Genomic DNA, 115,343 nt, shown 5'->3' with positions numbered 1-115,343 from the left:
TCGGGGGCAACAACGCCGTCCTGATCCTCGGTGCGTACCGGAGCGCGGCATGAGCTGGATCGTGACCGGGACGGGCGCCGTCGCGAGCATCGGCGGCAGCGTCCGGGAGATCTTCGACTCGCTGGTCGCCGGCCGCAGCGGTCTCGCACCGCTGCGCGGATACAACCACGACAGGTTCCGTGCCCGGATGGCGTACGAGATCGACGACCGTCCGGAGCCCGGCGTGGACGTGCCGTTGCGGGCGACGCGCTGGCTGGAACGAGCCGTCGCCGCAGCCGCGGCGGACGCGGGCCTCGGGGACGACCTGTCGCGCGTACCGGTGCTGGTGGGCACCACCCTGCGCGAGTTGCGCTCGGTGGAGCTGTCCTGGCGGGACGGGATCCCCTTCGACGCGTCCGACCTGCACTTCGGAACCATGCTGCGGCGCCGCTTCGGCGCCGCGGACACCCACACCGTGGCCAACGCCTGCTCGGCCTCGCTGTACGCCCTGGCGCTGGGCGCGGACCTGCTCGACCTGGGTGAGGCGGACACCGTCGTCGTCGCCGGCGTCGACACCATCACCGAGAGCACCTACGGGCTGCTGGACCGCTGCTACCCCGAAGCACCCGACCGGGTGCGGCCGTTCGACCGGGGCCGGCGCGGGATGCTGCAGGGCGAGGGTGCCGCGGCCGTGGTGCTGCGCAGGGAGGCCGACGGTCCCTGCCCCGCGCCCCGGGCGCACGCCAGGCTGCGCGGCGTCGCGGTCAACTGCGACGCGTACCACCCCTCGGCACCCGACGCCAAGAGCATCACCACCGTGATCCAGGAGGCGCACCGGCGCTCCGGCGTGCGACCCGCGGACATCGACCTCGTCATGCTGCACGGCACCGGCACGCCGCTGAACGACGAGGCCGAGTCCACCGCGCTGGGCTCGGTGTTCGCGGGGCTCGCCCCGTCGCCGTACATGACCGCCATCAAGTCGATGACCGGCCATACCGCGGGTGCCTCGGGGCTGCACAGCCTGGTCGCGGCCGTCGACGTCCTGCGCACGGGCATCGTCCCGCCGACCGTGTACCTCGACGACCCCGTGGCTGCCGTGGCTGGCTTCCGCCTGGTGCGTGGCACCGCCGAGCGGCCGCGGCAGCCGCTGCGGCTCGCACAGATCGATTCGTTCGGGTTCGGCGGGCTCAACGCCGTGGCGGTCGTGGAGCGGATCGAGGACCCCGGTGGCAGCGCGGGGCATCCGGAGGGAGCGGACCAGTGAGGCCAGTGAGGAGCGTACCCACGGCGCACGCCGTGATCACCGGACTGGGCACCGCCGTTCGCGGGCTTATGGGACCGGAGGGCCTGCTCGAGCCGCTGCCCCCGGATCACCGCCGGGCGGCGGACCCGGTCTCCCGGCTCAGCGGACGCGGCCTGCGCTACAAGGACCGGGCCACCAAGCTCGCCATGGTGGCGGCCCGGGACGCGCTGCGCGCGGCCGCACTCACCGACGACGCCGGCGGCCTGAGGGTCCCGGGCGAGAGCGTCGGCGTGAGCGCGAGCACCAACTACGGCAACGTCGACACGGTCTGCCAGACCGTGCGGACGATCGCTGACGACAGCTACCTGGCGACCAGCCCCATGATGCTGCCCGCCACCTCCAGCAACGTCGTCGCCTCCTGGGTCGCCATCACCCACGGGTTGCGCGGCGCCAACCTGACCCTGTGCAACGGGCCGACCTCCGGTCTCGACGCCGTCAACTGGGCCCGGCTGATGATCGCTTCGGGCCGGGTCGAGCGGATGCTCGTCGTCGGGGTCGAGCCCGACAACCCGGCCGTGCGCCATGTCGCGGACGCGCCCGGAGCGGACCCGGACGACATGAGCGGCGCCCCCGACCTCTTCGACGGTGCGGTGGCGCTCGTGGTCGAGTCACCCGCGTCTGCCGAGGCCCGGGGCGTGCGCCCGCTGGCCGCCGTCGGCCCGTACGCGCGCCGGGGCGGCCACGCCGACGCGGTCGCCGAGGTGCGGGGCCGGTGGCCGGGCACGGTCGGGCTGTGGTGTGTACCCGAGCACCCCGACGGAGTACCTGCCCCCGCGCCGGGTCTCGGCGCGGCGGTGGGAAGCGTCCCGGTCTGCGACCTGTCCGCGCTCCACGGTGCCTCGTCCGGCGCGCATGGCGTGCTGCAGTGCGCGGCGGCGGCCGTCTGGCTGGACGGCCGCGGCGGAGCGGACGACGTGGTGCTCGTCAGCGCGGGCACCGGTGACGCCGGCGGGCAGGACGCCGGCGCAGCTCTGATCCTGACCGTGCCGTACGCCGTCGCGCCCGGGCTCGCGGGCAGTGCGCGATGAGGGCGCAGGGCTCGCCGGACGGGGATACCAGAGTTGCTTCGGCCGGTTCCGCCGGTTCGGAGGGCGCGGCCGGACCCGGTGGACTCCTGGGGCCGGGTGGGCACCGTGTCGCCGTCGTCCGCCGACGACGCCCGGCCCGGGCCGCCGGGCCGCCGGTGCGGATGCTGCTCCTGCACGGTCTGGCGGGCAGTACGTCCGTGTGGCGCGCCTACGACCGGCTGGCGCCGGACGGCGTCGAGATCTGGGAGGCCGTGCTGCCCTGGGGGGCCGAGGGCGACCCCGGGTGGAGCCTGCGGGACGACCCGTCGGACCACGTGGAGCACGCCTTGAACGGGGTGCCCGGCGGGGTGGACGCGCTCGTCGTGCACTCCTTCACGGCGGGGCCCGCCCTGGACGTACTCGCCCGCCGGGCAGCCGGGCGCGGGCCGGGGGCCGTGGTGGTGGTCGCCCCGTTCCACCGGCGCAGTCCCGCGGACTTCGGCTGGGACGACGCCCAGTACTACCTCGGCGGCTTCCACCGCATCCTGGAGGAGGGGCTGCGGATCGGCGCGGGAGACCGCATCTCGCCCGAGCTGCGCAGCGCCATGGCGCTACGGGTGCGGGACCGGATCGGGCCGTACGGCTGGCAGCAGTTCTTCGGCGCGTACCTGCGCAGTCCCTGGCTCGACGTCGACGCGCTCCGCCTGCCGGTGCTCGTGCTGGCCGGCGCGGACGACTTCGCCGCCCCGCCGGACGACGCCCGGGCGCTGGCCGCGGCCCTGCCCGATGGCAGGTTCCAGCTCTTCGGGGACTGCGGCCACTTCGCGATGGCCGAACAGCCGCAGCGCTTCGCGGACGCGGTGCACGGCCTGCTGGGCGAGGTCTTTCCCGGCCTCGCCGGCGGTACGGCGCTCCCGGCCCGCGCCGCCTCCTGACCGATTCCCTCCCCGCTCCACCCCGCTTCCCCTCCCGCCTGCCAGTAACTCCACCTCTACGCACCGGAGTCGCCGTGACCACGCACCCCGCCGACCTCGCCGCCTCGGTCCTCGCCCTGAAGGAGCCCAGCCGACTGGAGATCCGCCCCCGCTACGAGGGCTCCAACATCTGCACCTGGATCGGGTTCAAGCACGTCAACTACCTCGTCGAGGAAGCCGTCCTGAACCACCTCAGGCAGGCCGGGATCGCTCCGGGCACCATCTACGAGGTGTACGGCCTGTGCACGGACATCGTCGACATCGACACCCGCATCCTGCACGCCTTCCACATCGACGACACGGCCGTCGCCGAGGTTCGGCCGCACCGCAGGGCGAAGGACGGCGAACTGCTCTTCGCCGTCACGCTGCACGTGCGGCGAGAGACCGAGCTCAAGGCCGTCACCTCGACCGTCCGGGTGCAGCTCCGCCTCGACCCGCGAGGCGGTGGCGCGGAGCCCGTCCCGGCCCCGCTCGCGCCTTTCGCTGTCGACCGGCTCGCCGCCGAACCCGGCTGGGAGTCGGAGCCGGTGGCGGCGGACCTCTCCGCCGACGACCTGGTCAAGGAGCTGACGGCGGGGCGCAACGCGTACGCCTGGAGGTTCCGGATCCCGTACTGGTACTGCCACTTCACCGAGCGCCAGCAGATGTCCGGCTACCTGCGCCTGATGGAGGAGGCCAAGGACCGCTTGGTCGCCGACCGCGGTGTGTCCATCAAGACGCTCCTGGACGAGCGGAACTGGATCCCGGTGGTGCCGCACTCGCGGATCACCGTCCTGGACGAGGCCCGTATGGAGGAGGACCTGTACGTGGTCCTCACCGTGGAGAGCGTCTTCAAGGGGTTCACGTACGACTCCCGCATGGACACCTACGTGGTGCGCGACGGCACGCTCGTGCAGACCGCGACCGGCCGGATCACCCACGGTTACGCGGTGATCGAGAACCGCCGCGACTGGTCCCTGGTGCCCTTCGACGACCGTATGAACGCGGCCCTGGAGGGCCGGACGGCATGAACCGCGAGGTCGAGGTCGTGGTCACCGGGGTCGGCGCCGTCACCTGCCACGGTGCCGGCGCGGACACGCTGTGGCAGGCCATGACGGCGGCCGGTACCCGCCTGCCCGACCGGCCGGCGGACCCGCTCGCCCGGATGGACCTGCCGCTGATCGGCCTGGTGCCCGATCCCGACCTGACGGCCGAGCGGGCGACGCGGTTCGCCTCGCTCGCCGCCGCCGAGGCGCTCGCGGACGCCGGGCTCGACGCCGCGTCCCTGGCCGCCGCCCGCACGGCCGTGGTCGTCGGCAGCTGCATGGGCGAGCCGGGGTCCAACGAGCGCGGCCGGGGCGGCGGGGGCTGGCTGCCGCCGTTCCGCCTCGCGGCGGCGCTCGCCGCCGAACTTGGGCTGTTCGCCACCGTCCACGACGTCGCCAACGCCTGCGCGGCAGGCGGGTACGCCCTGGGCATCGCGGCGGACCTGGTGCGCGCGGGCGAGGCGGAGGTCGTGATCGCCGGTGGCTCCGACCCCTACTCGCGCGTCGCGCTCGGCTGCTTCAACCGGCTCGGCGCCGTCGACCCGGAGCGCTGCCGCCCCTTCGAGAAGGACCGCGCCGGCACGGTCTTCGCCGAGGGCGCGGGCATGCTCGTCGTGGAGTCGGCCGACCACGCCCGGGCCCGGGATGTCCTGTCCCACGACGGCGGCACACCGCAGGGCCCCGGCCGCGTGCTGCGGCTGACCGGGGTCGCATGGAGCTGTGACGCCGACCATCCGACCGCTCCCCGGTCCGACGGCGAACAGATCGTCCGCGCCATGCGCGAGGCCCTGGGGAGCACGGCACCCGAAGTCGGCTGCGTGGTCCCGCACGGCACCGGCACCCGGCTCAACGACGTCCTGGAGAGCCGCGCCCTGCACCGGGTCCTCGGCCCGCGTGCCGCGCGCGTGCCCCTGTACAGCCTCAAGGCGCTGCTCGGTCACACCGGCGGCGCGTCCGCCGCGCTGGCGGCGGTCGCGGCGGCGCAGATTCTGCGGCACGGCGTGATTCCGCCGAACGTGCCGCTGAAGGAGCAGGACCCGGAGTGCGAGGTGCTGCTGCCGCAGTGCGAGGCGGTGCCGCTGCCCGCGACGGCCCGCCGGGTGCTGGTCAACGCGTACGGGTTCGGCGGGAACAACGCCTCCCTCGTGCTGGCCGGCGGACCCGGACCGGACGACGGGGGTGAGCCGTGGTGAGCACCGGGTATGCGGCTCCGGCCGAACTGGCCGTCACCGGTGTGGGGGTGGTCTCCCCGTGGGGCGACGCCCCGGAGACGGCCGTGGCGGGCGGGGCCGCGGCGTCCCCGGACGCCGAGTGGTTCGACCACCGGGCGCGGCTCGGTCCGCGCGGCTACAAGTACCTGCCCGCGGCCGCCCGGTACGTCCTCGCCGCAGCCCGTGCCGCGCTCGCGGACGGCGGGTGTCCCGAGGCGTATCCGGCGGACCGGCGTGGCCTCCTGCTCGCCACCAACGCCGGGCTCGCCGGTCTGTTCGACAGTATGGACGCGACCGTCGCCGCCGAGAGCGCGGCCGGTATCCCGCCCGCTTCGGCGCCGTACTTCGCGGTCAACGTCCTCGGCAACCGGCTGGCCGCCGAACTCTCGATGAACGGCTTCGCCCTGACCGTCGCCACCGCCCGTACGGCTGCCCTGGACGCCCTGTCCACCGGCGCGCTCGCCCTGGCCTCGGGCCGGTGCGACACGCTGGTGCTGGCCGCGGCCGAGGAGCCCGTTCCGGCCGCCCGCGGAGGCGGGGGCGAGACGGGCGCCGTGGCGCTCACGCTGGAGCCCGCCGCCGCGGCCCGGGCCCGGGGCACCGAGGTGCACGCCACCCTGTGGACCCGCTCGCTGTTCCTACCGCCCCCGGCGCTGGAGGCCACGCACGGGCGGGCCCGCGCCGACCGCGCCCTCACGGCGGCGCTCGCCCGGCTGCTCCCGGCGGCAGACCCGCCCCCGACCGTCCACCTGGACCTGGACTCCTCGGCGGTCTCCGAGGCGGTGGCCGCGGCGGTCACCGGCATCCCCGTCCAGCAGCCGCAGCCGCACGCCGCGGGCCCGCACCCGGACGGGCCGCCCGAGGCCCACGACCCAGCCGGGCCCGGACGGCCCCTGCCGCCGCGCCGGACCGGCTGCCTGGGCCCCGCCCTGGCCCTCGCCCGCGCCGTCACCGCGCGGGCGGGCGGCGACCGGCTCGTCGTCTGCGCGACCGGCGCCGGTCATGTCGCCCTGGTCCGCGTCAGCCCCGTATCGCCCCACCAGACACAGGAGTCACAGCATGCTGAAGCCGCTTGAAGGGAGCTGGTGCCTGGTCCTCGGGGCCTCCAGCGGTATCGGCCGGGCCATCGCCCTCGGGCTCGCCGCCGAGGGTGTCAACATCGCCGGGGTGCACTTCGACACGGCGGCGCGCGCCGAGGAGATCGAGGAGCTGGTCGCCGAACTACGCGCGCGGGGCGTCGAGACGCACTTCTTCAACGCCAACGCCGCCGCGCGCGCCACCCGCGAAGGGCTCGTCGCCGAGCTCGCCGAACTGACCGGCGCCTCGGGAGGCATCCGCATCCTCGTCCACTCGCTCGCCTTCGGCAGCCTGATGCCCTTCCTTCCGCGCGACGGCCGGCAGCAGCCGATCGCCGCACGGCAGCTGGAGATGACCCTCGACGTCATGGCCAACAGCCTCGTCTACTGGACGCAGGACCTGTACGCCGCCGGGCTGCTGCGCACCGGCTCCAAGGTTTACGCGATGACCAGCGCCGGCACCTCGCAGCACCTGCCCAGCTACGGTGCGGTCTCCGCGGCCAAGAGCGCCCTGGAGTCCCATGTCCGCCAGCTGGCCTGCGAGTTGGCGACCAGCGGTATCGCGGTGAACGCCCTGCGTGCGGGCACCACCGACACCCCCGCGCTGCGCCGCATCCCCGAACACGCCGGCTACCTGGAGCGCGCCGCCGAGAACAACCCGCACGGCCGTCTGACGCGCCCCGAGGACGTCGCGGACGCCGTCGCGCTGCTCTCCCGGAGCGAGTCCTCGTGGCTGACCGGCAACACCATCGGCGTGGACGGCGCGGAACTGCACGCCGCCGCCGGTGCGTGGGGCTGAGCCCCGCCGCCCGTTCCCCTACGACTTCCACCGACTTCCACCTTCTGGAGCAGACAGCGATGAGTCTCAGTCCTGCCACCGGGGCGGACCCGGACACCCTGGTCGTATCCGGCTGGTCCGCGGTGTCGCCGTACGGGCGCGGCGCCGAGCCCTTCACCGAAGGCGTACGGGACAACCGTCCGGCGGTGCGGGCCGCCGACGGCACGGCGGACCTCGGCCCGTACGAACGGGCCGGCCGCGTACCGGACTTCGACCCACGAGCCGTGCTGGGCCGCAAGGGGACCCGGGCGATGGACCGCGCCACCGCCCTCGCCGTCGCCACCGCCGGGCTGCTCCTGGAACAGGCCGGCCCGGGCCTCGCCCAGGACCACCCGGAAGCCGTGGGCATGGTGCTGGGCACCGGGCACGGCAGCGTGCAGAGCATCATGGACTTCACCCGGGACTCCCTGACCGGCGAGAGGCCCTTCCACGTCGACCCGGCGCTGTTCCCGAACACGGTGATGAACAGGGCCGCCGGCCAGAGCGCCATCTGGCACACGCTGCGCGGCCCCAACACCACCGTGGCGGGCGGTGCGGTGACCGGTCTGCTGGCGCTCAACTACGCGACGCGGCTGCTGCGGCAGCGGCACTGCGAGGCCGTGCTGTGCGGCGCCGTCGAGGAGTTCTCGACCGAGCGCGCCTGGCTGGAGTACCGGGCCCGTACCGGCGGGCCGCACCGGCAGCCCGCCGGGCCGCTCGGTGAGGGCTGCGCGCTCTTCCTGCTCGAACCGCTCGCCAGGGCCCGCGCCCACGGCCGCAGCGCTCTCGCCGTACTGGGCGGTGCCCGGTTCATCGCCTTCGCCGACCCCGAGCGGGCCGACGAGGCCCTGGGACGGGCCGTCACCGAGGCCCTCAAGGAGGCCGACGTGCGCCCTGAGGAGGTCGGCCTGCTGGTGCCCTCGGACAGCGGCGGACCGCTGGGCGCCCGCGAGGACGCGGCACTCGCGGGCATCTTCGGCGAGCACCGGCCGGACCGGCTGCGGCTGCGCAGACTCACCGGCGACTGCGGTGCGGCCTCCGCGTCGCTCCAGCTCGCCGCGGCCCTCACCGCGGAAGCGGACCGGCCGGTACTGGTCACCTCCCTCGACCCGGACGGCCAGACCGGCGCGGTCGTCCTGCGTACCGGCACCAGATGACGCCGACGTACCCCCGCGTCGCACCGCCCGTACATCCACCACCACCGAAAGGACGCGTGCACACCATGGCCGACATCACCACATCCGGGCTCGACAAGGAGCAGCTGCGTCATCTGGTGGCCGACGTCCTGGATCTGGACGTGGCCGAGGTCACCGACGACGCCCACTTCATGGACGACCTGGACGTCGACTCCCTGATGGCACTGGAGATCACCGTGCGCCTGGAGAAGGAGTACGGGGTGCGGCTCGCCGAGACCGAGCTGGCCTCGATCAGCTCCCTCCAGGCCACGTACGACCTGCTGGAGAGCAAGCTGCGGGAGACACGGTGAGCGCCGCTTCGCCGCTGGGCGATCTGGAGACGATCCGCACCGGCGCCGAGGGCTCGGCCACCGTCTTCGAAGCCCCGGTGGACGACGACCCCGTTCTCGCCGGTCACTACCCCGGCTTTCCGGTGCTGCCCGGCGTGTTCCTCATCGAGGCCGCGGACCGCACCGTGCGCCAGTGGGCCAGGACCAACGTGCCCGCGGCGGACGGCGCCGACGTCGAACTGGTCGCCATGGACCGCTGCCGTTTCCATCGGCCCGTCTTCCCGGGCGACCGGGTCCTGTCCGACGTGTCCGTCGTCGACAACGCGGCCGGGCTGCTCTTCAAGGCGGCCGTCGCCACCAACCGCGGCAAGGTCGCCGACATCCGCCTGCGCTACCGCGTGCGGCACCAGCACGACCAGGAAGAGGACACCCCGTGACCGGGTACGGCAGCGTCCGGATCAAGAACACCATCCCGCACCGGGGGGAGATCCTCCTGGTCGACCGTGTCACGCGGGTGGTGCCGGGCGAGACCCTGACCGCGCTCAAGGCCGTCTCCGGCAACGAACCCTGCTACGCCCGGCTCGGCCAGGAAGCCGCCCCGGCCGACTACGCCTACCCCACCTCCCTCGTCATCGAGTCGTGGGCGCAGTCCGCGGTGCTGCTGTCGGTGTGGGAGACGCCCAACCCGGACGTGCTGGCCGGGAAGCTCGAACTGGCGGGCTCCATCAACGAGGTGACCGTCGGCGTGCGGGCCTACCCGGGTGACGTCCTGGAGCACCGGGTGCGCCTGGTGAAGTCCGCCGGCGAGACGGCGGTCCTCGCGGGCGAGACGTACGCCGGCGGCCGCGAGGTGCTGCGGATCGGCTCGTTCGTGGTGGCGCTGCGCGACGTCGACGACCTGCGCCCGGCAGCCGACCGCACCGCGCTGAACGTCTGAGGAGGGGACGCAATGTCTGCACAGGACGCACAGGCCGCACAGGCCGCACAGAGCGACAAGGTCGCGCTGGTCACCGGGGGGTCGCGCGGCATCGGCCGGGCGGTCGTCGAACGCCTGGCCAGGGACGGCTACGACATCGGTTTCTGCTACCGCTCCGACGACCAGGCCGCGGCCCTGGTGGAGAAGCAGGTACGGGCGGCGGGACGCCGGGTGCTCTCCCGCCGCGTGGATGTGGCGGACCGGGCACAGGTGGGGGACTTCGTCGCCGCGGCCGAGGAGGAACTCGGCCCGCCGTCGGCCGCGGTCACCTCGGCCGGCATCACCCGGGACAGCCCGCTGGTCCTGATGCCGGACGAGGCCTGGGACGCGGTCGTGCGCACCAACCTCGACGGTACCTACAACCTGTGCCGCGCGGTCGCCTTCCCGATGGTCAGACGAGGCGGCGGCACCGTGGTCACCCTCTCCTCGGTGGCGGGCGTGGCCGGCAACGCGGGACAGACCAACTACTCGGCGTCGAAGGCCGGGATCATCGGTTTCACCCGTTCCTTCGCGAAGGAGGCCGGCCGGCACGGGATACGTGCCAACGCGGTGGCGCCCGGCTTCATCGACACCGACATGACGTCGGTGCTGCCGCCGAAGACGGCCAAGGAGATGCTGGGCCGCATCCCGCTCAAGCGTTTCGGCAGCGCCGACGATGTCGCCTCGCTCGTCTCCTTCCTGGTCTCGCCCGAGGCGTCGTACATCACGGGCCAGGTATTCCAGGTGGACGGCGGCATCGCCCTGTGAGCGCCACGGCCCGTGCGGGCCGCCGCACCAGACGGCCCCCGCGTTTCTACTTCTCGCTGCGCAGCCCGTACTCCTGGCTCGCCTACCGGGACCTGCTCCGGTCGTATCCGCGCACCGCCGCCGCCCTGGAGTGGGTGCCGTTCTTCGAGCCGGACGAGCTGAGCCGGAAGCTGCTGGCCGAGGCCGGCGGCAGCTTCCCCTACACGCCCATGTCCCCGGAGAAGCACCGCTACATCCTCCAGGACGTACGGCGGTTGGCCGCCGAGCGGGGGCTGGCGTTCAGCTGGCCGGTGGACCGGGACCCCGTGTGGGAGGTGCCGCACCTCGGGTACCTGGCGGCGGCCCGGCACGGCCGGGGACCCGAGTACATCGCACTCGCCGCCCGGGCCCGCTGGGAACAGGGGCAGGATGTCTGTGACCGGTCGGTGATCGCCGGGCTCGGCGCCGAACTCGGCTTGGACCCCGAGGAACTGGCCTCCGCCTCCGACGACCTGGAGCTGCGCGCCGAGGGGGTGCGGGTCCTGCTGGAGATACAACGCGACGGTGTCTTCGGCGTTCCCTTCTTCGTGGACCACTACGACAAGTACTGGGGCGTCGACCGGCTGCCCGCCTTCGTCGCGGCACTCGCCGCGACGAACCCGTCGCTCGCGGAACCCCCGGACGACGGCCCGGATGCCACGGGGGGCCCGCTCGCCGCGCCGGAACGGTCCGTCGACGACGGGCACGCCGGGGGATGCGGCTGAGCCGCCCCCCGGGGCCGCCCCTGGGCGCGGACCGCAGATCCGCCCCACCTGCCGTCAGGGCGCCACAAGACCGCGTATAGGAGCCGCATAGCGGACGCCGGTTGGCTGACGCCCGTACCGCTGCTGTGCGAACGCGGCCCGACAGGCCGCAGAGGGTGAGTAATTGGGGTGACCGACTTCGAGAGCTTCGTCAGCGCGCTGCGCCGCAGGGCCGCACAGGAGCCCGCGCACAGCGCCGTCCGCTTCGCCGGACGGACCGAGGAGGACCTGTCGTACGGCGAACTCGACCACCTGGCCAGGGCCTCGGCGCAGTGGCTCGGGCGGCGGACGGCGCCCGGTGAGCGGGTACTGGTCTGCTGCGGCCCGGGCACCGGGTTCGTCCGTGCCTTCCTCGCCTGCCTCTACGCGGGAGCGGTGCCGGTGCCGGTGCCCCTGCCCGGCGGGTTCGGGCGCCAGGAGTCGCGTACCTCGGCGATCGCCGCCGACACCGGGGCCCGGCTGCTGCTGACCGACGAGGCGGGGCTGCCTGCCGTGACCCGCTGGCTGGAGGCCGACCGGGCCGAGCCGCCGGCACTGGCCGTGGCCACGGTGGAGACGGCCGAGCGCGCGGGCGACGCCGGGGCCTGGGCCGAACACCCCGTGGAACCGGGGACGCTGTGCTTCCTGCAGTACACCTCCGGCTCCACCAGCGATCCGAAGGGCGTGATGGTCCAGCACGGCGCGCTCGTGCACAACCTGCGGCTGATGCGCGACAGCCACGGCTGGCACGGCGGCATGACCTGGTGCAGCTGGCTGCCCGCCCACCACGACATGGGACTCATCGCGATGATGCTCGCCCCGCTCCACCTGGGCGGCACCGCCGTGCTGATGCCACCCACCGACTTCCTCAAGCACCCGGTCTCCTGGCTGCGGCTGATCGACCGGCACGGTGCCCAGATCAGCTGCGCCCCGAACTTCGCCTACGACCTGTGCGCGCGGCACCTCACCGAGGAGCAGACCGCGGGGCTCGACCTGTCCCGCTGGACGTACGCGTGCAACGGGGCCGAGCCGGTCGACGCCGCGACCCTGACCCGCTTCGCGGAGCGCTTCGCGGACGCGGGCTTCTCGGCGCGGTCCCTGCTTCCCGGCTACGGACTCGCCGAGGCCACGCTCTACGTCTCGGGCACACCGGCCGACGAGCCGCCGACCGTCCTGCGCGCCGACTCCGCGGCCCTGGCCCGCGACGAGCTGGCCGAAGCCCGGCCGGGAGCGGCGGTGCGGCAGCTGGCCAGCAGCGGTGTGGTGCGCGACCTCGATGTGCGTGTCGTGGACGCCGCGACCGGGACCGAGCTGCCCGAGGGGAGGGTCGGTGAGATCTGGATCCGGGGCGGCAGCGTAGCCCTCGGGTACTGGAACCGGCCCGAAGAGACCGAGCGGGCCTTCCACGCGATGACCGCCGACGGTCACGGACCCTTCCTGCGCACCGGCGACCTGGGGGCGCTGCGCTCCGGGCAGCTGTACGTCACCGGCCGCATCAAGGAAATGATCATCGTGCGCGGGCGGAACCTGTATCCGCACGACATCGAGCGCGAACTGCGCGATGTCGACGAGGCCTTCGCCGAGCTGCCCGCCGCCGTCTTCGCGTGCCGGCCCGGCGACGGCGGTGCCGAGGAGATCGTGGCGGTGCAGGAGGTACGCGGCCGCGGCCGCTCCGCCGGCGAACTGACCGCTCTGGCCCGCACCGCGCGGGCCGGGCTCGCCCGGCGCCTCGGGGTCCGGATCGGCGGTGTCGTCCTGGTCAGGCCGGGACGGATCATCCGCACCACGAGCGGCAAGATCCGGCGCACACAGCTGCGGACGTTGTTCGAGAGCGGCGAACTGGCTTCGCTCCGCGAGGAGTTGTCCGCCGAGCTGCGTGCCGCCTTCCGTGCGACAGGCCCTGGCCCTGCCGGCCCCGGGTACGAGCTGACCGTGCCGCCCACGCCGGCCGGTGCGGACTGGGACCCGCTGGCCCTGGCCAGGGAGCTGGAGGCGCGTCTTGGCGACCCGCATGACGAACGCCGGGAGTTCTCCTACCGGCGGGTCGCGGAGCTCGACCGGACGGAGGCGTTCCCCGATGCCGTCTGCCGGGAGCTGGACGCGCTCGGGGTGCCGCGCTGGTTCGTGCCCGCCGAACACGGGGGCGAGCTGCGCGGCAGCGAGGAGTTGTCGCAGCTGATCAGGATCCTTTCCCGCCGCGACTTCACCTCCGCCCTCGCCCATGCCAAGACCTATCTGGGTGCCGTGTCCGTCTGGGTGGCGGGTCGCAAGGAGCAGGCCGAAGTGCTGGCCGAGCGGATCAACCAGGGTGCCGTGGTCTCCCTGGCGCTCACCGAACAGGCCCATGGCAGCGACCTGCTGGCCGGCGGGCTGCGGGCCGAACGCACCGAGCGCGGCTGGCGGCTCGACGGGGAGAAGTGGCTCATCAACAACGCGACACGGGCCGATCTCGTCTGCGTCCTGGCCCGCACGAGTCCGCAGGGAGGCAGCCGCGGCTTCAGCCTCTTCCTGGTCGACAAGGCCCGCTTGGCCCAGGGCAGTTGGGGCCCGATGCCGCACGTGCCGACGCACGGCGTGCGGGGCGCGGACATCAGCGGCATCGCCTTCGACGGCGCCGAGATACCCGCCGACGCCCTGGTGGGAAGGGAGGGCGAGGGCCTGGAGACGGTCCTCAAGGGCTTCCAGATCACCCGCACCCTGTGCTCCGCGATGTCGCTGGGCATGACGGACCACGCGCTGCGCATCGCGGTCGGCTTCGCCCGGACCCACCGTCTGTACCGGCGCCTACTCGCCGAACTCCCGCACGCCGCGCGCACTCTGGCCGAGTGCCACGCCGACCTGCTGGCCATGGAGGCGGTGAGCCTGGTCGCGACCCGTTCCGCGCACACCTTGACCGAGGAGCAGAGTGTGGTGTCGGCCGCGGTCAAATACCTGGTGCCGACCCTGGGCGACGAGGTGATCGGCGCACTGCGCGGACTGCTCGGCGCCCGGGCGATGCTGGTGGCGGACTTCGCCGACGGCGCCTTCCAGAAGCTGGAGCGGGATCACCGTATCGTCGGCATCTTCGACGGCAGTACGGCCGTCAACCTCAACTCCCTGATCAACCAGTTCCCCGTGCTCTGCCGCGGGTGGCGCAGACGGCTCGCCGACCTGGACGGGGTCGCCGCGGCCGCCCGGCTCGACGGACCGCCGCCCGCCCTCGACCACGGCCGGCTCACCCTGTACGCGCGCTCCGGTGCCGGCGTCGTGCAGTCCCTGCCCGAGGCCGTGCGCCGGGTTCAGGCGGCGGCGCCGCCCTCCGTGGGCGACCGCGCCCGGGCCCTGCTTGCCGTCGCGGACGAGGTGCACGAGGAGATGGCCGCCCATCGGCACAGTGCGCGTGCCGTGCCCGCGACCGCGTTCGCGTCGGCCCGCAGTTACGCCCTGGTGTACGCGGGTGCGGCGAGCCTGCACCTGTGGCTGGAGAACACCGGCACCGCCCGGGCCCGTGGCCTGCTGTGGGAGGACGCCGCCTGGCTGGACGCCGTGCTGGCGCGGCTGCTGCACCGCCTGACCCGGGTGCCCGACCTGGACGACGCCGACGGCCCGGCCCTGGACCGTCTGCTGCCCGCGCTGTCCGCCCAGGCCGAGCAGGGACTGCTGTTCTCGCTGCTGCACTGCCCGCTGGCCGAGAGCGCAACACCGGGCGGCACGGCGACCGACCCCTCCCGTTCGACGAAGGACGCGGCATGACGGACCTGCTGACCACCGGCGTGACCCAGGCACCGGTAGACGGTGACGCCACCCTGGAGCGCATCCGCCGTCTGGAGGCCCTGCTCGGCGACCCGGACGACCCGGACAACCCGCTCGGCCTGCGGGCCGTCCTCGATGCCGACGAGCGCGGGGAGCTGCTGTCCGAAGGGGAGCGGGTGCTGTCCGCGTTCGGGCTCGGGGCCGAGTTCGTCCCGGCCGCCCTCGGCGGACGCTTCGCGCGCGCCGACCGCTTCGCGCTGCTCATGCGGAGCCTGTTCCGGCGGGACTGCAGCCTCGGCATCGGCCACGGCGTCACCAGTTTCATCGCGGGCCTGCCGGTCTGGGCGGACGGCAACGCCGAGCAACAGCGCGAGGCGGCCGAGCTGTTGTGCGGCGGCGGCCGGATCGTCGCCGCCTACACCGAGCTCGACCACGGCAGCGACTTCGCCCGCGTGTCGCTTGCCGCCCGGCCCGCACCCGGCGGCGGTTACCTCCTCGACGGGGGAAAGCAGCTGGTCAACAACATCGGCCGGGCCGAGGCCGCCGTCCTGTTCGCCCGCACCGACGATCGGCCGGGCAGCCGCGGCCACTCGCATCTGCTGGTGGACCTCGACGCGCTGCCCGCCGAGGACGCGGACCGCTCCGCCCGGTACGTCACCTCGGGTGTGCGGGGCTGCCTGCTCGGCTCCGTTGCCTTCGACGACTGTGCCGTCCCCGCCGAGTCGCTGCTCGGCCAGGAGGGCGGCGCCATGGAGACCGTGCTGAAGGTCTTCCAGGTGACCCGGTGCGTGCTGCCGGCCATGGTCGTCGGCGTCGGGGACGCACAGCTGCGCGCGGTCCTCACCTTCGCGGGGGAGCGACGGCTGTACGGGCGGCCGGTGAGCGCACTGCCGCTGCCCCGCTCCGTGCTGGCCGACGCCTTCGTCGACCTGCTGATCTGCGATGCGCTGTCCATGGTCGCCGCCCGGTCGCTGCATCTGCTGCCCGAGGAAGCGAGCGTCCGGTCGGCGGCCGTGAAGTACCTCGTGCCGAAACTGCTGCAGGACAGCTCGTACCGGCTGGGTGTGCTGCTGGGTGCCCGCAGCTACCTGCGCGAAGGCCCGTACGCCGGCTTCCAGAAGGCCGCCCGGGACCTGCCCGTGGTCGCACTCGCCCATGCGAGCGGGGCCGTGTGCTTGTCGAACATCGTGCCGCAGCTGCCGCGGCTCGCCGAGCGGGCCTGGCGGCCGGCCCTGGACCGCCTGCCCTCCGCACCCGCGGCTCCCGAAACACTGTTCCGCCTCCATGACCCGCTGCCCGGACTTGACTTCGCCCGGCTGGAACTGACCGCCCGTGGCGCGGACAGCCTGGCCGGTGTGCTCCCGGAGCTCGCCGACGAGCTCGCCCGGGAGGCGGCCGACCGACCGGAGCTCGCCGAACTCGCCGAACTCGCCGAACTCGCCTCCATGTTCACGGACGGGCTGGCCGACCTGACGCGGCGGGCGGCCGCACTGCCACCCCGGGACCGCACACCAGTGGCAGGACGAGGCGCCTTCCTGCTGGCCGAGCGATACGTCTTCCTCCTCGCGGCCGCCGCCTGCCTCGGCGTGTGGCGGGCGGCCGGTTCCCACGATCCCTTCCTCGCCGATCCGCTGTGGGTCACCGCGGCGCTGCGGCGGCTCGCCGAACAACTCGGCCTGCGCCGCGATCCCCTGCCCGAACCCGCCGTCGAGGCCCTGTTCGAGGAACTCACCGAACGGCATCGAGGCGCCCGCACCTTCGACCTGTTCCGTACCGGGCTCGCCACACAGGCCGGACCCGACAAGGGAGTTGACCGATGACCGAAGCCACTGCCCCGTCCGCCACCGCCTCGCCCGAGGCGATCCGCACCTGGTTGCTCGACCGCGTCGCCTACTACCTTGAGTGCGCGCCGGCCGACATCGACGAGGGCGCGCAACTCACCGAAATGGGACTCGACTCCGTGTACGCGCTGAACCTCTGCGGCGACGTCGAGGACCACTACGGGCTCGTCGTGGAGCCCACCATGGCCTGGGACCACCCGACCGTCGAGGCGATCACCGCGTACCTCGCGGCCGAGCTGGCCCGGTAGACCCGTGCCCGAGAAGACGTTCCCAGGCATTCTGTCGACCGTGGGGAACACCCCACTGGTCCGACTCGAAAGAGTGATACCCCACTTCGGCTCGCGCGTCTTCGGGAAGATCGAGAGATTCAACCCGGGCGGCAGCATCAAGGACCGCTCGGCCCTGGGCATGCTGCTCGGCGCGATCCGCAGCGGCGCGGTGGAGCCCGGTCGCTCCGTGATCGTCGAGTCGAGTTCGGGCAATCTGGCCGTCGGACTCGCCCAGATCTGCCGCTACTTCGGTCTGCGCTTCATCTGCGTGGTGGACGGCAAGACCACCGAGCAGAACCTCGCCATCCTCAGGGCGTTCAGCGCCGAGGTCGAGGTCGTCACCGAACGCGACGACAAGACGAGTGAGTACCTGCCCGTCCGCCTGCGCCGCGTGCGGGAGCTCGTGGCCCAGATCCCGGACGCGTACTGGCCCAACCAGTACGAGAGTCTGCTCAACCCCAAGGCCCACGAGACCACCATGCGGGAGATCGAGGAGAGCCTGGACGGCCGGGTCGACTACCTCTTCTGCTCGGTCAGCACCTTCGGCACCCTGCGCGGCTGCCGCGACCACATCCGGGCGCGCGGGCTGAACACCACCGTCGTGGCCGTCGACGCGATGGGCAGCGCGATCTTCGGGCTGGAGTCCACCCAACGGCTCATCCCCGGACACGGTGCCTCGGTGGCGCCACCGCTGCTGGACTCCTCCGCGGCCGACGAGGTGGTGCACATATCCGACCTGGAATGCGTCGTCGCGTGCCGACGGCTCATCGCCCGGGAAGCGGTGCTCGCGGGCGGTTCGTCCGGGGCGACCGTGGCCGCGCTGTGGAAGATCAGGCACCGCATTCCGGAGGGCTCGAACTGCGTCCTCGTCTTTCCCGACGGCGGCGACCGCTATCTCGACACCATCTACTCGGACACCTGGGTGCGGGAGAACTTCGGTGACGTCTCGCACCTGTGGAAGGACTGACGCTCCATGCTCATCTCGGCGGGGCAGGAGGCGCTCTGGCTTGCCCACCAACTGGACCCGGACAGTTCCGCGTACAACGTCGTGCTCGCCGTACGGCTGCGCGACCGGGTCCGCACCGACGTCCTCCAGGACGCGCTGACCGCGCTCGCGGGCCGCCACGAACTGCTGCGCTCCCGCTTCCCCGGCACCGACGACGGCCCCGTGCGCCTGGTCGAACCGCCCATGACGGTACGCCTGGACGTGCGCGAGATCCCGGGGGCCGACGAGGCCGCGCTGTTCCGGCTCGCGGGGCAGGCCGGCCGGGAGCCCTTCCGGCTCGACCGGTCGGGAGCCTTCCGCGCGGTACTGCTGCGCCGGGCCGCCGACGACGCGGTCCTCGTCACGGTCACCCACCACATCGTCAGCGACGCCACCTCGCAGTGGCTGCTCGTCCGTGACCTCTTTGCCGAGTACGGGGCGCGTACGGGACAGTCCGCGGGGCCCGGACCCGCAGCGGTGACCGGCTGGGACGAACAGGTGCGGGCGGAAAGGGACTACGTGGCCTCACCGCGCGGAGGCCGGGCGGCCGCGTACTGGCGGGCCGTCCGCGAGGGACTCCACGCGGCGGCGCTGCCCACCGACCGGCCACGACCGGAACAGCGCACGCTGAACGGGGCCACACACGAGGTGGTGCTCGACCCGCGCACCACGCGGCGGCTCCGGGAGACCTCCGCACAGCACTCCCTGACCCCGTTCGCCTGGCTGCTCGGCACCTTCCAGGCCGCGCTGCACCGGTCCGGCTGCGGCGACGGCTTCCTCATCGGCTGCCCGGTCACCACCCGCTTCTCGCCCGGCACCCGGGAGGCCGTCGGCTACTACGTCAACGCCCTTCCGGTCGCCGGCCGCTTCACGCCCACGACGACGTTGCTGGAGACCGTCGAGTCCGCACAGGGGCAGCTGCGCACCGGCCTGGCCCACGCCCGCCACCCCGTCGAACTGCTGGCGGGCGGCCCGGCGGGCGGCCTTCTGTTCCGGATCTCCTGCACTCTGGTCGCCGCCGACAGGCTGCCGATCGCGGGCCTGTACGAGGGGCCGGTACGGCTCGGCGGTCTGCGGGCCGAGTTGTGTGACGTACCCCAGCAGGAGGGCCAGCTCGACCTGACCACCGAGATCCTTCAGGACTCCGGCGGCTTCAGGGCGATGCTGCGCTACAACACCGACCTGTTCGACGCCGCCACCGTCGAGCGGTTCGGGCGGACCTGGAGCCGCCTGCTCGACGTCTCCCTCGACGCCCCCGCCACCAGGGTGGCCGACGTCGTCCTCGTCGCCCGGGACGACTTGGAGTTCCTTCTCGCGCTGGGGTCGGACGCGCCCTGAGGCGCGTGGCCGTACGACGCCGAGGCGTACGGGCCGTATAGGGCGCATATAGCGCCGGAACCCACCATCTCCCTGTCATCAAGGCCGTCGTCAAGCCCGTCATAAAGGCTCCGTCCCGCCCGTCCCGCAGAGAGGTAACCCCATGCTGATTCTCCGACGCACCGACGTGACGGACGTCCTGTCCGGCCGGGAGACGGAGATCATCGACCTCGTCGCCGACACGTACCGGCTGCACGACGCAGGGCGGACGTCCCTGCCGCACTCGGTGTTCCTGCGCTTCCCCGAGGAACACCACAGCCGCGACCGCATCATCGGCCTGCCCGCCTACCGCGGCGGCGAGCGGCCGGCCGCGGGAATGAAGTGGATCTCCTCTTTCCCCGGCAACGTGGCCCGCGGGACCGAGCGGGCCAGCGCCGCCCTCCTGCTCAACTCCCTGGAGAGCGGGCATCCGGTCGCGCTCGTCGAGGGGGCGGTGATCTCCGCCAGGCGCACCGCGGCGAGCGCCGCGCTCGCCGCCGCGGAACTCACCGCGGCGCGACCGGTGCCCTCCGTGCTGCTCATCGGCTGCGGCGTGATCAACCTGGAGATCCTGCGCTTCCTCGCGGCGGCGCTGCCCGACCTGCGCGAGGCCGCCCTCTACGACACGGACCCCGCGCGCGCCGAGACGTTCGCGGCCCGCTGCGCCGAGGAGGTGCCCGGGGTCAAGGCCCGCCCGGTGAGCGACCTGGCCGCCGCGCTCGGCGCGCACCGGCTGGTCGCGCTCGCCACCACCGCGGCGACCCCGCACATGGACCTCGCCGCCTGCGGTCCCGACACCACCGTGCTGCACGTCTCGCTGCGGGATCTGACCGCCGAGGCGATCCTCGGCGCGGTCAACGTGGTCGACGACGCCGACCACGTCTGCCGCGAGCGCACCTCCCTCGACCTCGCCCAGCAGGCCGCCGGAAACCGGGACTTCATCGCCGCCCCGATCGGCGCCCTGCTGCGCGGCACTGCCACCCTGCGCCGGGAGCCGCAACGGCCGGTCGTCTACTCCCCGTTCGGCCTCGGCGTCCTGGACGTGGCGCTGGCCGAGTTCGTGCGCGAGGAGGCCGAACGGCGCGGTCTGGGCGTCCGCGTCGACGACTTCCTGCCCGCCTGAGCACCGCCCGGGCGCCGCGCCCGGCGCGGATCCGTCGCACCGCCACCCCGAGCGGCGGCCCGGCCACGGCCGCCGACCGTATCCATGAAGGAGTTCCCATGACCGCCGAGCAGACCGAAGGCCCCCGCCAGCGCGTGGTGTTCAACGACGAGGAGCAGTACTCGCTGTGGCCCGTCGGGCGGGAGCTGCCCGCCGGCTGGCACGCCGAGGGCACCGAAGGCACCCGTGAGGAGTGCCTGGCCCGGATCGCCGAGGTGTGGACCGACATGCGCCCGCTGAGTCTGCGCCGCCGCATGCACGAGTCCTCCGCGGTCTGAAGCCCGCGCTGCCCGCCCGACACCCAGGTCCCTGACAGGAGTTGCCGTGAACGCCGAACTGCTTCCGGAACGCTTCGCCGAGCAGGCGTTCCGCACGCCCCACGCCGTTGCCGTCGTGGACGGCGAACGGGCGGTGACGTACGAGGAACTGGGCCGCGCCTCAGTACGCCTGGCCCGCCGCCTGCGAGACCTGGGGGCGGGACCCGAGACGCTGGTCGGGGTGGGGCTGCCCCGCGGTGTCGATCTGGTGGTCGCACTGCTGGGCGTCTGGCGGGCCGGCGCGGCCTACGTCCCGCTCGACCCCGCGCAGCCGTCGGCGCGCCTGTCCGGTCTGATCCAGGACTCCGGGGCGGGCCTGGTGCTCGCGGGCCCGGACCTCGAGGCCGCGGTCGCCGAGGCCGGCGCCCGGCGCGTCGCCCCCGGGGAGCTGTCGGACGTCCCGGAGCCGGAGGCCTCCGCGCCGTTGCCCGCCGTCGACCCGGACCAGGTCGCGTACGCCATCTTCACCTCGGGCTCCACCGGAAGGCCCAAGGCCGTCGCCGTCACCCACGCGGGTATCGCCAACCGGATCGGCTGGACCGTGGAGCGCCATGCGCTCGGCACCGCGGACCGCGTGCTGCAGAAGACCACCATCGCCTTCGACGCCGCCGGGTGGGAGATCTTCGCCCCCCTGGTCAGCGGCGGCACCGTCGTGCTCGCCCCGGCGGGCGCCGAGCGCGACCCGGCCGCACTGCTGCGCGCGGTCGCCGACCACGGCGTCACCGTGCTGCAGGTCGTACCCTCCGTGCTGCGCCTGCTCGTCGAGGAGACCCCCCAGGACGCCGCGAACGGCGCGGGCGACTGGGGCCGATGCGGATCGCTGCGGCTGCTTTTCTCCGCGGGCGAGGCCCTGCACGCGGAGCTCGTCGCGCGGCTGCGGGAGCGGGCCGGCGCGGACCTGGAGGTCTGGAACACCTACGGCCCGACCGAGTGCTCCATCGACGTCACCGCACAGCTCGTCGACACCGCCCCGACGACCGGACCGGTGCCCATCGGCCGTCCCATCCCCGGCCTGCGGGTGCTCGTGCTCGACCAGAACGGCGCCCCCGTGCCGGTCGGTGTCCCCGGCGAGCTGTACGTCGGCGGCACCGGTGTCGCCCGCGGCTACGCCGGCCGCCCCGACCTGACCGCCGAACGGTTCGTCCCCGACCCCTACGCCACCGAGCCGGGCGCCCGCCTCTACCGCACCGGCGACCAGGTGCGCTGGCGCGCCGACCGCACCCTCGAGTACCTCGGGCGCCTCGACCACCAGGTGAAGGTGAACGGCGTCCGGATCGAACCCGGTGAGATCGAGGCCGTCCTCGTTGCCTACCCGTCCGTCACCGGCGCCGTGGTCACGGCACACCGGGCCGAGGACGGCGGCACGCGGCTGGCCGCACACCTGACCGCGAGTGCCGCCGTGGACAGCGCCGACCTGCGCGTCTTCCTGGCCGGGCGGCTGCCGGACAGCCATGTGCCCGCCTACTTCCACCTCCTCGACGCCTTCCCGCTGCTGCCCAGCGGCAAGGTCGATCGGGCCGCGCTGCCGAGCGCGGAGGAGATCGCCGCCGAGCACCGGCCCGCCTTCGCGGCCCCGCGCGACGCGGCGGAGGAACTCGTCGCGGGCGTCTGGGCGGACCTGCTCGGCCGGGAGCGGATCGGAGCCCACGACGACTTCTTCGCCCTGGGCGGCACCTCTCTGCAGCTGACCCGGCTGGCCGCGCGGCTGCGCGCCGCCTCGGGCGAGAAGATCTCGCTGCGCGGCCTGTTCGCCGCCACCACGGTCGAGGCGCAGGCGAAGCTGGTCGGGGCCGGCACGACGTCCGGTGCGGAAGCCGGCATCCGTCCGATGCCGCGCGACGGGCGGCTGCCGCTGTCCTCGGGCCAGCGCCGCCTGTGGTTCCTGGACCGGATGCACCCCGGCAGCCCCGAGTGGGTCGCCCCGCTCTTCCTGCGGCTGCCCGCCGAGCTGGAGCCCGCGGACGTGAGCGGCGCCCTGGACGCCCTGGCCGCCCGGCACGAGCCGCTGCGCACGCGCTACGTCGCCGAGGGCGGCGAGGTGCGCCAGGTCATCGACGCACCGGGCACCACCGGTGTCGAACTGCGGGTGGCGGAAGCCACCCGCGAGGAGGTGCCCGCGCTCTTCGGGGAGCAGTTCGGGCGTGGCTTCGACCTGGCCGAGGGGCCGCTGTGGCGGGCGCTGCTGGTGCGGCTGTCCGGCGAGGACCACCTGCTGCTGCTGACGCTGCACCACATCACCTGCGACGGGTGGTCGACGGTGCTGCTTGAGCGCGAGCTGCGTGAACTCTGCGCGGCCCACCTGGTCAGGCGGCAGCCCGAACTGCCCGCCCTGGCCGTGCAGTACGCGGACTACGGTGCCTGGCAGCACGCCCGGCTCACCGAGGAGACCGTCGAACGCGAGCTGGCCCACTGGCGGGCCGCCCTCGACGGCATCGCCCCCGTCGACCTGCCCGCCGACCGCCCCCGGCCCGCGATCCGCGACCCGCGCGGAGCGGTCGTGCCGTTCCGGGTCCCGGCAAGTACCGCCGCGGCCCTGACCGAGCTGGGCCGCGCGCACGGCGCGACGCCGTTCATGACGCTGCTGACGGGGTACGCCACGCTCGTGGCCCGCTACACCGGTCAGTGGGACGTGCCGGTCGGCACCCCGGTGGCCGGCCGCACCCGGCCCGAGACCGAGCACATGGTCGGCTTCTTCCTGAACTCCCTGGTGGTGCGCTGCGGTCTGACCGCCGAACTGAGCTTCGCCGAGGCCCTGGAACGGGTCAGGGACACAGCCCGTGCGGCCTTCGTCCACCAGGAGCTGCCCTTCGAGCGGCTCGTCGACGAACTGCAGCCCGAGCGCGACCTGTCCCGCACGCCGCTCTACCAGGTCGCCTTCGACCTGCACAGCGAGGGCGTGACCAGCATCGTCACGCACGACGCCGACCTGGCCGCGTTCACCGAGGCCTGGCAGGTGGCCAAGACCGATTTGTCGCTGTTCATGCGACAGACCCCCGAGGGCGCCCTGGACGGTGTTCTGGAGTACGCCGCCTCGCTGTTCGAACGCGCCACCGTGGAGCGCATGGCCGGCCACTTCCTCACCCTCCTCGACCAGGTCGCGCGCCACCCCGGCCGGGCGCTCGGCGCCGTCGACCTGCTCGGGGAGGAGGAGTCCCGCCGGCTGCTCGCCGACGGGAACGACGCCCCGCCGTTCCCCGGCGACCAGACCGTCCTGGACCTGTTCGAGGACTGTGCCCGCAGCGGTCCGGAGCGCGTCGCGCTGGCCTTCGGCGGGCGCACCGTCGGCTACGGCGAACTGGACACCGCCGCCAACCGGCTCGCACAGCACCTGCGCACCAGGTGCGTGGGCGCCGAGTCACGGGTCGCGGTGCTGCTGGACCGGGGGCCGGACCTGGTCACCGCGCTGCTCGCGGTGTGGAAGGCGAGCGGTGCCTATGTGCCGATCGACCCCTCGTACCCGGCGGAGCGCATCGCCGCGATCTGCGACGCGGCCAGGGTGCGCACGGTGGTGACGTCCGCCGCCTACGCGCAGCGGTTCTCCGCACCCGGGACGCGCGTGGTGTGCGTGGACACGGACGCCGACGAGATCGCCGCGCGCTCCGGCGCCGCGCCCGCCCGGGTCAGGGTCGTGGAGCGGCTCGCGTACGTCGTGTTCACCTCCGGCTCGACCGGCGTTCCCAAGGGCGTCGAGGTCGGCCACCGGAGTCTGGCCAACCACGTGACGTGGGCCGCGCGCGAACTGGCCGGCCAGGACTACGGCGGCGGCGCGCTGTTCTCCTCCGTCGCCTTCGACCTGGTCGTCCCCAACCTGTGGGCACCGCTGGTCACCGGACAGCGGCTGTTCCTGCTGCCGCAGGACACCGACATGTCCGAGCTCGGCAAGCGCTTGGCGGAGGCCGCCCCGTTCAGCTTCCTGAAGCTGACGCCGGGCCACCTGGACATCCTGGCGCACCAGCTCTCCCCGGCCCAGGCGAGCGCGCTGACCCCGCTCACGGTGGTGGCGGGCGAGCCGTTCACCCGAGCCGCGCTGGAGCGCTGGCGGGAGCTGGCCCCGGACATGCTGCTGATCAACGAGTACGGCCCGACCGAGGCCTCCGTCGGCACCAGCGTCTACCCGGTGCCGCAGGACGAGGAGGTGCCGGTCCCCGACGTGCTGCCGATCGGCCGGCCCCTGCCCGGCATGACCATGTACGTCCTGGACCCGGGCCTGCGGCCGGTCCCGGTCGGGGTCGCGGGCGAACTGTACGTCGGCGGCACCGGCGTGGCCCGCGGTTACACGGGCCGCCCCGACCTCACGGCCGAGCGGTTCGTCCCCGACCCCTACGGCGGCCGGCCCGGCGCCCGCCTCTATCGCACCGGGGACCTGGTCCGCCGGCTGCCGGACGGGAACGTCGCCTTCCTCGGGCGTCTCGACGACCAGGTCAAGATCCGCGGCTACCGCGTCGAACCCGGCGAGATCCGGGCCGTGGTGGAGCAGCACCCCGGCGTGCGCGAGGCCGTGGTCACCGTCCACCGGCCCGCCGCCGGCGAACCCGCGCTGGCCTGCTACGCCGTGCCGGCCGAGCCGGGCGCCCCGCTGCCCGACCTCGCCGCGCACTGCGCGGGACGGCTGCCCGAGTACATGATCCCGGCGACCTTCACCGCCCTGGCGGCCCTGCCCGTCAACGCCAACGGCAAGGTGGACCGCAGGGCCCTGCCGGAGCCCGCATCAGCCACCGACGGGGCGTACGTCCCGCCCAGCGGGCCCGTCGAGGAGCGCATCGCCCAGATCTGGCACGAACTGCTCGGCGTCCGGGCCTCGGCCCAGGACAACTTCTTCCACATCGGCGGCAACTCGATCCTCGCGATCCGCCTGATCTCGCACATCCAGCAGGAGTTCGGGATCGACTTCGCCGTCCGCACCGTCTTCGAGGGCCCGACGGTCGCCCAGCTGGCGGCCACGGTCGAGGAGCGCATCACGGCCGAGGTGGCCGCGCTCTCCGACGACGACCTGCTGAACGCCGTCGGCCCCCTTGCCACGGCCGACCTCACCCCGCCGACCAAGGAGCACCAGGCATGAGCACCGGGGACATGGAGAAGCACGTCGACTCGGGCACGGATGCCGACGCGCTCCGAGCCGAGCTGCTGCGCCGGCGACTCGCCGGCCACCGAAGCGCCGCCGGGCGCCGGACCGGGATTCCCCGCGCCGACCGGGACGTCCCGCTCCCGCTGTCGCACGGCCAGCAGCAGATGTGGTTCCTCAGCCGACTGGAGCCCGACAGCCCCGAGTACCTGGTGCCGCTGGTCCTCAGGCTGCGCGGCGCACTGGACCCCGAGGCGCTGGAACGGGCCTGGCAGGGGGTGCTGGAGCGGCACGAGATCCTGCGCACCCGCTACGTCCTCGACGGCGACGAGCCGGTCCAGGTCGTCGACGCCCCGGCGCCGCTGCCCCTGGAACACTCGGCGGCGGCCGGCGACGACGCCGTGCGCGCCCTGGTCGAGGCCGACCTGGCCCGGACGTTCGACCTCGGCCGCGACTGGCCGGTGCGCGGCCGGCTGATCCGGATCGCCCCCGGCGAGCACGTGCTCGCCGTGGTGTTCCACCACATCGCCTGCGACGCCTGGTCCGCCGAACTCTTCGGCCAGGAGCTGGGTGAACTGTACTCGGGCGCGACCCCGGCCCCCCTCGACCTGCAGTACGCCGACTTCGCGGCCTGGCAGCGCTCGACGATGACCAACGACGTGATCGCGCGTCACCTCGGGCACTGGACCGAGCGGCTGGCCGGACTCGCGCCGCTGGACCTGCCCGCCGACCGGTCACGTCCGGCGGTGCGCGACGGCGCCGGGGACGCCGTGCCGTTCGACGTGCCCGAGGCGCTCGCGAACCGGCTGCGCGACCTCGCCGCCGCCCACGACAGCACGCTGTTCATGCTGTTCCTGGCCGCGTTCCAGACCTTGCTCGCCCGCTACACGGGCCGCTCGGACATCGCGGTCGGCACGGTGGTCTCCGGCCGCGGCCGCCCCGAGCTCCAGCGAGTGATCGGCTACGGAATCAACAGCCTGGTCCTGCGCGGCGACCTCTCCGGCGACCCGGCGTTCACCGAGCTGCTGGCCCGCACTCGCACCACGGTGCTGGACGCGTACGACCACCAGGACGTGGCCTTCGCCCAGGTCGTGGAGGCGCTCGCCCCGGAACGCGACCTGTCGCGCACCCCGCTGTTCCAGGTCGCGTTCACCATGCACGGCGACCGGAGCGCGACGTTCGACCTACCCGGCATCGAGGTGTCGCCGTTCGAGGGCTCGGGCCGGTTCGCGAAGTTCGACCTGGACCTGCAGCTGCGAGAGGGCGCGGACGGCTCGCTCGGCGGTCACCTGGAATACGCGACGGCGCTGTTCGACCGCACGACGGTGGAGCGGCTCCGCGGTCATCTGCTGCGACTGCTCACGAGCATCGTCGCCGACCCCGGTACGCCGCTGTCCGCGCTGGAGATCATCGGCGAGACGGAGCGGGCCCTGCTGACCGGCCCACCCCGGCAGCCGCGTCCGGTGACCCACCGGGTGCACGAGCTGTTCGAGGCGCAGGTCGCGCGCACCCCGGACCGCGTCGCCGTCTCCTACGCCGGCACGGATCTGACGTACGCCGAACTCAACGCGCGCGCCAACCGCATAGCGCACGCCCTGATCGCCAGGGGAGCCGGCCCGGAGACCCTGGTCGGCCTGAGCCTGGAGCGCGGCACCGACCTGATCCCCGCACTGCTCGGCATCCTGAAGTCCGGGGCCGCTTATCTCCCCTTGGACCCGGCAAACCCCGCGGACCGGATCGCCTACATCGTGCGGGACGCCCAGGCACCGGTCGTCGTCACCACCCGCGCCCACGCCGAGCTGTTCGACTCGGACCTGCTGCTGCTCGACGCGGACGCAGAGCTGATCGCGGGGAAGCCCGACACCGACCCGGCGGTCGCGGGCAGCCCGGAGAACCTGATCTACACGATCTACACCTCGGGTTCGACCGGCCGGCCGAAGGGGGTCGCGCTCACCCACGGCAACGTGGTCCGTCTCATGGACCGCGGCCGCGAGCACTTCGCCTTCGACGCGGCCGACGTGTGGACGCTGTTCCACAGCTATGCCTTCGACTTCTCCGTCTGGGAGATGTGGGGAGCCCTGCTGTACGGCGGGCGTCTGATCGTCGTCCCGGACTCCGTCGCGCGTTCCCCCGAGGAGTTCCTCGGCCTGCTGGTGCGCGAACGGGTCACGTTCCTCAACCAGACGCCCACCGCTTTCCGCGCGCTGGTCGGCACCGACGCGGACCTGGCCCTGCGCGCGGTCGTCTTCGGCGGCGAGAAGCTGGAGGTCTCCGAACTGCGGCCGTGGGCTGACCGGTTCGGCCTCGACCGGACCGCCCTGGTCAACATGTACGGGATCACCGAGACCACCGTCCACACCACCTACCGCCGCCTCACGGAGCGGGATCTGGATCCGCAGGCGGGCAACCCGGTCGGGCACCCGCTGGACGACCTGCGGGTCGTCCTGCTGGACCAGGAGGGCCGTCTGGTGCCGCTGGGCGTGCCCGGCGAGATCTGCGTCGGCGGCGCCGGAGTGGCCCGCGGTTACCTCAACCAGCCGCGCCAGACCGCCGAGCGGTTCGTGCCCGACCCGTTCGGACCGCCCGGGTCCCGCCTGTACCGAAGCGGTGACCTGGCCCGCCGGCTGGCCGACGGCAGCCTGGAGTTCCTCGGCCGCATCGACGACCAGGTCAAGATCCGCGGCTTCCGCATCGAGCTCGGCGAGATCGAGGCCGCCCTGGCCGCCCACCCGCGCGTGCGGGACGCGGTCGTGCTGGTCCGCGAGGACACGCCCGGCGACAAGCGGCTCGTCGCGTACGTGACCCCGGCTGGCGAGGACATCCCGGATCCGGGGGAGCTCCGCTCCCGCCTGACGGGTCAGCTGCCCGAGTACATGGTTCCGGCGGCGTTCGTCGCGCTGGACGCACTGCCGTTGACCACCAACGGCAAGCTCGACAAGCGGGCCCTGCCCGCCCCCGGCCAGGACGCCCTGGGGGCGGCGGACTTCGTCGCCCCGCGCACGGTCGCCGAGGAGCGTATCGCCGCCGTGTGGGCGGACGTCCTGGGCCTGGAACGGGTCGGTGTCGAGGACGGCTTCTTCGACCTGGGCGGGCACTCCATCCGTGCCGTCACCCTGGTGGGGCGGCTGCGGGCCATCGGCTACGACCTCGCCGTACGGGATGTGTTCGAGTACCGCACGGTCGCCCGGATCGCCGAGCTGGTCACCGGGCGTCCGGCGCCGGCCGACGCGGACCGCACGGTCGCGCCGTTCGCGTCGATCACGGCCGAGGACATGGCCCGGGTGCCCGAGGGGGTCGTCGACGCGTACCCGCTGTCGCAGGTACAGCTCGGCATGGCCGTCGAGATGCTGACCGACGACGGCCGGCGCCCCTACCACAACGCCACGTCGTTCCGGATCCGTGACGACCGGCCTTTCTCCGCCGAGGCGCTGCGCGCGGCCGCCGCGGTGATCACGGCCCGCCACGACGTGCTGCGCACCTCGTTCGCCCTCACCGGGTACTCCGTGCCGATGCAGCTGGTGCACGCGACGGCCGAGCTGCCGGTGGCCGTCCATGACGTCTCACATCTGTCGAAGGACGAACTCCTCGCTGATCTGGGGGAGTTCGTCCGGCAGGAGCGCGCCGAGCCCTTCGACCTGGCCGTGCCGCCGGTGCTGCGCCTGAGCGCACACGTGGCGGGCGACGCCAGCTGGTGGCTCACCGTCACCGAGTTCCACGCGATCCTGGACGGCTGGAGCCACCACTCCCTCCTCATGGAGATTCTGGAGGAGTACGGCCGTATCCGCGACGGCCGGGAGGCCGCCGGGTCCCCGCGTCCCGCCGTCCGGTTCGCCGACTTCGTCGCCGCGGAGCTGGACGCCCTCGCCTCCGAGGAGTCGCGCGCCTACTGGCAGTCGGTCGTCGACGGCCACGCGCGGCTGACCGTGCCCGCCCCATGGCGCGGCGACCCGGACGACACCGGCGCCCCCCACCGTGCGCCCGTGCCCTTCCACGACCTGGAGGACCGGTTGCGCGCCCTGGCCTCCAAGGCGGGCGCGTCCTTCAAGAGCGTGCTGCACGCGGCACACCTCAAGACGCTCAGCATGCTCACGGAGGAGGAGCGCTTCTTCACCGGTCTGGTGTGCAACGCCCGGCCCGAGGTGCTCGGCGCCGACCGGGTCTACGGCATGCACCTGAACACGCTGCCCTTCGCGTACGACCGCTCGGCCGGCACCTGGCGCGAGCTGGTCGCCGGCGTGTTCGCCCGTGAAGTGGAACTGTGGCCGCACCGCGCCTACCCGATGCCGGTCATCCAGCGTGAACTCGCCGACGGCGAGCGGCTGGTCGACATCCGGTTCAGCTACCACGACTTCGACCAGGTCGACCACGATCAGGTCGACTACCTGGCCAGCATCGACGACAGCCCCACGGAGTTCTCGCTCGGCGTGTCGGCCCGCATCGGCCACCTCGTCCTCACCGCCGCCCCGCGGACCCTGAGCCGGTCCGGCACCGACCGCCTGGCGCACATGCTGCGCCGGGTCCTGGAGGCGATGGCCGCGGACCCGGAGGGCGACGCGCGGACCTCGTTCCTGCCGGAGGGCGAACGGCACCGGCAGTTGGTGGAGTGGAACGACACGGCGGACGAGCAAGGGTCCGCCTCCGTGCTCCAGCGCTTCGAGGAACAGGCTGCCCGTACCCCGGACGCCGTCGCCGTCGAGCACTCCGGTGCCACCGTCTCCTACGCCGAACTGGACGCCCGCGCCAACCGGCTGGCCCATCATCTGCGCGGCCTCGGCGTGACGGCGGAGTCCCGCGTCCTGGTCCGGCTCGACCGCGGGCCCGACCTGCTCATCGCACTGCTCGCGGTGTGGAAGGCGGGCGGAGCGTACGTGCCGATCGACCCGTCCTACCCGGTGGCGCGCGTCGCCGCCATGCGCGAGGCCGCCGCGGCCGTGCTGACCCTGACCGAGCTCCCGGACGCCGAGGCCCTGGCCGCCCTGCCGGCGACGGCGCCGGTGCGCCCGGATGACCCGGACGGGCTGGCGTACGTCGTCTTCACCTCCGGTTCGACGGGCGTCCCCAAGGGCGTGGAGGTTCCTCACCGGGGCCTGGCGAACCATGTGGCGTGGGCGGCGCGCGAGCTGGCCTCCCGGGGCACGGGCGGTGCTCCGCTGTTCTCCTCGGTCGCCTTTGACCTGGTCGTCCCGAACCTGTGGGCCCCGCTTGTCGTGGGCCAGACCGTGCACATGGTCGGACAGGACGTCGACCTGGCCGACCTGGGGCAGCACCTGGCCGCCGCCGGCCCCTACAGCTTCGTCAAGCTCACCCCCGGACACCTGGACGTGCTGGCCCGGCAGCTCACGGCCGAACAGGCGGCCGCGCTCGCCCCGGTCCTGGTCGTGGCCGGCGAGGCGTTCACCCGGGCCACGCTGGAGCGCTGGCGCGCGCTCGAGCCCGACGCGGTGCTGATCAACGAGTACGGTCCGACGGAGGCATCGGTGGGCTCCACCGTCTTCCCCGTCCCCACGGACACCGACGCCGAGGTCCTGCCGATCGGCCGGCCGTTGCCGAACATGCGGACGTATGTGCTGGATGCGGCGCTGGAGCCGGTGCCGGTCGGGGTCGCGGGCGAGTTGTACGTCGGCGGTACCGGTGTGGCGCGTGGTTATGCGGGGCGTCCGGATCTGACGGCGGAGCGGTTCCTGCCGGATCCGTACGGTGTCGATGCGGGTGCGCGGATGTACCGCACCGGTGACCTGGTGCGGCAGCTGCCGGACGGGAACATCGAGTTCCTGGGGCGGATCGACGACCAGGTCAAGATCCGCGGCTATCGGGTCGAACTCGGGGAGATCCAGACCGTGTTGGCCGAACACCCCGCCGTCCGCGAGGCGTTCGTGACGACCCACGAAGGCGAGCTGACCGGGTACTACGCGCCGGCCGAGGCGTCCGCGAACACGGTCCGTGCGCACCTGGCCGACCGCCTGCCCGACTACATGGTGCCCGCGGCCCTGGTCGCCCTGGAGGCGCTACCGCTCAACGCCAACGGAAAGGTCGACCGCCGCGCCCTGCCCGCCCCGGAGGCCGGCGAGGAGACGGCGGACGGATACATCGCCCCGCGCACGGTGACCGAGGAGCGGATCGCCGAGGTGTGGGCCCAGGTGCTGGGCCTGGAGCGAGTCGGCGTCGAGGACGGCTTCTTCGAGATCGGCGGACACTCGATCCGCGCCGTCGCCCTCGTCGGGGCGCTGCGTTCGGCCGGGTACGACGTCGGCGTGCGCGATGTCTTCGAGCACCGCACGGTCGCCGAGCTCAGCGAGTTCCTCACCGGGCGGCCCGCCCGCACGGAGGTCGACACGCCCGTCGAACGGTTCGCACTGATCGCGGCCGAGGACCGGGAACGGCTGCCGGAGGACGCGGTGGATGCCTATCCGCTGACCCAGGTGCAGCTCGGCATGGTCCTGGAGATGCTGGCCGACGACACCAAGCACGCGTACCACAACGTGTCGTCGTTCCGGATCACGGAGCCGGAGCCGTTCTCGGCCGAGGCGCTGCACGCCGCCGCCCGGGTGATCGCGGCCCGGCACGAGATGCTGCGGACCTCCCTCCACCTGGAGGGCTACAGCGGGCCGCTGCAGGTGGTGCACGCCGAAGCCGCGATCCCGGTGACCGTCCAGGACCTGCGGGGTCTGGACGAGGCCGGGCGGCGCGGCGCGGTCGAGGAGTTCCTCGTCCGGGAGCGCGCCGACCTGTTCGACCTGGAGCAGGCGCCGCTGCTGCGGATGACCGCGCACATCGAGGACGCCGGCTGGCGGCTCGGTGTGACCGTCTGCCATGCCGTCACCGAGGGCTGGAGCCACCGGGCCCTGCTCATGGAACTGCTCGACGCGTACCGAAGCCTGCGCGTGGGCGGAGAGCCCCCCTCGCCGCCCACATCCCCTGTGCGGTACGCGGACTTCGTCGCCGCCGAGCTGCGCTCCCTGGAGTCCGAGCGGGACCGGGCGTACTGGACGGGGATCACCGGCGGGTACGCGCGCTTCCGCCTGCCGGCCGCCTGGGCCGGCGACCGCACCGCCGGGCGCGAGCGGTACCGGTCCGCGGTGGAGCTGCGGGAGTTCGAGCCGGGGCTGCGCGCCCTGGCGGCACGGGCCCGGGTCTCGGTCAAGAGCGTGCTGCTCGCCGCGCACCTGAAGGTGCTGAGCCTGCTCACCGAGGAGAGACGCTTCCACTCGGGCCTTGTCTTCAGCGCCCGCCCCGAGGCACCGGGCGCCGACCGGGTCTACGGCATGTACCTCAACACCCTGCCGTTCGCCTTCGACGCGGACCGCGACCGCACCTGGGAGGACCTCGTCCGCGAGGTCTTCGCCCACGAGGCGGGCATGTGGGAACACCGCCGCTACCCGATGCCCGCGATCCAGCGCGACGCCGGGGCGGAGCGCCTGCTCGACGTCCGCTTCAGCTACCAGGACTTCGACCACGTCGACACCGAACGGGTCGACGTCGGCGGCAGCTCCGCCGAGGGCGCGACCGAGTTCGACCTCGCGGTGTCGGCGGTCTCCGGATACCTCCTGCTGACCACGCACACCCACGCCCTGTCCCGCGCGAACACGGACCGGCTGACCGCCCTGTACGCGGCGGTGCTGTCCGCGATGGCGCAGGACCCCGCGGGCGACGCCCGCATCGCGCCGCTGCCGGCCGAGGAGCGCGAGCGGCAGTTGGCGGAGTGGAACGACACGGCCTGCGAGCAAGGGTCCGCCTCCGTGCTCCAGCGGTTCGAGGAGCAGGCCGCCCGTGTCCCGGGCGCCCCGGCCGTGACCCTCGGCGCCGAGACCCTGACGTACGCGGAGCTGGACGCCCGGGCCAACCGGCTCGCCCACGCCCTGCGGGCCCGGGGTGTCGGCGCGGAGACCCGGGTCGCGGTCCAGCTGGACCGGGGTCCCGCCCTGATCGCGACCCTGCTCGCGGTGTGGAAGGCGGGCGGAGCGTACGTGCCGGTCGACCCGGCCTATCCCGCGGAGCGCGTCGCCTCACTCGTGGAGACCTCGGGCGCCCGGCTGGCGGTCACGGCCGAGGCGTACGCGGACCGGTTCCGTGGTGTCACGGTGCTGCTCGCCGACGAGGACGTCAGCGCCCTGCCGGCGACGGCGCCGGTGCGCCCGGATGACCCGGACGGGCTGGCGTACGTCGTCTTCACCTCCGGTTCGACGGGCGTCCCCAAGGGCGTGGAGGTTCCTCACCGGGGCCTGGCGAACCATGTGGCGTGGGCGGCGCGTGAGCTGGCCTCCCGGGGCACGGGCGGTGCTCCGCTGTTCTCCTCGGTCGCCTTCGACCTGGTCGTCCCGAACCTGTGGGGACCGCTTATCACCGGGCAGCGGGTGTTCACGGTGGCACAGGACACGGCGCCCGCGGAGCTGGGCCGTGCGCTGCTGGCCGGCGCGCCCTACAGCTTCGTGAAGCTGACGCCCGGACACCTGGAGCTGCTCGCCGCACAGCTCACCACCGAGCAGGCGGACGAACTCTCCGCGGTGACGGTGGTCGCCGGCGAGGCGCTGCCCGGCACCACCGCCGACCGGTCGCTGGGAATCCTCGGCCCCGGACGGCTGGTCAACGAGTACGGTCCGACGGAGGCGTCGGTGGGCTCCACTGTCTTTCCGGTGCGGGAACCGGTGGGGCGCGAGGTCGTCCCGATCGGCCGGCCGTTGCCGAACATGCGGACGTATGTGCTGGATGCGGCGCTGGAGCCGGTGCCGGTCGGGGTCGCGGGCGAGTTGTACGTCGGCGGTACCGGTGTGGCGCGTGGTTATGCGGGGCGTCCGGATCTGACGGCGGAGCGGTTCCTGCCGGATCCGTACGGTGTCGATGCGGGTGCGCGGATGTACCGCACCGGTGACCTGGTGCGGCAGCTGCCGGACGGGAACATCGAGTTCCTGGGGCGGATCGACGACCAGGTCAAGATCCGCGGCTATCGGGTCGAACTCGGGGAGATCCAGACCGTGTTGGCCGAACACCCCGCCGTCCGCGAGGCGTTCGTCTCCGTCCATGAACCGGTTCCCGGTGACCGCCGCCTGGTCGCGTACTGGACGGCGACGACGGGCTCCGCTGAGCCCGCCGCGGAGGAGCTGGCCGGGCACTGCGCGGTGCGCCTGCCGGACTACATGGTCCCTGCGGCCTTCGTGGCGCTGGAGGCGCTGCCGCTCAACCCCAACGGAAAGGTCGACCGCCGCGCCCTGCCCGTGCCCGACCGGGGAGCGCTGCGCACCGGCACGGACCATGTGCCGCCGCGTACGCCCACGGAGAAGGCTTTGGCCGCCATCTGGTCCGGTGTCCTCGGCGTCGACCAGATCGGCGTCCACGACCGCTTCTTCGACCTCGGCGGCCACTCGCTGCTGATGATCAAGGTCCTGGCGGCGGCCCGCGCGGCCGGACTGGCCGTATCGATCTACCGCATGTACCAGCACGACACCCTGATCGAACTGGCGGCAGCGGTCGACGCGGACGCGCGGGCGCAGGACGCGCCCGGGAGCAACCTCACCGCGGCCGGACAGGGCGTTCCGGGCGGCGGCCACGGCGGGTCGGCCGGGACGGGCGTCGGGTCGGCTGGGACGGGCATCGGGTCGGGCGGTGAGTTTCCTGGCGGGAGCGGAGCCGACGGTCGGTCCGCCACCGTCGAGGTCCCCGCCGAACTGCTGACCCGTTTGCTGCAGCAGGCCGCGGCGGGCGATCCGGCCGCGTTGGCGACCGGGGCGCAGGCGGAGGCCGCCGCGCTGATCGCGGCGGTGACGTCGGCGCAGGGCGGCACCACGGCCGGCCCGGACGGACCGAGCGCGCACGAGGCCGGGATCGACGCCGTCATGGCCGACCACCGGGTGCCCGGCGTCGCCCTGGCCGTTCTGCGGGACGGCGCGGTCGCGGCCGTGGAAGGCCACGGCGTGCTGGCCGCGGGCGGAAGCGAGCCGGTGACGGCGCGGACCCTCTTCCAGGTCGGCTCCGTCAGCAAGCACGTGACCGCGCTGGCCGTGCTGCGCCTGGTGGACCAGGGCCTGCTCGACCTCGACTCGGACATCGAGACGTATCTGACGTCCTGGCACCTGGCCGACGCCCCCGAGGCCCCCGGACCGGTGACCCCGCGCATGCTGCTCGGGCACCGCGCCGGCCTCGCCCGCCAGCGCAGTGTCGGGTTCCGTCCCGGCGAGCCCGTGCCGAGTCTCCTCGACCTGCTGACGGGCAGGCCGCCTGCGGTCACCTCGCCGGTGCGCCGCGAACTGCCGCCCGACGCCACGTTCCGCAAGAGCAGTACGCACTACTGGGTGCTCCAGCAGGTGCTGGAGGACGTCACGGGCGAGGAGTTCGAGTCGCTCATGCGGCGTCTGGTGCTGGACCCGCTCGGCCTCGCCGACACCAGCTTCGACCAGGACCATCCGCGCACCTCCGGGCTCCCCGTGGCCCTCGGCCACGACGCCCACGGCGCTCCCCTCAAGGGCGGCTGGCGCACCCGTGCCCACCTGGCGGCGGCCGGCCTGTGGACGACCGCGGCCGACACCGCCCGGTTCGTGGTCGCCGTGCGGGACGCGCTGCTCGGAGCGCCGGGCGCCCTGGTGCCGCAGGCCCTCGCCCGAGAGCTGCTGGCGGGCGAGACCGGCACGTTCTACGGGCTCGGCACGATCGTCGACGACAGTGGCGACGACCTGGAGTTCGGCCACGGGGGCGAGCCCTCGGGCTACTGGAACATGGCGATCAGCCGGCTCCACAGCGGTACCGGTTTCGTCGCGCTGACCAACGCCGACTCCGGCAAGGCGGTGGTCAAGCACCTCACCGCCGAACTGGGCCGCGACGACGCGGCCTTCGGCAGCGGGCGGCTGGCGTCCGAATGGCGCTCCGCCGGCTCGTCCGCCGAACTCCCCGTGGTCCTCGCCCCCGTCGTCACCGACGAGGAGCGGGCATGACCCGCACCCCGCACGTACCCTCCAGGAGGAACCCGTGGCTTCCGTACGGCATCTGATCTCCATCGACGACCTCGACGACGCCGACCTGTACGCGCTGGTCGACCGCGGTGCCGAGTTCTCGGCCGGCGCCGCCGGCCGGCCCGCCCCGCTCGCCGGTGACATCGTGGGTGTCTACTTCAGCAAGACCTCGACCCGGACGCGTACCGCTTTCTCCAGCGGCGCTCTGCGCCTGGGCGCGCGGGTCATCGCGTACGGACCCGGCGACCTCCAGCTCAACACCGGTGAAACCAGTGAGGACACCGGCCGTGTGATGTCCGGGATGCTCGACGTCCTGGTCGCCCGGACCGCGGACGACCCCGCCGAGATGCGCGCCTGGGCCGCTCAGGAGCGCATGGCCGTGATCAACGCGATGAGTGCCGACGAGCACCCCACCCAGGCGCTCACCGACCTGACCACCCTGCGGCGGCGGTTCGGCCAGGTCGAGGGACTGCGTGTGCTCTACGTCGGTGAGGGCAACAACACCGCCACCGCGCTGTCCCTCGCCCTGACCCGGTTCTCGGGCGTCGAGTTCGAACTGCGCACGCCGCCGGGGTACGGCCTGCCCACGTACTACCGCGAGCGTGCCACCGAACAGGCCGCCCGGTACGACGCGGTGTTCCGCGAGCGCCACGACATGACAGACCTGCCGGCCGGCCTGGACGTGGTGTACACCACGCGCTGGCAGACCACCGGCACCAGCAAGCCCGACCCCGGCTGGCGGGCGGTGTTCGCGCCGTTCCAGGTGACCGAGACGTTGTGGGAGAACAGCCCGAAGGCCGTCTTCCTGCACGACCTGCCTGCGCACCGCGGCGACGAGGTCACCGCCGAGGTGCTCGACGGCCCCGCCAGCGTCGCCTTCCAGCAGGCTGAGAACAAGATGCACAGCGCGATGGCGGTCCTCGAGTGGTGCAGGACATGACCCTTCTCGAAGGCGCCGGGAGCGGCCCGGCGGCCCGGACCCCCACCGCGCCGCTGCACCGCAACCGCGACTTCCTGCTCCTGTGGTCGGGGGCGAGCATGTCGTTCCTGGCGAACCGGGTCACAGCCGTCGCCTATCCGCTGATCGTGCTGTGGCACACCGGCTCCCCGCTGGCCATGTCCGTGGTGTCCACGGCGGCGCTGCTGCCGCTGCTGCTCGTGCAGTTGCCGGCCGGCGCCCTCGTGGACCGCTGGGACCGGCGCCGGCTGATGCTGGTGTGCGAGACCGGCCGGGTCGCCGCGGTGGGCAGCGTGGCGCTCGCCCTCGCCGCGGGCCGGATGACGGTCGCCCACCTGGCGGCCGTGGCGTTCGTGGAGGCGTCCCTCGCCGTGTTCTACCGGCTTGCCGAGCGGGGAGCCGTACGCAACATCGTGCACCCGGCGCACCTGCCCACGGCGTTCGCGCAGAACGAGGCACGAGGGCGGGCGGCGGGGCTGCTCGGCCAGCCCGGTGGCGTACTGCTGCAGTCGGCGGGCCGCTGGGTGCCGTTCGGCTTCGGCGCCCTGGGCTACCTCGTCTCCGCCGTCAGCCTGCTGCTCATCCGCAAGGACTTCCAGCAGGAACGCACCGACCCCGGCAGCCGGCGCCGCATGGCCGGCGAGGTCGCCGAGGGGATGCGCTGGCTGTGGCGACAGCGGTTCCTGCGCGCGGCGTTCGGCTATGTCGCCGGCACCAACATCCTGTTCCAGATGCTCGCCCTCGCCCTGATCCTGCGGATCAAGGAGGCGGGGATGCCCTCGGCGACCCTCGCGATCGTCCTGGGTATCGGAGGCGTCGGCGGTCTGTGCGGAGCGCTCGTGGGCGGCCGGATCCAGCGCCGGACGCGTCAGCGCACGCTGCTGATCGGCGGGGCCGTCGTATGGGCGGTGCTGATCGGAGCCATGGGATTCACCCGGGGACCCGTGCCGCTCGGCGCGCTGTACGCGGGCACCGGGTTCGTGGGCGCCGTGTTCAACGTGGCCGCCGCCGTCTACCAGGTGCGCACCACTCCGGACGAGCTCCAGGGTCGGGTCGCCGCCACCGCGGGGCTCATCGGCTCCGGGACCAACGCGCTCGGCTCGTTCGGGGGAGGGCTGCTCCTCGCCGCCTGGGGCGCCCTGCCCACGGTCCGCGTGATCGCCGCCGCCATGGCCGTACTGGCCGTGCTCGTCGCAGTGGCACCGGGCTTGAAAGGAGAGATCCCGGATGACGGGACCGACACCGACGCGGCCGGCTGACCGGCCCGTGCGCAGCGACCCGTGGCTGCGGACCTACCGCGCCGCGTCCGGCCGGGCGCCCCGGATCCGCCTCGTGTGCTTCCCGCACGCGGGCGGCAACGCCCAGCTCTTCCACAGCTGGCCGGCCCGTCTGCCGGACGACGTGGAACTGCTCGCGGTCTGCTGTCCGGGCCGTCAGGAGCGGCTGGCCGAGCCCTTCGTCGAGGACATGGCCACGCTCGCCGACGCCGTCACCGCCGCGCTGCTGCCCCACCTCGACCGGCCCATCGCCCTGTTCGGGCACAGCATGGGCGCGTCCGTCGCCTATGAGACCGCCCTCCGGCTGGAGAACCGGCACGAGGTCGTCCCGCGGCGCCTGGTGGTCTCGGCCCGCTCCGCGCCGCACCGCTCCCGGCGCACCGGGCTGCACCTGCGCCACGACGACGAACTGGTGGCCGGGGTGCGCCGGCTGGGCTCGCTGGGTTCGGAGGCCTACGACATCCCGGAGCTGCGCGAACTACTGCTGCCCGCGCTGCGTGCCGACTACCGGCTCATCGAGGGCTACCGCCCCTCGGCACCGCCTGTGCCGACCCGCGCTCCGATCACCGCATGCCTCGGGCTCGACGACCCGGGCTGCGACCGAGACGACGTACTGGCCTGGTCCGAGCTGACCCGCGCCCAGGACTTCGCCCTGCGCACCTACCCGGGCGACCACTTCTACCTCGCCGCACGGGAGGCCGAGCTGGTCGCCGACATCACCAAGGACCTGGAGGCATGAACCATGACGCAGACGAACATCTGGACGCCCCTTGAGATCGAGTCCGAAGGCGTCGGCGGCGTCGACGAACTGACCGACCGGCTCGACGACATGGGGCCGGGGGAGCTCACCCGGATGCTCACCGAGGAGAAGGGGCTGGTGTTCCGGGGATTCGAGGTCACGCACGAGTGCCTCGACAAGGTGCTCGACCGACTGCTGCCGAACCGCCTTGCCTATGTGCACGGCAACTCGCCCCGCACCAAGGTCGGCAGCAACGTCTACACCTCCACCGAGTACCCGCAGGAGTTCACCATCTCCATGCACAACGAGATGAGCTACGCCCACTCCTGGCCGGCCCGCCTCGCCTTCTACTGTCAGGTCCAGCCGGGCGGCGGCGGCGCCACCCCGGTCGTCGACGCCGCGCTGTGGCTCGAGTCCCTGGACTCCGAGGTGCGCGAGGCCTTCGCGGCCGGGGTGCGTTATGTGCAGAACCTGCACGACGGTTATGGCCTGGGCAAGAGCTGGCAGGACACTTTCGAGACGACCAGCCGCGAGGAGGTGGAGGCGTTCCTCGCCCCGACCGGCGCCGACTGGGAGTGGAAGGCCGACGGCGGCATCCGCGTCTCCTCGGTGCGTCCGGCCACCACCCGGCACCCGGTCACCGGCACCGAGGTGTGGTTCAACCAGGCCGACCAGTGGCACCCCGCCGGCCTCGGCGACGACACGGCGGCCGCCCTGGCGCAGATCATGCCCGAGGACGACCTGCCGCAGAACGTCACCTTCGCCGACGGCAGCCCCATTCCCGCCGAGTACGTCGTCCAGATCCGCGACCGCGGCCTGGACCACGCCGTCGACGTCGACTGGCACACCGGTGACCTCCTGCTCATCGACAACGTCTGGCTCGCCCACGGCCGCCGCCCGTTCACCGGCGACCGCCGGATCCTGGTCGCGATGTCGGACTGAGGCGATGAACGACGTCGCATACGCATCGCTCAGGGACGGTGGTGCGGTCCACGTCTGGCGTGGCCGGACCCCCGACGCGTTCGGGCCGGGCGACACCGCACTGGTGTCCGACGAGGAGTCGCGGAAAGTCCGGCGCCTGCCGGCCACGGCCGCGCTGCGGTACGCGGCCGCCCACACGGCCATGCGCCGGGTGCTCGCCGGATACCTCGGTGTGCCACCGCGCGACGTGGTCTTCGGCAGGCGTCCGTGTCCGCGCTGCGCCCACCCGGGGCACGGCCGGCCCCGGATCGACTGGCCGCCCACCGACCTGGACTTCAGCCTCTCGCGCTCCGGCCCGCACTGGCTGCTCGCCGTGGCCGCCGGGCAACGGGTCGGCGTGGACCTGGAGAGCGGCCGTCCGCTGGACGTGGACGGTGCCTCCCGGTTCGTGATGAGCGCCTCCGAACTCGCACACGTACGGGCCGCGCGGGACGACACGGCACGCAGGCATGCCTTCTTCCGGTGCTGGACGCGGAAGGAGGCCGTGGTCAAGGCGGTCGGCGTCGGCATCGCCACCGACCTCACCGGCGTCGACACACAGCCCGCCGAGGACGACCCGGTGCTGGTCACCTGCGCCGAAGGCACCGGCCCCGGCACCTGGCTGGTGCAGGACCTGCCGGTGACCGAGGGCGTCTTCGCGGCACTCGCCCGGGGGACGGGCCGGGCCGGGCCCGTCGTGGTCCGGCACTACTCCGGCACCACGGACGGCTGGGCAGACACCGCGCATACGAGAGAGGCAGGGGTCCGATGACCGCGATCGAGTACACCGGAGAGCCGGGCACTCCGGTCCACGATTTCATTCGCACCCGCCGCGAGAAGCTGCGGACGGTGCTCGGCGAGCGCGGGGCGATTCTGCTGCGCGGCTTCGAGGTCGGAGGCGTCGACGGGTTCGACGCGGTGGTGCACGCGTTCTCCGGCAGCGCTCCGCTGACCTACGCCGAGCGGTCCTCACCGCGCTCCACGATCAAGGGGCAGGTCTACACGTCCACGGACTATCCCGCCGACGAGGAGATCTTCCTGCACAACGAGAACTCGTACCAGGCGGTCTGGCCCAACACGCTGTACTTCTACTGCATCGAGCCCGCGCACACCCAGGGCGCGACGCCGCTCGCGGACATCCGCGAGGTGTACCGGGCCATCGATCCCGGGGTGCGCGAGGAGTTCGTCCGGCGCGGTGGCTGGCGCGTGGTGCGCAACTTCCACGGGGACTTCGGCGTGCCGTGGCAGGAGGCGTTCGGCACCGGCGACCGGGACGCGGTCGTGGCGTACTGCCGGGACAAGGGCATCACGGCCGAATGGCGCCCGGACGGCGGCCTGCGCACCACGGCCGTCCGGCCCGTGGTGCGTCGCCACCCGGTCTCCGGCGAGGAGGTGTGGTTCAACCACGCCACGTTCTGGCACGTCACCTCGCTGGCACCGGAGGTGCGGGAAGGGCTGCGGGAGATCTTCGCCGACGAGGACCTGCCCACGAACACGTACTTCGGTGACGGCGGGCCCGTCCCCGACGAGACAGTGGCGCACCTGCGGGACGCCTACCGCTCGGCGACGACGCGCTTCGACTGGCAGCGCGACGACGTCCTGATCGTGGACAACATGCTCGCCGCGCACGGCCGGGAGCCGTTCACCGGCCCCCGGAAGATCGCGGTGGCGATGGCCGAACTGTCCGACGTGGCGGCCGCTGCAACGAGCTGACACAAGGACCCCGCCGCACGGCGTGGGCCCGCTCGGCACGCGGGTCCTGTTCGCACGAGACGGCCGGGCGCTCCCGAGAGGGAGCGCCCGGCCGTCTCCGTCGTCCGCCCTCCGCACTCTCGCGGCCGGCTGCTCCCCGAAGGACCGGCCCCTGACACATCGGACGGCCGGGACGCTCTGCCAGAGGCGTCCCGGCCGTCGGTGCTCCGCGGCGCGGGCCACGGGGGATGGATGCCGCGCGGCGCGGAGGGCCGGCGCCGGCCGGGGCGGGGGAACGTACCGTCCGGCGCCGGGTCAGCGGGTCACTCCCGGACGCCCGCCAGCTCCACCGCCCGGCGGCGCAGGGCGACCGAGGCGGGGGCGACGGACGAGACCACGGCCAGCAGCGCGCAGGCGCCCACTGCCGTGCCGATGGCCGTCCAGGGGACCTGGATCGTGGTCCACACCGACAACAGGCCCAGGGCACTCCACATGCCCGCCAGGTTGAGCACGGCGACGAGCAGTCCGAGCACTCCGCCGACCGCCACGACCATCAGCGCCTCGGCGCCCACCAACCGCAGTACCTGCCACCGGGTGGCCCCGGCCAGCCGCAGCACCGCCAGGTCGCGCACCCGGTCCGACGTCGCCATGACCATGGTGTTGGCCAGCGAGATACCGGTGTAGAGCAGCGCGATGCCGAGGACCAGCAGGAAGCCCATCCGGGTCGTCCGGTTCGTCTCGGGGTAACTGGCCTGCACCCACTGGCCCTTGGTGAAGACCTGTCCGCCCGAGGCCCGCACCGCGGAACGCAGTCCGGCGGCCACGGCCCTCGCGTCGGCGCCGTGCCGAACGGCCACGTCGACCCGGTCGACGGCCGCGCCCGGGGCGTTGCGCGGCGTGACGTAGACGCCGTTGTCACCGGTCCCGGCGGTCATCACTGCGGCGATCCGCAGTGTCTTCTGCGTACCGTCACCGAGCCACACCCGCACCCGCTGTCCGACGGTGTGCTGCTGCCACTCCTCGTTGACGATGATCGAGCCGTCGTCGAGGTCGCTCGCCCTGCCGGACGCGATCGGCAGCCGGGTGGTGGCGGTGAGCGGACCGGGGTCCGCCGCGTGGGCCTCGTCCCTGCTGAGGGACACGCCGTCCTCCAGGACGTAGACGGCACTCGACGAGGTGGGGGACACCTCGGCGCCGGGCACGGCGCGCAGCTTCCGCAGGCTCGCCGCGTCGAATCCCGCGTCGCCCGCCGGGGCGACGACGAAGGCGGCGGCTGTCTGCTGACGCGTCTCGGTGGCCTTGGCCTCGTTCAGCGTAGCGGTGGCACCGAGCAGCGAGCCCGCGAGAGCGACCGTGACCAGGACCGGCGCCGCGATCGCGGCGGTGCGCCGCACACCGGCGGCGGCGTTCTCCCGCACCAGCATGCCGCCGGCACCGGGCAACTGGGCCGGAAGCCAGGCGAGCAGCCGGGTCAGCGGGCGCACCACCACCGGCGCGAGGAGTGCCACAGCGGTGATCAGCAGCATCGGCCGGCTCACATAGGTCTTGCGGTGCAACAGGTCACCCGGGCCGCTGAACAGCGCCAGGGCCAGGGTCACGACGGCGGTCAGCAGCAGCCCCGCGCCGAACAGCCAGCGGCCCCACGTCATCGTCCGGGTGTCCACGGACGCCTCGCGCAGCGCCTGGGTGGGCCCGGTGCGGCCCGCCCGCCAGGACGCGGCCACCACGCCGCACAGCGCGACGACCAGCCCCGTCCCGAAAGCCATGTAGTACGGCCAGGTGGCGGCGCCGATCCGGAACCAGCTCGGGGCGAGGCCGCCGTCGACCACCCACGTCGCCAGCCGGGGCGCGCCGTACGCGCCGAGCACGCACCCGGTGGCCGAGGCGAGCACACCGACCAAGAAGGCCTCGGCGAACACCATCCTGCGGATCTGCCCCGGAGTCGCCCCTGCCGTGCGCAGCAGCCCGAACTCGCGGCGCCGCTGCGCGACCGAGAACGCGAAGGTGGACGCCACCACGAAGACCGACACGAAGGTGGTGACGCCGCCCGCGGTGCCGAACATGGCGTTCATCGCGACGAGGGCCTCCTTGTCCCGGTCGGGATCCGCGTCGGCGTAGCGGCGTCCGGCACCGGTGAGAACCCGCACGCCGTCGCTGCCCTGCACCGCCGCGCGTACGGCGGCCGCGTCTGCATCCACGACCAACTGGGTACTCTTCGGCGACAGTTGGGCGGCGCGTGCGTCGGTGTAGAAGAGGGCGTGCTCGAAACCTCGCGGGGCGACGGCTCCGACCACCCGCACGGTGCCGTGATCGGTCCGCACCTGCTCGCCGGGTTTCGCCCAGCCGCCGCTGACGACGACCTCGTCGGCCGAGCGGGGGGCGCGACCCGCGTCGAGCTTGTAAGGGGCGAAGGCGGCGGTGGACCAGGGGTGACCGACCAGGTCGCCCGGCCCACCCCGGGCCCGTACGGCGAACGACCGGTCCTGGACGACAGTGCCGAGTTTCCTCAGCTTCGCGACGGTCTCGGGCGGCACGGAGCGCGGCTGGGCGAGCTTCTGCACCCGCTCGCCGATCGAGGTGGACACCCGCAGGCTGTCCGCTCCCTTGACCACGACCGGTGCGGCGGCGAACCGTTCCGGCGCGCGGTCGGGCGCCTTCAGCGACGAGGCGAGGGCCAGGCCCATCACGGCGATCAGCGCGACACCGAGCGACAGCGCGACGAAGCTGCCGACGAAGGTGATCCAGCGGGTGCGCAGGGTGCGCAGGGCGACACTCAGCACGGCGCGGCCTCCAGCTTGGTCATGCGCGTGGCGATGTCGTCGGCGCTCGCCCCGACCATCTCGCCGTTGACCCGTCCGTCGACGAAGAAGACGACACGGTCGGCGTACGACGCGGCCACCGGGTCGTGCGTGACCATGATGACCGTCTGGCCCTCGCCGTCGACCATGTCGCGCAGCAGCTCCAGCACCTCGCGGCTGGTCTGTGAGTCGAGGGCACCGGTCGGTTCGTCGGCGAAAAGCACCTCGGGGCGGGTGATCAGGGCGCGGGCGAGGGCGACCCGCTGCTGCTGGCCGCCGGACAGCTCGGTCGGCCGGTGGCCAGCCCTGTCGGCCAGGCCGACCTGGTCGAGCACCTCGCGCACCCGGGCCCTGGACGGGCGGCTGCCGGCGAGCCGCAGCGGCAGCGCCACGTTCTGCTCGGCGGTCAGGGACGGCAGCAGGTTGAACGACTGGAAGACGAACCCGATGCGGTCGCGCCGCAACAGGGTCAGCTTGGTCTCGTTCAGCTTCGTCAGCTCGGTGTCGCCCACGGTGACCGACCCCGACGTGGGGCGGTCAAGGCCTGCGGCGCACTGCAGCAGGGTCGACTTGCCCGAGCCGGAGGGGCCCATGACGGCGGTGAACGTTCCCGCCGGAAAGGCGAGCGAGACCTGGTCGAGCGCTGTCACCGCGCTGTCGCCCGACCCGTATCGCCTGCTGACGGAGCGCAACTGGATCGCGTCCTTGTTCATCTTTCCCTACTGTCCCTACTTGTTCGGTTCGGTCCTCCCGCGTGTCAGGCGGGACGGATGGGCGTTCGGTACGGCGTTGTCGGGGGTCGCCCAGGGGGTCGGCCCGGCGTGGCGTGTGGCAGCCGGCTGCACGGGCAGCACGTTGTGCGAAGGGAAAGCCCCGCGGGGACCTTGGGCACCGGGGACTCACCCGGGGCCGGCGCCCCCCAGCAGGTAACCGATCAGGACGAAGGCCGGTGCCCACACCGCGCTGCTGACCACCGACCAGAGGAGATAGCGCCGCACGGGCATGCGGGTCGCCCCGCACAGGGTGGGCACGAGCGTGCGCAGCACCGCCGTGAAGCGTGCCACGAACACCGCGCAGCCGCCGTGCCGTTCGATCAGACCGAGGGCCCGTTCGGTGTACCGGCGTCGGCGGTTGCGGTCCCGCAGGGGAGCCAGCGCCCGCGCCTGCCACCGGCGTCCGACCGCGTATCCCGCGACGTTGCCCAGGACCGCTCCGGCGACCGCGGTGAGCAGCGCCGCCTCGACGGTGACGTGGCCCCTGCAGGCGAGCGCGCCGCCCAGGACCACCGCCGTCTGCCCCGGCAGCAGCGCGCCCACCATCGGCAGCGCCGCTTCCAGCGCGGGCAGCAGCAGCACCGCGGCGAGGATGCCGAAGCTCCCGTGCGCCATCATGTGCTCCGCGAGCCATCCCGTCATCAGGGCGCCGCCTCTCTCGTCCGCTCGATGACTCCACGAAACCGCGCCGGGGCACCGCGGCGCACTGCGGCAGGAGCGACACTTGGGGTAGGGCCAGGCCTACCCGCGGCACTCGGTTCAGCTCACCCTGGTCAGCCTCACGTCCGCCCGGCACTCGCGCGGACCTGCCGCGACGAGCCGCATCAGCTCGTGGAAGCGGTACAGGGGCGCGCCGTCCCCGTCGATGCCCGCCAGCTCCAGCACCGATTTCTCGACCAGCCGCTCCAGGAGTTCCTCGGCCGGCTCCTCGGGCAGGCCGAACTCCTCGGCGGCGGCCGCGCCGAACGTCCCGTCGGCCCCCGGTGCCAGGGCGCAGGCCAACTCCTGTTCGACGACCGGCAGGTGCCGTAGGGCCGAGCCGAGACTCCGGGGTACGTCCAGGTCGCCGGTACGCAACTCCTCGACACGCACGGCCGGATCGGACAGGCGCCGGGCGAGCCGGGCCACGGGCCAGTGGGGACGCGCGGCCAGCCGGGTCGCGGCGGCCCGCAGGGCGAGCGGCAGTCCGCCGCACGCATGGGCGATGACACCGGCGGCGTCGGGTTCGACCAGGATGCGCGGCCTTCCGGCGACGGCCGCGAGCAGGTCGAGCGACTCCGAGGTCCCCAAGGGGTCGAGTGCGATGGTACGGAAGCCGGGCATCGTGAAGAGCCTGCTGCGGCTGGTGACGACGACGGCTGCGTCGTTCGTGGCCGGAAGCAGCGCGTCGAGACGGAACTCGTTCGTCGCGTCGTCCAGCAGGATCAGCAGTCGGCGCCCCACCGTACGGGTGCGGTAGCGGCGGATCAGGTCGTCCAGTTGCTCGGGACCTCCGCCGAGCGCCGACGTGTCGTCACAGGGTTCTCCGAGCGCTCGCAGCAACTGCCTGAGGGCGGCGGCGCAGTCCTTGACCGTGCCGTCCTCGCGACGCAGCCGGACGTGGAGCAGGCCGTCGGGAAACTCGTCGGCCACGGCGTGCGCGGCCTGTACGGCGAGCGCGGTCTTACCGACCCCCGCCATACCGGTGATCAATATGCGGCGCGCCCGGGCAGCGGCACGAGAACGCCCGGGGGCGGGCTCCAGCCGGGCGCACAGCTCGGCCAGTTGGCTCTGCCTGCCGGTGAAGTCGGCGAGCGCGGGCGGCACCATGACCGGCGGCGCGGCGTGTGGCGACCGCAGCGACACACCCGTCGACGCGGGCTCCAGCAGCAGGCTCAACTCCCCGCTGAGCAGCGCCTGATGGGTGGTCGTCAGGTCGTGGCCGGGGTCCACACCGAGTTCCTCGGCGAGCACCTGGCGGCCCTCCTGGAACACCTGAAGCGCATCGGCCTGACGCCCGCACCGGTAGAGGGCGGTCATCAGCTGGGCCCGCAGCCGCTCCCGTACCGGGAACTGGGCCACCAGGCCGGTGAGTTCGGGGACGAGCCCTTCGTGCCGGGCAAGTTCGAGATCGGCGTCGATGCGGTGCTCCAGGGCACCGGTCCGCGCCTCCTCCAGCCGCGGCAGTTCCGCCTCGGTGAGAAACGGCGTCACATTGGCCAGTGCCGGGCCGTGCCACAGATCGAGCGCGCGCCGCAGGGCACCGGCCGCCTCCTCGAACCGCCGGTCTTCCAGCGCTTTGCGGCCCAACCGCTCCAGGCGCTCGAACTCGACCACGTCGACCTGCGCGTCGGCGGCGACCAGCTGGTAACCGGGCTGCCTGCGGATCAGGTCGACGTGGGGGCCGAGGTGCTTCCTCAGCCGCGACACGTACGTGTAGATCTGGGCGTTCATCGTCGTGGGCGGACTCCATCCCCACAGCAGCCCGCTCAGTCGCTCGTCGCTGACGACCCGGCCGCGGGCGAGCAGCAGCACGGCCAGCACCGTGTGCACCTTGGAGCCCGAGAGCGGGATGCGCCGTGCTCCGTCTCTTGCCTCCACCGGTCCGAGAAGCCGGAATTCCATGAGTCATCCCCCACCTCGATGCGACCTGGGCCGCACAGGGCGACCCGGTCGGCTCGGAACGCCGAAGCGTCGTTCTCTGGCCAATGGTTGGCCCACGAACTGGCGGAATCCTGCCTTCGGGTTGGCAGCAGGTTGCGCTGGCAAGAGCCTGCGAAGAGTGCGCCGTGACCCGCGGCCCCACCCCCGAAGGTAGTGCTGGCCCTACCCTCCGGGCTCACGCTGAACCGATGGCACCGGCGGTCCGGGCCTTCTACGGTGGCGCTCATGCACCCTCGCAATGTGTGGCAGGCCATGTCCCGGCCGGGCTTCCTGCTGTCGTCGTGGCCGTGGCGTTCGGTCGGCTATCTGCTCACCGGGGTGTCGGCCGGCGTCGTCGCCCTCGTGGGGCTCCTGGGAGCTGTGGCGGTGAGCGGCGCACTGGCGATCGTGCTGGTGGGGCTTCCTCTGCTCGTCGTCGTGGCCCTCGCCGGAATCCCCGTCGCCTGGGCGGAGCGGCACAGGCTGGCCCTGATCGACCGGGACCCGGCTCAGGACTGGCACCGCACGCCTGCCGCGAGGGGGCTGTGGTCCTGGGTGGCCACACGCCTGAGGGAACAGACGACCTGGCGGGAGCTCGGCTACGCCTTTCTCTTCGCCGGGCTGCTGTGGCCGGTCGACGCCGTCGCGATCACGGTCGGCCTGCTCGTCCCGCTGGCCTTGGTGGCGACACCGCTGCTGATGGCCACGGTCGGTGACGGCCAGGAGACCAAGGTGCTCAAGGCATGGACGGTCACCACTTGGCCAACGGCCTTCGGTATCGCCGTACTCGGGCTGCTGGCCCTGGTCCTGGGCGGCTATCTGCTGGGAGTCGCGGCCGGCGCCCGGGCCGAACTGACGCGTCTGCTGATCGCGCCGCGCGAGGGTGATCTGGGGGCCAGAGTCGTCGAACTGACGCGCTCGCGCGTCCGCCTGGTGGACGCCTTCGAGGCCGAGCGGCGGCGCATCGAGCGCGACCTGCACGACGGGGCGCAGCAGCGGCTCGTGGCGCTGACGATGACGCTCGGCCTGGCCCGCCTGGACGTCCCGCCCGGACCACTCGCCGACCAGCTCGCCAGGGCCCACGAGGAGGCGGGCAAGGCCCTCGCGGAACTGCGCGAACTCATCCACGGCATCCACCCCAAGGTGCTCACGGACTACGGCCTCGAAGCAGCGGTCGCCGACGCCGCGGACCGCTCCACGGTGCCCGTGGACGTCGACCTGGAACTGCCCGGACGGCTGCCCCTGGCGGTGGAGTCGGCCGCGTACTTCGTGGTCTGCGAAGCCCTCGCCAACATTGCCAAGCACAGCGGGGCGAGCCGAGCGGAGGTGACAGGTGGCCACCGTGAAGGGCGACTGTTCCTGCTGGTGCGGGACGACGGCCGGGGCGGCGCGGAGGCCGGAACCGGCAGTGGGCTGACCGGTCTTGCGGACCGGGTGTCGGTGCTGGATGGCAGACTTTCCCTGTCCAGTCCGCCCGGCGGACCGACCCTGTTGCGTGTGGAGTTTCCTTGCGAACGGACCGATCGCTCCGTGTAGTACTGGCCGAGGACAGCGTACTGTTGCGGGAGGGACTCATCGGATTGCTCCGCCGCTGCGGCCACGAGGTGGTCGCGGCCGTAGGGGATGCCACGACGCTGATCGCCGCGGTCGAGGAGCACCCCCCCGACATCGTGGTGACGGACGTGCGTATGCCGCCGGGCTTCCAGGACGAGGGACTGCACGCGGCGATACGGCTGCGCGAGAAGCGGCCCACCCTGCCGGTCTTGGTCCTCAGCCAGTATGTGCAGCGGACGTACGCCTCCGAACTGCTGGACTCCGGCGACGGAACGGGCGTCGGCTATCTGCTCAAGGACCGGGTAGGACAGGTCGAGGAGTTCATCGACGCCCTGTGGGAGGTCGCGGGCGGCGGCACCGTCGTCGATCCCGAAGTCGTACGACAGCTGCTGCGCCGGCGCCGCGATCCGCTGGAGCAGCTCACCCCACGCGAGCGGGAGGTCCTGGCTCTGATCGCCGAAGGAAAGTCGAACGGGGCGATCGCCCGCGAACTGGTCGTGTCCGAGGCAGCCGTCGGCAAGCACATCAGCAGCATCCTCACCAAGCTGAACCTGCCTCCGGCGGAGGAGACCCACCGAAGGGTGCTGGCGGTCCTCGCTTACTTGAGGGCGTGACGCCGAGAGCTACCTCCGCCGCCCGACCGCTGGCCTCGGTGGTTCCCATACGATGGTCCACCCCCCCCGGGTTTCTGCCCGTCACATCGACACAGGCCGCGCTTGCCTACGAGGAGCCGGTACAGGCCCAGAGAAGAGGGCTCGGCCGTTGGCTGCAGGTTCGAGTCATGGGCAAGGGGCCCAGAACATGGGAACAGAGCAACGCACAAGTGAAACGAGCCGAGCTGGCAATTGAGTCGATCGTCCAGCTGAAGCCATAGGCCTTACGAGCCCCAGCTCCGGGGCGCAGTCCCCGGAGCTAGCGGATGGTTCGGTGCGAACGCGGATGAAGTGGACCTACCGTTGCGATATTTGGGTTGCTGTCTCGTCGAACAGGGCCAACTGCTCCTGCTCGTCGTGCGGTTCCGGCTCCCGCTCCAGCCCCGGGGCTGCCCCGGCATCCGGTGAGGCATCGGCCGTGGCATCCGACGAGGGGCGCTCGTCCTCTGCGGCTCGGGTGGGCAGGACATACTCCTGCGCAAGACCGGCGAGATGCAGGGGCAGAGGCAGACTCAGCGCGTCTGGCAGATCGGGCGCCTGACGGAGCTGGTGCGCTGCGAGTGCCAGGGCCTCGGGAGAGTCGTCGTCCTCGGGATGACAGCCGAGTACTGTCAGCTCCACGAGACCCGGATTCCACGCGGCCTTGTCGGTGTCAACGGTCAGCTTCCCTTTCGTGTTCACTCGGGGGGCAAGCTTGTCGGCGGCCACCGACAGTTTGAAGGTCCGGGCCTTCGGGGTTGTGGACCAGAAGACGCGGGCCGTTTCCGGGGCGGCCGTAGGGGCTGTCCACAGATGGGCCGCGAGGCCGTTCGCCCCGTCTGGGTTTACGCCCCACCACTGCGCCGTTTCCCGCCCGCGTGACGTCCGTACCCGAACCAGCCGCAGATCCGGATCGAGGCGACGGGCGGGCGCGTGACCGTCACGGAACTTGTCGGCCACCACCTTGCTGTCCTGCAGCCAGGTCCAGTGCGAGCGCATGTTCTGGCCGTGGGCCAGCAACATCGTCGGCGTACCGCGCAGAGAGCGGCGCACCCTCTGCATCCACTCCTCGGTGGCTCGGCGCTGCTCGGCCATGTCCGCCCACCACGAAGGGTGGCGAGTGGCCGGAGTGCTGCCGTCGCGCGGGGCGGGCACTGTGCCTGCGGTCGGTACCTCCGCGCGCCTGGTCAGCCGCAGCAGCATCACCGGATACGGCACCCAGGCCCGGCCCTCGTCGTCCCAGCCCTCCACCCGGGCCAGGCCCTGCCCGGACGCCTCGGGTGTGACGAGTACCGCGACCGGCACATGCCCGGCCCAGCGCGTACGGCTGCGGCGGTTCTTGCGGACCATCCACACGGCTGCGTACCGCATACCCGAAGGGAGCCGCTCACCGAGACTGTGCTCGGGGTGGACCCGTACGCCGAGCTGCCGCAGACCGTCGTCCCACGCCTTGGCCGCGCGGAAGTCCTTGTTCTTCTCGCTGTTGTAGCCCTTGGCCTTCTTCGGCACCGCCATGAACTGGGTGAGCACACCGGCGTCCGCGCAACCGAGCCGCACAGCGAACTTGGCGTCGTGGTCGGGGGAGGTGAAGTCCGCGGCCCGGTCGATCTCCACCAGGGCGAGGGACGGAACGGAAGAGGGGGGGTCTTCCGCCACGAAAGCCGCCATCTCCCGCCGCCGGGCGCCGAGCGCGGTGGTCACCGCTTCACGTGAGTGCCAGGACGCCTCGGGCAGCGCCAGGTCGTGGCCCAGCGAGCGGGCGAGCTTGCGACAGTGCAGCCGAACCATGAGCTCCGGGGTCTGCCACTCCAGCACGACGGTGCTCTCGTAGGCGTGTGTCTCCTCCGGCGCCCCTCCGTCTCCCTTGAGGCCGAGATGGGCGATCAGCGCGGCCACTGCGGTGTCGCGCATTGCGGGTGTCTGCCAGAACAACCTGGTCTCCAGCAAGGGCAGTGCGTCGGGATCCGCGTCCGGGCTCAGGCAGCGCAGGGCGAAGGCGGCGCCCTTCCTGCGGGCCTCCGTCCGCTGCCGCTCCTCCATGGCCTTCTTCGTCGCATCCGACGGTTCCTGGCGCGGATTCGCGGGAGTGCTCCCGGATAGGCGCGTGTGCACCAAGGCCGGCGCCGGGCGCAGCTGAGCCGGCAGTGCCACTTCGGCCCACTCGACGATCCGGGAGCGCTGGTCGGGCATCAGACCGGTGCCCACCTCGTGCGACCCCATCGCGGTGCTGTGGACGACGGCGGCCCGCATCCCGTCCTCCAGCCACTCGGCCGGGGCGGTGAGGATGGACGCGGCGTCGGGGAATGACTCGGTCAGGGACATGCTGCGCAGCATCCCGGCAGGCCCGCCGCCCACCCAGTCGTGGCCGCCCTTGTCCCACGCGAGCCGGGCCAGCGCGAAGCGTTCGCTCGCCGGGGCCCCGGGCAGCCACGGCACCCGGGGGCGCAGCAGGACCGTGGTCCTGCGGCCGTACGGCAGATAGAGCCGCCCGGACCTGGCGCCCACCCGGGTGGCGTAGCGCCGGATGTGGGTGTGCAGGTGGAAGCGGGGCAGCGGGTCGAACGGCACCGTCTGGAGCGTGATGTTTAGAACGACGGAGAACCACTCGGAGCCCCGGCTGCCCTCGTGCTTCAGCGCCTGTGACACCAACTCGGCACCTTGATCGCGGGGCCCGCGCGGCATGGCGCTGAAGCGCAGCCGGCCCGCCCCGTAGTCGTACGGTTCGAGCTGTTCGAGGAGCCGCCGGGCCAGCCAGTCCGTCGTCAGCTGGAACTGCCGGGGATCCGGGGCTGCCGTGCCACCGGCGGCGGGCGGGCAGCGTAGCAACTCCACCTCGACACCTTCCTGCCACTCGGGAGGGTCCTCGAAGAGCGCCTCGCGGGTCTCGCTCAGCAGAGAGCGGTACTCGCGCTCCGGACGCAGATCCTTCAACCAGGCTCCGACGAGAGCCCGGAAAGCCTCAGTCGGCAGCGGATCGGGGATGTCGTCCGGGGCGTACAGCCAGAAATCCGGGTTCTCGCCCCTGTACGCGGAGGGGCGAGGACGCACCAGTACGTCGGGTGCGAGCGTCTGGATCACCTGGTCCATACGGAAGGTGGGTACCGTCTCCAGCGGCTTGTCGCGGCCCGCGTTGCACAGCGCGAGCAGCGGACCGCGCCACTGCTCCGGAAAGGGCAGAGCGCGGTACCGCCCCGTCAGCGAGGCGTCATGTGAGGCGGGCAGCCAGGAGGCGGTGCGGATGGAGTCGTAGCGCTGAGCCATGAGGGTGTCTCGTTTCGTTCAGGAGGTGTGGTGGGTGATGTCCCGCAGCGCCGTGTAGAGCGGCGCGTACAGCAGGCGGGCAACCGCGGGATCACTCGGATCGGGGCAGTCGGGCGGGAGGGTGCCTTCGCCGAAGTACGGGGCGAGGACGTCCCGCAACCCGGTCAGGAGCCCGTCCTCCTGCGGCAGCGGGGAGGAAACGGCACCGGGCGAGAGCAGTTCGGCGGTGTGCGGGGCGAAGCGGGCGTCGACGAAGACCACACGGGCCGGCACACCACCGCGCACCAGTCGGCCGATGACCTGCCAGATCGTCACCAGCTGGTCCCAGGTGAACGACCGCTTCTCGTGGTCGGACAGCCGGGAGTAGATGTATCGGCGGGACAGCAGCCTGCGCCACTCGGCGCGTGCCACGTGCCGGAACGCGAGCCCCGCCTCGTCGAGGTGCGCGGCGGCGACCGCCAGCTTGCCGAACGTGCCCTGGGCCAGTCCGGGTTCGTCGCGGGCGAAGCGGGCGGCCCAGTCGTTGATCGCGAACACGGCTAGTGCCAGGTCGTCCGGGCGCGGATGCGGACGTGCCAGGAAGAGGGCCGTGCCGAAGGCGGCGTTGCGCTGGGCGTTGAGGATGTTGTGGCCGCGCTCGACCGCCATGAGCGGGGCCACGAGGAGTTCCGCGCCGCGGTCCTCGGCGAAGGCGGCCAGGTCGCCGCGACGCAGCGCGGTGGCGCGCTCGGTGCCCGCGGGCACCGGACCCGTCCCGCGTACCGCCTGATCCAGGTCGGCGTCGTCGGAGGCCAGGACGCGGACGCGGCCGTGCCACCGATCCATGTCGTGCAGGACGTCCGCGACGGTGTTGGCCTCCTTGTAGCTGCCGACCAGCAGGATCGCCCGCCTTCGTCGGTCGTCGGCGATCTTCGCCAGTTCCTGTTCCAGGGGGCTCGGGGCACCGCCGCGGCCCGGGGAGCCGAGCCTGCTCGCCATTGCCCGCGCTGCCGCGGGCCTGGCCTTGGGCTCGGTGCCCGACAGGCTCATCGGGCGGCCCTCGTCGTCGTACAGGAAGTGGGTGGTGAAGACCGACTGGCTCACGGCTTCCAGCGAGCGCGGCGACGGCTTGAGCACGGCGTCTACCGGCGCCGGCACATGGGCGCGGGTGGAGGTCCCGGCCCAGCTCGTGCCGGACATCAACACCACGTGCGGTCCCCGGCGCCCGATGCCCGGGTCGGCTCCTACCTCGTGCAGTGAGAGCAGCAGTTCGCGGCCGACGCCGGCACAGCGGAAGAAGCGCAGGGTGCCGCTGTGCCGTCCGTCTGTATCGCGTTCCCGGTCGTCGGGCAAGTACTGGAAGCCCAGGACGTTACCCATGGGCGCCTCCGGGACCAGCGGGGCGTAGTCGAGGGGAGGACGACGGGAGAGCTCGTTGCCCGTCGAATCCAGGTGCAGGGCGGCCTCCACCTGCGGCCACAGGAAGACCAATCGGTCAAGACGGTGGTTCAGGGCACTCAGCAGGAGCATGAACTCCAGACGCCGGGCAGTGAGATCGAGCCAGGATTCGTCCTCCGCCCTCGCGGCGGCGGGGCTGTCGGCGAGCAGGGGACGCAGTACGGTCAGGACACGGGCGCGGGTGTCCGACGAGGACAGCGTGGCCAGCAGATCCTGGGCCAGCCGCACCAGATCGTCCGTGGTGTTCCCGTAGGGCCCCAGGCCGCCCAGCGGGTCGTCACGGAACGCGTCGAAGTGGCCGGTCAGTTCCCGACGGCGGGCGTCGGAATCGGGCCCCGACGGATCGGGTTGCGGAACGTCGTCCTCGTACGCCTCGAACAACTCCGCCTCATCGGCCACACCGTCGGGGGCGCCCGGTGTGCGCTCCGGCCTGAACCAGTCGCCCAGCAGCTTCTCCTGGAGCGTCCAGGGGCTGAAGTACTCGATGTCGGCCCACTCGCGCAGTTCCCCGTCGGAGATCAGCAGCTTGTACAGCCGGTCCGTTGCGGCGTGCACCACGGTCAGAGAGGCGGACCAGCGCTCGATCTCCTGGTCGGTGAGCGGCAGCCGGCCCTGCCGGGACAACTCCTCGATACGGTGCGTCTGCACCTGGTCAAGCCAGGACTCGGGGCCGGGCGAGACCAGTGTCGCCGACGGGGCGAAGATCTCGTCGAGTTTCATCTGCACCGAGTCGGCCTCGTCGACGATGATGATGTCACTGCGCAGGCAGGCCAGTTCCAGGTGGCGCAGCCGTTCGTCGCCCAGATGCCGAGGCACGGCCGTCTGCACCAGGCTCGCCGGGTTGGCCACCCAGATCCTGGCGTCGACGAGTTCGCGGGCCGCGCGGTGGCGCGGGCAGGCGTACCAGAGGGGGCATCCGTGGGGGGTGCCCTTGACATCAGGTGTGCGCGGCTGCGCGGCCCGATCCCTCTGTCCGGGGCGGTAGGGGTCCGGGAGCGGGACGGAGCCCGCCGGCTCGTTGCCGGTCTTCTCCGCTGGGCGCTTCTCGGGGTACAGCGAGGTGCAGGGGGCGTCCGCGAACCGCAGCGGCTGGGCCGCCTCGGTGCCGCGCAGGGCGTCCACCACGCAGACCGTGCTTAGGTCGTCGAAGCCCGGCGCGTCGTGGTCCAGCAGGTTGGCCCGGCCACGGGAGGCCTGCCTGCGGTGCAGCCGCTGCACATGCGTCTCACGCGTGGTGAGCCCCAGGACCGGAGTCGCGGCGAGCCCGACGTCGCGCAGCAGCGCACTGAGCCGCAGCTGCTCCGCCACATCGCCGACGACGAGCGTCGTCCGCAGTGCGGGCTCGTGCCGCGCACCCCATACGGCGATCAGCGTCATCAGTGTCGACTTGCCCGCGCCGACCATGCCCGCGAGATGCAGTAGCCCGTCCAGCCGCAGGTCACCGTCCTCGGAGAAGCCGAGCCCGTCCGCGTCCCTCGGCGCTATGTGGAGCTCGGAGAGCCGACTCTCCCAGTGTCCCGGGTGGTCGACCTCCTCCTCCCGCTCCACCCGGTCCATCCAGCGCGCGGTCTCCAGGAGGTCCGCCCTGGTCAGGGTGATCGGGGCGCCGCCCCCCGGACGCCCGGCCCCGGGGTTGTGGCCCGGTACCGGTTCGGGCCGCAGCCGTTCGGGCAGGGTGACCGAGACGGGGCGCCGCCGGTCGATGAAGGTGGCCCGCCCGGCGGGCGCGATCGGCAACTCCTTGCGGGCGATCGGGGGGAGTGCGGAGAGCGCAGCGTCGTACACAGCGATTCGGTCGGAGGCGGCGGCCGGTTCGCAGCGTCGTGCCGGGGCGTCGTCCGCGGGGACGGTGTAGGCGCGCAGCCGCTCGGGCAGGGCCGCATACGTTTCCAGGGCCTGCCACCAGGTACGACGCCGCCGCAACGTCCACAGCAGATGGCGGCCGGCGGCAAGCATCCCCTCGTGCTCGGAGGTCACCGCGATACCGCGGGCCCGTGCGAAGGGATAGCCGCCGAAGAGCACATACGCCCCGCGGGCCGGTTCTTCCGGCGCGAGGCGCTCCAACAGCCGGAGCGCCAGTTCGACCTGGCAGAGCAGAGCGGGCTTCACCCCGGACAGTTCGGGGGGCACTTCGGCCCACAGTCGGGCGAGCTCCCTGCTGACCGGTTTGTGCCAGCTGTCGCGGTCACGCATCGTGGGCCTCCTGCCGTCCGCCAGACCGGCTTCCCCGCATGCGGGTCCGGGCGCGGGCGATCAGTTCGGTGTCGGTGAGCAGTGGCAGGTTCCGGGCCGCCGCGGGGCGGTTGCGCTCGTACGAGGTGACGTAGTTGGCCCGGTCGTCCACGCGGGCCTGGGGCACCACCCAGAACGCCTCGTCGTACGGGGGCTCGGGCGGAACGGGACGTGCGGCCCGGCCGAGGAAGGCGGGATGCGCCCAGTCCTTCACGTCGACCGCCCACACCCAGCCGTCGGGGAAGGTGACGTGCACGTCGTACGCGTCGTACGCGGGCCACATCCGCACCCGCAACCCGAGCGCCGACAGCCGCGCCTCCAGCTCCGCTTCGGCCCGTCCCGGACCGGTGACGAACTGGCGCAGCGGCCGTTCGAGCTGGAGCAGCCCGCCGGCCTCCTCCTTGAGGATGCGGCGCCCCACCGGCGGCGGGCCGAGGCGGCGGCAGCGGTCCCGCTCGCACCACCAGCCGCCGCCGTGCAGCGGGGTCAGCAGGGTGAGGCAGCGGCCGCAGACCGCGTAGCCGTCACCACGAAGGTAGCTCTCCGGGACGGGCTGGTAGATACGCCGCAGCAGTTCTTTGACCGGGTCGAGGACGTGATCCATCGAGACCGCGAACTCCTCGGCCGCGGTGAGTACGGGCCGGGTGACCAGCAGCCGCCGGAACTCGGTGTACGCGTCCTCCTCGCCGTGTTCGCGGCACAGCCGCAGTGCGGCCCGGATGATTTCCCGGTCGCGCAGGGCGAGGGCGCTGTCCTGCGTCTGCTCCGCCCATTCGTGGCACAGCTCGGTCGGCCGTGAGGAGTCCGGGTCCAGCAGCAGGTCCCCGGGGCCCACGGCGTCGGCGGGAAGGTCGACCGGCCAGTCGGCCACGGGACGTTGCCGACACCATGACAGCAGGTCGGGGAGGCTCGCCGGAGGCTCAGCGCCCCGCTCCAGACAGGCGAGCACGGTCCGGTCCAGGGCGCGCTGGACCTCGGGCGCATACGGCAGGGTGAAGGCTTCGAGTCCGGTCGCGGCGTCTAGCGCGGTCAGGGCCGAGGCCAATGTGCGCATCAGAGGGATGCCATGGTGGGCGGACCAGTCGACGGCGGGGTAGGGCAGGGCGTCGTCCAGGCTCTCGGGCACGGTGCTCACCCGGCCTTCAAGTGGGCGCGTCCGGCGGCGCAGTGCAGGAGCATCTCGCAGCCCGCGCAGTGGTCCCCCGTCGCCGGCGCGTACGTCTCGTCTACGGCCCAGGGACCCGCCAGCCCGGCGATGATCCGGCGTGCCTCGGCCTGGGTGTCGGGGTCGCCGGGGTCAATCTCCTCGCAGCCCGACCCGTCCCCGTACAGCAGTTCCAGTTCGATCAGTGACCGGCGTGGATCGCCACCGGGCACGTTCGCCGCCATCAGCAGAACCGCGAAGGGGAGTTGTGGATACGTCTCCATCAGCTCCCGCCCCTCCCAGGGACGCCGGGCGGCTGTCTTCGTCTCGTGCCAGATCCAGCCGCCGGAACGGGTGTAGAGCAGATCGGGGTCGGCGATGAGGACCACGTCCAGCTCGGGGTCGTACGCCGTCAGACGCGGTTGCACCCGCACGGTCTCGCCGGGTGCCAGGCCGTCCAGCGGACAATCGAGCAAGTGCTGGGCGAGCATGGCGAGAGCGGTGGGCTGTTCGGTCTCGGGCAGCCCCGGAAAAGCGTCCGGCAGGGTGGCTCCGCGGCAGCCGCCCTGCTTGTGCCGTTCGTTGAGCCAGTCGTCGACCGCCCGCCCCCTGCGGACGGGCTCGCTCTCCGGTTCGCCGGACCGCAGGTGCAGCACCCGGGTGAGGTGGAACAGTGCCGGGCAGCGGGCATGGACCCGAAGATCGGTGGCCGAGACCGACCGGCGCTTGCGGGGACGCCGCGGTCCCGCCACCCCCAGCAGCCCGGCCGCCCGGGGCGGCTGGGAGCAGCCCGACAGGGCCTCGCACCGCTCGCACCCTGAACCGGGGTTGAGCCGGTCGTCCGCGACCACGCGGGCCAGCACGGGTTTGGCATGCCGCGCGAACTCATGTGCCGTGCGGTCGGTGTCCCAGTCCGCGAGCACCCTGTGCTCACCGTTCCCGCAGCCGACGCCGATCACCCGGACCTGCCGTGGACGGGCTGTGATGCCCGCCGCGGGGCGGTGGACGTCACCGAAGGCGGCCCGTGAGGGAACGCCGTCGGCGGTGACGGCCGCCGCTTCGGCGATCTCGGCGGCGGGGCGGTCTTCCTTGACGGAGTTCACGGACAGCAGCCACAGTTCGCGCTCCGAAGCGTCGGCGGAAGCGTACCGCCGTCCCCAGGCGGTGCGTTCGTACCGCGTTGCTCCGCGGTCGTCCGGTGTGTCCCTCTGCGTGATGGCAGTCCACTGAGCGCGGACGGCGATCGTTGCGGGGCGCCCGAGCGCGCGGCGGCCGGTTTCGGACAGCTTACGTGCCTTCAGGTAGTTGCGCACGGCCATTTCGGCCCAACTGGCATGCGCGGTATGCCATTTCGTGCTGCCGTGGAGCCGTCGCAGTGCCGTCTCCGGATCCACCCCGTCGTACTCGATGAGGTCCAGGGTGCGCATGACGGGACCGAGTGCGAAGTCCTCGATGGGTTTGCGGCGCGGCCGTTCCGGCACCTGCCGGACGAACGGCCGTGCCCGCAGGGCGTTGCCCCGTGGGCAGTCCTGCGGATCCTCCCGCAGCAGCGGCAGCGAGGTGCGGATGAGTCCGGTGTTGCCATCGGTGCCGGGTGGGAGCGGATGGAGCGTCACGACGTTCCCTTCGCGACGGAGTTGGGAAAGGCGGTCACCCCAAGGAGAGCGTACGTCTGTGAACTAAGTCAAGGCACTTTTTTGTTCTGCTCTTGTGAACCGTTATCGTGGGTGCGGCACAGTGCCGTGGTGAACCGGGGGTACGGGTGGAATCCGGCGAAGTCCTCGACGGCCGCTTCCGTATAGAAGAAGCGCTCGATCAAGGGGGCATGGGAAGCATCTGGACGGCGACGGAGACCGCCACGGAGCGGCTCGTCGCGGTCAAGGTGCTGCGCCTCGACGCTTACACGCAGGGCCGGTTCACGCCGGCTGAGCGCACGCGGCGCCGCGTTGAACTGCTGAAGCGGTTCGAGCGCGAGGGAGCGGTCCTCGAAGAGCTGGACCACCCCGCCATCCCGCGTCTGCTGCATCGCGGCTACCGCCAGGAGGAGCCGTACCTCGTCATGGAGTACGTCGATGGGCCCAGCCTGCGCGAACTCCTCGACCTGCGCCGCCCGTTTCCCTTCGGTGCGGCCGTCGCGGTCGCCGCCCAGATCGCCGAGGCCCTCGGCCACGCCCACACCAATGGCGTGGTGCACCGGGACCTCAAGCCCGGCAACGTGGTGATCGCCGCCGAGGACGGAACGGCGAAGCTGCTCGACTTCGGCATCGCCCACCTGACCGACCCTGACGCCACGCGCTACACGGCGCTCGGTGCCACCCCCGGCAGCGCCGGTTACATGGCGCCGGAGCAGCTCCGCGGCCAGCAGGACGTCTCCGCCGCGGTGGACCTCTACGCGTTCGGCTGTGTGCTGTTCGAATTGCTCACAGGCGAGAAGCCATTCGAGGACAAGCCGGATCGGAACAAGGATGCACAGCACCTCGAAGACCTACCGCCCCGCGTCCGGGACATCAACCTCGGCATTCCCGAGGACCTCGACGATCTCGTGTGGGACCTGCTTGGCAAGACACCTGCCGACCGTCCGGCAAGTATCGGCGAAGCCCTTGCCGTACTGCGCGGATACCTGCCCGTACCCGGCGACCCCGGACCCGACCCGGAGTTGCACCCGGACCCCACGGCCCGGTACCGGCTGGGCGGAGCAGGCCTCGCCTTCGGGCATGCCGGGCCGATGGGGAAGGCGGACGCTGTCGGGCGTGCCGACCGCGTCCGCCGCGGGGGCTCCCGTCGTTCCGTGCGGCGACGCGGCCTCTGGCTGGGACGCAGGGAATTCGCGGACCTGATCGCCCTGGCCAGGGCGGAACTTGCGGCGACCGGACACGGTGCCGAATGCGAACGGCTTGCTTCGGTGCTCGCTCGCGCTGTGTCCGAGTGGGGGCTCCAGGAACCCGCTGTTACGGAAGCCCACCTGGTGTGCGGCGATGCCGCGCGCCTCGACGGCGGCACCGGCCGCGCCAAGGAGCTCTACGAGAAGGTGGTCGCGCTCGGCGACCGGCAGGAACCCCGCCACGGTGCACTGACGCTGGAGGCGCGGCTGGGCGTGGCGGAATGCCAGATCCCCGAGGGGGACCTGCGGACCGCGCTTGAGGAGTGGCGCCGGACCGCCTCGGAAACGCTGAATCTCACCTCGCCCCCGGCTCACTTGGTCGAACGGTGCCGTGAGGTCGCACTCGAACTGAGCGAGCGCGGCTTCGGAGCCGAGGTCTCTTCCCTGGTCCGCCGCCTGGCCGAGCTGTAGGGGCTTCCGGCAATTGCGGCTGGCCCGCTGACCAGTGGCGGCGGTGCCAGGTGCGGTGGCCCGGCTGGGGGACGGTGGCAGAACCGGGTACGGCGGTCAGGTCCGCGGCAACCGGCCGTGGGCCAACAGATCACCGAGCGAACGGACGAGTTCGCCTCCCACCTGGCGAATCCCCTGGAGTTCCCTCTCGAACGTCGTGATCCTCCGGTAGATCTCTCCGTACCGTCGTTGCTCCTCCAGGGAGAACCGGGGCACCCGCAGCCGCCGTACATCCACACGGGACGTGGTGGACGCGTGGGTGCCCGCCTGGCGGGCATTGTCGGGAGCCCGTAGGCAGCCCGCCAGGAACCAGGGATCGAGGACCGAAGGGTCCACGCGCAGAGCGCAGAGCTGCGGCCCGAGAACCGACGGAGCCTCAGTGTCCACATGGACGTCGAAGTCCCGCGCCAGCACCGACAGGACCACATCCTGCGAAGCGGTGACGGTCAGTGCACCGCTCTTCTCGCCGCGCGCCACCTCCGCCGCCGGGAGCCAGAGCTCAGGGCCCCCAGGTCGACGAAGACCGGTCAGCACCCGTGTCCCGTCCGCCGGAGGCACACCGCGCTCCACTTCCGCCTCGGGCAGCGTCTGCCCGCCACGGATCTCCAGGGCTCCGGCCCGTTCCAGCTCGGCGACGGTGATCAGCGGCGCGATGTCGCCGGCTTCGACCGGCTCCAGGGCCGACAGCGCGCCCGCGGCGTCATGGAGTTCACTCGCATGGGCGTCGAACAGGGTCCAGGACCGTCGCATGTCCACGAGGTCGGCGGTGTGGCTGCGTGGAATGTGCCGAGCCGGTGTGAGGTCCACCGCCTCGTCCAGCAGATCGATGACCGGAACCATCACGCTTCCCGGCCCGCCCGATCCCCGGAGGGCCTTCACCACCTGCTCCGTGATCCGCTTCCAGTCGACATTGCTGCCACCGGTTCCACCGCTCCCGCTCCCGGTGCCGCTCTGCCCGGCCACGGTGTCCACCAGGGTCACCTCGCCCGGGGAAGCCCCGGGTTCCCCGCCGGTACCCGCTGAGCGGAGCACCCACAGATGGAGGCCCACCCCGTACGGAGGTGCGGCGCCGGGTGGCAGGGCGATCACGGTCTGCAACACCCCGGCGCGCAGCAGGCCGGCCCGGATGCGCCGGCCGGCCCGCCGCGCCGCGACCGCGGGCGGCAGCACCACGACCCCGACCCCTTCCGGGGCCAGCGCGGCGGCGATGTGCTGGACCCACGCCAGTTCGGATTCTGTGCGCGACGGCTGGCCGTACACCCAGCGCGGGTCCGTCGCGAGTTCCGCGTGTCCCCAGTCCCGCTCGTTCGACGGCGGGTTGCAGAGGATCACGTCGGCCTGTACGTCCGCCTGAGCATCGGCGCGCAGGGTGTCGGCCGCTGTCACCGTGACCTCCGGCAGGGCCGACCCTGTGTATCCAGTGGCGGCCAGCCGTGCTCGCGTCAGGGAGGCGAGCACCGGGTCGCTGTCCTGTCCCCGTAGCTCGGCCAGTCCCGAGCCGTCCCATCGCCGTCCCGCCGCCAGCAGCAGGGACCCCGTGCCGCACGCAGGATCGAGAACGACCCGTACGTCTTCCTCATGGACCGCCGAAGCGATCTTCGCGATGAGGTCAGCGAGCGGTGGGGGAGTGACGGCGACCTGCCGTACGTGCGTACGCAGCCACCGCTCCAGAAGGAAACCGAAGGTCTCGGTAGCGCCTTTGGCCTCGGCCAGGTGCAGGGTGCGCTCCAAGAGAGCGGACTGCCGCCCGTCAAGACCGGACCGCCCCGCGCCGAGCGCCGACGTGGTGGCTTGACCACTGTCCTTCGGCACGGAGGGCTCCCCGTACAACCGCAGACCCACCTCCGCGACGAGGAGTCCCATCGCATCTCGGTCGCCCAGTGCCTCGTACTCCGGCCACAAACGTTCCAGCGGCCCCACGCTGGCCTTGAGCTTTCCTTCCCGGTGCAGCCAGGCCTCGACCTCCGCCAGCGAGAACAGCGGACTCGCATCCGTGCCTCCTACCGGTGCGGGGAAGGTCTCGTGGCGCCGCCGCCAGTTGCTGACCGCGGCACGCCCCACCCCCGCGATCCGCGCGACCTCGGCGAGGGGCACGGAGATGGTGGCGGACTCTGCGGACTCGGGCATCGGACTCTCTCCGGGAGGGGCACAGACCTGCTGTGTGGGGCCCGGCCTACGCTACCGACACGTAGCGCATAGGGCCATGTGTAGTTTGACTCAGTTTACGGACGCATCGATGACAGCCGAAGTCCTCGCGAAGCCCTGGACCAGCCCGATGAGACCAACACAATGGCTCCCACAAGGCCCCGCCGAAGTCTTACAGGCACCCGGAAGAGCAGACAGAGGCGGGCGGCAGTCGATCGTCGGTATGACTGATCGACCTGTGCCGCTACTGATCGAGTCAGGGCAGAGGACAGCCCCGCGCCCATAGTGGAATATGGGTCGTCCGGGACTCAGTTGGGGGAAAGACGCGCGTGCACGCTCAGGAAACCACGTTCAACGAGCTCGTCCAGGGCGAGAAGCAGTACCAGGTGCCGCTCTACCAGCGGACTTACAGCTGGCAACGGGAGGAGCTGCAGCAACTCTGGGACGACGTGCAGGAACTGGTCGACGAGCAGTTGGAAGGACGCGTTCCCGCAGCACATTTCCTCGGCTCCGTCGTACTGGCGCCGGGCCGGATCACCGCGGGCGGCATGCAGCGCTGGCTCGTCGTCGACGGGCAGCAGCGGCTAACCACCCTCATGCTCGCCTTCACCGCGCTGCGTGACCGCCACAGGGAACGCGGCGCGGAGCAGAAGGCCGAGCGCATCCACGACCTGGTGCTGGTCAACAAGTACCGAAGCGGCGATGACCACTACCGCCTCCTGCCGACGCAGGCGGACCGCGATGCCTTCACCGCCTGCGTCGAGAGCTCACCCAGGGCCGGTGGCCCCGGCAACGTGGGGGCCGCCTACCGGTTCTTCCTGGGCGCCCTCGCCGAGGGCGAGGAGAACGGAGGTGAGGCGTGGACGGACGCGGTGGAGACCGTGCTCAGCGGACTGCTGTCGATTGTGGAGATCACCGCGGCGGAGGGCGACAACGTCTACCGGATCTTCGAGTCGATCAACAACACCGGGGTCGGACTCAGCCAGAGCGACCTGCTGCGCAACTACCTCTTCATGTGCCTGCCGACCCGCGGTGAGTCGGTTTACCGCAGCCTCTGGTTGCCCATGCAGGAACGGCTGGGCCCCGCCAACCTCGAACTCCTCGTCTGGCTCGACCTGGTGGTGGCCGGCAACAGCCGGGCCAAGCAGAGCGAGATCTACCGCGACCAGAAGAAGCGCCTGGAACCCCTGAGTTCCGACGAGGCGGCCCTGGAGGCCGAGATCGCCTCCCTCGCACGGCGGGCGGAACGCCTGATGCGCATCCTGGAACCCGAGCGGGAGCCCGACCCGGACCTGCGCGAAGTGCTGGAGCGGCTGTCCCGGTGGGGCGGCCAGACCCACTACCCGCTTGCGCTCCACCTGCTCGATCGCGTGGACGACGGACAGGCCACACCCCACCAGGCCGCCCGGGCACTGGCGTACGCCGAGAGCTACATGGTGCGGCGCCTCTTCACCGGGTACTCCACTACGGGCAGCAACCGCGTGTTCATGGAGATGCCCAAGGAGATGGAGAAGGACGACGACCCGGCTGAGGCCGTACGAACCTTCCTGTCGAAGAACAAGACGGGCGCCCGTGTCTGGCCCGACGACGACGCCGTCCGCGAGGCCATCCGCACCCGGCCCTTCTACAAGGCGGGCCGCAGCAACCAGCGGTTCCAGGTGCTGCGCAGGCTGGAGGAGAGCTACGGAGCCAGCGAACCGGTCGACTACGCCAAGGCGCGTCTGACCGTCGAGCACGTGCTGCCGCAGAGCCCCGCCCACCAGTGGCTGGACCTGCTCGCTGAGGAGACCGAGGACGGACAGGGACCGGAGGAACTCCACGCCCTCCTGGTCCACACACTGGGCAACCTGACCCTCTCGGCGGACAACGCGAAGCTGTCAAACCACCCGTTCCGCCGCAAGCAGGAGATCCTGGACTTCAGCGCTCTGCGGATGAATCAGGAGATCGCCGGGCGGGAGCGGTGGGGGAAGGCGGAGATCCTCGACCGGGCCGCCGACCTGGCCGACCGGGCGGTGCGGCTGTGGCCCGGCCCCGTCGCGGGCACAGCCCCTGTGGACGACGAGTGGTCCGGCTGGAAGGAGCTGCGGGCCGCGCTCCTCGCCATGCCTGCCGGAACATGGACGACGTACGGCGATGTAGCGGCGCTCATCGGCACCCATGCCGTCCCGGTCGGCCAGCACCTGGCGTCCAAGGCGGGTCTGCACGGCGCCTACCGGGTGCTGACGGCGGACGGCCGCGTCTCGGCGGGCTTCAGGTGGCCGGACGGCCAGGAGTCGGGGGACGCGCGGACACGCCTGGAAGCCGAGGGCGTCCCCTTCGACGACTCGGGCCGGGCCCGTCGCTCCCACCGGCTGACCACCGCCGACCTGGCGGCGCTGCTCGGCAAGGACATCGCCGAGGAGGCCGAGCCGTCACCGCAGGCCGACGACGAGCAGCAGACGGCGGCCGGCCGCTTCGAGACGCAACTGCGCGAGAACCAGACCAAGGAGACCCTCGACGGCGTCCTGGGCGCCCTGCGCTTCTGGGAGCAGCAGGGTGGCCACCTTGCCTACGGCAGGGCGAGCGAGACCAGTTGCTTCCCCACGGTACGTTTCGGCAGCGAACCCGGTTCTCGCGCGCTATGGCCCCTGGCGATCTACCCGGTCTCCGGCACGGTTGAGGTCGTCTTCCAGTATCTGAAGCGGCGTCCCCCGTTCGACGACGAGCCGCTGCGGCGCGAGCTGATGACCCGGCTGAACGACATCGAGGGCATCGACCTGGCCGAGGCCAAACTCGACCTGCGCCCGTCCTTCGCGGTGGAGGTCTTCGCCGAGCACAGCGACGAGATCTGCGCGGTGCTGGAGTGGTTCGCGCACACGGTGGCCCTCGCCGAGGCCCGCCGTATGGCGGACGAGGATCCCGGCACCCTCTGATACTCGGCAGTGCCCAGGTGGCGGGTGGGGCGTTCGGAATCCGCGGCCCCACCCGCGTCGCGCCGCCCTTGCACGCAGCGCTTCCCGCGGGCGCCAGGGGGCGCTGCGGGCGTCAGGGGTGGGGGTTCGTTACCGGCGCCAGGAATGGGCTGGGAGCGCCGTGCCAGGATACGCGGAGCGCCTCGCGCGCCCGTGTGCAGGCCACGAACAGCAGGCTCAGCTCGCTGTTCATGTCCTCCTGGTGCTGCTGGGCGTCGACCTCGACGGCGGTGACGGCCGACTTCATCGGCACGGTTCCGTCGCTGACGCCTGCCACGGCGACGCAGCGGAACTCCAGCCCCTTCATCCGGTGCATGGTCCCGATCCGCACACCGGGGCCTCCGCGCCCGGAGCCGAGCACGCACGCCGCGATGCCGGCCCGCTCCAGAGCCTGTGCGATGTCCCGCCCCAGCTGGATGAAGCGCACCGCCACCCCGATGTCCTCAGCTTCCACTCCCGAGCCGGTCCAGTCCCGTACCCGGGCCACCAGCGCCTCGATCTCCTCGGGTTTGGTGGTGTAACCGGCCGTCGTGGGCCGCTCCCCGTGCATGGCGGAGCGGTACCCGGCCAGCGTCTCGTCCCCGCCGTCCATGTCGTCGGGCTCCTCGCCGGTCAACAGCGAGGAGGACCACGCCAGGATCTCCTGCGTCGTGCGGTAGTTGATCCGCAGCCGGTGCGACCGCCCGACGACCTGGATGCCGAGCGAGCGCAGCGACACCCGGTTCCCGTAGATCCGCTGGTAGGTGTCCCCGGCGAGGAACAGATCGTCTGGACCGGGGGGTACCAGGGCACGCAGGAACCGCCACTGCGCGGGGTGCAGATCCTGCGCCTCATCGACCACGACATGGCGGTACGGCCGCTCCTCCCGATCGTCCAGGATGCGTGCAGCCTCCGCGCACACCTGCAGGAACGTCCACTCGCCCGCCTCGCGCAACTGCTCCTCGAACGCGGAGACAGCCCGCCATACCTGAAGGCGCTTCAGGGGCGGGAGCGCGGTGCCGCGACCGGTGCGCGGCGCCTTCAGGTACTCCTCCGGGGCTGTCAGGGACTGCGCCAGGATGATCTGACGCCATTCCTGGTCGAGGAAGACGTCCGCGAAGTCGATCCCCAGCCGCCGCGCGATCCGCGCCCAGCGAGCGGTGATCTCCTTCTGGTCGAAGACCAGCTTCAGGGGTGTGCCGCCACGCTCCGCCCGGACGATCTCGTTGGCCAGTGCGTCGACATTGACCACCCGTATCCTCGCCCGGACGTCCTCCTCCTTGACCAGCAGCCCGAGACAGCGCTCCAACTCGGCGGCGAGATCCTTGGTGTACGTGGTGAGCAGGACGCACCCTTCGGGGGCGTCCGCGGGCAGTCGTCGCGCCAGGTGGTACGCCCGGTGCAGGGCGACCACGGTCTTCCCGGTGCCGGGCCCGCCAGTCACCCGCGCCGGGCCGGCGTAGCCCTCGTGGTACGCCACCCGATACTGGCTCGGGTGCAGGAAGACCCGCCACGCGTCGAACGGGCGCTCCAGGATTCCCTGCAGTTCGACGGGGCCCGACACGAGCGTGACCCGGCCGCGTGAACGGGCCATCGCGGTCCCCAGCTCATCACCGTCGTCGGCTGAAGGAGCCTGCGCGGCCGTCCGGGCGTACGCCTGAACCAGTTCCCGGTCGATGGCCTCGGGCTTCATACCGGTCGCGAGCCCAAGCAGCACGTCGTACTGCTGCTCCGGCAGCACCTTGTGCAGAGCCTCCAGGTGATCCTCGTCTGGAATCAGCCGGATGATCGGCAGGATCTCCTCGTCCACGCCGAGGCTGCGCAGCACCTTGTCCGGGTACTCGGAGGCGGGGAACAGACGGGACGGTTCCTCGGCGGCCAGCGCCCGCAGCCCGGCCGTGGCCCGTTCCAGTGCCACGTCGTTGCGTATCTCGATGCCCTGGGTCGCCTCGTTCACCGACGCGCGGTGCTTGGCGGCCCAGTCGTTGGCCTTGTCGTGGGGGAGCACCTTCAGCAGCAGATAACTGCTGCCCGACTCCGCCTTCAGAACCACGCCCCGCCAGAAGTCGGTGATGCGGATGGTCCGCAGCCGCGGATCCTTCTGGTGCGTGAGCTTCTCCAGATGCAGTCCCGCGTGTGTGGCTGATGCGAACTTCTCGAACACCTCGAAGACGCGTTTCTGGACGGGTTTCTCCAGCGCCGCGAACTCCAGAAGGAAGTCGCGGTGCATGCCCAGCGTCGCCATCCGTGCCCCTCCGCCTGCTCAGGCGTTCCCCTCCAGGAACTGCGAACACCTTACTGACCGGATCCGACCCAGGAGGCAGGTCCGTACGCGCTATGGGCAGAGGCAGGGTGATGCGCCGCCCAGCCGGCCCGGTGCGCGTCAGTTGACTCGACGGTTGCCGGGCGGAACCTCGCTCCGGTGCATCCCGACGACGACCGAGCCTGGCCCCCCGACGGACAGGCTCTCGCGTATCAGGTCGATGACGTAGTCCCAACTGGTTCCGCGCGTGCCGATCCACCCGTCCCTGAGCAATGTGGTGAAGGTGGTGTTGTTCAGATACCGGGGAACCGATTCCTCGACGATGCGTGTCCCGCTGGCCGGTCCAGCGGACTCGGGGCGCTGGAGCAGCTCCCGGAAATGCTCTCGCGTGAGGTACATGCCGGGTATGAGGGCTGCCGAATTCATCATGAAGGGAACGGTCCGGCACAGCTTGACCATGCTGGGCGTGTCAACCAGGCGTGGGTCTCCCGGAGTCCTCGAGTTCTGGCGGCCCGCCCGAGCCAGCTCGTCCCCGGCTCTACAGTCGTCGTCCACGGCTTCCATCCGCTTCAACTCCCGCTCACCGGTGCCGTCGTGCCAATAGACCCAGCTGCGTCCACTCTGGCGCATGCGCTTGTACTGGACCGTCGCCACGCTGCGAGCGTGTTCGTTCACGTAGATCATGTCGACGCCCATGACGGCCTCGGCGTTTGTCCGGTTGGCGTTGTACACGAACAACCGGTGGGGGGATTCGGAGTTGCGGCGGTAGATCCGCCAGCCGACGTGCACGGCGTCCTCTCCCTCCATGCCGGGGAAGCGCAGGTAGTCATGGACGATCTGCTGGTCCTCGATCTGCCGGAGAGCGGGCAGCCCTTCGAGGAAGGGGACGGAACGGGAACGGGGCTCGTTCTCACCGAGCGGCGGCTGCCATGCTTCCAGCGGGTCGCGATCCGCGCCGAACGCCTCAAGGAGGGTGCCCACGGCGTCCTTCTCGAGGCTCAGCCGTTCTCCCACCTCCCCGGTCGGAGGGTTGGCTCCCAGACTGTTCTCCAGGCCGTCCAGCGTCTCGTTGAGTTCTGGCCGCAGGCGCCGGACCGCGTTGAGCAAGTTGTCGCCCGCCGCAGGAGACATGCGGCCGTCGTCGCCGAGAAATCGGCGGCTGGCGCCCATGGCGCCCTCGAGATCAACGAGGGGCAGTGGCAAGTGGAGTGTCGTGAAGTCGCGCGTGAGCAGGGCTCGTTCGTATGTCCCCGACCGTCTGCCTGGGAAGACGCTGCCCACCCCGATGATCCTGCGCTGCTCATAGCGGGCGTGACGGTCCGTGAAGAAGGCGAGGCACCATACGCGCGGCTTTCTCCAGTCCTTGTGCGGGTACGCGAAGGTCCGCTCACCGCGGATCAGCCATGCTGGAGGTTTCTCGGGGAGCCGCTCCATCATCAGCGCAGTGCTGTGCACCAGAGCGACGGCGACCATCTGTGACCTCCTGGATCTTGTGGGACTGGAGGCCCATATTGTTGGACAGGTCCCCAGCCGCCACGACGAAGTAGCTGCCAATCGGTCATGTGAATGGCGATGATTCGACGGTGACGGCGCTGGCGGAGCCAGGTTCAGGAGGAAGATCGTGCACGCAATCGGCCAGGGCACCGTGCTCGGCGACCGCTATGCGTTGGATCGTCCCCTCGGACGCGGCAGCATGGGGCAGGTCTGGCAGGGACGCGACTTGCACCTGGAGCGCCCGATCGCCGTCAAGATCGTCGCCGCGGAACTTTTCGCCGAGGCGGAGGACCGCGACCGGGCGCGGCGCAGATTCGTACGGGAGGCGAAGGCCGCGGCGGCGCTCGACAGCGCCAACATCGCCACCGTCTACGACGCGGCCGTCGCCGGTGACACCCACTGGCTCGTGATGCAGCTCGTCGACGGGGCGACGCTCGGCACGCTCATTGACGAGGCCGAGGAAGAACGACTGGACGTGGCGTCCGCGGCGGCAGTCGCCGCCCAGATCTGCTCCGGCCTCGCCGCCGCGCACGCCGCCGGTCTCGTCCACCGCGACCTGAAGCCCGAGAACGTCATGATCCGTCGCGACGGCGTGGTGAAGATCCTGGACTTCGGGCTGGTGAAACTGATGGCGGACGACGGTCCGAAGCTGACCGCCACCGGTGAACAGCCCGGCAATCTCCGCTACGCGTCGCCCGAGCTGCTGTCGGGTGAAGCGGTGCTCGACGGGCGCAGTGACCTGTACAGCGTCGGCTGTCTGCTGCACCACATGCTCGCCGGAACGCCGCCGTTCCCCGGGGAACGGCCGATGGCCGTCCTGCGCGGGCATCTGCACGACGCGCCGCCCAGTCTCTCCGCGGTGGGCGTACCGGTACCGGAGGCGCTCCAGGAACTGCTCCTCGCCCTCCTGGCCAAGGATTGCGAGGACCGGCCTGCCTCGGCCGCCGAGGTGTACGGCGCGCTCGGACCGTGGCTGCCCACCGCCCGCCCGGGACCCGGCACCCTGCACGGCTTCGCCCCCGAGGACCCGCGCCGCCCGTTCGTGCTCCCGCATGGTCCGTACCCGGTGTGACCGACCGGTCACCGATCGCGTGAGAATATGCCGTACGGGCGACCGCGCGACTGGGTAGGGGGCCGAGTACGGCGTGACACGACGGATCAGAGGACACTACGAGCTGATCGACCGCCTGGGCCGCGGCGGTATGGGCGAGGTGTGGTCGGCCCGGGATCTACGGCTGGACCGGCCCGTCGCGGTCAAGTTCCTGGCGGCGGGCGGCCACGGCATCGACCTCGACCGCATGGAGCGGCGCTTCCAGCGCGAGGCCCGCCTCACCGCCCGGATCCGCCACGCAGGCGTGCCGGTCGTCCACGAGTCGGGTCGGCTCGACGGGGACGACGGCGACGGCCTGTACCTCGTCATGGAACTCGTGCGTGGCGACACACTCTCCCGGCTCCTCAAGCAGAACGGCCCCTTCCCGATCCACCTCGCCGCCGCGGTCGCCGCACAGACGGCCGACGCCCTGGCGCACGCCCACCGCATCGGCGTCGTCCACCGTGACCTGAAGCCGTCCAATCTGATGCTCACGCCGGACGGCACGGTGAAGGTGCTCGACTTCGGCATCGCGGCGGCCATGGAGCCCGACCCCGACGAACCCCGGCTCACCCGCACCCAGGAAGTGCTGGGCACGCCCGGGTTCATCTCACCGGAACAGGCGGACGGCGGGAAGGCGACGGAGCGCAGCGACCTGTACGCCCTGGGCTGCGTGCTGTACGAGATCCTGGCGGGCTGCCCGCCCTTCACCGCGGGTACGGCCGTCGCACTCCTCTACCGGCACGCGTACGAGGAACCGCCCCCACTCCGTGATCTGCGCGGTGCCATACCCGCGGACTTCACCTCTCTGGTCATGCGGCTGCTGGCCAAGTCCCCCGACGACCGCCCGTCGGCGGAAGAGGTCCACGGCGAGGCACGCGCCTGGCTTGCCCGACCGCCCGGCCGGGCCGTCCCCGGAGGCATGCCCGCTGTCCCCAGAGGCATGTCCGCCGGGCCGGACAGTGCGGCAGCCACCGGATCCGGCGCCCTGCGGCCCGCTTCCGTCTTCGCGTCGCCTCCCGCCGGCCGTGCCCCGTCCCGACCGCTCCCCGTCCCACGCCCCGCGCCCACCGGAGAAACGGCCCCGGCCGCCGCAGTGCCCCAGGAGATCCTCGACCAGGCCGCCCGGGGGGACTACGCGGGGGCCGCCGCCTCACTGGAGCGGCGACTGCGCGGGGCGGGCCGCCCGCTCGACGACGCCGAGTCCGTGGCGGCGCGGCTCACGCTGTGCGACCTGCTGATGAAGGCCGAGGAGTTCACCCGCGCCTACGACGGCTTCTCCGCCCTCGGCGGCGCGCTCCGCCGCAGCCGCCCCGCGACCGACCCCGACGTACTGGCCTGCCGGGCCGGCGCGGCCACGTGCCTGGCCGAGCTGGGGCGCACCACTGAAGCGCTGCACGAGTTCGAGGACCTCCTGCCTGCGCAGCGGAACGCCTTCGGCGCCGCCGACCCGGATGTGTGCGACACCAGGTTCCGGATCGGCTCGCTCGTCGCCCGGACGGGAAGGCTGCGCGAGGCGCGAGACCAGCTCACCGCCCTGCGGCAGGAGCAGCAGCGGATTCTCCCGGTCGACGACGAACGCCACGCGCGGACGGATAGCCTGATCGCCAGGCTGGATCGGATGCTCACCGACCCTGGAGGCCGTGCGTGAACTGAGTTCACGCGATCGCGGCTGGTGCTAGCTTACTGCCGGGGACGGGGCGGAGGCCCCGTATTGCGTAGGGTTCTGGCCGTATGGCAGGCCAAGGGGAGGCGGATCACCGATGACGCAGATGGCTCACCGGGAGCGGGGCACGGCGGCTCCCCAGGAGCGACTGCCCGGGGACGGTGAGCTCGTCGAAGTACGGGGCCAGAGCTGGGTCGTCGCCCGCGTGGAGCCCGCCCCGCCCGCTGACGGCGGTCGCACGGCCACCCTCGTCCACCTGCAGTCCGTCGCCGACGGCCGGTTCGGCGACACCCTGTCCGTCATCTGGGAGGTCGAGCCCGGCCGCCGCATCCTCGACCGAGGCTCGCTGCCCGACGCCTCGACCGGCCAGTACGACCCGCCGTCCCGCCTCGCCGCCTTCCTCGACGCCGTCCGCTGGTCGGCCGTCGCCTCCGCCGACGTCAAGACCCTCCAGGCGCCTTTCCGCTCCGGTGTCGCCGTCGAGCCCTACCAGCTCGAACCCGTCTCCCGTGCCGTCGGCGCCCCCCGCGTCAACCTCCTCCTCGCCGACGACGTCGGCCTCGGCAAGACCATCGAGGCCGGACTCGTCGTCCAGGAGCTGCTGCTGCGTGGCCGCGCCCACCGCGTCATGGTGATCTGCCCGGCGGGCCTCACCCTGAAGTGGCGTGACGAGCTCGCCGAGAAGTTCGGCCTGGAGTTCACCATCGTCGACGCCGAGCACTGCGCCCGGCTGCGCCGCACCCACGGCACCGCCGCCAACCCCTTCCGTGTCCACCCGCTGACCATCGTGTCCCTGCCGTGGCTGCGTGGCACCAAGGCGCAGCGCCTCCTCGACGAGGTCGTCCCGCCCCGCCAGGAGACCAGGGAGGACGGCACCGAACGCCGCTTCTTCGACCTACTCGTCCTCGACGAGGCCCACCACGTGGCGCCCGCCGCGCCCAAGCAGGTGTACGCCGTCGACTCGCAGCAGACCAAGCTGATCCGGCGCTTGGTCCCCCACTTCGAGCACCGCCTCTTCCTCTCCGCGACCCCGCACAACGGCTACCCGGAGTCGTACACCGCGCTGCTGGAGCTCATCGACAACCAGAAGTTCGCCCGCGGAGTCGACCCCGACGAGCAGGCCCGCAAGGAAACCGTCGTCCGCCGCCTGAAGTCCACCATCACCAACCCCGACGGCTCCCCCCGCTTCCGCACCCGCCGCACCCGCGAACTCCCCGTCGAGTACACCGACACCGAGCGCGAGATCCACGGAGTGCTCAGCAGCTTCGCCGACCTGCGCCGCAAGCGCATGACCCCCAAGGCCCGCGGCGGCCGCCGCGCCGCCGACCTGGTCACCCTGCTGCTGAAGAAGCGACTGTTCTCCTCCCCGGCCGCCTTCCTGCACACCGTGCAGGTCTACCTCTCCCACCTGGACGACACCCGGACCCGCACCCGCTCGGCCGCCGCCGACGTCCCCGAGTGGCTGGAGGACTTCCCCGACCTCGTCGCCGAACTCGACGACCTGGGCCTGGCGGAGGCCGAGGACGACGCCCTCACCCGCTCCACCAGCCTCACCCCCCAGGAGGACGGCGAGGAACTCGCCCTGCTCCAGCGGATGGAGCGCTGGGCACTCACCCACGAAGCCGCCGCCGACTCCAAGGCAGACGCGCTCATCCGCGAACTGAAGGCCATCTGCCGCCCCGACGGCCGCCTCTGGACCAATGAACGCGTCGTCGTCTTCACCGAGTACCGCGACACCCAGAAGTGGCTGCTCAACCTGCTCCAGCAGGAGGAGCTCACCGACGGCGGCCGCGTAGCCGTCCTGCACGGCGGCCTCAGCACCGACGACCGCGAGGACATCCGCCTCGGCTTCCAGGCCCATCCCGCCACCGACGAGGGCAAGGTCCGCATCCTGCTGGCCACCGACGCCGCCAGCGAGGGCATCGACCTCCAGAACCACTGCCACCGCCTGTTCAACTACGACATCCCCTTCAACCCCAACAAGCTCGAACAGCGCATCGGCCGCATCGACCGCTGGGGCCAGAAGACCGACCCGGAGATCACCCACTTCATCGGCGCCGGCTGGGAGAAGGCCGCCGCCGGCTCCTACGAGGCCGACCTGGAGTTCCTCTCCCGCATCGCCCGCAAGATCGCCCGCACCGAGGCCGACCTGGGCTCCGTCAACGCCGTCATCGCCGACGCCGTACAGCGCCGCATGACCGGCGACACCACCCCCGTCGACATCGAGAACGCCAAGCCGAAGCAGATCGCCGGCCGCCGCACCGGCGGCACCGTGGCCCCCGAGCAGAACGTCACCGCCCAGGCCAGGCGCCTCGCCGAGCAGTACCGGGAGACCGTCGACACCCTCGGCCTCACCCCCGCCAACATCAAACGCGTCGTCGACACCGCCCTCGCCCTGGACCACCAGCAGCCCCTCACCCCGCACTACAACGAGGACCTGGACGGCCTCTGGACCGTCCCGCCGCTCTCCGGCACCTGGGAACGCGCCACCCGCGGCCTCGCCCACAAGCTCCGCCCCGCCGAGCAGCGCCCCGTCACCTTCGACCCGCAGGTCGCCGCCCTCGGCCGCGACGACGTGGTGCTCACCCACCTCAAGCACCCGCTCGTCGCCCTCTCCACCCGCCTGCTCACCGCCGCCGTGTGGAACGCCGACACCGTCGGCCTGCACCGCGTCACCGCCGTCGTCACCGACGACCCCGCCGTGGAGACCGCCCTCGTCTCCGCCTACGCCCGCTATGTCCTCGTCGGCAACGACGGCACCCGCCTGCACGAGGAGATCCTGTACGCGGGCGGCTGGTTCGGCGACACCGGCCGCTTCCGCCGCTGGGAGTCCGTACGCACCCAGGGAGCCGTCCTCGCCCGCGCCCTCACCGACGGCACCGAGGCCGCCCCCGACCTGCGCCGCGCCTACGCCGAGGCCTGGCCCCGGCTGGAGAAGCCCCTCCACGACTCCCTCACCGCCCGCGCCCGCGAACGCGGCGCCTCCCTCGAATCGGCGCTGGCCGCCCGCCGCACCGAGGAGGAGAACCGCATCCAGGCCACCCTGGACCGCTTCGAAGCCGCCCTGCGCGCCAAACTCAAGGAGGAGGGCGACGACGCCAACGAGCAGATCGCCCTCTTCGGCACCCGCGAGGTCACCACCGCCGAACAGCGCCAGTACCGCGAGGACCGCGAACGCTGGCAGGCCCGCATCGAAGGCCTCGGAGCCGAACGCGACCGCGAACTCGCGGCCATCGCCGCCCGCTACCGCGAACCGAGCTCCCACCTCTTCCCCGTCGCCGTCGTCTTCGTGATCCCCGCAAAGGAAGCCAGCCGATGAGCCGCCCCGCCACCTCTCCCTCCCGTGGCTCGTCCCGCGTCTCCTACCGAGGCGTGTCCCGCGGAGTCGCCGCCGCCAGGGCCAAGGCCCTCGACGGCCGGGGCCAGCACCAGGAATGGCTGGACCTCACCGAGGTCTCCGGCCCCTTCATCACCATGCCCGTCCTCCTCCAGGCCTGGCCCCAGCTCGACGCCGTCGACAAGGACCAGCGCGCCCGGCTGCGCGCCCGCCACGCCGACTGGCAGGCCGACACCACCGCCGGCCGCGACGAGTGGATCGCCTACGTCCTGCGCTCGCTGCTGGAGTGGGGCGACGCCCTCACTCTGCGCCAGGGCCAGGACGACGACCTCGCCCTGGACCGCCTCACCCTCGACGTCCCGGAGCACAACGCCCGCGTCCGCGCCGACTTCGCGCTCACCGAGCCCGGCACCGACCTCGCTGCCGAACCGGACACCGGCTCCGCCGCGAAGCGTGTGCGCCTGCTGGGCATGATCGTCCCCAGCGGCACCGCCCCAACGGCCCGCCCCAGCTGGGGCGACGACTGGGCGGCAAGCCCCGCCGACCGCCTCGCCCGGCTCCTACGCCACCACGACGTCCCCCTCGGCCTGGTCACCGACGGCCGCTGGTGGTGCTTGGTCTGGGCCCCCGTCGGCGGCGTCACGACCACCGCCGTCTTCGACGCCATCGGCTGGAACGAGGCCGCCGAACGCAACGTCGTCCGCGCCTTCGTCTCCCTGCTGCGCCGCCGCCGCTTCTTCGAGTACGACGACGCTGAGACCTTGGTCGGCCTGTTGAAGAAGAGCCTCGACGCCGGCGAGGAGGTCACCGAGGCCCTGGGCATCCAGGTCCGTCAGGCCGTCGAGCAACTGGTTGACGCCATCGGCCGAGCCGACGCCAGCGCCATGGAACGCGGCGCCCCCGGTCTGCGGGCGAGCGGCGTCAAGGCGAGCGAGGTCTACCGGGCCGCGGTTGCCGTCATGATGCGCGTCGTCTTCCTCCTCTTCGCCGAGGAACGCGGCCTGCTGCCCGCCGACAACGAGGTCTACGCCCACTCCTACTCCGCCCGCCTGCTCCGCGCCGAGCTGAAGGCCCGGGCCGACACCGAGGGCGAGTCCTCACTGGAGTACACGACCGCCGCCTGGCACCGCCTGATCGCGCTCTTTCACGCCGTGCATGGGGGAGTCCAGCACCCGGAACTGGAACTCCCGGCGTACGACGGCTCGATCTTCGACCCGGACGCCTACCCCTGGCTGGAGAGGAGCTCCCCGCTCCTGCCCATCGACGACCGCACGGTGCTGCACATGCTCCAGTCCGTGCAGGAAGTCCGCGTCGGCACGGGCCGGCAGCGGGAGACCCGCACGCTCAGCTTCCGCGCGCTGGGCGTCGAGGAGATCGGCTACGTGTACGAGGGCCTGCTCTCGTACGACGGGCGACGTGCTGTCGAGACAATGGTGGGCCTGATCGGCCCGGACGGTGTGGAGCACGAGGTACCGCTGCGGGAGCTGGAGTCCCTGGCGGCTTCGTCGCGGGACGTGAAGACCCTTGCGAAGAAGATCTATGAGACGTGGAAGGACCCGAAGCCACCGGCGAGCGCGTCGAGGCTGGAGAAGCTGCTGGCCCCGGTGAGGGACGTTGCCGCGAAGGAGGAAGCCCGTCGCCTGCTGAACCACGCCTGCCGCGGCGCTGATCTGACGGAGCGTCTGCTGCCGTTCTTCGGCATCATTCGCCGAGACCTGCGGGACCTGCCGGTGGTCATCCCGGCGGGTGCGCTGTTCGTGACGGAGTCCTCGCTGCGCAAGAACACGGGCACGCACTACACGCCGCGACGGCTGGCGGAGGAGGTGGTCCTGCACGCGCTGGAGCCGCTGGTGTACGAGCCAGGGCCGCTCCAGACGGCCGACAGGGACGCTTGGGTGCCGAAGACGGCTGAGCAGATCCTTGAGCTGAAGGTCGCGGACATCGCGATGGGTTCGGCGGCCTTCCTGGTGGCCGCTTGCCGGTACTTGGCGGACCGGCTGATCGAGGCGTGGGAGCGGGAAGGCCGCGAGGAGGCGGTCAAGTACCGCGCGAGGCGGGCTGTTGACGCGGTCACGGCGGCGGACGCGGAGTCCGACCCGGTGGTGATCGAAGCCCGGCGTCAGGTGATTGAGCACTGTTTGTACGGGGTGGACATCAACCCCATGGCCGTGGAGATGGCCAAGCTATCGTTGTGGCTGGTCTCCATGGACCCGACACGGCCGTTCACGTTCCTGGACGACCGGTTGGTGGCGGGGGACTCGCTGTTGGGGATCACATCGTTGGAGCAGTTGAAGGCTGTCCACTTGGATGTGGCGAAGGGCGACTTGCTTGGTGCGGAGGCGGACGCCGAGAGCCTGGTCGCAGAAGTTATTGCCGAGCGGCACGCCATTACTGAGATAGAGGGCGACGGTATTGAGGCGCTGGGCCAGAAGCGCGAACACCTTCGGGCAGTACGGGAGAAGACTGCCCGGCTGAGGCTGGTGGGGGACCTGATCGCCGGGGCGGCGCTGGTTACTTGCGCATCCGGGCGGGTGCCCTGGTATGAGGAGGAAGGCGGCGAGCGGATCCGGGACATATTCCCGTCGGCGGCGCGGTGGGCGCGCGAAATCGTGCGGGAGAGTGTGGCGGACGACTCGACTTTGGTCGGGGAGACGCGGGAACAAGCCCGTAAATGGCTGGCGAGCGAGCTGCCCGAGGGCAGCTTGCAGCGGGTGCCGCTGCACTGGCCTTTGGAATTTCCAGAAGTCTTTGTGGAGCGTGGCGGGTTCGATGCGGTAGTGGGGAACCCGCCGTTTTTGGGTGGGCAGAAGCTCACTGGCGCGATGGGTGAGGCATACCGCGAGTACATGGTGGAGTACTTGGCTGGTGGCAAGCGTGGTAGTGCGGATCTAGTGGCGTACTTCATTTTGCGAGCCCACCAGTTGCTAAACGACGGTGGCCAGACAGGGTGTATTGCCACCAATACCCTGGCCCAGGGGGACACTCGTGAAGTCGGGCTGGATCAACTGAAGACATTCGGCGTCAGTATTCGCAAGGCCATTAAGAGCGAGCCTTGGCCGTCAGCCTCAGCGGTTCTGGAATATTGCGCTGTATGGATGAGTAAGACTGCTTTGGGGGTGGAGGCGGTGTGTACACTACGTGACACCGTCGCACCGAACGGCATCTCGACCTCGCTGAACCCGGCAACTCGGGAGGCATCCTGGGCGTTGACGCTGGAGAGTAACGGCGGAATCTCTTTTATCGGCTCCTACGTTCTTGGCCTAGGGTTCACGCTTTCCGAGAGTCGGGCACGCGCATGGATTTCCGAAAACCACCAGTATGAACAGGTCCTCTTTCCTTATCTAAATGGTAAGGCTCTCAATAGTCACCCTGCGCACGGGACGGATCGATGGGTGATTAATTTCCATGACTGGCCCGAGCGTCTCGCCAAGGAGTATCCCAAGGCGTATGACCAGGTGTTGCGTGATGTCAAGCCTGAGCGAGATGGAAATGCTCGCAAAGTGTATCGCGACTACTGGTGGCAATACGCGGAAAAGCGGCCTGCTATGGTGAAGGCGACGGGCTCTTTGGAGCATTGCATTGTCATGGCTCAGGTGAGCAAATTGGTGATGCCGGTTATGGTTGAAACGGGGCAGGTTTTTGATCAAAAATTGATCGTGTTTGCATCCGCCGACCCTGCCCTCATGGCTGTGCTGAGTAGCGCACCTCATTATTGGTGGGCTATTGACCGGAGTGCAACTATGAAGGCGGACCTTAGTTATAGCCCCTCTGATGTTTTCGACACGTTTGTGCGTCCGCCGTTGACTGATGCCCTTCGAAGTGCAGGATCACGCCTGCACGCCTACCGCCGAGAGCTGATGCTCCGCCGCAATATGGGACTCACAACCACGTATAACTCATTCCATGACCCCGCATGCCAAGACAACGAACTCATCGGACTTCGCCGTATCCATGAGGAGATCGACAAGGTTACCGTCGAGGCATACGGCTGGCGCGATTTGCTTGACGACACTGGGCGGACCCCGCCAGCCGATCCCACTCATAAGGCCGTGCGGCTTGATCACGGCTTCCACGAGACCGGCCAGGGCATCCGTTACACCATCAGCCTGCTCGCTCGCACCGAGATCATCGACCGCCTCCGCCAGCTGAACCACCAGGCATACGCCGACGAGGTCTACCTCGGCCTGCACAAGAAGCCGAAGCAGTACCCCGATATGCCGCCGCCCTCTGCCGAAGCTAAGAGGAGGAGGGCCGAACAAAAGGGTTCGGCTTCCGCTGCACGAGCCGGATTCGAGGACGGCGAGCTCTTCCCGCCTGACGATACCCTCTTCTGACGTGAAGCCCATAAGGCCGCAGCCGCCGACTGAGAGGCATGCGCATGCCGAGCAGCAGTTGGCGGCCTGTGGTCTTACCTGAGACCCCGCAGTCCGATCCCCATCGCCGGAGGCCAACCAGCCATGCCTTCGCCGTACGCAGACCACCGCCTCGTCCAGACCGCGGTCATCGGCGACAAGAAGTCCGACCTGGCCATTATCCTCCCCATGGAGGCGGCTGAATTGGCCCGCTGGCGCAAGCAGCATCCCAACTGGTGCGGGATTCTGCTGGGTGGCTGCGGAGAGCCGCTGACCGATCGCCTTTACCGCTCCAAGGTCTGCCACTTCGCCCACCACCCGCACCACCAGTGCACCCGCACGGCCAACGGAGAGGACAGCGCCGACCACCTCTTCGCCAAGCGCGCGGTGCACCAGTGGCCCGGTTCTCAGCGGCTGCGCGGAGGTGTCCAGCTCCGCAGCCTCGGTCTGGGCCCCGGAGACGCCCTGGACGTGGACGTGCGGGATACGGGCCGTCGCCTGCGCTTCCCAGTTGAGTCCTGTCGAGCACGGGGCCTGGCGCCGCATCGCACGCGAGCTCGACAGAGGAGCGGAAGGCAGCGTCGACTGGGTCTTCGGCATCAAGGGCATCCCACCGCACGACCTCCTCGATCGCGATGGCTACACCTTCCGCATCCGCTTTGACACCCAAGGCGCTGCGCGTTGTCCCTACATCGGGACCCAGCGCCCGAGCGGCGAAATCGAGTGGACTCCATTCGAGGAATGTTGGCTCACTCCAGAGGGGCTACGGACGCCGGCCGTCGAAGAGATTCTTGCGGAGCGACGCCCATACACCAGTGCGCCATCACAACCACAAGCGCAGAAGCCTGTCCCCGCGAAGGCGCGAGCCCGTAGCCGGGGCGAACTCGTCCGGGACCTTCGTCAGGCGCTGGAACTGAACGCTCGCCGGCACACCAGGCCCACATGGCGGCGTCTGGCCCACACCGTGCACATGGACCTGGGTCGGTACAGCAGTTCGGAGCTCCGGGATCTCCTCATCGATGTCGACAGGCAATCCGATCCGGGCGAGCCCGTGCTGTCCGCTCTGCTCCGAGCCGAAGAAGGGGGGCCGCTTCCGTACCTCGGCAGCATCATTTACAGCCTCGGGCTGGGGGAGCCTGGCTCGCCTCTTGTCATCAGACGATGGTGCATGCGCGAGGTCGAACGCGCCTTCGCGATGTATGGGGTATCCTCCCGCACGATTCCGGAGCGCTTGTCGATGACTGCGTTGGAGCGCGACCCCAGCTACCGCGTGCTCCACGAAGCAGCCGATCGGAGGCGAAACCAGCGTGAGCGTGAGCGTGGACGCCGTGAGTTCCGTACGGTTCAGCAACTGGTCGCCCGTGGTCAGCAACTCGTGAGCACTCTCCAACGGAGCAAGCCGCGTCAGCGCCTCCAGAAGCAGCTGACCCACGCACAGCGGTGGCTAAGCGAAGTGGAGCGCTGGGGCGGGCGACAGGGCGAAAGCCTCCGCGGCGCGGACCTCGCGCAGGCCCGCGATATCGTGCAGGGCCTGCATTCGGTGATTGCCTCGGCTGAGCAGAGCATTGCTCAAAGACGGTTGGACGCGCAGCGCGAGAAGCGTCAAGGGCATGCGAAGACAGCAGAGCCCGCTGCCGTCCGGAAAGCACCTGAGGCCATCACGGTGCCCATGCAAGCTGAGCAGCTACGCCAGAAGTTGATCATGCTTGCTCGTGCTCGTCGTACCGTGACCTGGGATGCTCTGATCAGCGGTGTAGCCAACGCCCTTGCAGCCCTTCCCTACAGCACGCGGTGGGAGATGCTAGCGCGGGTCGACGCCGAAACCGCGATGAACGTGCCGTTGCTATCGGCACTGGTGACGACCCCGGGAGGTGGGCCGGTGCCCCACTACCGCCAGGTCCTCAGGAAGCTGGGGTTCGAGGTGCCCAGAACAGACAAGACGCTTCGGATGATCTGGGCTCGTGAGCAGGAACGCGCCTATGCGGCTTACGGCGATAACCCATTACCGCTGCCACCCCGCCTCGTGCCGAGAACCGGTGACCACGGTACGGGAGCAGGGGTTGGCCAAGGCGCGAACTGAGCCGGGGGCACTTGCCCGCAGCCCTGCTCAGGTGGAAGCGGCGTCAGATGTCGTTCCGGTGCCGCGCCTCGCGTACGCAACGAACGCGGACCATTCGGCATGAGAGAAGCCGAGCACCGGTCCCTGCCGGGTCTTCGAGTCGCGGATGTGGACCGTGCCCGGAGCGTGGGCCACCTCGACACAGTCCCCTCCGTCAGAGCCGCTGTAGCTGCTCTTGAACCACCGTAGGGAACCCGAGTCGGCCGTGATCTGCTTCGAGTTCATGCCTCTCCTGCCAGACGTTCGATGAGATCTGCGGACTCCCCGGCGTTTAGAGCCTGTGAGCGCAGCTTGCCATATCGTAGGCCGAAGGCACTGACCTTCCCAGGGTCGGTAACGACGACACCGACCCCCTGGGATTCGAAGTAGCCGACGTGCTGGTGCTCCAGGGTTTCGAGGAGAACCATCGGGCCGTTGAGTCCCGGATGGAAGCCGGCAGCCTCCGGCATGACCTGGATCTCGACGTTGCGCTGCGCCCCCACCTTCAGCAGATGTTCAAGCTGTGCCCGCATCGAGCCCCTGCCGCAGACGGCGTTGCGCAGTACGGATTCGCCGATGATGAAGGAGAGGTCCACCGGCGGCGTCTTGCTGAGCAGTCGCTGTCTGCTGAGCCGGGCCTCGATGTGCTGCTCGATCATCTCGTCGGGCAGGGGTGGGCAGTGGGCCGTGAAGAGCGCCCGCGCGTACTCCTCAGTCTGCAGCAACCCGGGTACCAGGAGCGGATCGTACGAGAACCGACTCACTGCCTCCGCCTCGATCGACGCGAAGTCCTGGAAGAACTTGGGCAGTTTGGCCCTGTCAACGTCCTCCTGGAGTTCCGCGAGCACCCCGCCCGCCCCGAGGACACGCTCGGCCGCCTCCGTGAACACGGCCTTCGCCGGCCTGCGTCCCTGCTCGATGGAGGCCACCTGCTCGCAGGAGTAGCCGACGGCGTCGGCCAGTTCCTGTTGGGTGAACCCGTTCTTGGTGCGGAAGAGCTTGACCAACTTGCCGTACCCGACCCAGATTGCCGGATGGTCGTCGTCCCGTTCGCGTCGCCTTGTGCGGCTGTTGTTCGCCATGTGCGTCACATCCCCACGTTTCGCCGTGCCTTCGCGGACCAACGTGGCTCCCCGCCACCCGTCACGGGCGGTGACCCGTACCAATCCGTACCCGACTCGTACAACGCCGCCGGGTACGACCATCCGCCCTGGCCAGGGTATGTGCGTGACGGGACGGTTACGGTGTGAAGTCAGAAACTCGTGCCTCAGCGTGCACACCCCGACCTCAGCCACCGGCCCTGTCGTTCCGCGTGCAGCTCAGCTCGACCCGGCGAGGGGCCCGGCTCGCCCGGCTGCTCGTCGTGCAGCAGCTTGCGGACTGGGGGATTCCCCGCGAGGGCCGGACGGCGTCCGCCGTGGCGGCTGTGGTCGCGGAGTTCGCCGCCAACGCCGTGACGCACGGTCGCACTCCCGGACGGGACTTCGCGCTGCGCATGCTGCTGACGCCGGAATCAATGCGTATCGAGGTCACCGACACCCGGCCGGACAAGCTCCCGCCGGCATCTGGGAGGGCTCTCGAACTGCCAGGGTCGGAGGCCGAGTCGGGGCGCGGGCTGCTCCTCGTGGAAGCTCTCGCCGACCGCTGGGGCACGGGACCACGGGACCCCCACACCAAGACGCTGTGGGCCGAGGTCGACCGAGGCCACCCCGTCATGGCTGACGACATCGCCGTGAACTGCTCCGGCAACGAGAACGGGAACGGGAGGAGCAACGGCCGTACCTGACATCAGACTTGGCCACGCGCCGCCGCTTCCCCTCGGCGGCGGGTGGTCCTCGGCGTTCTCGCCCTCCGTACGGCACGCGCCGGATATCGTTCCCGCATGACGTATGGGGGGAACGGGCGCACCGGCGTGTCACCTGATGTCACGCATGACGCCGTGGTTGTGGTGCCGGGGATCATGGGCAGCGCGCTGCGCGACACCACCACGGGGCGCTCGTTGTGGGGGCTGCGTGATCCTCGGTCTTGGGGCGCCTGGCTGCGTGACGACGGGATACGCCCGTTGCACCTGGACGAGGACGAGCGAGCCGGTAAGTACGGCAGGGTGGAAGCCACCGAACTGCTGCGCTTCCCGCGCTTCCCCGCCTGGGCGCCGTCCCTGAGAGGGCTGGAGCCCTACAGCGCCCTGCTCACCGCCATCGAACGGACGGTCGCCGACTCGAAGGCCGTACTCGAGTTCCCGTACGACTGGCGGCTGCCCGTCGCCGTCAACGGAGAACTGCTGGCGGAAGCCGCTCACCGTCACCTGGCTCAGTGGCGTGCCAGCAAGGAGCACGATGAGGCGCGCCGACGGCATCCGCACGGGCGCGAGGCCCGCCTGGTGTTCGTCGCCCATTCCATGGGCGGCCTGGTCACCCGGGCGGCCTTCGCGCACGCCGCTTTCCAGGGCAGTGACCTGGCCCCCGAGACCAGGGCCGTGGTCACCCTCGGCACGCCGTTCCTCGGCTCGGTCAAGGCGGCCGCCATCCTCAACGGCGACCGCTCCGGCCGGCTGCCCGCCCGGCTGCGGCGCCGGATGCAGGCCCTGTCGGCGACACTGCCCGGCGTACACGACCTGCTGCCGGACTACCGCTGCGTCGACGCCGGCACGGACGTGCATCGCCTGACTCCGGCCGACGTGGCAACCCTGGGTGGCGACGCCGAACTCGCCCGTGATGCACAACTGTTCCAGCAACGCATGCGTGAACAGGGGCCCGTGCTCCCAGGACACCGCGCGGTCGTCGGTGTCGCGCAGCCGACGGCTCAGAGTCTGCGTCTCGACGGCGGAGTGGTGCACAAGCAGTACGTCGCGTTCGAGGGGAACGGAAACGGCGAACTGGCCCGTGACGGTGACCGTGTCCCCGTCCGCCGCGACCGGGCAGGAGACGGAACTGTCTACCGGGACGCGGCCCACCTCGCCTCGAACGAGCCCCAATGGCTGCCGTTGCAGCACGGCGGGCTGGCCAAGGACAGCGTCGCCATCGAGTACGTGCGAGCCGTGCTCACCGAGTACGACCACGATCGCGGCCCCGCGCTGGGAGACGGCCACATCGGCCTGGACGTCCCTGATTACGTTGAGGCAGGCAGGCCTTGGCTGCTGCGGGTGCTTTCCGCGCCGGACTCGGGGCGGCCCGTGCACGCCAGGCCCCGGTGCACCGTTCACGACGCCGCAACCGACCGGCAGATTGCCAGAGCGGACCTCCGCCCCATCGACGGTGAGCTCGGCGCCCACGTCACCCTGCCCGCACCCGGTCTGTACCGGATCAAGGCCAAGTCCGGAGGCAACGCACCCGTCACCCAGCTCGTCCTGGCAATCGATCCCGAGGACGACTGAAACGCGGCCGATGATGACCGTTTCGGACAGTGGGAATGCCTCGGGGCCGCTGCAGTTCTTTCCCGTCGACATCGGTGTGTACCTTCACCACGACCATCTGGAGACGGAGCCGGAGGTGGCGGCCATCGCCGCGCTGCTGGAACCGTTCGGCGCTCGCCGCGACGCCTGGACGGTCCCGGCGGAGCAGCGAGGCGCCGACGCTGTCAGCCAGCGGCTTGAGGAGTGGTCGGCTCCCGACGTCACCGGTGACACCTTCCTGTACTGGGTCGGCCATGGGTGGAGCAACGGGGGCTCCACGACGCTGCTCGCACACGCCCTCAGCCCCGCGGAGCTGATGCAAAGCGGCATCGGGCCCGAGGGCCTGCTGCAGTCCCTAAAGGCACGACAGTGTCAGGTCGGCGCCGGCTGGGCCATCGTGATCATCGACGCGTGCTCCTCCAGTGACTTCGTGGACCGGATGTACTCCGAGGCCCTGCGGGACCGGGAAGCGCGCAACTTCCTGCTCGTCGCGACAGCCGCCGAGGGCAGCACCGCCCTCGGCGCCTTCCGCAGGGTGCTGACCACCGCCCTGACCGGTACCTTCCGCACCGAGGACACGATCGACTTCTACGACCTCTCCAGGGAGCTCCAGCGGAACCTGAGCGGCTGTTCCATCCAGTTGCGTCTGGACGACGGCGGTGCCGCCCTGCACCGCGCCGTGCCCACCCTGGCGGGGCGCATGCAGGCATCCCTCGACACGGTGACCGACATCGAGAAGGTCCTTGCCAACCTCACGGACGACGAGCGTCGCCACTTCGTCCCCAAGGCAAGTGGTGCCGAACTCGGTGAGCAGAGCTGGTACTTCGAAGGACGGGACGATGAGCGCCGCCGGATCCTCTCGTGGCTCGACAGCGCGGAAGGGGGCATGCTCGTCGTCACCGGGGCGGCGGGGTCGGGCAAGTCGGCACTGCTGGGCCATGTCGTGGTGCACTCCCGGCGGGAGCTCGCCGATATCCTGATGGCTCATCAGAATCTTGCGCCCCTGCCTCTGGGGAGCCTCCCTCCGTACGACGTCTTCGACTCGGTGCTTCATCTGACGGGGGCGACGCCCCGCACCCTGGTGCAGCGGATCGCCGAATCAGCCGGGCTCGGCACTCCCCCCGACACGGCGATCGGCGAACAGTGCGCCTGGCTGGTTCAGAGCTTTCGCACGGTCGGCAAGAGCATGGGCGGAGGGGTCCCCAGGGGCGACGCCGAGGTTCGCTTCACGCTACTGGTGGACGCGCTCGACGAGGCCCACTTACCTTTGCTGATCGCGGAACGGATACTCAGCCCGTTGGCCGATCTGCCCGGGGTCCGCGTCATCGTCGGCACACGCCAGTCCACCAGCGAAGGTCCCGACCTGCCGGTACCCGAGGACGCCGACCTCATGGACGCACTGGGAGTGGACCGGAAAGACAACCGGGAGACGCTGCACGTAACCCGCGACCTTGTGGCCATGCGCGAGTACATCCGCAAACGACTGTACGCGGCAAAGGCCAGGCTGGGCGTCGAACCCTCGCAGATCGACAGCACCGCGGAAGGTCTCAGCAGCGTCGACCGGGAATTCCTCTACGGTCGCCTCGCCGTGCGCGAGGTCATCAGCAACCCCGAGCTGGCCGCCGACCCGACCCCCCTCCTCGCATGCGACCACCGGCAGCTCTTCGCCCGAGCCGTCGAGCGACTGACTGCACAGGCCCCGTGCAACCGCCTCCTGCTCGAAGCGCTGGCCCTGGCGCAGGGACGCGGCCTGCCCATCGCCGACGGAGTGTGGGCGGGCATCGCGACGGCCCTCGCCGACAACCCTGACGTCGCCGTCACCGATGACGACATCACGGAGCTGCTGCGCACGGCCGCGCCGTACCTCATGCTGGACACGGAATCCGGCCAGAGCGTGTACCGCCTGGCGCACCGGACGTTCGCCGAGTACTTCACCCGGACACTTCCGCTCTCCACCCACGACGACCGGCACCGCCGTATCGCCGAGTACCTGGCGAGCCCTTGGAGCGGCCCGAAGCCGGACCAACGGCCAAACACCTATGTCGTGCACCACCTGCCCACCCACGCCGGTCTCGCCGGGCCGGACGGATGGCAGCTCCTGGCGGACCGCCCCCAACTGCTCGACCGGCTGAGCCCCTCGGCGATCGTGGCCAGCGTCATGCTCAGAGCCCTCGGGCGGTTCGAGCTGCCTCCAGCGGTGGCGGGAGTCCTGTTCGCCTGGGAGCAGCTCATCACCGCGGATCCCCAAGACCGGCGCGGACTGCGCGAGCTGGCGACCCTTCGCTGCACGCCGGAGACCGTCGTGCAGCGCTTCGGTAGAAGGTCTTCCGACCCTGACGCGACCTGGTCCGTGGCCTGGGGGCAACTGAAGCGCCATGCACCCCATTTGCGTCTCACCGGTCACACGGGCTCGGTGCAGACCCTCGTGGCGTTCACGGACGCCTCACGGAGGGTGCTGTTGGCTTCGGGCAGCGACGACGGGACGGTGCTCATCTGGGACCCGGCGAGAGGCGAAGCCGTGGGCGACCCGGTGGCGCTGCACGAGGGCGCCGTCCAGTCGATCACGGAGTTCGCGGGACCGGGCGGGCGGACGCTGCTGGCGACCGGGGGTGCGGACGGCACGGTCCGTATATGGGACCCGATCAGGGGAGAGACCGTGGGAGAGCCGCTGACCGGTCACGACGACTGGGTCCACTCGGTGGCGGCGTTCGAGGACGACGACGGGCAGACGCTGCTGGCCACGGGCGGCGGAGACGGGACCGTACGCGTCTGGGAGCCGCTGACCGGCAAGGAACTGGCGGTGGGTGGCCTGGACGAGTACGAGACGTACTGGGACCCATCCAAAAAACAAGAGACCGAACGGCTCGTGGAGATCGTCGGCCACGACGGCGACGTCTACTCGGTAGTGGCGTTCGTCGGCATGGACGGCCAGGACAAGCAAGTGCTCCTGGCCACCGCCGGCAACGACGGGACGATACGAATCTGGGACCCGACGACCGGGGAGGAAACAACCGATCCCCTAACCGGTCACGACGGAGCTGTCTTCTCTGTCGTGGCGTTCTCGGGGCGGGAAGAACAGATGCTGCTGGCGTCGGGCGGTGAGGACGGGACGGTACGCATCTGGAACCCGGACACCGGCAGCCAGACCATGGCGCCTCTCACCGGCCACGAGGGGCCGGTCCTCGCGGTGGGAGCCCTCGTCGAGGAGACCGAGGCCGGTACACGGACCCTGCTCGTCACGGTCGGTGGCGACAACGACCTGCGACTGTGGGATCCGGCCGGCGGCGAGCGAGAGACAGCGCCTCTGAGGGGCCACGAGAACTGGGTGAGGGCCGTTTCGTCGGTGCCGCCCCTGTCCGGCGCACACCCCCTGCTGGCCACCGGCGGCGACGACTGCACCCTACGGATCTGGGCGCCGTACGACAGCCGGTCGGCAGGCGTGCTCGTCGACGACGCCGTGACGACCACGCGGACACTGACGTCCTTCAGCGGCGAGGAGGAACAGACCCTGCTCGCCGCCGTGGACGCCACCGCGATGCTGCGCGTGTTCGACCCGGCCGAGGGCGAGCAGGTCGACAGGTTCCAGATCGAACACGACGGTGACGTCCTGACGATGACCGCGATCCGAGTGGTCCAGGACGAGGAGGAGAAACTCGTCTTCGCCACCGGTGGTGAGGACGGCGTGGTGCGGTTGTGGGATCCGGATACCGGTGAGGAGACCGGTGAAGTGGTGACGGATCATGTCGGCGGTGTGCGGGCGCTGTCGGCGTTCGTCGGGTTCGGTGGGAGGTCTTTCCTGGCCACCGGTGGTGAGGACGGCGTGGTGCGGTTGTGGGATCCGGATACCGGTGCGAGGACCGGTGAGGTGGTGACGGATCACGCCGGTGGCATACGGGCTTTGTCCGCGTTCGTCGGACTCGGCGGTCAGCCCATCCTCGCCACGGCGGGGGCGGACGGGGTCGTACGACGGTGGAACCTGATGACGGGCCATGCCATGGGGGAGCCGATCGCCCACCCCGGCCTCACCACCGTGGAGTCGTACCGGCTCCCGGACCGCGAAGCCATGCTTGTCACGGGCGGCGACGACGGAACCGCCCGCTTCTGGAACTGCGAGACGGGAGCGGAGGCACTGAGGATTCCCCTGAGCCTTCCTGTGCACGACCTGGCCGTCGTCGACGGTGATCTGGTCCTCGCCACAGCGGAAGGCCCCGTGCAGGTGAGCCTCGAAGCGCCATCCAACCTCATGAGCGAGTCCTGAACCGAGCTTCTGGCCCGATGCGCCTGGCCGGCGGGTGGCAATATCGCCGTCGGCCAACCCGAGACCACCTGACTGACGCCGGTCCAGCTTCGGGGAAGTTCGGGTGAGGTCGGCACACCGAATGGGCAACGACTCCTCCAACGGCACGCACACTTGCACGCAGACGTACGGGTTTCGGAATGGGGTGTCACTGACGATCGGGATCCCTTCGCGCGCATGATGTCCCCTGTTCGTCCCTTTCCCGCACCCTGCTCTGCAACTCGTGCCAGGCCTGGACGACTTCAGTGATCTTTCCCAGGAGTTCGCGGAGCTGAGCCAGGACAAGGAGAGCGACGCCGAACCCTGCGAAGACGGTCAAGGTGATGCTGTCCCAATTCATCGAGCCGCCCCCTCATCGGAAAAGTTTCCGTCTTCCGGGAGGACCCGGTCCAGCCAGCCGCTATCGGCACCCAGCCTCACGAGTTCTTCGCGTGTCGAATCGTCGGCGTACACGGCGGGGCCCGATCGGAACCGAACCTGCATGCCACACGGCAGACCTTGCGAGTTCACCAGGTGGTACGTGCATTGCCGCGTGTACCGGCTGTCTGGCAGCGGCGGATCATCACAGGTGCAGTGATGCGACGAGACACGAAGAGGCAACCCCCACACAGGATCAGTGAGGCGGGAAAGCAGGGTGTCGTGATCGAGAGCCACGTCATTTCGCGTGTCGAGCTCGAAGATCCATTCGTCGTCGGTGATCCATGAGCGCGTTGAATAGGCGGAGCTCGAGGTGTGAAACAGTGCGATCCTCCGCAGTAGGCCAGAGCCCAGCCACTGCATGTCGAGCTCAGTCTTGCGCACCAGGCGGCATGAATCCGCGTCGTCGCGCTCATGGGTCGTCAGTGTGGGTACTTTCCAGAGCGGTGGATATCCGTCCGCATCGAGCGCTTTCCATCGCTGGTCCAGGTATGTGCTCCATCTGGTGCCGGGAATCCCCCGGAGGAGGAGGCGGCTGTCGGTATTCACAAGGGTGAGGTGGAGGTCATCCCTCCGGATGGCGGCGATACGGAGGCCTGGGACGCCGTTCACCTGAACCCCCGGCTCGGCATAAGGCAAGAGCCGATCGAGAGCATGGAAGGCCATGGGGTAGTTGTCGCTCTGCGAGATTTCAACGTGGCTGTCGAGTTGGACGACGATGGGGGTCTCGCTGCTCACCCGTGCGTTGGATATCCCCATAGGGTGTGCCGACCACGCACCGCCATCCCCCAGCTTGCACAAGACCTGTGACTCAAGTAGCGCCTGAGGCGAGGCAGTGTCGGGAATGGGTCGTGGACTGCCCGACTTCCTGAGTTCCTTCAGGGCGAACTGGTACGGCTCGCCGGTATAGGCGCAGCGGGTACGAGTCAGATGGGAGAGGCGGCCACCATGAGGCATTGCACGATCCGTCCTCGAACGCTTCTGCCCCCAAACGTCCGACAACTGAATCGGTGCACCCAACATGTGGGCACAATCAGACGCAGATACCAGTTCCGGTGAAGCTATGGCTCCTTCGTCCCTGAGTGGCGCTGGAATTGAGGCAGTTCAACGCCGGGAGTGGCCCCCGTCGGGCCACCCAAAGGCTAGCACTGGCGAGGAGCAGTGTGTCGTTCCTGCGTAAGAGATGGCTTGATAATGACGGCGGAACGTGGGCTACGGTCGGCATCGCCGTCGGTATGGGGGACACGTCGGGGCGTGCTTGGAGACGCCGGCGCAACATGCCTACGTCGCCGTCCTCGGGGAACCTTCTCCGTTCTCTGCGCGCGGACTTCGACATGCCGGCGCCGCAGGGGGACGACGGCATTGGTCAGCCGGATGCGCGTCGGCGACTGGAAGCGACGGGTATCAGCTCTTGACGGCGAGTTCGTCGAGCATCTGCTCCAGCAGGCTGTTGTCACCGAGGAAGCTCTTCACCGAAGCATCCTCGTTGCGCTGGGCGTCCATGCCGGACCAGTTGAGTTCGTACCCCGCGTCGGCGCTGAACTGCGCCAGGAACGCCCGCTGGGAACGGCCGTTGCCCTCGCGGAACGGGTGGAGGACGTTCATGTCGCCGTACAGCTCAGCCAGTCGGATGACGAACTCCTGCCGGGGGAGATCCCGCAGATGACCGGAGCGGGCGAGACAACCGAAGACCTCTCCGGCGTAGGACACCAGGTTCCTCGCCGGGCAGAACGGTGTTCGCTTGGCGATGTTCACAGTCCGTAACTCGCCTGCCCACGGATAGATGTCACCGAAGATCGCGGCATGGAACGCCTGGAGATGGGCGAGGTCGTACGCGCCGGGTAGGGGGCGTTCGGCGAGCATGACGAGGCGTGCCCGGGTGATGTCCGCCTCCGCTGCCGCGAGCAGTTGGTGGTCGGTGATGCCGAGCTTGTTGCGCAGCACGCCGTTGGGCATGGCGTACGGATCGTTCACCCTGCCCGCCGCTGCGGAGCCTGTCGGTGGCGGGCGATCGCGCGGGCGACAAGGGTGTCCGCGTCGAGGTCGCCCTTTACGTACGCCTCGGTGTCGCGGTCGGAGGCCTCGGAGGCGCGGAGCCCCTCGGCCTCGATGGAGCCGGTGGCCGAGGCGACGGCCAGACGTCGCGCCGCCCGGCCGCTCAGCGCCTCGAAGGCCTCGACGGACAGGAGGACGCCCTGCGGCTTGCGGTGGGCGCCGATCAGGATCGGGTCGGCATCCGCGCCTGACTCCGACAGGTCGGTCAGAATCCGCGACAGTCTCGCGCGCGCATCGCTGACGGTCACGACCTCAGGGATCTCCATGCTGTCACCGTACCCATATAGAGTCTTGATTCTGTACAGATTCTAGTACGGATTTCGGTGGGGTGCGTGGGTGGGGCGGTGAGCGCGGCTTGCCACGCTCGCCGAATCTCGCAAAACTCATTGTGAACTAAGTCAATAGACATCATGCTGAAGTTACTCGCGATGTCACACCCGCGCGATAGCCTCACCCAATTGGCTCACCCCTGGCAGAAAGGGCCCGCCCATGCCGTCGTCCCCGCCCGCCGCCCCCGGCGTGCCGCATCCGCTGAACGAGGTGCCGCAGACCTTCCGCCCCGGGGACTCATACGACGTACGCGACGGGCTGGTGGAGTACATCCGTCGGGACCTCCTCGGCCCCTGGGACGGGGAGACGGAGGAACTGCCGCACCGGTCGGCGGGGCCGCGCGACCGGTATCTCGTGGGCATGCTCGGGCCCCGCCCGGACGGTGGCGACGACGCCCGCCGGATGGCCCGCATCGCAGCCCAGAGCAGCGACGACGAACCCGGCAGTGACGACGGGCAGGCCGCCGAGGGCGGTGAACTGCCCGAACGCCTCACCCCGCAGGCCGCCGGCCGTATCTGGGCCTCCTCCATGGGGTTGTCCTTTGTCGTCCCGGCGTCGATCGGCACCATCAGCGTCACCGCACGCTGGGGGCGGTACTCGCTGGCCGAAAGGATCATCGACACCAGCCCGAATCCGGTGCGCGTATGGGGGCGCGAGCCTGTCACGCACCATCCCATCGACATCCAGGTCACCCGGTTCGGAGACCAGCGCCGCGTCCTGGAGGGGGACGCGACGCAGGGCGTCCACCTCGACGTACAGGTTCGCGAGCGCCCGGCCGGAGCGGCGGGCGAAGACCTGCGCGTCGTCGAGGTCGCCCTCGTCAACCGGCTTCCCGAGAGCACCTCCGACCGCAGGGACACCCAGTGGCTGTTCCAGACCGGCCTTGAGGTCGCCGCGTTCCCCGACGACCGGGCGGCCGTCTTCCTGCCCATCGACGACCCGCTGGACCCCAGGTCGGTAGGCGCCTCCGAGGAAGCGGAGGAGCGGCGGCTGCGGCTCCTCTACCGCGACAGCCTCCGCTATGCCGTCGGCCGCAACGTCGCCGTCAAGGCCGACGTCCGGCACGGCGAGCGGCGGGCTCACCGGCTGGCCACCACCTGGCTGCCCGAGTACGACGTGCGCGCCACCACCGCCCCCAAGATCGACGAACAGCCGCTGCTGGCCGGGCTGGAGCTCGGCATGGACGAACTCGCCGCCCTCGCCGTGCCCGGACGCCGCCTGGAACTGAGCGCCGCCCTGGCCCCACTCGCCGACGGCTACAGCAACTGGCTCCAGACACAGCGGGAGAAGGCACGGACCCTCCCCGACGATCTGCGACAAGCGGCCGAGGCAGCCATCGACCAGGCCGAGGACGTGTGCCATCGCATCGCCTTCGGTATCGACGTCCTGTCCACCGACGACGACGCGCTCGAAGCGTTCCGGTTCGCCAACCGGGCGATGGCCCTCCAGCGGCGTAACACCGCCATCGCCGCCCGGCGTGCCGGGCACGAAGACGATCCCGCCTCCTACCGGCCGGCCCACCAGGAGGTGCACGTGCAGGGCAAGGAGGCGGCAGGCTGGCGGCCCTTCCAGCTCGCCTTCGTCCTGCTCAACCTGGCCTCGCTGAGCGCGCCCGGTCACCCGCACCGCGGTACCGGGCGCGAGGCCCTCGTAGACCTGTTGTTCTTTCCCACCGGCGGCGGCAAGACCGAGGCCTACCTGGGCCTGGCCGCGTACACCTTCGCCCTGCGCAGGCTCCAGGGCGTCGTGGGCAGCGGTGCAGAGGCCCGTGACGGCAGCGCGGGCGTCGCCGTCCTCATGCGCTACACCCTGCGACTACTGACGGCCCAGCAGTTCCAGCGGGCCGCCGCCCTGGTCAGCGCCTGCGAGGTGCTGCGCCGTGAGGAGTACGCGCGCGACCGGCGCTGGGGCGGCACCCCGTTCCGTATCGGACTGTGGGTCGGAACCTCGGTGTCCCCGAACTGGTTCGGCGAGGCGCAGGAGCAGATCGCGGGAGCCCGTGAGAGCGCCAGCGACAAGCACGCACGGGTCATCCAGGTGCTCAGCTGCCCCTGGTGCGGGCAGGGCCTGACCGCCCACTCCAATATGGACTACGACGCCGACCGGCGCCGTGTGCTGCTGTACTGCCCGCGGGGCGAGGGTGAGGACCGCTGCCCCTTCTCCCGGCTCGGCTCACCCGGCGAGGGCATCCCCGTGCTCACCGTCGATGAGGAGATCTACCGCCTCGCCCCCGCCATGGTCATCGCCACCGTCGACAAGTTCGCCCAGCTGCCGTGGAACGGCTACGCCGGGCTACTCTTCGGCCGCGTCACCGAATGGTGCCCGCGCCACGGCTACCGCCACGACGACCTCGACGAGCGCACCGGCTGCCGAAGCCGCCACACCCGCAAGGGGGCGCTGGAGGGGGTGACGGCCCAGCCCGTCACCCGGCTGCGTCCCCCGGACCTGATCATCCAGGACGAGCTGCACCTGATCTCCGGTGCGCTCGGCACCACCGTCGGACTCTTTGAGGCCGCCGTCGACCAGCTGTGCAGCTGGACGTACACCGACGCGGGCGGCGTACGTCACGACGTCGGCCCGAAGATCGTCGCGTCCACGGCCACCACCAAGCGCGCCGCCGAACAGGTGCGCGGCGTCTTCGCCCGGCAGGTCGCCGTCTTCCCGCCGCAGGTCCTGGACGTGGGCGACACGTTCTTCTCCCGGCAGGTGGAACTCGCCCGGGATAACCCCGGCCGCCGCTACCTCGGGGTGTGCGCCCACGGCACCCGGCTCAAGGCAGCCGAGATCCGGGTCGCCGAGATCCTGCTGCTTGCCGGACAGGAGCAGTTCGACACCTACGGGGCCGCGGCCGACCCGTACATGACGCTCGTCGGTTACTTCAACGCCACCCGTGAACTCGCCGGCATGCGCCGCTACCTCGACGACGACATCGCCACCCGCGTCCGCGCCAACGGAGGCCGCAAGGGGCACGACACGATCGCGGACCGTATCCCCACCAAGTCCGGGATGCTCACCATCCAGGAACTCACCTCCCGTATCTCCTCCGCGGACATCAGCGCCACCCTCAAACGACTGGAGGTGCCCTTCGACCCCGAACGGGACACCACGGAGCGCCGCAAGGCCTTCGCCGCCGAATACGTGGCGGCCCGGCGGGACAAGCGAGAACCGCGGGCCCGCATGACGCCCGTGCAGGAGCGCGCGGTGGACGTGGTCCTGGCCACGTCCATGCTCCAGGTCGGCGTCGACGTCTCCCGCTTCGGCCTGATGCTCGTCGTCGGCCAGCCCAAGAACACCGCCGAGTACATCCAGGCGTCCTCCCGCGTCGGCCGTGACGCACGCCGCCCCGGCCTGGTCGTCACCCTCTACAACTGGTCCCGGCCGCGCGACCTGGCACACTTCGAGGACTTCGCGCACTACCACGCGACCTTCTACCGCCAGGTCGAGGCCCTGTCGGTCACACCGTTCACCCGCCGCGCACTCGACCGCGGCACCGCACCGACGTACATCGCGGCGCTGCGCCAGGCCGCGTACGACAACTCCCGCAACACCGACGCCCAGCACGTCGATCTTTACGGCGACCTCGCCCGGCAGGTCGAACAGCGGCTGCTGGAGCGGGCGGACCGCGTCGGCGGGCAGCGCGCGCAGGACTACCTCACCGAACGCATCGACGCCCTCAAGGACCGCTGGGAGGAACGCCGTGAGGCCGGCGGCATCCTGGGCTACCGCAAGGAGAAGAAGAAGGACACCCTGGTCACCGGACTCCTCCACCGCGCCGACGGCTCCCGCTGGGACGAACTCACGGTACCCATGTCCATGCGGGAGACCGAGAACGAACTCAACCTGCTGCTGCCCGGCGGCGGCAACTTCGTGGACCAGCCCACCAACGGCGGGCCCGCCTGGCACTTCGGTGCCCGGGGAGGCGAGGACACCGGCGTGGACGGAGGCGACGGCGGCGCTCCGGTCGACGCCGACGAGTACGGGGACGCCGCACCGGCGGCAGGAAAGGGACGGCGATGAGCGGCAACTACTACCGGCGCGTGGGCGCCGCACGCCCCAGCCACCTCATGTACACGGCCGGCGTGGGCGCGCTCGTCGACCTGCCCAACTTCTCCGTCCTGGTCAAGGGCCTCGAATCCTGGAGCCACACCGGGCTCCTCCCCGACGACTACCTCATCGAGGAACCCCGGCTGCGCACCGCCGTCAACCGGGCCCTCCAGCTCTACGGCCGCGCACAGATCAGCGAACTGCGCTCCGCCCCCTGGATGGAGGGAGCGGACGGCGCTCCCAAGGACTGGGCCGCGCAGGGCGTCGGCGTGCCCGTCACCCCCTTCCCGCAGTGGCTGCGCTGCACCGCCTGCAACCTGCTCGCCCCCATAGACTCCGACGCCTTCACCTTCCTCAACAACAACCCGCGCACCCCGCACGAGGCGAAGTTCGTCCACAGCGACTGCAAGTTCGGCAGGCCCCTAGCCGTGACCGCCCGCTTCACCCTGGTCTGCACGAACGGGCACCTCGACGAGTTCCCGTACGCGATGTTCGTCCACCGCGGCAACCCGTGCGCGAAGAGCCCCCGGCCCCTGATGCGCATGAAGGACCACGGCGGCAACCAGGCGGCCAACGTCACCCTCGAATGCGTCGCCTGTGGGGAGCGCCGCAACATCCGCGACGCGATGGGGGAGCGGGGCCGCGCCGAACTGCCCGCCTGCCGCGGCCGCCACCCCCACCTGTCCGCCTTCGAGAACGACGGCTGCGACCGTGAGGCCACCCTGATGGTGGCGGGCGCCTCCAACCAGTGGTTCCCGATGACGCTCAGTGCCCTCGCCCTGCCGCCGAGCAGGAACCAGGACCTCACCGAACTGGTCGAGGAACGCTGGGTGGAACTGCAGAACGTCACCTCACGTCCCGTCTACGACGCGCTGTCCGCCATGCCGCAGTTCACCTATCTCAGGGAATACGACCCGGACGCGCTGATCGCCGCCATCGAGGCCCGCAGACAGGGCACCGCCGGACAACAGAGCCAGGACGCGGCGGCGGTGGCGGCCGACCTGCTCAGCCCTGAATGGGACGTCCTCGCCGCACCGCACGTACCCGACCCCACCGACGACTTCGCGATGGAGAGCGTCACCGTCCCCGCGGCGCTCGGCGAACTGTTCGCGGACGTCCGCCAAGTACAGCGGCTGCGGGAGGCTCGCGCGCTGGTTGGTTTTACTCGGCTCGACGCCCCCGACCCTGAATCGGAGGAGATCGCCACCCTCGTACGCCTCTCCCGCACCTCGCAGAACTGGGTGCCGGCCAGCGAGGTACGCGGCGAGGGCATCTTCCTGCGCGTGCGCGAGGACCTAATGGCCGAGTGGGAGGACCGGATGCAGAAGTCGCCGCAGATGGCGGCCCACCGGGAAGCCTTCGGCCGGTTTCGCAGCAACCGTAAATCGGACCGCATCACCGGCCCCTTCGACCCCATGCGCGGCTGGCCCGGTGAACGCTACATAGCCCTGCACACCCTCTCCCACATGCTGATCCGCACCATCGCCCTGGAATGCGGCTACAGCTCGGCGAGCCTCGGCGAACGCATCTACGCCGGAGACGAGGAGAAGACCCGCACCGGCATCCTCATCTACACCGCCGTTCCCGACTCCGAGGGCACCCTGGGAGGCCTCGTGTCTCTGACCGAGAACCCCCACTTCGAACGGATCGTGCGCAGGGCGCTAGAGGATGCCGCGCGCTGCTCCTCCGACCCGCTGTGCGCCGAACGGCTGCCGAAGGACCCAGCGGACTACCTGCATGGCGCGGCCTGCCACGTCTGCCTGTTCGTCTCTGAGACCACCTGCGAACGCGGCAACCGCTTCCTGGACCGCCGTTTCCTCGTCCCGCTGGGCGACGACACCGACCAGGTCCTCACCCCTGTGAATCTGCGGCCGTGAGCCGCCGGGATTTCGAGGCGGCGGCAGAGCAGGCGGTCGTCCTGCTCGGGCCGTCCCGTGCCAAGGACCTAGCTGGGGTCTTCGCCCGGGGCCGGGGACTTGAGCACGCGCTGCTCGTAGTCCAAGTCCCGGCCGCGGTCAATGCGATACGGAGCCTGTACGACGCAGCGGAACGGGACCGTGTTCCGCTCCCCGATGTCGCCGCCTACCTGCGCGGGTTCGTTGCAGGATGGTCCCGGCGCCACGGCGAGGCTGAGGTACGCACCGTCTGGAGCGGGCCCGCCACCCCTGGCGTGCCCGCCCGTGCCACTGCGAGGGTTCTCACCGACCTCGTCGGTCGCGCCGACTCAGAGCTGCTGGCCATGACGTACGCCGCCAGGCCCTATCCTCCGCTCCTGAGGGCCCTGCGAGATGCCGTGACGCGGGGCGTGGATGTCCACATCGTCGTGGAGACCCTGGAAGGCGCTGGCGGACTGCTCTCCGGGCCTGAACCGGCCGACGCCTTCACCTCGGTAGGGGGGCTGAGACTGTGGCACTGGACACCCTCGGTACGCGAGCACCAACGTGCCCGCCAGCACGCCAAACTGGCCGTCGCCGACCGCCGCACTCTGCTGGTGGGCAGCGCTAACCTCACCGAGTCCGGGGTCAACAAAAACCTTGAAGCCGGCGTGCTTGTCACAGGCGGTACCGCTCCGAGAAGGGCCGCGGAACATATTCGGGAACTGCAGCGGCTGAGAGTCCTCAGGCCCTTGCATGAAATTAGCGAAAGCCGGTCCTGAGATACCTATCGCAGCGCTTTGGTTCGAATGGCGGTTGCCCTGTCGTTTCGGGGGTCGTATCCCCCGTCGTTTCTGTGTACGTCCTTGGATGCGACACCCCACGTAGGTGCCAGGATGCAGTTCAGGTGCACCGCGAGCCACTGCCGCGCGAGGGCGACTGTATATCGGTGCAGCAATGCATCCCGATCTACTGGTGAACGGCGCCCGCCTTCGAACTTCGAATCTGAAGATCATTCGCCGTAGCTTGCGCTGAGGCGCCGCCGCAGTTTCCCCGGGGCGCGGAAAACTGAGACCGTGCTGTTCCGGCGTTTACAGGTACCTGCTGACAGTCCAGCGTCTTTGGTCAGCGGACTGGGTGGACTCGGCGACTGTCGACTCGGCCTGTCCCGCCGGACCGGTGAAGCGAAGCGGTCTGACGCACGGCATGAGCCAGATCGGCGGCAACGAGAGATCGTGCCGATCGGTAGAAGATCAGCTCCGGACCACAGATCTCTGGCTTGGCGCGTAGGCGCCTGGATGCAGGCTGTAGCAGATTCAAAGCACGGCGGATTGGCGTCAGTGGCGAGAGAGGGTGTCCGCTGCACAGGCACATTGCTGCGGGCGGCGCCCGGCGCCCGGCACCCCCCATATGCCGGGTGCCACCGGGCCGCTGTTCGGGGGTTGTGGTGCCCCCGTGGGCCTATTGGCGGCGATCTGCCGGGGTGGGGTGTGCGCCATGTCCGTAGCAGGGCTCCGATCGAGGTCGAGTCCGATCGGTGGCCGATCTCAGCCTGGTGGAGTAGCGCACTCGATCGGTCGGCCCGGTTCGGTGCAGCGGCTGGGCCTCGAGGTCGTCTCAGAATTCCGAGCCTCTGCCGGAGCGGCAGGTTCAACGGGGACTCAACTTCAATCCGGCCGGGGCCGGGCTGTTTCTCTCCAGCACTTCCCGAGAATCGAACAAGGAAGATTTTGATCGCGATCCAGTGAAGCCGAGGGGCTGGAAGGTGGCTCGCCAGTGGCTCGCTTCCCCTTCTGCCTGCGAAGAGTTGCTCGTGATCGGCGCTCTGTCCAAAGTATCAAGAAGGGTGGATGTTGCTCTCTTTCATCCGAACAGCCGTTGAGATGGTGGCAATTGCGCCGCACGGGATCTCTATTAGGTGCCGTCAGCATCGGAACCGGGCTGGGCCCGCAGTAGCCGGAGCAACCGTGAACCACCCCTCGCACCCTCAAACCGACACGCCGGACGGCGGCCTTGACGACACGGCCGAGGCGGAGCGTCCATGGACGGCGACCGTCAGCGTCACCCCGGGAAAGTCCTGTTCAGCCCAGAGACCGCGGGCGGTCGTGGAGTACGTCGCTGTCGACGGGGAGGACGCTCAAGCTCTGGCCCAGCGCCAAGGTGCCGCGATCTGCGAGGTGTTGGAGTGGCTGTACGGCCGCCACAGTGCCCCACCGGAAACCGGACAGGCCGAAGCCGGCCGCCCTGAGCCACCCCGCACATAACCAATGGGAGAGGGACGCCACATGCCCGCCACCCCACCTGCGCCCCGGTCGTCCTGGGCGCCTCCCGTACCTGGCCGCCCCTGGGCCACCGACGGCATCCCGGACGCCGCGGCGCTCCCGGTGACCGTCCCGGTGGCCTGGCTCGGCCGGACCTCTACGGAGGATGCCCAGGACCCGACGCTGTCGCTGCCCCGGCAACTGCGCAATGCCAGAGCTGCCCTACCGCCCGGCTGGGTCATCGTCGCCCACTTCTACGACGTCGAGTCCGGTCGCAAGGAACTGCACGAGCGGGGCAACTCCCTTGCCCACCAGAACTTCAAGATCCCTATCCCGCGAGACGGCAGCGTTGCCGATCTCCTCCAAGAGGCCCAGTGTCCGGACCGCCGCTTCGCCGCCGTCATCTGCGAGTCGATCGAACGTGTCGCCCGTCGCACCTACTTCGGCACGAAGATCGAGTACGAGCTGGAGCAGGCCGGAGTCGCCTTCTGCGCCGCCGATGAACCGATCGTTACTGGCCCCAGAGCCAAGCGCGCCACACCGACCCTAACCCGGCGCGTCAAGCAGGCCGTCTTCGAGTGGTACGTACTGCAGATGCTCGAGCTGTCCTGGGACGGCTTCATCGAGCACGTCTCCCAGGGCTGGAATGTGGGCAAGCCTCCCTATGGCTACCTGGCGGAGAAGGTGCCCCATCCCGTCCCGGCTCGCCGAGCCGAGGGTCGTACCAAGCACCGGCTCATCCCCGACCCGCTGCGGGCCTCGGCGGTCACCCACATCTTCCAGCTCCGCGGGCTGGACAAGCTCGGCTACGACGCCATCGCCGACCGTCTGAATCTGGACCTCGCCGCATACCCGCCTCCGGAGCCGGCCCGGCCGGACGCGGCTCTGGGCCGCTGGAGCGGATCCGCCGTGCGAGAGATCCTGCGCAATCCCAAGTACACGGGCTACCAGGTCTGGAACCGCCGCGCGATAAAGAAGGGCGGCTGCTACAACGACCCGAAGGACTGGGTGTGGTCGCCCCGGCCCGCCCATGAGCCTCTTGTCACCAAGGAACTGTTCGACGCCGTCTCTACCGTGGGCCGCCAGCGTCAGGGATCCCGCACCACCCACGGAGCCAACGCCCACCCGGCCACCAAGCGCTCCTACGCCCTGCGGTCATACGTCTACTGCGACATCTGTGCCCGCCGCATGTTCGGTAAGACCCGCCACCAGATCTCCTACTACGCCTGCCAGCCCGACCCGAACGAACATCGTGATCAACCGTGGTTTCCCGACCACCCCAAGAGCCTGTGGGTCCGAGAAGAGATCCTGATCACCTGCGTCTCTCGCTTCTTCGCCACCAGGATCTTCGGCCCCGATCGGTGCGGCCACCTCACAGCCGCACTCGAAGCCGCTCGGCCGGCGGATGGTGCCGGAGACCGCATCGCCAACGAGCGGGCGGCTCTGGAGCGCGCCATCACCGCCATCGGCCAGCGCCAGGCCCGCCTCATCCGCACGCTCGCCGACGGTTTCGGCGGCGACGAGGCGGCCGACGATTTCGACCCGGATCAGGAGAAGCAGTTCCGCGACGCGATCCGCCGTGAACACGCCACGCTGGGCGCACAACGCCAACAGCTCGCCGAGCAACTGGCTCACCTGCAATCGCCGAAACAGGTGGCACAACCCGCCGACAGCGCGGCTCTACTGGATGCGCTCCCGCACCTCGATGTGGACCTCACCTTGGTCCCGGAGGAGATCCAACGAAGGCTCTACAACGCCTTCGGGCTGGAGGTCCGCTACAGCCGGCCCCGCGAAGAACTGACCCTACGGGTGACCATCCCGGGGCATCTGCTTGACGGACTGGTGTCCGTAACCCGCGAGCTAGACCCGTGGAACAAAAAATCGGGTCCCCGCACCGAAGTGCTGGAACCCGATCATGGCACTCGGAATGGACAAGCCCGACAAAATCGGCGTGACCGTTCCCATTTTTCGAGTGCCCCCGGCAGGATTCGAACCTGCGCACACGGCTCCGGAGGCCAGGTAGGGCCGAGGGGCCACCGGTGCCCTGACCTGCGGCGGAGGGTGCCGCCGGTTGGGAGCCGAGAAAGATCATTACGCCCCTATTACGTAGGCAGCCTGTCGGGCGCTGGGTCCGGCCCGTATGGTCGAGACATGATCTCGGGCAGTAGCGGGGGACCGGACAGCGGCGGCACGGAGTTCACGGCGGAGGGCCTGGAGCGTGTTCTCCAAGAGGCCTGTGCGACAGCCGGGCTCGACTCCCGCGGCGCCGAACTGCTGCGCCTCGGTTCGAACGCGGTCTACCGCCTCACCTCGTTACCCGTCATAGTCCGCATCGCGCGTGATCCAGCGGTCCGCGCGGAGATGGAGCGGGCCGTGGGCGTGGCTCGGTGGCTGGAGACACAGGACTTCCCGGCCATGCGCGTGCCCGCCTCGACAGTTCAGCCACTTGTCATCGCCGGCCGAGTGGTCACCTTCTGGGAGAGCGTCCAGGAGCGCGAGGAGTACGCCACGGTCGCGGAGTTGGCCGACTTGCTCCGCCGTCTGCACTGGTTCGAAGAGCCCGAATCCCTCGGTCTGTCGTACTTCGATCCGCTGGCCAAGGTGGCGGCGTCCCTCGAAGGGCTGGACGGCATCTCGGATGAGGACCGGACGTTCCTCGACGAGCGAGCGGCAAGGCTCGCCAAGGAGTACGACCGGCTGGACTTCGTTCTCCCCTTCGGCATGATCCACGGCGACGCCAGCATCGGGAACATCCTCCGCCATCGGGACGGGCACGCGGTGCTCATCGACCTGGACGGCTTCGCTCTCGCGCCGCGTGAGTGGGATCTGATCCAGACGGCGATGTTCTACGACCGGTACCGCTGGCACACCAAGGCGGAGTATGCAGAGTTCGTGCACCGGTACGGCTTCGACCTGATGAACTGGCCCGGGTACGAGACCCTTGCGGACCTGCGTGAACTGATGATGGTGGCCTGGCTCGGCCACCAGGTCACGACCAGCGACTCGGCTGCCGCGGAGTTCGCCCGTCGGGTGCGGTCCCTTCGCACTGGGGAGGGGCGAGACGAATGGGGCCCGTTCTGAGGGCGCGGCGGCCTGCGCTCAGACAGCGACATGATCGCCCGAGGCGATCCACAGCCGGTGCTCCCTGACCTGCTCGGAAAACGTCTGCACTTCCGCGCTGCTGCCGGCCACTGCGAGGTTCTGCCGGAACTCGGCAAGATAGCTAACGCATCGCGCCGATTTGAGCTGCTCACCCAGGTCAAGCGCGTCGAGTGCCACGCGGCAAGCCTCCTCGACGTCGCCGGCGCGTAGGTGGGCGTCGGCGAGCACCATGGTTGCGAAGAAGTCGCTCCGGACGTGGCTGCCGCTCATGGCGTTCTCAGCGTGGGCGACGGCCTGCTGGGCGCTGTTGACGTCACGGAAGCAGTGGGCGGCCTCTGCGGCAAGCTCGGCCTCGTCGAAATAGCTGATCCACTCGGGCTCGTCGTCGCTGTTCCGGCTCTCCAGTGCCTTCGTAGCCGCGTTCAAGGCGGCTTCACAAGCCCGAACGTCCCCGGTCCGGGCAAGGGCGCGTGCCTCCATGGCGTGGAACTGGGCGCGAAGCGTGGGCGTGGCCACGGGAGAGATACCCATGAGAGCAGCACGGGCGAGCGTCGCGCCCTGCGTGTATCGGCCGAGGAACGTCGCCTGATGGCTCATGGCGGACAGGATGCTTCCGGCGAGCCGGCGGTCGTTGGCGTCCTGGGCCAACCGGAGAGCCTGGAGGAAGTACCTCTGTGCTAAGCCGTGCCGACAGGCGTCGTAGGACATCCAACCGGCCAGGAGCGTTGCCTCCGCAACGGTCGAGAACAGGGCCCGGCCGACCTGCTCGGTGTATTGGCCGTGAAGCAGCGGCGTCACTTCGGTACTGAGGTACTGGATGGCCGAATGCCGCGCGTGATCGCCGCCGAATCGGTCGTCTAAGTCGGCGAACATGTCGGCGGTGGTCTTGATAGCGGCTACGTCCCCGAGACCGACACGCATTCCGCTTTGCCGTTGCCGGGGAACGGCAGGCTCGGGCGCCACCAACCACCGGAGCGAAGCCTCGCTCCACGCCGGTTCGGACGGCTCGGCCTGGAGCAGGGGCTCGTACCGGTTGAGATCTGCTCGCCAAAGCTGACCGACGGCTTCGATGGCGCCCTCGGGGCTTGCCGGATAGCCAGCGTCCAAGAGCCCCGTGTCCCGCTCGCCTTCGTGGTTCAGCCCGAGTTCGGCGGCGCTGAGGTCGTACGCCTCGCACAGCAACGGGCCGTAGAAGTCGTCCGGTGCGCTGTGCCCGTTCTCCCAACTGGCGATACGTCGCTTCACGCTCGCATCCGACGGGAGCTGGTGGCCACGGCGGGTTGCAGCCTGGCGGAGCTCGCGCACCAACCGCGGCTGACTCCAACCTCGGCCCGTACGGGCTTGCCGTAAGCGAACGCTGGTCGGCTCCATCGAAGACGTGACCGTTCCCTCTCCACTGGCTCACGGGTGTGGTTCCCGGGACGCGTGACTTCTCGCCCCTACATCTGAATGTACGTGCTGCTCATCGCTGAGCGCTGCCAGTAATCGGAGATCGTGAGCGGTTGCAACATGACGGGGGATGACACGTGCGCGGGCGAGGCGTCATCCCCCGTCACCTCTCGTCATCTGCCCTGGCTCGGGAGGCGCCCCTGAGTCTGGACACAGGGCGGCGTCGCGGCCGCAACCAAGTCCGACCGAGGTGAGATGACGTGCAGAGGATGACCAGGAGAGGCATTGAATGGCTCTCCGCGGCGGCTGACGATCCGGTGAGGTGCCGGGCTACCTGGACCGACGACCCACGCGCACCGTACATGCTCCCGACCGGCCGCTACTTCGACGTGGTGACGGTGGAGCAGCGAGTCGGCATCGAGGCCTTCGATCAACTTCTTCGCCGTGGGTTGCCGTTCGGCCCTACCGTCCTCGATCACAAGGCACAGCGTGTCGGCTTCTTCCTGGGCTCGCAGAGCCAAGAGACCTTCCTCCACTACCTCGCGCAGGAAGCGGGCACTGCACCCGCTTACCGATACCTGAGCCGCGGTTCCGCGGTCGTCGTCCCTGGCCCCATTCCCCTGCGCGGTGACCGTTACGAGTGGCTACGCGCGCCGGCCCGGCGGCCGATGGCCAACCCGCTCCGTCCTGTAGCCCTGGCGACCATGCTCGTTGCCTCCGCCGAGTTACTTGCTCGCGTGGACCGATACGGCGAGCGCTACCTGGCCGCGGACACCTTCGGCTTCTCCGCGATCGAGAGGGCTCCGATCGATGCGCCGGGATGACGCCACCGACCGGCAGGACGCTGCCACCTGGTCGCCGCTGGACAGCGACGGTTGGTACGCCGCGCGCAACGCCACCTCCGCTCTGAGGGACGCTTTGACCCGGGCGGGCCTGGAGAAGGACTTCCCGTACCTGCGAGCCGAGTTGAATGCCTTCGGGCACGGCCTGGTCGAACTCGGGCGCGTGTCGCCGGACACCGCGGAGCGACTGGCGGAACTGCTGCAGCTTGCGCTGGCTTCGAGCGTGCAGCGTCTCGGGGAGAGCGGCGACGAAACGACCGAATCTCGTGAAGCAAAGGGCTGAACCATGACCGACCGATGGGGCGTAGTCGCCAAGCGTGCGGAGAACCTGATGCCCGGGATCCCTTACGTGCGCGGCTGGGCACAGGCTCGACGTAGCGCCGGCACCTTGGCTGAGCAACTGACAGCCCTGGGCTTGGAGTCGGACTTCCCCGGCCTCGCGGCTGACGTGAACGTCTCGGGTGACGGCCTGGTACGCCTCGGCAGCATCCGTCCCGAGGCAGCGCTGATGCTGGCCGAACTGATCGTGTCGGGCCTAACGGCGGAGACGGCCACTGACGCTGATACGACGGCGGAGGGGACGAGGGCTGCCCGCCGAAACTCGTCCGCTGCCTAACCAAGGCTCCGGATCTCCGGCTGGCCGCGGTCTGAGCGTGCTCCTGCGACCGGCCGGCTCGCCCCGTACGTCGCCGTTTCCCCCGGCGGATGACGTGCGGGGCTTCTTGCTACGCGCCGTGCCTCTTCCGCTGTTGGTCTGCCGCTCGGCCGGGACCGGCGCTCCAGCGCCGCAGCCCGGACGGAGCGGCAGACCAGAACGCTCGGCGACTGGCTGGGACGCTCGTAGCCGACCTGGATGGGACATCAGCTTGGGAAGCTGCGGGCACTTGAGGCCGAAACAGGGGCTGATCTGGGCGAACGGTCGGGCTGCAGCCTCGGCGGGCTCGGCTGCTTTCACCGAGGTTCCCCGCTGTTCCCCGCTCGATCTGGTGCGGTTGTGGTGCAGCTGCCGGCGGCCGCTCCCCCGAGTTCACGGACCGGTGCGCCTGAAGCGCCTCAGAGATGTTGCTTGGCTGCTCTGATCAGCCGTTGGATGCCGTCGTGGGTCTGTGCTCTGATCGCATCGTATTCGGCCCTGTTCTCAGCCTTGGTGACCGTGGTGATCTCTGCAAGCACGTCTTCCGCGGCTTGTCCTAGGGTCTCGTCGTCGGTGAGCATCTGCACCCGGAACAGCGCCTCCTGGACATTGGAGCGTAGGCCGTAAGAGCGGACGCGCACTGTTTCGGGATCCTCTGGTGGTGACTGCTCGTCTCGCAGAACCAGAGGTGCACCAGGCAGCGTCGGTAGTTCACCAAGGCGCCGACGTAGGTTGAGTAGGCATCGAGTCGTTCCTGTCGGAGCTTCTCGCGCCGGGTGAACTGGTGACTCATGTCGGTGGTGCGGCGTTGGAAAACCAAGGTGATTCCGGAACCAAGCAGGGTCCCCAGGACGGCTATGCCACTGGCGATGATGGTCTCCACACCCCAAGCTCACCACGATCCGCCAACTTGTGTGTCACAAGCCCAACTCCTGTGCCAGCACGCTTTCCAACTGTGTTGGTGGTGCGGTGGGCTGAGTCCGGATGCGTTCACCTGCGTTCATGGACGTCTCGGCCTCGCGTCGTACCGGACTCGTGGTCTCGTCTGAACGGCGGTGAACGGGTCTGAATGAGACGGAAACTGAGACGAGCCGATGAAGGCCCCGGCCGCACGACGCCCCCGCGGAGTCGCGCGGCAGGGGCTTTGTAGTTTATATGTCGCAGTTGTCAGAGTTTCAGAACGGCGTTTCTTTTTCCAGATCCAGCAGGCGTTGAGCCTCGGACTTCATTCCAGCGTCGTTGAGTACGCGAGAATAATCCGCATGCTTTCCCCTGGGCACCGCTGTCAGCAGATAGTGCAGCACCCTGTGCGATTCGAGCCCCTGGATCTGCTCCTCTTTCAGGCAGTTGATTAATCTTAAGAGTCGATGCGGTCCACCCTGTGATCCTGCATGTAGAATGAGCTCTCGATCCCCGAGAAAGGATTCAGGAATAGCTCCGGCAGTCGCCAACGCTATTCTGGGCCATGTGTGCAGCCCGATATTCTCTGCGAGTTTATCGGCGTCATCCTTCAGGGTGGCCGCGCGCAGCGCTCGAAGGACGTCGGCCAGATCCGACCTGGTACCCCCTAGCCAGTCGCCTTTGCCGAGGATGGCGTCAACGAAATTGTGCGCATACCAGAGGCTCAACTCCCCTTCAGCCCGGCGAAGTGCGACCAGGAGCTTGGGTATCTCGGAAGGGTGCTGAGTCAGCAGGCAGGTCTGGAAGTATCGGTTGCCGATATCTTCGGGGCCGTCATCGGCTATCGATTCGAGGATTTTCACTATCTGGCCGGGTGGCGCTTGGGTGGCCATGTTGAGGAAGCCTTGGTAATCCATACGTGCGTGGCCGAGTGCAACAACGACAGTTGGCAGCCATGTTTCTAGGGGTTGGCCTGCGCCCTGTCTTGCAAGATTTAAAATATCGTCCATGCCGGCGTTGATGAGAGGCGGGATTAGTGCCTCTAGTTCGGATGGGGTGCCGGTCTTCTGATCCTGAGCTTCTTTAGGGTCTGTCACACCTGGCGGTTCAACAGAACGCCGGTTTATGGGTACAGTGGAGTGTGCTACCTTTTCTTGCCAAATTTGCTCATCAATATCTTCAGGCGGAAGTGGTGCGCCGATCGAATGTGCGTAATCGGCGCATGCTCGAACCAGAGCTAGCACATGGACCATTTTCAGACCACTAGTTCCGGAGAACTTGTCCTGGATAGAGGCCCGGCTCATCCTTCGACCTTGGCGATCGGTGAGCTTCTCCAGGTCTCGCAGCGAAGGGTTGCCAGCCCGGACGCGCAAGCGAGCCAGCTGTTTGGCCAGAGAGTCATCAGCCATCGTCCCGCCCCGTCTCGTGGTTCGTTGCCGCCGCCTGTCCAGAGTCGTCCAGCATCGGCCACAACTGTCCAGCTCGGTTCCGTTCAGACTAGGGCGCAGTGAGCCGACTGTCCGGAGTTCAGCAGGAACGTCCGAGGTACTGGTGGACAGTTGCGACGCGCAGCTTCCCTTGGAGCGTGTCCCCCATCAACGGACACGTTGTCAGACAGTGAGAGGAGCATGGAACCAGTGGATGTGACCATCACGCTCTGGGTTCTGGCCGGCTCGGGCGTGGCGAGCGTGGCATTGTTCGCTGCCAAGGGCCTGCTTGATCAACTACCGGGAGTCTTCGAGTCGTGGCGTGCTGCGAAACGCGCGTGGCGAGGAGACCCGCCATCCGTACTGGAGCTTCACTGTTCAAATCCCACCCCTACCGCAGGTGAATGGCCCCTGACCAGGTAAATCGGTCAGAGGCCGTTGACTCGCCGACTGCCCGGGAGTGGCCATGAATCACCGTGGTTCCCCGCCCGGTCGGACACAACTGGGCACGGCGCCTTCTGATCCGTAGCTCTACAGAGATCGGTCAGGAAAGGGCATACCGGTTACTCGGGAGCGTCTGAAGGGGGTTGAAGGTCGGCAGCGATTGCTGGGGTTGCTGTATCCGGTTGCTGTACAGCTGCCGCAGCATCAGGGGCGCGGGCGAGGTTGTTGCGAGCATCGAGGGTGTGGGGGTGGTCGTCGGCCACTGCCCGCTCGCCGTGGTCGAGGGCCTCCTGGAGACGCCCCGCATCCCTGTAGGAGTTGGCGAGGTTGTTGCGGGCGGTGAGGGTGTCGGGATGATCGTCACCCAGGATCCGCTCGTAGTCGGCCAGTGCCCGCTCGCCGAGGTCGAGGGCCTCCTGGAGACGCCCCGCATCCCTGTAGGAGTTGGCGAGGTTGTTGCGGGCGGAGAGAGTGTCGGGATGATCGTCGCCCAGGATCCGCTCCCGGTCCGCCAGGACCCGCTCGCGCAGGTCGAGGGCCTCCTGGAGACGCCCCGCATCCCTGTAGGAGAGGGCGAGGTTGTTGCGGGCGGTGAGGGTGTCGGGATGCTCGTCGCCCAGGATGCGCTCCCGGTCGGCCAGTGCCCGCTCGCCGAGGTCGAGGGCCTCCTGGAGACGCCCCGCATCCCTGTAGGAGAGGGCGAGGTTGTTGCGGGCGGTGAGGGTGTCGGGATGATCGTCGCCCAGGATCCGCTCGTAGTCGGCCAGGACCCGCTCGCCGAGGTCGAGGGCCTCCTGGACACGCCCCGCATCCCCGTAGGAGAGGGCGAGGTTGTTGCGGGCGCCCAGGGTGTCGGGATGCTCGTCGCCCAGGATGCGCTCCCGGTCCGCCAGGACCCGCTCGCGCAGGTCGAGGGCCTCCTGGACACGCCCCGCATCCCTGTAGGAGACGGCGAGGTTGCTGCGGGCGCCCAGGGTGTCGGGACGATCGTCACCCAGGACTCGCTCGTAGTCGGCCAGGACCCGCTCGCCGAGGTCGAGGGCCTCCTGGACACGCCCCGCATCCCTGTAGGAGTTGGCGAGGTTGTTGCGGGCGGTGAGGGTGTCGGGATGATCGTCACCCAGGATCCGCTCGTAGTCGGCCAGGACCCGCTCGCCGAGGTCGAGGGCCTCCTGGACACGCCCGGCGTCCTTGTAGGAGACGGCGAGGTTGTGGCGGGCGCCCAGGGTGTCGGGGTGGTCGGGACCGTGGATGTCGTTGCTGTGGCGAGCGGCTTTCTCGTCGTACTCGATGGCCTGCCGGTACAGCCCCGCATCCGTGAGGCTGCTGCTGACCTGGTAGATGCACGGGTGGGTTGCGGGCTGCCACAGGGCCGGGCGGGTGAGTTCATCGAGATGGACTGCGTTGGCGCGCAGTGCGGCGGCCAGTTCCCGTGCCTCGTGGTCGTGGCGGGGCCACAGGCCCAAGATCGCGTCGGCCGCGGTGCGGGCCGTGGCCGGGAGCATGCCGGCCGGGATGGTTTCCCGCACCGCGCGGGCGGTCAGGGCGTGCAGACGGATGGGGGCGGTGGCTGTGTCCTGGGTGATCAGGGCATAGGTGCGCAGGCATTCCAACGCGCTGCGCACCTCGTCTTCGGTGACGGCCGGGTGGTGGCGGCGTAGCCAGCGGCGCTGTGACGGGCGGGCGGTGCGCAGGTGGCTGAGGGCTGCGGGTGTGGTCCAGGCAGTGGCGGGGTGGCCGAGGGGGTCCATGAGTGAGGCAAGGTGCAGCAGGGGGCGGGCCAGATGAGTGGTGTCGGCCTTGTCCACCGCGTCGAGGGAGAGCAGGAGCGAGGCGGTGACGGGCCGCCCGTAGCCTTCGGTGTCGGCGCTGGGCGGGAGCAGATCACTCAGTCGGCCGCGGGTGTCGCGCAGCAGGGTGAGGTAGTCGCGCATCGTGCGCCGGGTGTTGATGAGGTAGGCGGCGGCGTGGCCGAGGGCCAGGGGCAGATCGCCGAGGTCGTTCGCCAGCTCGTCCGCCCGGCCGGGGTCGTGGAGGTGGGCGTGTCCAGCATCGGTGAGCCGGCGGCGCAGATAAGCTGTCGCGTCGTGCCGGGTGTAGAGGCCGAGCCGGATTAGGGTGCGGCCCTGGCCGCTGAGCTGGGCATCCTCGCGCCGGGTGGTGGCCAGGACCCAGCCGTTACTCGCACCGCTGTCCGGCCACCATTCCTCCAGGGGAGCAGGGTCGGTGAGGTCGTCGAGTACCACCAGCCAACGCCGCCGCGTGGCTGCCAGCCACCGCACGAACAGCCGCGCCGTCGTGTCTTCGTCCTCCTGGTCGGCCCCGGGCAGATGCAGCTGCCCGGCCGCTTCTGCGTACGCGGTGATGATCTGGTCGGGGCTGGTGGCTCCGGCCCACACCAATACGTCGAGACCGGCACCCGTGGTGTGCTCCTGGTCCCGCAGCTGCCGCGCTAGGGAGGCTGCCAGCTGGCTCTTGCCCACTCCGCCCGCCCCGGACAGCACCACGTCACGGCCCTCGCGCCGCGCCTCCTCGGCCTGGTCCCGTACCACCGTACGCGGCTGGAACGCCGCGGCGAGCCGGGGTACGTCCCCCACCCACACCGGCCATTGCACGGACGGGCCCGGCGCCAGCGGCGGATACACGTGCATGTCCCCCGCCACCTGGGTGACATCACGCTGCGTCCGTGCCTGCTGACGCGTACGGCGCTGCCCCGAACGCTCCACCACCGTCGGCCCTCAGGCCCGGTCCCCGCCGACCTGGTCGACGTCACCGCCGCCGCGTCCCTTCTGACGGATGCTCTCCCGCATCGGCCGACGCCGGGCCCCGCCCACCGCACCGGCGTTTCCCGCGGTCTGCCTGATGTTCCCCTCCGCGCGCGCCGACTGCCGCACGGCGCGCTCCGGCCCGCCGCCTGCGGGTGTGCCCGCCTGGGAGGCCCACCAGCCCAGCGCAGCCAGTACACCGGCCGCAACCACACCACCGACCGGACCGATCACCTCCCACGGATCATGCCCACCCGGCGACAGCACCGCCCACGGCACAGCCACCGCAAAGAACGCCGCCACCGAGGCCACCACCGCCACCACCCACCGCAGCACCGCCATACCCCGCCCCCGTCCGAACCGCCCAACAAACCTGGAACACCTCATGGTTGCACCCCCGCGCCACCAAAACCCACTCTCGGAGGAATCAGCTCCTCGCTCACGAACGAGTTGAAACCGACGCCAGCGGAGTCACATCTGGCGTGTGAAGACTTGTCTTCTTGCCCTGGGTGTTGTCGGGGATCTTGGTGAGCTGGGCTTTTGCTGGTCAGGGTGGTGCTCATGGAAAGCCGATTGGTTGTCATTGGTCATTGTTGGCCACCATCGAGCGCCCTCGGACGGCCCAGAGACGGCCCAGACAACAGCCCGTCGGGCCATCCGCCGGCCTACGAGCTGATCGGCAACTCCCGCGCCCGGTGGCGTGCTTGTGCCCGTAGCTCCTTCAGGCGACTGTGGAACGCGTGGTGACGGTTCTGGTCGAGGTTCAGCGGGAGGTCGAGCTGAGAGATGAGCTGTGACTCCAGGTCCCACGGTTCGCTCTGCTCGATCCAGCACACTCGCGCGTTGTCTGCCATCCACTGGGCCAGGGTGGCTTCGCCTGCCTTGCCGAAGGTCATCCGCTTACCGCTGCCCACGCGGCGCAGCTCGAGTCCGAGCAGGCAGCCGAGGGTGAGCCGCAGGGTCGAGCCGGCTGCGTTGCCCCGGTAGTGGTAGCGCACCCGCTTGCGTAGGTTCTGCGTGCTGGTCCGGTTCGCCATGTACCGCGGGGCTATGCCGACGTAGAGCAGACGCCCGGCGTCCAGGTCCGGGTGGGGCGTCTGCTTGAAGTGCCACCCATAGACCCCTGCCGCCGCCGGGACAGGGCTCGGACGCACCAAGACCTCCTGCGCCGACCACAACCGATCGGGACTGACGAGAGCGGTAGCTTCCACGAGACCTCCCGGCGCGCCGTGGCTGATCGTCTCAGGCTACTGGTCGACGCTGACATGGGACATCAGCTTGGGAAGCTAAGACGTTGTTTCTTATGGTGCGTCTGAACACGCACGCTGGAGGGCATCGAAGGCTGCGCCGGCGGAGTCGGCAGGGAAAAGCCGCAGGACGGTGG

Annotated in this window: 70 protein-coding genes (1 of these 70 running past the window's edge); 48 read left to right on the top strand and 22 right to left on the bottom strand. The window is 70.7% G+C overall.

The features are described from left to right. The 29 genes from ACZ63F_RS18205 to ACZ63F_RS18065 form a co-directional block, all read left to right on the top strand. A protein-coding gene (locus ACZ63F_RS18205) for a beta-ketoacyl-[acyl-carrier-protein] synthase family protein (protein ID WP_469712154.1) crosses the window boundary here: on the top strand, positions 1-53 show its end. It extends 1,234 nt beyond the left edge of the window; 53 of the gene's 1,287 nt are visible here — the last part of the coding sequence; the start codon falls outside the window, past its left edge; its stop codon occupies positions 51-53. Further along, the gene (locus ACZ63F_RS18200; RefSeq protein ID WP_450755194.1) at positions 50-1,243 is read left to right on the top strand and encodes a beta-ketoacyl synthase N-terminal-like domain-containing protein; all 1,194 of its coding nucleotides are present in this window, start codon (positions 50-52) and stop codon (positions 1,241-1,243) included. The genes ACZ63F_RS18205 and ACZ63F_RS18200 overlap by 4 nt, the downstream gene beginning before the upstream one ends. A gap of 5 nt (positions 1,244-1,248) precedes the next feature. Next, positions 1,249-2,310, top strand: a complete 1,062-nt coding sequence (locus ACZ63F_RS18195) for a beta-ketoacyl synthase N-terminal-like domain-containing protein (RefSeq protein ID WP_469712153.1) — start codon at positions 1,249-1,251, stop codon at positions 2,308-2,310. Positions 2,311-2,471: 161 nt separating this feature from the next. Continuing rightward, positions 2,472-3,224 carry an alpha/beta hydrolase gene (locus tag ACZ63F_RS18190; RefSeq protein ID WP_469712509.1) on the top strand — a complete coding sequence of 251 codons (753 nt, stop codon included), beginning with the start codon at positions 2,472-2,474 and terminating at the stop codon, positions 3,222-3,224. Positions 3,225-3,298: 74 nt separating this feature from the next. Further along, complete coding sequence (locus ACZ63F_RS18185; RefSeq protein WP_469712151.1) at positions 3,299-4,273, top strand: acyl-CoA thioesterase; 975 nt, start codon at positions 3,299-3,301, stop codon at positions 4,271-4,273. Continuing rightward, positions 4,270-5,481 carry a beta-ketoacyl-[acyl-carrier-protein] synthase family protein gene (locus ACZ63F_RS18180; RefSeq protein ID WP_469712150.1) on the top strand — a complete coding sequence of 404 codons (1,212 nt, stop codon included), beginning with the start codon at positions 4,270-4,272 and terminating at the stop codon, positions 5,479-5,481. The genes ACZ63F_RS18185 and ACZ63F_RS18180 overlap by 4 nt, the downstream gene beginning before the upstream one ends. Then, complete coding sequence (locus ACZ63F_RS18175; RefSeq protein WP_469712148.1) at positions 5,478-6,575, top strand: beta-ketoacyl synthase N-terminal-like domain-containing protein; 1,098 nt, start codon at positions 5,478-5,480, stop codon at positions 6,573-6,575. Before ACZ63F_RS18180 ends, ACZ63F_RS18175 begins: the two co-directional genes overlap by 4 nt. Further along, on the top strand, positions 6,559-7,374 hold the full coding sequence (locus tag ACZ63F_RS18170; protein ID WP_450755206.1) for an SDR family oxidoreductase: 816 nt from the start codon (positions 6,559-6,561) through the stop codon (positions 7,372-7,374). Before ACZ63F_RS18175 ends, ACZ63F_RS18170 begins: the two co-directional genes overlap by 17 nt. A 59-nt stretch (positions 7,375-7,433) precedes the next feature. Further along, the gene (locus tag ACZ63F_RS18165) at positions 7,434-8,549 is read left to right on the top strand and encodes a beta-ketoacyl synthase N-terminal-like domain-containing protein (RefSeq protein ID WP_469712147.1); all 1,116 of its coding nucleotides are present in this window, start codon (positions 7,434-7,436) and stop codon (positions 8,547-8,549) included. Positions 8,550-8,614: 65 nt separating this feature from the next. Next, positions 8,615-8,878 carry an acyl carrier protein gene (locus ACZ63F_RS18160; RefSeq protein ID WP_469712145.1) on the top strand — a complete coding sequence of 88 codons (264 nt, stop codon included), beginning with the start codon at positions 8,615-8,617 and terminating at the stop codon, positions 8,876-8,878. Beyond that, complete coding sequence (locus ACZ63F_RS18155) at positions 8,875-9,294, top strand: 3-hydroxyacyl-ACP dehydratase FabZ family protein (protein WP_450755212.1); 420 nt, start codon at positions 8,875-8,877, stop codon at positions 9,292-9,294. Before ACZ63F_RS18160 ends, ACZ63F_RS18155 begins: the two co-directional genes overlap by 4 nt. After that, positions 9,291-9,794, top strand: coding sequence for a 3-hydroxyacyl-ACP dehydratase FabZ family protein (locus ACZ63F_RS18150; RefSeq protein ID WP_469712143.1), 504 nt, complete (start codon positions 9,291-9,293; stop codon positions 9,792-9,794). The genes ACZ63F_RS18155 and ACZ63F_RS18150 overlap by 4 nt, the downstream gene beginning before the upstream one ends. A 12-nt stretch (positions 9,795-9,806) precedes the next feature. After that, positions 9,807-10,580, top strand: coding sequence for a 3-oxoacyl-[acyl-carrier-protein] reductase (gene fabG / locus ACZ63F_RS18145; RefSeq protein WP_469712142.1), 774 nt, complete (start codon positions 9,807-9,809; stop codon positions 10,578-10,580). After that, positions 10,577-11,323, top strand: a complete 747-nt coding sequence (locus tag ACZ63F_RS18140) for a DsbA family protein (RefSeq protein WP_469712140.1) — start codon at positions 10,577-10,579, stop codon at positions 11,321-11,323. Before fabG ends, ACZ63F_RS18140 begins: the two co-directional genes overlap by 4 nt. Before the next feature lie 168 nt (positions 11,324-11,491). Then, positions 11,492-15,073, top strand: a complete 3,582-nt coding sequence (locus tag ACZ63F_RS18135; protein ID WP_469712139.1) for an AMP-binding protein — start codon at positions 11,492-11,494, stop codon at positions 15,071-15,073. After that, the gene (locus ACZ63F_RS18130) at positions 15,070-16,893 is read left to right on the top strand and encodes an acyl-CoA dehydrogenase (RefSeq protein ID WP_469712137.1); all 1,824 of its coding nucleotides are present in this window, start codon (positions 15,070-15,072) and stop codon (positions 16,891-16,893) included. Before ACZ63F_RS18135 ends, ACZ63F_RS18130 begins: the two co-directional genes overlap by 4 nt. Beyond that, positions 16,890-17,162 (top strand): acyl carrier protein, encoded by a 273-nt coding sequence (locus tag ACZ63F_RS18125; protein WP_469712135.1) that lies wholly within the window; start codon positions 16,890-16,892, stop codon positions 17,160-17,162. Before ACZ63F_RS18130 ends, ACZ63F_RS18125 begins: the two co-directional genes overlap by 4 nt. A gap of 4 nt (positions 17,163-17,166) precedes the next feature. After that, positions 17,167-18,150: a 2,3-diaminopropionate biosynthesis protein SbnA gene (sbnA, locus tag ACZ63F_RS18120; RefSeq protein ID WP_469712134.1), complete on the top strand. Its 984-nt coding sequence runs from the start codon at positions 17,167-17,169 to the stop codon at positions 18,148-18,150. Between the two features lie 6 nt (positions 18,151-18,156). After that, positions 18,157-19,506, top strand: a complete 1,350-nt coding sequence (locus tag ACZ63F_RS18115) for a condensation domain-containing protein (protein WP_469712133.1) — start codon at positions 18,157-18,159, stop codon at positions 19,504-19,506. Between the two features lie 142 nt (positions 19,507-19,648). Then, complete coding sequence (gene sbnB, locus ACZ63F_RS18110; RefSeq protein WP_450755230.1) at positions 19,649-20,647, top strand: 2,3-diaminopropionate biosynthesis protein SbnB; 999 nt, start codon at positions 19,649-19,651, stop codon at positions 20,645-20,647. A gap of 98 nt (positions 20,648-20,745) precedes the next feature. After that, positions 20,746-20,964 carry an MbtH family protein gene (locus ACZ63F_RS18105; protein ID WP_450755231.1) on the top strand — a complete coding sequence of 73 codons (219 nt, stop codon included), beginning with the start codon at positions 20,746-20,748 and terminating at the stop codon, positions 20,962-20,964. Positions 20,965-21,010: 46 nt separating this feature from the next. Continuing rightward, the gene (locus tag ACZ63F_RS18100; protein ID WP_469712132.1) at positions 21,011-26,062 is read left to right on the top strand and encodes an amino acid adenylation domain-containing protein; all 5,052 of its coding nucleotides are present in this window, start codon (positions 21,011-21,013) and stop codon (positions 26,060-26,062) included. Next, positions 26,059-36,984 carry an amino acid adenylation domain-containing protein gene (locus ACZ63F_RS18095; protein ID WP_469712131.1) on the top strand — a complete coding sequence of 3,642 codons (10,926 nt, stop codon included), beginning with the start codon at positions 26,059-26,061 and terminating at the stop codon, positions 36,982-36,984. Before ACZ63F_RS18100 ends, ACZ63F_RS18095 begins: the two co-directional genes overlap by 4 nt. Before the next feature lie 34 nt (positions 36,985-37,018). Continuing rightward, complete coding sequence (locus ACZ63F_RS18090) at positions 37,019-37,942, top strand: ornithine carbamoyltransferase (RefSeq protein ID WP_469712129.1); 924 nt, start codon at positions 37,019-37,021, stop codon at positions 37,940-37,942. Beyond that, positions 37,939-39,219: an MFS transporter gene (locus ACZ63F_RS18085; protein WP_469712127.1), complete on the top strand. Its 1,281-nt coding sequence runs from the start codon at positions 37,939-37,941 to the stop codon at positions 39,217-39,219. The genes ACZ63F_RS18090 and ACZ63F_RS18085 overlap by 4 nt, the downstream gene beginning before the upstream one ends. Further along, positions 39,188-39,976 carry a thioesterase II family protein gene (locus tag ACZ63F_RS18080; RefSeq protein WP_469712125.1) on the top strand — a complete coding sequence of 263 codons (789 nt, stop codon included), beginning with the start codon at positions 39,188-39,190 and terminating at the stop codon, positions 39,974-39,976. The genes ACZ63F_RS18085 and ACZ63F_RS18080 overlap by 32 nt, the downstream gene beginning before the upstream one ends. Positions 39,977-39,979: 3 nt before the next feature. After that, positions 39,980-40,918, top strand: coding sequence for a TauD/TfdA family dioxygenase (locus ACZ63F_RS18075; RefSeq protein WP_469712124.1), 939 nt, complete (start codon positions 39,980-39,982; stop codon positions 40,916-40,918). A 4-nt stretch (positions 40,919-40,922) separates the two neighbouring features. Further along, positions 40,923-41,708 (top strand): 4'-phosphopantetheinyl transferase family protein, encoded by a 786-nt coding sequence (locus tag ACZ63F_RS18070; protein ID WP_469712122.1) that lies wholly within the window; start codon positions 40,923-40,925, stop codon positions 41,706-41,708. After that, positions 41,705-42,649, top strand: a complete 945-nt coding sequence (locus ACZ63F_RS18065) for a TauD/TfdA family dioxygenase (protein WP_450767199.1) — start codon at positions 41,705-41,707, stop codon at positions 42,647-42,649. Before ACZ63F_RS18070 ends, ACZ63F_RS18065 begins: the two co-directional genes overlap by 4 nt. Before the next feature lie 302 nt (positions 42,650-42,951). Here the strand turns inward: ACZ63F_RS18065 and ACZ63F_RS18060 are convergent, their stop codons facing one another. The 4 genes from ACZ63F_RS18060 to ACZ63F_RS18045 form a co-directional block, all read right to left on the bottom strand. Further along, on the bottom strand, positions 42,952-45,408 hold the full coding sequence (locus ACZ63F_RS18060; protein ID WP_469712120.1) for an ABC transporter permease: 2,457 nt from the start codon (positions 45,406-45,408) through the stop codon (positions 42,952-42,954). Next, on the bottom strand, positions 45,402-46,139 hold the full coding sequence (locus ACZ63F_RS18055; RefSeq protein WP_469712118.1) for an ABC transporter ATP-binding protein: 738 nt from the start codon (positions 46,137-46,139) through the stop codon (positions 45,402-45,404). Before ACZ63F_RS18055 ends, ACZ63F_RS18060 begins: the two co-directional genes overlap by 7 nt. A gap of 186 nt (positions 46,140-46,325) precedes the next feature. Then, positions 46,326-46,841, bottom strand: a complete 516-nt coding sequence (locus tag ACZ63F_RS18050; protein WP_450767205.1) for a DedA family protein — start codon at positions 46,839-46,841, stop codon at positions 46,326-46,328. Between the two features lie 117 nt (positions 46,842-46,958). Then, positions 46,959-48,803 carry an AfsR/SARP family transcriptional regulator gene (locus ACZ63F_RS18045; RefSeq protein ID WP_469712116.1) on the bottom strand — a complete coding sequence of 615 codons (1,845 nt, stop codon included), beginning with the start codon at positions 48,801-48,803 and terminating at the stop codon, positions 46,959-46,961. 291 nt (positions 48,804-49,094) lie between these two features. Here ACZ63F_RS18045 and ACZ63F_RS18040 point away from each other — a divergent pair, with 291 nt between their 5' ends. Continuing rightward, the gene (locus tag ACZ63F_RS18040; RefSeq protein ID WP_469712507.1) at positions 49,095-50,357 is read left to right on the top strand and encodes a sensor histidine kinase; all 1,263 of its coding nucleotides are present in this window, start codon (positions 49,095-49,097) and stop codon (positions 50,355-50,357) included. After that, positions 50,330-50,989, top strand: coding sequence for a response regulator (locus ACZ63F_RS18035; protein ID WP_450767209.1), 660 nt, complete (start codon positions 50,330-50,332; stop codon positions 50,987-50,989). The genes ACZ63F_RS18040 and ACZ63F_RS18035 overlap by 28 nt, the downstream gene beginning before the upstream one ends. 336 nt (positions 50,990-51,325) lie before the next feature. Here the strand turns inward: ACZ63F_RS18035 and ACZ63F_RS18030 are convergent, their stop codons facing one another. Genes ACZ63F_RS18030 through ACZ63F_RS18015 form a run of 4 tightly spaced genes read right to left on the bottom strand, consistent with a single transcriptional unit; the run spans position 51,326 to position 60,697 of the window. After that, on the bottom strand, positions 51,326-54,268 hold the full coding sequence (locus ACZ63F_RS18030; RefSeq protein ID WP_469712114.1) for a pPIWI_RE module domain-containing protein: 2,943 nt from the start codon (positions 54,266-54,268) through the stop codon (positions 51,326-51,328). Positions 54,269-54,286: 18 nt separating this feature from the next. Next, the gene (locus ACZ63F_RS18025) at positions 54,287-57,898 is read right to left on the bottom strand and encodes a pPIWI_RE_Z domain-containing protein (protein WP_469712113.1); all 3,612 of its coding nucleotides are present in this window, start codon (positions 57,896-57,898) and stop codon (positions 54,287-54,289) included. Next, entirely contained in the window at positions 57,891-59,072 is a 1,182-nt protein-coding gene (locus ACZ63F_RS18020) for a pPIWI_RE_Y domain-containing protein (RefSeq protein WP_469712112.1), read from the bottom strand. The genes ACZ63F_RS18025 and ACZ63F_RS18020 overlap by 8 nt, the downstream gene beginning before the upstream one ends. Further along, a complete protein-coding gene (locus ACZ63F_RS18015) occupies positions 59,069-60,697 on the bottom strand; it encodes a PD-(D/E)XK nuclease family protein (RefSeq protein WP_469712110.1) in 1,629 nt (542 codons plus the stop codon). The genes ACZ63F_RS18020 and ACZ63F_RS18015 overlap by 4 nt, the downstream gene beginning before the upstream one ends. A gap of 146 nt (positions 60,698-60,843) precedes the next feature. On the opposite strand from ACZ63F_RS18015, the gene ACZ63F_RS18010 reads away from it, so the two are divergent. After that, positions 60,844-62,373 (top strand): serine/threonine-protein kinase, encoded by a 1,530-nt coding sequence (locus tag ACZ63F_RS18010; protein WP_469712109.1) that lies wholly within the window; start codon positions 60,844-60,846, stop codon positions 62,371-62,373. A 96-nt stretch (positions 62,374-62,469) separates the two neighbouring features. Here the strand turns inward: ACZ63F_RS18010 and ACZ63F_RS18005 are convergent, their stop codons facing one another. Next, entirely contained in the window at positions 62,470-64,539 is a 2,070-nt protein-coding gene (locus ACZ63F_RS18005) for an N-6 DNA methylase (RefSeq protein ID WP_469712108.1), read from the bottom strand. A gap of 347 nt (positions 64,540-64,886) precedes the next feature. Here ACZ63F_RS18005 and ACZ63F_RS18000 point away from each other — a divergent pair, with 347 nt between their 5' ends. Continuing rightward, on the top strand, positions 64,887-67,469 hold the full coding sequence (locus ACZ63F_RS18000; protein WP_469712106.1) for a GmrSD restriction endonuclease domain-containing protein: 2,583 nt from the start codon (positions 64,887-64,889) through the stop codon (positions 67,467-67,469). Between the two features lie 112 nt (positions 67,470-67,581). On the opposite strand, the gene ACZ63F_RS17995 is transcribed toward ACZ63F_RS18000, so the two are convergent. Both ACZ63F_RS17995 and ACZ63F_RS17990 read right to left on the bottom strand, forming a co-directional pair. Then, entirely contained in the window at positions 67,582-69,732 is a 2,151-nt protein-coding gene (locus ACZ63F_RS17995; RefSeq protein ID WP_469712104.1) for a UvrD-helicase domain-containing protein, read from the bottom strand. A gap of 138 nt (positions 69,733-69,870) precedes the next feature. Further along, on the bottom strand, positions 69,871-71,223 hold the full coding sequence (locus ACZ63F_RS17990; protein WP_469712103.1) for a hypothetical protein: 1,353 nt from the start codon (positions 71,221-71,223) through the stop codon (positions 69,871-69,873). Positions 71,224-71,371: 148 nt separating this feature from the next. Here ACZ63F_RS17990 and ACZ63F_RS17985 point away from each other — a divergent pair, with 148 nt between their 5' ends. The 5 genes from ACZ63F_RS17985 (at position 71,372) to ACZ63F_RS17965 (ending at position 83,769) form a co-directional block, all read left to right on the top strand. After that, a complete protein-coding gene (locus ACZ63F_RS17985) occupies positions 71,372-72,316 on the top strand; it encodes a serine/threonine-protein kinase (RefSeq protein WP_469712101.1) in 945 nt (314 codons plus the stop codon). 73 nt (positions 72,317-72,389) lie between these two features. Beyond that, a complete protein-coding gene (locus ACZ63F_RS17980; RefSeq protein ID WP_469712100.1) occupies positions 72,390-73,985 on the top strand; it encodes a serine/threonine-protein kinase in 1,596 nt (531 codons plus the stop codon). Positions 73,986-74,097: 112 nt separating this feature from the next. Further along, entirely contained in the window at positions 74,098-77,319 is a 3,222-nt protein-coding gene (gene drmD / locus ACZ63F_RS17975; protein WP_469712098.1) for a DISARM system SNF2-like helicase DrmD, read from the top strand. Next, a complete protein-coding gene (locus ACZ63F_RS17970) occupies positions 77,316-81,671 on the top strand; it encodes an Eco57I restriction-modification methylase domain-containing protein (protein ID WP_469712097.1) in 4,356 nt (1,451 codons plus the stop codon). Before drmD ends, ACZ63F_RS17970 begins: the two co-directional genes overlap by 4 nt. Positions 81,672-82,200: 529 nt before the next feature. Beyond that, positions 82,201-83,769 carry a hypothetical protein gene (locus ACZ63F_RS17965; RefSeq protein WP_469712096.1) on the top strand — a complete coding sequence of 523 codons (1,569 nt, stop codon included), beginning with the start codon at positions 82,201-82,203 and terminating at the stop codon, positions 83,767-83,769. 27 nt (positions 83,770-83,796) lie between these two features. Here the strand turns inward: ACZ63F_RS17965 and ACZ63F_RS17960 are convergent, their stop codons facing one another. After that, positions 83,797-84,033 carry a DUF397 domain-containing protein gene (locus ACZ63F_RS17960; protein WP_469712095.1) on the bottom strand — a complete coding sequence of 79 codons (237 nt, stop codon included), beginning with the start codon at positions 84,031-84,033 and terminating at the stop codon, positions 83,797-83,799. Further along, complete coding sequence (locus ACZ63F_RS17955; protein ID WP_469712093.1) at positions 84,030-84,869, bottom strand: helix-turn-helix domain-containing protein; 840 nt, start codon at positions 84,867-84,869, stop codon at positions 84,030-84,032. The genes ACZ63F_RS17960 and ACZ63F_RS17955 overlap by 4 nt, the downstream gene beginning before the upstream one ends. Positions 84,870-85,099: 230 nt before the next feature. Here ACZ63F_RS17955 and ACZ63F_RS17950 point away from each other — a divergent pair, with 230 nt between their 5' ends. From ACZ63F_RS17950 to ACZ63F_RS17940, 3 genes are all read left to right on the top strand, one after another. Further along, the gene (locus tag ACZ63F_RS17950) at positions 85,100-85,573 is read left to right on the top strand and encodes an ATP-binding protein (protein WP_469712092.1); all 474 of its coding nucleotides are present in this window, start codon (positions 85,100-85,102) and stop codon (positions 85,571-85,573) included. Positions 85,574-85,669: 96 nt separating this feature from the next. Beyond that, the gene (locus ACZ63F_RS17945; RefSeq protein WP_469712090.1) at positions 85,670-87,160 is read left to right on the top strand and encodes an esterase/lipase family protein; all 1,491 of its coding nucleotides are present in this window, start codon (positions 85,670-85,672) and stop codon (positions 87,158-87,160) included. A gap of 76 nt (positions 87,161-87,236) precedes the next feature. After that, positions 87,237-91,436, top strand: coding sequence for a hypothetical protein (locus ACZ63F_RS17940; RefSeq protein WP_469712089.1), 4,200 nt, complete (start codon positions 87,237-87,239; stop codon positions 91,434-91,436). A 375-nt stretch (positions 91,437-91,811) separates the two neighbouring features. Here the strand turns inward: ACZ63F_RS17940 and ACZ63F_RS17935 are convergent, their stop codons facing one another. From ACZ63F_RS17935 to ACZ63F_RS17925, 3 genes are all read right to left on the bottom strand, one after another. Next, positions 91,812-92,630: a hypothetical protein gene (locus tag ACZ63F_RS17935; protein ID WP_469712087.1), complete on the bottom strand. Its 819-nt coding sequence runs from the start codon at positions 92,628-92,630 to the stop codon at positions 91,812-91,814. A 666-nt stretch (positions 92,631-93,296) separates the two neighbouring features. Continuing rightward, positions 93,297-93,866: a Fic/DOC family protein gene (locus ACZ63F_RS17930; RefSeq protein WP_469712085.1), complete on the bottom strand. Its 570-nt coding sequence runs from the start codon at positions 93,864-93,866 to the stop codon at positions 93,297-93,299. Then, the gene (locus ACZ63F_RS17925; protein ID WP_469712084.1) at positions 93,863-94,213 is read right to left on the bottom strand and encodes an antitoxin VbhA family protein; all 351 of its coding nucleotides are present in this window, start codon (positions 94,211-94,213) and stop codon (positions 93,863-93,865) included. Before ACZ63F_RS17925 ends, ACZ63F_RS17930 begins: the two co-directional genes overlap by 4 nt. 223 nt (positions 94,214-94,436) lie before the next feature. Between ACZ63F_RS17925 and drmA the strand changes: the two genes are divergently transcribed. The 4 genes from drmA to ACZ63F_RS17905 all read left to right on the top strand — a co-directional run bounded on the left by drmA (position 94,437) and on the right by ACZ63F_RS17905 (position 105,537). Next, positions 94,437-98,294 carry a DISARM system helicase DrmA gene (drmA, locus tag ACZ63F_RS17920; RefSeq protein ID WP_469712082.1) on the top strand — a complete coding sequence of 1,286 codons (3,858 nt, stop codon included), beginning with the start codon at positions 94,437-94,439 and terminating at the stop codon, positions 98,292-98,294. Then, positions 98,291-100,198 carry a DrmB family protein gene (gene drmB / locus ACZ63F_RS17915; protein ID WP_469712081.1) on the top strand — a complete coding sequence of 636 codons (1,908 nt, stop codon included), beginning with the start codon at positions 98,291-98,293 and terminating at the stop codon, positions 100,196-100,198. The genes drmA and drmB overlap by 4 nt, the downstream gene beginning before the upstream one ends. Continuing rightward, entirely contained in the window at positions 100,195-100,977 is a 783-nt protein-coding gene (gene drmC / locus ACZ63F_RS17910; protein ID WP_388291467.1) for a DISARM system phospholipase D-like protein DrmC, read from the top strand. Before drmB ends, drmC begins: the two co-directional genes overlap by 4 nt. Positions 100,978-102,579: 1,602 nt before the next feature. Beyond that, the gene (locus tag ACZ63F_RS17905; RefSeq protein WP_469712079.1) at positions 102,580-105,537 is read left to right on the top strand and encodes a phosphotransferase; all 2,958 of its coding nucleotides are present in this window, start codon (positions 102,580-102,582) and stop codon (positions 105,535-105,537) included. A gap of 18 nt (positions 105,538-105,555) precedes the next feature. Here ACZ63F_RS17905 and ACZ63F_RS17900 read toward each other — a convergent pair whose 3' ends face one another. Then, the gene (locus tag ACZ63F_RS17900) at positions 105,556-106,803 is read right to left on the bottom strand and encodes a hypothetical protein (protein ID WP_469712078.1); all 1,248 of its coding nucleotides are present in this window, start codon (positions 106,801-106,803) and stop codon (positions 105,556-105,558) included. A gap of 404 nt (positions 106,804-107,207) precedes the next feature. Between ACZ63F_RS17900 and ACZ63F_RS17895 the strand changes: the two genes are divergently transcribed. From ACZ63F_RS17895 to ACZ63F_RS17885, 3 genes are read left to right on the top strand one after another with little or no spacing between them, the layout of a single operon-like run. Beyond that, positions 107,208-107,771, top strand: a complete 564-nt coding sequence (locus ACZ63F_RS17895) for a bifunctional DNA primase/polymerase (protein ID WP_469712077.1) — start codon at positions 107,208-107,210, stop codon at positions 107,769-107,771. Then, positions 107,758-108,072, top strand: a complete 315-nt coding sequence (locus tag ACZ63F_RS17890; protein ID WP_469712076.1) for a hypothetical protein — start codon at positions 107,758-107,760, stop codon at positions 108,070-108,072. Before ACZ63F_RS17895 ends, ACZ63F_RS17890 begins: the two co-directional genes overlap by 14 nt. Before the next feature lie 3 nt (positions 108,073-108,075). Next, positions 108,076-108,405, top strand: coding sequence for a hypothetical protein (locus ACZ63F_RS17885; RefSeq protein ID WP_469712075.1), 330 nt, complete (start codon positions 108,076-108,078; stop codon positions 108,403-108,405). Positions 108,406-108,842: 437 nt separating this feature from the next. Here the strand turns inward: ACZ63F_RS17885 and ACZ63F_RS17880 are convergent, their stop codons facing one another. The 5 genes from ACZ63F_RS17880 to ACZ63F_RS17860 form a co-directional block, all read right to left on the bottom strand. Further along, the gene (locus ACZ63F_RS17880) at positions 108,843-109,010 is read right to left on the bottom strand and encodes a hypothetical protein (RefSeq protein ID WP_469712074.1); all 168 of its coding nucleotides are present in this window, start codon (positions 109,008-109,010) and stop codon (positions 108,843-108,845) included. Positions 109,011-109,598: 588 nt separating this feature from the next. Beyond that, a complete protein-coding gene (locus ACZ63F_RS17875) occupies positions 109,599-110,732 on the bottom strand; it encodes a hypothetical protein (RefSeq protein ID WP_469712072.1) in 1,134 nt (377 codons plus the stop codon). A 581-nt stretch (positions 110,733-111,313) separates the two neighbouring features. Continuing rightward, positions 111,314-113,845, bottom strand: coding sequence for a tetratricopeptide repeat protein (locus ACZ63F_RS17870; protein WP_469712070.1), 2,532 nt, complete (start codon positions 113,843-113,845; stop codon positions 111,314-111,316). 87 nt (positions 113,846-113,932) lie between these two features. After that, complete coding sequence (locus ACZ63F_RS17865) at positions 113,933-114,301, bottom strand: hypothetical protein (RefSeq protein ID WP_469712069.1); 369 nt, start codon at positions 114,299-114,301, stop codon at positions 113,933-113,935. Between the two features lie 323 nt (positions 114,302-114,624). Beyond that, positions 114,625-115,113, bottom strand: coding sequence for a GIY-YIG nuclease family protein (locus ACZ63F_RS17860; RefSeq protein WP_469712067.1), 489 nt, complete (start codon positions 115,111-115,113; stop codon positions 114,625-114,627). Positions 115,114-115,343 lie beyond the last annotated feature (230 nt).

This window comes from Streptomyces sp. NPDC104761 (assembly GCF_055583445.1).
The sequence above is the reverse complement of the archived record's forward strand: the minus strand, read 5'-3'. Positions and strand labels throughout refer to the sequence as shown.

Excerpts from the sequence above, each read along its gene's own strand:
- ACZ63F_RS18065 (WP_450767199.1), top strand. The coding sequence starts at position 41,705 with ATGACCGCGATCGAGTACACCGGAGAGCCGGGCACTCCGGTCCACGAT.
- ACZ63F_RS18180 (WP_469712150.1), top strand. The coding sequence starts at position 4,270 with ATGAACCGCGAGGTCGAGGTCGTGGTCACCGGGGTCGGCGCCGTCACC.
- ACZ63F_RS18075 (WP_469712124.1), top strand. The coding sequence starts at position 39,980 with ATGACGCAGACGAACATCTGGACGCCCCTTGAGATCGAGTCCGAAGGC.
- drmD (WP_469712098.1), top strand. The coding sequence starts at position 74,098 with ATGACGCAGATGGCTCACCGGGAGCGGGGCACGGCGGCTCCCCAGGAG.
- ACZ63F_RS17875 (WP_469712072.1), bottom strand. The coding sequence starts at position 110,732 with ATGGCTGATGACTCTCTGGCCAAACAGCTGGCTCGCTTGCGCGTCCGG.
- ACZ63F_RS18095 (WP_469712131.1), top strand. The coding sequence starts at position 26,059 with ATGAGCACCGGGGACATGGAGAAGCACGTCGACTCGGGCACGGATGCC.
- ACZ63F_RS18190 (WP_469712509.1), top strand. The coding sequence starts at position 2,472 with ATGCTGCTCCTGCACGGTCTGGCGGGCAGTACGTCCGTGTGGCGCGCC.
- ACZ63F_RS18130 (WP_469712137.1), top strand. The coding sequence starts at position 15,070 with ATGACGGACCTGCTGACCACCGGCGTGACCCAGGCACCGGTAGACGGT.
- ACZ63F_RS17925 (WP_469712084.1), bottom strand. The coding sequence starts at position 94,213 with ATGGAGATCCCTGAGGTCGTGACCGTCAGCGATGCGCGCGCGAGACTG.
- drmA (WP_469712082.1), top strand. The coding sequence starts at position 94,437 with ATGCCGTCGTCCCCGCCCGCCGCCCCCGGCGTGCCGCATCCGCTGAAC.
- ACZ63F_RS18030 (WP_469712114.1), bottom strand. The coding sequence starts at position 54,268 with ATGGCTCAGCGCTACGACTCCATCCGCACCGCCTCCTGGCTGCCCGCC.
- ACZ63F_RS17945 (WP_469712090.1), top strand. The coding sequence starts at position 85,670 with ATGACGTATGGGGGGAACGGGCGCACCGGCGTGTCACCTGATGTCACG.
- ACZ63F_RS17890 (WP_469712076.1), top strand. The coding sequence starts at position 107,758 with ATGCGCCGGGATGACGCCACCGACCGGCAGGACGCTGCCACCTGGTCG.
- ACZ63F_RS17865 (WP_469712069.1), bottom strand. The coding sequence starts at position 114,301 with ATGGCGGTGCTGCGGTGGGTGGTGGCGGTGGTGGCCTCGGTGGCGGCG.
- ACZ63F_RS18050 (WP_450767205.1), bottom strand. The coding sequence starts at position 46,841 with ATGACGGGATGGCTCGCGGAGCACATGATGGCGCACGGGAGCTTCGGC.
- fabG (WP_469712142.1), top strand. The coding sequence starts at position 9,807 with ATGTCTGCACAGGACGCACAGGCCGCACAGGCCGCACAGAGCGACAAG.
- ACZ63F_RS18025 (WP_469712113.1), bottom strand. The coding sequence starts at position 57,898 with ATGCGTGACCGCGACAGCTGGCACAAACCGGTCAGCAGGGAGCTCGCC.
- ACZ63F_RS18080 (WP_469712125.1), top strand. The coding sequence starts at position 39,188 with ATGACGGGACCGACACCGACGCGGCCGGCTGACCGGCCCGTGCGCAGC.
- ACZ63F_RS18005 (WP_469712108.1), bottom strand. The coding sequence starts at position 64,539 with ATGCCCGAGTCCGCAGAGTCCGCCACCATCTCCGTGCCCCTCGCCGAG.
- ACZ63F_RS17885 (WP_469712075.1), top strand. The coding sequence starts at position 108,076 with ATGACCGACCGATGGGGCGTAGTCGCCAAGCGTGCGGAGAACCTGATG.
- ACZ63F_RS18070 (WP_469712122.1), top strand. The coding sequence starts at position 40,923 with ATGAACGACGTCGCATACGCATCGCTCAGGGACGGTGGTGCGGTCCAC.
- ACZ63F_RS18040 (WP_469712507.1), top strand. The coding sequence starts at position 49,095 with ATGTCCCGGCCGGGCTTCCTGCTGTCGTCGTGGCCGTGGCGTTCGGTC.
- sbnB (WP_450755230.1), top strand. The coding sequence starts at position 19,649 with ATGCTGATTCTCCGACGCACCGACGTGACGGACGTCCTGTCCGGCCGG.
- ACZ63F_RS17995 (WP_469712104.1), bottom strand. The coding sequence starts at position 69,732 with ATGGCGACGCTGGGCATGCACCGCGACTTCCTTCTGGAGTTCGCGGCG.
- ACZ63F_RS18125 (WP_469712135.1), top strand. The coding sequence starts at position 16,890 with ATGACCGAAGCCACTGCCCCGTCCGCCACCGCCTCGCCCGAGGCGATC.
- ACZ63F_RS17990 (WP_469712103.1), bottom strand. The coding sequence starts at position 71,223 with ATGGTCGCCGTCGCTCTGGTGCACAGCACTGCGCTGATGATGGAGCGG.
- drmB (WP_469712081.1), top strand. The coding sequence starts at position 98,291 with ATGAGCGGCAACTACTACCGGCGCGTGGGCGCCGCACGCCCCAGCCAC.
- ACZ63F_RS18115 (WP_469712133.1), top strand. The coding sequence starts at position 18,157 with ATGCTCATCTCGGCGGGGCAGGAGGCGCTCTGGCTTGCCCACCAACTG.
- ACZ63F_RS17970 (WP_469712097.1), top strand. The coding sequence starts at position 77,316 with ATGAGCCGCCCCGCCACCTCTCCCTCCCGTGGCTCGTCCCGCGTCTCC.
- ACZ63F_RS18170 (WP_450755206.1), top strand. The coding sequence starts at position 6,559 with ATGCTGAAGCCGCTTGAAGGGAGCTGGTGCCTGGTCCTCGGGGCCTCC.
- ACZ63F_RS18105 (WP_450755231.1), top strand. The coding sequence starts at position 20,746 with ATGACCGCCGAGCAGACCGAAGGCCCCCGCCAGCGCGTGGTGTTCAAC.
- ACZ63F_RS17960 (WP_469712095.1), bottom strand. The coding sequence starts at position 84,033 with ATGAACTCGAAGCAGATCACGGCCGACTCGGGTTCCCTACGGTGGTTC.
- ACZ63F_RS17955 (WP_469712093.1), bottom strand. The coding sequence starts at position 84,869 with ATGGCGAACAACAGCCGCACAAGGCGACGCGAACGGGACGACGACCAT.
- ACZ63F_RS18045 (WP_469712116.1), bottom strand. The coding sequence starts at position 48,803 with ATGGAATTCCGGCTTCTCGGACCGGTGGAGGCAAGAGACGGAGCACGG.
- ACZ63F_RS18160 (WP_469712145.1), top strand. The coding sequence starts at position 8,615 with ATGGCCGACATCACCACATCCGGGCTCGACAAGGAGCAGCTGCGTCAT.
- ACZ63F_RS18200 (WP_450755194.1), top strand. The coding sequence starts at position 50 with ATGAGCTGGATCGTGACCGGGACGGGCGCCGTCGCGAGCATCGGCGGC.
- ACZ63F_RS18165 (WP_469712147.1), top strand. The coding sequence starts at position 7,434 with ATGAGTCTCAGTCCTGCCACCGGGGCGGACCCGGACACCCTGGTCGTA.
- ACZ63F_RS17870 (WP_469712070.1), bottom strand. The coding sequence starts at position 113,845 with ATGCACGTGTATCCGCCGCTGGCGCCGGGCCCGTCCGTGCAATGGCCG.
- ACZ63F_RS18085 (WP_469712127.1), top strand. The coding sequence starts at position 37,939 with ATGACCCTTCTCGAAGGCGCCGGGAGCGGCCCGGCGGCCCGGACCCCC.
- ACZ63F_RS18055 (WP_469712118.1), bottom strand. The coding sequence starts at position 46,139 with ATGAACAAGGACGCGATCCAGTTGCGCTCCGTCAGCAGGCGATACGGG.